The sequence below is a fragment of the Salinimicrobium marinum genome (assembly GCF_014651535.1).
Taxonomy (GTDB): domain Bacteria; phylum Bacteroidota; class Bacteroidia; order Flavobacteriales; family Flavobacteriaceae; genus Salinimicrobium; species Salinimicrobium marinum.
On record NZ_BMXB01000015.1, the window covers coordinates 1 to 90,187 of the forward strand.

Annotated in this window: 81 protein-coding genes, 2 tRNA genes and 2 pseudogenes; 25 read left to right on the forward strand and 60 right to left on the reverse strand. The window is 39.4% G+C overall.

Going from position 1 to position 90,187, the window contains the following annotated elements; all coding sequences use genetic code 11:
• Window positions 1-252 precede the first annotated feature (252 nt).
• The 8 genes from proS to IE056_RS14730 all read left to right on the forward strand — a co-directional run bounded on the left by proS (window position 253) and on the right by IE056_RS14730 (window position 4,649).
• On the forward strand, window positions 253-1,731 hold the full coding sequence (gene proS, locus IE056_RS14695) for a proline--tRNA ligase (protein WP_189605485.1): 1,479 nt from the start codon (window positions 253-255) through the stop codon (window positions 1,729-1,731).
• Between the two features lie 77 nt (window positions 1,732-1,808).
• Window positions 1,809-1,880, forward strand: a tRNA-Glu gene (locus tag IE056_RS14700).
• A gap of 43 nt (window positions 1,881-1,923) precedes the next feature.
• Window positions 1,924-1,995: transfer RNA gene (locus IE056_RS14705), tRNA-Glu, on the forward strand.
• 30 nt (window positions 1,996-2,025) lie between these two features.
• A complete protein-coding gene (gene rpsT / locus IE056_RS14710) occupies window positions 2,026-2,274 on the forward strand; it encodes a 30S ribosomal protein S20 (RefSeq protein ID WP_189605486.1) in 249 nt (82 codons plus the stop codon).
• Window positions 2,275-2,461: 187 nt separating this feature from the next.
• Window positions 2,462-2,671, forward strand: a complete 210-nt coding sequence (locus tag IE056_RS14715; protein WP_189605487.1) for a hypothetical protein — start codon at window positions 2,462-2,464, stop codon at window positions 2,669-2,671.
• Window positions 2,672-2,848: 177 nt separating this feature from the next.
• Window positions 2,849-3,184: a hypothetical protein gene (locus IE056_RS14720; RefSeq protein ID WP_189605488.1), complete on the forward strand. Its 336-nt coding sequence runs from the start codon at window positions 2,849-2,851 to the stop codon at window positions 3,182-3,184.
• Window positions 3,184-3,666, forward strand: coding sequence for an N-acetyltransferase (locus IE056_RS14725; protein ID WP_189605489.1), 483 nt, complete (start codon window positions 3,184-3,186; stop codon window positions 3,664-3,666). Before IE056_RS14720 ends, IE056_RS14725 begins: the two co-directional genes overlap by 1 nt.
• Window positions 3,667-3,800: 134 nt before the next feature.
• Complete coding sequence (locus IE056_RS14730) at window positions 3,801-4,649, forward strand: MBL fold metallo-hydrolase (RefSeq protein WP_189605490.1); 849 nt, start codon at window positions 3,801-3,803, stop codon at window positions 4,647-4,649.
• A 75-nt stretch (window positions 4,650-4,724) separates the two neighbouring features.
• Here the strand turns inward: IE056_RS14730 and IE056_RS14735 are convergent, their stop codons facing one another.
• Both IE056_RS14735 and pepE read right to left on the reverse strand, forming a co-directional pair.
• On the reverse strand, window positions 4,725-5,639 hold the full coding sequence (locus IE056_RS14735) for a glutaminase (RefSeq protein ID WP_189605491.1): 915 nt from the start codon (window positions 5,637-5,639) through the stop codon (window positions 4,725-4,727).
• Complete coding sequence (pepE, locus tag IE056_RS14740) at window positions 5,639-6,346, reverse strand: dipeptidase PepE (RefSeq protein WP_189605492.1); 708 nt, start codon at window positions 6,344-6,346, stop codon at window positions 5,639-5,641. Before pepE ends, IE056_RS14735 begins: the two co-directional genes overlap by 1 nt.
• A 352-nt stretch (window positions 6,347-6,698) precedes the next feature.
• Here pepE and IE056_RS14745 point away from each other — a divergent pair, with 352 nt between their 5' ends.
• The 5 genes from IE056_RS14745 to IE056_RS14765 all read left to right on the forward strand — a co-directional run bounded on the left by IE056_RS14745 (window position 6,699) and on the right by IE056_RS14765 (window position 12,093).
• Window positions 6,699-7,502 carry a BamP family beta-assembly machinery protein gene (locus IE056_RS14745; RefSeq protein ID WP_189605493.1) on the forward strand — a complete coding sequence of 268 codons (804 nt, stop codon included), beginning with the start codon at window positions 6,699-6,701 and terminating at the stop codon, window positions 7,500-7,502.
• Between the two features lie 141 nt (window positions 7,503-7,643).
• Window positions 7,644-8,429 carry a BamP family beta-assembly machinery protein gene (locus tag IE056_RS14750; RefSeq protein ID WP_189605494.1) on the forward strand — a complete coding sequence of 262 codons (786 nt, stop codon included), beginning with the start codon at window positions 7,644-7,646 and terminating at the stop codon, window positions 8,427-8,429.
• A 413-nt stretch (window positions 8,430-8,842) separates the two neighbouring features.
• Window positions 8,843-9,346 (forward strand): DUF6702 family protein, encoded by a 504-nt coding sequence (locus tag IE056_RS14755; RefSeq protein ID WP_189605495.1) that lies wholly within the window; start codon window positions 8,843-8,845, stop codon window positions 9,344-9,346.
• A 58-nt stretch (window positions 9,347-9,404) separates the two neighbouring features.
• Entirely contained in the window at window positions 9,405-11,720 is a 2,316-nt protein-coding gene (locus IE056_RS14760) for a M1 family metallopeptidase (protein WP_189605496.1), read from the forward strand.
• Between the two features lie 88 nt (window positions 11,721-11,808).
• The gene (locus IE056_RS14765; protein WP_189605497.1) at window positions 11,809-12,093 is read left to right on the forward strand and encodes a Sec-independent protein translocase subunit TatA/TatB; all 285 of its coding nucleotides are present in this window, start codon (window positions 11,809-11,811) and stop codon (window positions 12,091-12,093) included.
• A gap of 191 nt (window positions 12,094-12,284) precedes the next feature.
• Here IE056_RS14765 and IE056_RS18545 read toward each other — a convergent pair.
• Window positions 12,285-12,440 (reverse strand): annotated as a pseudogene (locus tag IE056_RS18545) (four helix bundle protein); the annotation flags it as partial.
• Window positions 12,441-12,554: 114 nt separating this feature from the next.
• Between IE056_RS18545 and IE056_RS14775 the strand changes: the two are divergent.
• Together IE056_RS14775 and kynU are read left to right on the forward strand one after the other, a co-directional pair.
• Window positions 12,555-13,196 (forward strand): O-methyltransferase, encoded by a 642-nt coding sequence (locus IE056_RS14775; protein WP_189605498.1) that lies wholly within the window; start codon window positions 12,555-12,557, stop codon window positions 13,194-13,196.
• 389 nt (window positions 13,197-13,585) lie between these two features.
• Entirely contained in the window at window positions 13,586-14,857 is a 1,272-nt protein-coding gene (kynU, locus tag IE056_RS14780) for a kynureninase (protein ID WP_189605499.1), read from the forward strand.
• A gap of 379 nt (window positions 14,858-15,236) precedes the next feature.
• Here kynU and IE056_RS14785 read toward each other — a convergent pair whose 3' ends face one another.
• From IE056_RS14785 to IE056_RS14845, 13 genes are all read right to left on the reverse strand, one after another.
• A complete protein-coding gene (locus IE056_RS14785) occupies window positions 15,237-16,640 on the reverse strand; it encodes a capsule assembly Wzi family protein (protein ID WP_189605500.1) in 1,404 nt (467 codons plus the stop codon).
• 208 nt (window positions 16,641-16,848) lie between these two features.
• Entirely contained in the window at window positions 16,849-18,312 is a 1,464-nt protein-coding gene (locus IE056_RS14790) for a capsule assembly Wzi family protein (protein WP_189605501.1), read from the reverse strand.
• Window positions 18,313-18,665: 353 nt separating this feature from the next.
• Window positions 18,666-20,075 (reverse strand): capsule assembly Wzi family protein, encoded by a 1,410-nt coding sequence (locus tag IE056_RS14795; RefSeq protein WP_189605502.1) that lies wholly within the window; start codon window positions 20,073-20,075, stop codon window positions 18,666-18,668.
• A gap of 421 nt (window positions 20,076-20,496) precedes the next feature.
• Entirely contained in the window at window positions 20,497-22,917 is a 2,421-nt protein-coding gene (locus IE056_RS14800) for a GumC family protein (RefSeq protein ID WP_189605503.1), read from the reverse strand.
• Window positions 22,918-22,921: 4 nt separating this feature from the next.
• On the reverse strand, window positions 22,922-23,707 hold the full coding sequence (locus IE056_RS14805; protein ID WP_189605504.1) for a polysaccharide biosynthesis/export family protein: 786 nt from the start codon (window positions 23,705-23,707) through the stop codon (window positions 22,922-22,924).
• Between the two features lie 294 nt (window positions 23,708-24,001).
• Window positions 24,002-25,069: a sugar transferase gene (locus IE056_RS14810; RefSeq protein ID WP_189605505.1), complete on the reverse strand. Its 1,068-nt coding sequence runs from the start codon at window positions 25,067-25,069 to the stop codon at window positions 24,002-24,004.
• 38 nt (window positions 25,070-25,107) lie between these two features.
• Window positions 25,108-26,256 carry a non-hydrolyzing UDP-N-acetylglucosamine 2-epimerase gene (gene wecB / locus IE056_RS14815; RefSeq protein WP_189605506.1) on the reverse strand — a complete coding sequence of 383 codons (1,149 nt, stop codon included), beginning with the start codon at window positions 26,254-26,256 and terminating at the stop codon, window positions 25,108-25,110.
• A 62-nt stretch (window positions 26,257-26,318) separates the two neighbouring features.
• On the reverse strand, window positions 26,319-27,356 hold the full coding sequence (locus IE056_RS14820; RefSeq protein ID WP_189605507.1) for a DUF354 domain-containing protein: 1,038 nt from the start codon (window positions 27,354-27,356) through the stop codon (window positions 26,319-26,321).
• Window positions 27,353-28,489, reverse strand: a complete 1,137-nt coding sequence (locus tag IE056_RS14825; protein ID WP_189605508.1) for a glycosyltransferase family 4 protein — start codon at window positions 28,487-28,489, stop codon at window positions 27,353-27,355. The genes IE056_RS14820 and IE056_RS14825 overlap by 4 nt, the downstream gene beginning before the upstream one ends.
• Window positions 28,486-29,838, reverse strand: coding sequence for a glycosyltransferase family protein (locus IE056_RS14830; RefSeq protein ID WP_189605509.1), 1,353 nt, complete (start codon window positions 29,836-29,838; stop codon window positions 28,486-28,488). Before IE056_RS14830 ends, IE056_RS14825 begins: the two co-directional genes overlap by 4 nt.
• A gap of 112 nt (window positions 29,839-29,950) precedes the next feature.
• Window positions 29,951-30,922, reverse strand: a complete 972-nt coding sequence (locus IE056_RS14835) for a Gfo/Idh/MocA family protein (RefSeq protein ID WP_189605510.1) — start codon at window positions 30,920-30,922, stop codon at window positions 29,951-29,953.
• A 171-nt stretch (window positions 30,923-31,093) separates the two neighbouring features.
• Window positions 31,094-31,678, reverse strand: a complete 585-nt coding sequence (locus tag IE056_RS14840) for an acyltransferase (protein ID WP_189605511.1) — start codon at window positions 31,676-31,678, stop codon at window positions 31,094-31,096.
• Window positions 31,679-31,768: 90 nt separating this feature from the next.
• On the reverse strand, window positions 31,769-33,241 hold the full coding sequence (locus IE056_RS14845) for an oligosaccharide flippase family protein (RefSeq protein WP_189605512.1): 1,473 nt from the start codon (window positions 33,239-33,241) through the stop codon (window positions 31,769-31,771).
• Between the two features lie 407 nt (window positions 33,242-33,648).
• Between IE056_RS14845 and IE056_RS14850 the strand changes: the two genes are divergently transcribed.
• A complete protein-coding gene (locus IE056_RS14850) occupies window positions 33,649-33,930 on the forward strand; it encodes a hypothetical protein (protein WP_189605513.1) in 282 nt (93 codons plus the stop codon).
• Window positions 33,931-33,990: 60 nt separating this feature from the next.
• Here the strand turns inward: IE056_RS14850 and IE056_RS14855 are convergent, their stop codons facing one another.
• The 26 genes and pseudogenes from IE056_RS14855 to IE056_RS14980 form a co-directional block, all read right to left on the reverse strand.
• Window positions 33,991-36,387 carry a GumC family protein gene (locus IE056_RS14855; protein WP_189605514.1) on the reverse strand — a complete coding sequence of 799 codons (2,397 nt, stop codon included), beginning with the start codon at window positions 36,385-36,387 and terminating at the stop codon, window positions 33,991-33,993.
• A gap of 2 nt (window positions 36,388-36,389) precedes the next feature.
• A complete protein-coding gene (locus IE056_RS14860) occupies window positions 36,390-37,169 on the reverse strand; it encodes a polysaccharide biosynthesis/export family protein (protein ID WP_189605515.1) in 780 nt (259 codons plus the stop codon).
• A 391-nt stretch (window positions 37,170-37,560) separates the two neighbouring features.
• Window positions 37,561-38,682 carry a YjbH domain-containing protein gene (locus IE056_RS14865; protein ID WP_189605516.1) on the reverse strand — a complete coding sequence of 374 codons (1,122 nt, stop codon included), beginning with the start codon at window positions 38,680-38,682 and terminating at the stop codon, window positions 37,561-37,563.
• The gene (locus tag IE056_RS14870; protein WP_189605517.1) at window positions 38,663-39,460 is read right to left on the reverse strand and encodes a YjbH domain-containing protein; all 798 of its coding nucleotides are present in this window, start codon (window positions 39,458-39,460) and stop codon (window positions 38,663-38,665) included. Before IE056_RS14870 ends, IE056_RS14865 begins: the two co-directional genes overlap by 20 nt.
• A 45-nt stretch (window positions 39,461-39,505) precedes the next feature.
• Window positions 39,506-40,582 carry a hypothetical protein gene (locus IE056_RS14875; protein WP_189605518.1) on the reverse strand — a complete coding sequence of 359 codons (1,077 nt, stop codon included), beginning with the start codon at window positions 40,580-40,582 and terminating at the stop codon, window positions 39,506-39,508.
• Between the two features lie 93 nt (window positions 40,583-40,675).
• Window positions 40,676-41,863, reverse strand: a complete 1,188-nt coding sequence (locus IE056_RS14880) for an MraY family glycosyltransferase (RefSeq protein WP_189605519.1) — start codon at window positions 41,861-41,863, stop codon at window positions 40,676-40,678.
• A gap of 284 nt (window positions 41,864-42,147) precedes the next feature.
• Window positions 42,148-43,242 (reverse strand): non-hydrolyzing UDP-N-acetylglucosamine 2-epimerase, encoded by a 1,095-nt coding sequence (gene wecB, locus IE056_RS14885; protein ID WP_189605520.1) that lies wholly within the window; start codon window positions 43,240-43,242, stop codon window positions 42,148-42,150.
• 2 nt (window positions 43,243-43,244) lie between these two features.
• Window positions 43,245-44,510: a glycosyltransferase family 4 protein gene (locus IE056_RS14890; protein WP_189605521.1), complete on the reverse strand. Its 1,266-nt coding sequence runs from the start codon at window positions 44,508-44,510 to the stop codon at window positions 43,245-43,247.
• Window positions 44,511-44,610: 100 nt separating this feature from the next.
• Window positions 44,611-46,239 carry an alginate lyase family protein gene (locus tag IE056_RS14895; protein WP_189605522.1) on the reverse strand — a complete coding sequence of 543 codons (1,629 nt, stop codon included), beginning with the start codon at window positions 46,237-46,239 and terminating at the stop codon, window positions 44,611-44,613.
• A gap of 8 nt (window positions 46,240-46,247) precedes the next feature.
• Window positions 46,248-48,416: a bi-domain-containing oxidoreductase gene (locus IE056_RS14900; RefSeq protein WP_189605523.1), complete on the reverse strand. Its 2,169-nt coding sequence runs from the start codon at window positions 48,414-48,416 to the stop codon at window positions 46,248-46,250.
• Window positions 48,413-49,372, reverse strand: coding sequence for a hypothetical protein (locus tag IE056_RS14905; protein ID WP_189605524.1), 960 nt, complete (start codon window positions 49,370-49,372; stop codon window positions 48,413-48,415). The genes IE056_RS14900 and IE056_RS14905 overlap by 4 nt, the downstream gene beginning before the upstream one ends.
• On the reverse strand, window positions 49,372-49,917 hold the full coding sequence (locus tag IE056_RS14910; RefSeq protein WP_189605525.1) for an acyltransferase: 546 nt from the start codon (window positions 49,915-49,917) through the stop codon (window positions 49,372-49,374). The genes IE056_RS14905 and IE056_RS14910 overlap by 1 nt, the downstream gene beginning before the upstream one ends.
• Window positions 49,917-50,999 (reverse strand): glycosyltransferase, encoded by a 1,083-nt coding sequence (locus IE056_RS14915; protein ID WP_189605526.1) that lies wholly within the window; start codon window positions 50,997-50,999, stop codon window positions 49,917-49,919. The genes IE056_RS14910 and IE056_RS14915 overlap by 1 nt, the downstream gene beginning before the upstream one ends.
• A complete protein-coding gene (locus tag IE056_RS14920; protein WP_189605527.1) occupies window positions 50,996-52,177 on the reverse strand; it encodes an O-antigen ligase family protein in 1,182 nt (393 codons plus the stop codon). Before IE056_RS14920 ends, IE056_RS14915 begins: the two co-directional genes overlap by 4 nt.
• Window positions 52,178-52,186: 9 nt before the next feature.
• Window positions 52,187-53,200 carry an ATP-grasp domain-containing protein gene (locus tag IE056_RS14925; RefSeq protein WP_189605528.1) on the reverse strand — a complete coding sequence of 338 codons (1,014 nt, stop codon included), beginning with the start codon at window positions 53,198-53,200 and terminating at the stop codon, window positions 52,187-52,189.
• A 3-nt stretch (window positions 53,201-53,203) separates the two neighbouring features.
• Window positions 53,204-54,337 (reverse strand): CapA family protein, encoded by a 1,134-nt coding sequence (locus IE056_RS14930; protein WP_189605529.1) that lies wholly within the window; start codon window positions 54,335-54,337, stop codon window positions 53,204-53,206.
• Window positions 54,334-55,497 (reverse strand): glycosyltransferase family protein, encoded by a 1,164-nt coding sequence (locus IE056_RS14935; RefSeq protein WP_189605530.1) that lies wholly within the window; start codon window positions 55,495-55,497, stop codon window positions 54,334-54,336. Before IE056_RS14935 ends, IE056_RS14930 begins: the two co-directional genes overlap by 4 nt.
• Window position 55,498: 1 nt before the next feature.
• A complete protein-coding gene (gene murB / locus IE056_RS14940; protein WP_189605531.1) occupies window positions 55,499-56,356 on the reverse strand; it encodes a UDP-N-acetylmuramate dehydrogenase in 858 nt (285 codons plus the stop codon).
• Window positions 56,357-56,358: 2 nt separating this feature from the next.
• Window positions 56,359-57,651, reverse strand: a complete 1,293-nt coding sequence (locus IE056_RS14945) for an oligosaccharide flippase family protein (protein ID WP_189605532.1) — start codon at window positions 57,649-57,651, stop codon at window positions 56,359-56,361.
• On the reverse strand, window positions 57,635-58,945 hold the full coding sequence (locus IE056_RS14950; protein WP_229793778.1) for a UDP-N-acetylglucosamine 1-carboxyvinyltransferase: 1,311 nt from the start codon (window positions 58,943-58,945) through the stop codon (window positions 57,635-57,637). The genes IE056_RS14945 and IE056_RS14950 overlap by 17 nt, the downstream gene beginning before the upstream one ends.
• Window positions 58,946-58,963: 18 nt before the next feature.
• Window positions 58,964-60,343 carry a nucleotide sugar dehydrogenase gene (locus IE056_RS14955; RefSeq protein ID WP_189605534.1) on the reverse strand — a complete coding sequence of 460 codons (1,380 nt, stop codon included), beginning with the start codon at window positions 60,341-60,343 and terminating at the stop codon, window positions 58,964-58,966.
• 463 nt (window positions 60,344-60,806) lie between these two features.
• Window positions 60,807-61,388, reverse strand: a complete 582-nt coding sequence (locus IE056_RS14960) for a transposase (RefSeq protein WP_262891469.1) — start codon at window positions 61,386-61,388, stop codon at window positions 60,807-60,809.
• 48 nt (window positions 61,389-61,436) lie between these two features.
• Window positions 61,437-61,784, reverse strand: a complete 348-nt coding sequence (locus tag IE056_RS14965; protein ID WP_229793779.1) for a hypothetical protein — start codon at window positions 61,782-61,784, stop codon at window positions 61,437-61,439.
• Window positions 61,785-61,820: 36 nt separating this feature from the next.
• Window positions 61,821-62,206: pseudogene (locus IE056_RS14970) on the reverse strand (IS110 family transposase); the annotation flags it as partial.
• A gap of 296 nt (window positions 62,207-62,502) precedes the next feature.
• Complete coding sequence (locus tag IE056_RS14975; RefSeq protein ID WP_189605537.1) at window positions 62,503-62,982, reverse strand: UpxY family transcription antiterminator; 480 nt, start codon at window positions 62,980-62,982, stop codon at window positions 62,503-62,505.
• Window positions 62,983-63,779: 797 nt separating this feature from the next.
• Entirely contained in the window at window positions 63,780-64,430 is a 651-nt protein-coding gene (locus IE056_RS14980) for a hypothetical protein (RefSeq protein ID WP_189605538.1), read from the reverse strand.
• An 832-nt stretch (window positions 64,431-65,262) separates the two neighbouring features.
• On the opposite strand from IE056_RS14980, the gene IE056_RS14985 reads away from it, so the two are divergent.
• Both IE056_RS14985 and IE056_RS14990 read left to right on the forward strand, forming a co-directional pair.
• Complete coding sequence (locus IE056_RS14985; RefSeq protein ID WP_189605539.1) at window positions 65,263-65,619, forward strand: transposase; 357 nt, start codon at window positions 65,263-65,265, stop codon at window positions 65,617-65,619.
• Window positions 65,620-65,675: 56 nt separating this feature from the next.
• Window positions 65,676-66,413, forward strand: coding sequence for an IS3 family transposase (locus IE056_RS14990; protein WP_229793780.1), 738 nt, complete (start codon window positions 65,676-65,678; stop codon window positions 66,411-66,413).
• A gap of 149 nt (window positions 66,414-66,562) precedes the next feature.
• On the opposite strand, the gene IE056_RS14995 is transcribed toward IE056_RS14990, so the two are convergent.
• From IE056_RS14995 to IE056_RS15005, 3 genes are all read right to left on the reverse strand, one after another.
• Window positions 66,563-67,321, reverse strand: coding sequence for an SDR family oxidoreductase (locus IE056_RS14995; protein ID WP_189605540.1), 759 nt, complete (start codon window positions 67,319-67,321; stop codon window positions 66,563-66,565).
• 116 nt (window positions 67,322-67,437) lie between these two features.
• Window positions 67,438-67,593 (reverse strand): lmo0937 family membrane protein, encoded by a 156-nt coding sequence (locus tag IE056_RS15000; RefSeq protein ID WP_189605541.1) that lies wholly within the window; start codon window positions 67,591-67,593, stop codon window positions 67,438-67,440.
• Between the two features lie 199 nt (window positions 67,594-67,792).
• Entirely contained in the window at window positions 67,793-68,443 is a 651-nt protein-coding gene (locus tag IE056_RS15005) for a flavin reductase family protein (RefSeq protein ID WP_189605542.1), read from the reverse strand.
• 175 nt (window positions 68,444-68,618) lie between these two features.
• On the opposite strand from IE056_RS15005, the gene IE056_RS15010 reads away from it, so the two are divergent.
• Window positions 68,619-69,974 carry an FAD-dependent oxidoreductase gene (locus tag IE056_RS15010; RefSeq protein ID WP_189605543.1) on the forward strand — a complete coding sequence of 452 codons (1,356 nt, stop codon included), beginning with the start codon at window positions 68,619-68,621 and terminating at the stop codon, window positions 69,972-69,974.
• Window positions 69,975-70,163: 189 nt separating this feature from the next.
• Here IE056_RS15010 and IE056_RS15015 read toward each other — a convergent pair whose 3' ends face one another.
• The 7 genes from IE056_RS15015 to IE056_RS15045 form a co-directional block, all read right to left on the reverse strand.
• Window positions 70,164-71,657: a potassium/proton antiporter gene (locus IE056_RS15015; RefSeq protein WP_189605544.1), complete on the reverse strand. Its 1,494-nt coding sequence runs from the start codon at window positions 71,655-71,657 to the stop codon at window positions 70,164-70,166.
• Window positions 71,658-71,735: 78 nt separating this feature from the next.
• Complete coding sequence (msrA, locus tag IE056_RS15020) at window positions 71,736-72,401, reverse strand: peptide-methionine (S)-S-oxide reductase MsrA (RefSeq protein ID WP_189605545.1); 666 nt, start codon at window positions 72,399-72,401, stop codon at window positions 71,736-71,738.
• 1 nt (window position 72,402) lies between these two features.
• Window positions 72,403-72,984, reverse strand: a complete 582-nt coding sequence (locus IE056_RS15025; protein WP_189605546.1) for a tudor domain-containing protein — start codon at window positions 72,982-72,984, stop codon at window positions 72,403-72,405.
• Between the two features lie 845 nt (window positions 72,985-73,829).
• Window positions 73,830-74,141, reverse strand: coding sequence for a hypothetical protein (locus IE056_RS15030; protein ID WP_189605547.1), 312 nt, complete (start codon window positions 74,139-74,141; stop codon window positions 73,830-73,832).
• Window positions 74,142-74,408: 267 nt separating this feature from the next.
• Window positions 74,409-75,506 carry a hypothetical protein gene (locus tag IE056_RS15035; RefSeq protein WP_189605548.1) on the reverse strand — a complete coding sequence of 366 codons (1,098 nt, stop codon included), beginning with the start codon at window positions 75,504-75,506 and terminating at the stop codon, window positions 74,409-74,411.
• A 1-nt stretch (window position 75,507) separates the two neighbouring features.
• Window positions 75,508-76,287, reverse strand: coding sequence for an RNA polymerase sigma factor (locus tag IE056_RS15040; RefSeq protein ID WP_189605549.1), 780 nt, complete (start codon window positions 76,285-76,287; stop codon window positions 75,508-75,510).
• Complete coding sequence (locus tag IE056_RS15045; RefSeq protein ID WP_189605550.1) at window positions 76,277-76,435, reverse strand: hypothetical protein; 159 nt, start codon at window positions 76,433-76,435, stop codon at window positions 76,277-76,279. The genes IE056_RS15040 and IE056_RS15045 overlap by 11 nt, the downstream gene beginning before the upstream one ends.
• A gap of 309 nt (window positions 76,436-76,744) precedes the next feature.
• On the opposite strand from IE056_RS15045, the gene IE056_RS15050 reads away from it, so the two are divergent.
• Window positions 76,745-76,990, forward strand: coding sequence for a helix-turn-helix domain-containing protein (locus IE056_RS15050; protein WP_189605551.1), 246 nt, complete (start codon window positions 76,745-76,747; stop codon window positions 76,988-76,990).
• A 228-nt stretch (window positions 76,991-77,218) separates the two neighbouring features.
• Window positions 77,219-77,779, forward strand: coding sequence for a hypothetical protein (locus IE056_RS15055; RefSeq protein WP_189605552.1), 561 nt, complete (start codon window positions 77,219-77,221; stop codon window positions 77,777-77,779).
• 199 nt (window positions 77,780-77,978) lie between these two features.
• Here the strand turns inward: IE056_RS15055 and IE056_RS15060 are convergent, their stop codons facing one another.
• Both IE056_RS15060 and IE056_RS15065 read right to left on the reverse strand, forming a co-directional pair.
• Window positions 77,979-78,758, reverse strand: a complete 780-nt coding sequence (locus IE056_RS15060; protein WP_189605553.1) for a zinc ribbon domain-containing protein — start codon at window positions 78,756-78,758, stop codon at window positions 77,979-77,981.
• A gap of 2 nt (window positions 78,759-78,760) precedes the next feature.
• Window positions 78,761-79,855, reverse strand: a complete 1,095-nt coding sequence (locus tag IE056_RS15065; protein ID WP_189605554.1) for a Nif3-like dinuclear metal center hexameric protein — start codon at window positions 79,853-79,855, stop codon at window positions 78,761-78,763.
• 232 nt (window positions 79,856-80,087) lie between these two features.
• On the opposite strand from IE056_RS15065, the gene lpxK reads away from it, so the two are divergent.
• On the forward strand, window positions 80,088-81,098 hold the full coding sequence (gene lpxK / locus IE056_RS15070) for a tetraacyldisaccharide 4'-kinase (protein ID WP_189605555.1): 1,011 nt from the start codon (window positions 80,088-80,090) through the stop codon (window positions 81,096-81,098).
• 99 nt (window positions 81,099-81,197) lie between these two features.
• Here the strand turns inward: lpxK and IE056_RS15075 are convergent, their stop codons facing one another.
• The 6 genes from IE056_RS15075 to IE056_RS15100 form a co-directional block, all read right to left on the reverse strand.
• Window positions 81,198-83,429, reverse strand: a complete 2,232-nt coding sequence (locus IE056_RS15075; protein ID WP_189605556.1) for a hybrid sensor histidine kinase/response regulator — start codon at window positions 83,427-83,429, stop codon at window positions 81,198-81,200.
• A 29-nt stretch (window positions 83,430-83,458) separates the two neighbouring features.
• Window positions 83,459-84,466, reverse strand: coding sequence for a type I glyceraldehyde-3-phosphate dehydrogenase (gene gap / locus IE056_RS15080; RefSeq protein WP_189605557.1), 1,008 nt, complete (start codon window positions 84,464-84,466; stop codon window positions 83,459-83,461).
• A 28-nt stretch (window positions 84,467-84,494) separates the two neighbouring features.
• Window positions 84,495-85,364: a lipoyl synthase gene (lipA, locus tag IE056_RS15085; RefSeq protein ID WP_189605558.1), complete on the reverse strand. Its 870-nt coding sequence runs from the start codon at window positions 85,362-85,364 to the stop codon at window positions 84,495-84,497.
• Between the two features lie 118 nt (window positions 85,365-85,482).
• A complete protein-coding gene (locus tag IE056_RS15090) occupies window positions 85,483-86,052 on the reverse strand; it encodes an RNA polymerase sigma factor (protein WP_189605559.1) in 570 nt (189 codons plus the stop codon).
• The gene (locus tag IE056_RS15095; RefSeq protein WP_189605560.1) at window positions 86,043-87,143 is read right to left on the reverse strand and encodes a glycosyltransferase; all 1,101 of its coding nucleotides are present in this window, start codon (window positions 87,141-87,143) and stop codon (window positions 86,043-86,045) included. Before IE056_RS15095 ends, IE056_RS15090 begins: the two co-directional genes overlap by 10 nt.
• 17 nt (window positions 87,144-87,160) lie before the next feature.
• On the reverse strand, window positions 87,161-87,367 hold the full coding sequence (locus IE056_RS15100; protein ID WP_189605561.1) for a membrane or secreted protein: 207 nt from the start codon (window positions 87,365-87,367) through the stop codon (window positions 87,161-87,163).
• 182 nt (window positions 87,368-87,549) lie between these two features.
• Between IE056_RS15100 and IE056_RS15105 the strand changes: the two genes are divergently transcribed.
• The 3 genes from IE056_RS15105 (at window position 87,550) to IE056_RS15115 (ending at window position 89,912) form a co-directional block, all read left to right on the forward strand.
• Window positions 87,550-88,161, forward strand: coding sequence for a fasciclin domain-containing protein (locus tag IE056_RS15105; RefSeq protein WP_189605562.1), 612 nt, complete (start codon window positions 87,550-87,552; stop codon window positions 88,159-88,161).
• Window positions 88,162-88,317: 156 nt separating this feature from the next.
• Complete coding sequence (locus IE056_RS15110) at window positions 88,318-89,070, forward strand: fasciclin domain-containing protein (RefSeq protein WP_189605563.1); 753 nt, start codon at window positions 88,318-88,320, stop codon at window positions 89,068-89,070.
• 185 nt (window positions 89,071-89,255) lie between these two features.
• The gene (locus IE056_RS15115) at window positions 89,256-89,912 is read left to right on the forward strand and encodes a fasciclin domain-containing protein (RefSeq protein ID WP_189605564.1); all 657 of its coding nucleotides are present in this window, start codon (window positions 89,256-89,258) and stop codon (window positions 89,910-89,912) included.
• Window positions 89,913-90,187 lie beyond the last annotated feature (275 nt).

Below are 90,187 nucleotides of genomic sequence, written 5' to 3' on the forward strand. Positions count from 1 at the left end.
TTTGTCAGCATTTAATATACGAAAAAAGGAGCAGAAACACTACGGTTTCTGCTCCTTTGTCTTCATTTAATTCAATTAAATGAGAGACTTTTTCAGTGCCCTCGCAAAAACAGCACCCTTATTTTTGAATTGAATAAGTCAAATTGTCGCATGGCTTCGATTTTAATGTTGAACAATGTATAAAAATAGTTAGTTTTGCGCTAACTTTATTTCTATAAATATGGTGCAAGATTTGTGCCAAAAGACTGATAAATGGCAAAGAACTTAACGTCCCGAAAAGAGGATTACTCCAAGTGGTACAACGAATTAGTGGTTAAAGCAGACCTGGCCGAAAACTCTGCAGTTCGGGGTTGTATGGTGATCAAACCTTACGGTTATGCGATCTGGGAAAAAATGCAGGCCCAGCTGGATAAGATGTTCAAGGAAACCGGACATCAAAATGCTTATTTCCCTCTTTTTGTTCCGAAAAGCCTCTTTGAAGCAGAAGAAAAAAATGCGGAAGGTTTTGCTAAAGAATGTGCTGTAGTGACCCACTACCGGCTTAAAACAGATCCTGAAGACAGTAGTAAATTAATAGTAGATCCCGAAGCGAAACTGGAAGAGGAGCTTATTGTAAGACCAACTTCCGAAGCTATAATCTGGAATACCTACAAAGGCTGGGTGCAGTCCTATCGTGATTTGCCAATCCTCATCAATCAATGGGCAAACGTGGTGCGCTGGGAGATGAGAACACGCCTGTTTCTTCGTACTGCTGAATTTCTATGGCAGGAAGGACATACGGCTCATGAAACCAAGGCTGAAGCACTGGCAGAAACCGAATTGATGAACAACATCTATGCGGAATTTGCAGAGAGTTTTATGGCCATGCCTGTTATTAAGGGAAGGAAAACCGAAAGTGAACGTTTTGCAGGAGCCGAAGAAACGTATTGTATAGAAGCTATGATGCAGGATGGAAAAGCCTTGCAGGCGGGTACCTCTCATTTCCTGGGACAGAATTTCGCAAAAGCTTTTGATGTTAAATTCGCTTCAAAAGAAGGAAATCTAGAGCATGTATGGGCTACCTCCTGGGGAGTGTCTACCAGGTTGATGGGAGCGCTTATCATGACTCATAGTGATGATAACGGACTTGTATTACCTCCAAACCTTGCTCCAATCCAGGTGGTGATAGTGCCAATTTACAAAGGGGAGGAGCAGTTAAACCAAATATCTGAAGTGGCAGAAGAGCTTGCTAAAGATCTAAGGGCACAGGGTATATCTGTGAAGTATGATAACCGTGATACTCATAAGCCGGGCTGGAAGTTTGCACAGTATGAATTACAGGGAGTACCGGTAAGAATTGCAATTGGACCCAAGGATCTGGAAAAAGGATCTGTGGAACTGGCAAGACGGGATACCTTAAGTAAAGAATTTGTAGCCCAATCTGAAGTGGTTGAAAAAGTAAAAGGATTAATGACTGAAATTCAGGAAAATCTGCATAAGAGAGCCCTGGACTTCAGAAATGATCATATAACAGAAGTTGATACTTTTGAAGAGTTTAAAAAAGTCCTGAAAGAGAAAGGCGGTTTTATTTCGGCACATTGGGATGGTACCTCTGCGACTGAAAATAAGATCAAGGAGCTTACAAAAGCCACGATAAGATGTATTCCGTTTGATAATGAAAGAGGTGAAGGTGCCTGTGTTTATACGGGAAAACCATCTGCAGGAAGGGTTCTTTTTGCAAAGGCGTATTAATTTTTCAAAAAAATTATCTCAACATTTGCGGCATTGAAAAATAGTTGTATTTTTGCATCCGCAATTAAGAAATAATTGGTCCGTTCGTCTAGGGGTTAGGACGCCAGGTTTTCATCCTGGTAACAGGGGTTCGATTCCCCTACGGACTACTAAAGATTTACAGTCGGTAAATCAAATTGAAATAATGATTTTGGTCCGTTCGTCTAGGGGTTAGGACGCCAGGTTTTCATCCTGGTAACAGGGGTTCGATTCCCCTACGGACTACTATAAGAGAATTAATTAAACATAAGTGTAATGGCAAATCATAAGTCAGCGTTAAAAAGAATCCGTAGCAATGAGACCAAACGTCTTAGAAATCGCTACCAGCACAAGACTACAAGGAACGCGATTAAAAGGTTACGTGAAGCAGATAAGCAGGAGGCTGAGACTTTGTTCCCTACAGTTGCTGGGATGATTGATAAATTAGCTAAACGCAACATTATTCACGATAATAAAGCTTCTAACCTTAAATCTAAGTTAGCTAAGCATGTAGCTGCGCTTTAATTTAAAGTTAGTGTTCAATTTATAAAGGAATGTCTTCTGTGATTCACAGGAGACATTTTTTGTTTTGGACATAATCGAACTACTTATACCCTAAGTTCAGCAACAGATGTTAATATCATTATAAAAAGATCATTATTTTCGGTTGTAATCTGTAAATTCATGGAAAACTGATTTAAACCTGGGGAAAATGGAAAAAATTAATGCTTTTTTTATGATTGGAACAATTGGAATGGTTACTACCTCAAGCCTTGAAATCTTTATAACCGCCGTTCTTTCCAAAGAATTTGTTCAAGTCACTTCCACCATACTTTATCCGGTTTTTATAGTCTTCCTTCTTATTGGAACAGCCGTCATGATAAAAAGAAAGAAGCAGCGCAGAGAGCAGGAGCAATCCTGAATCCAGATAAAAGATACTCCTACATTTTATTGAAAAGCACGAACTAATGAAACGTAGTTCTAGCTTCAATTCTTTCCGATATTTTCATTCGTTAATTTTACAGAGTTTATTAAATGAAAGCATTTTCACTTATTTTAGGTGCCGTATTTTAGTGGTATTCATCGCTATTATAGATTTATGCAAATCAGAAATTTAGAAGGTATTCCGATTGAGACAGTTGTAACGAGTCTGCTGGAGGCTTTTTCAGATTATTTTGTCAAAATGCCTGCTGAGGTTGCATACTGGGAAAGCCGGTTTAAAGGAGCGGGAGTGGACTGGAAGTCTTCCTTTGGAATCTTTGATGAGAAAAAGCTGGTAGCTTTTATTATTAATGGTATAGACCTGCATCAGGGAAAGCTCACAGCCTTTAACACAGGAACTGGGGTGTTGCCGGCATACAGATCCCGGAAAGCTGTGGACCAGCTTTATGAATTCGCTTTTCCATACTTCAGGGAATCAGGCACTGAGAAATGATGCTGGAAGTGATTCAGGAAAATTTGAGGGCAATCAGGGTTTATGAACGTATTGGTTTTAAAATAAGCCGAAAACTCAAATCTTTTCAGGGGAAAATAGTCCCCGGAAATGAAAAATTCAGGCTGGAAAAAGTTCCTTTTGAAGAAGTAATTGAGAAATCCAGTCTTTATGATGAGTTCTATTCCTGGGACAATTCCGGCGCAACGATAAAACGATCCGAAGAAATTTATCAGACTTTTCTTGTTAGGAACCATGAAGGCCGGGCAGCCGGGTATTTTGTAATAAATCCCGATATAGGTTATGTTGCGCAGCTGGAATTGATCAACGGACCTGCAGGGGTGGTTTTTAACGGACTGGCAAAAATTTCACCTGAAGTGAGGCTGAATAATATTTATGAAGGCCGTACAGATCTTATAGATGTGCTTTTAAAAAATGGACTGGTAAATACGGTGAACCAGTATGAAATGGAAATGGCAGTGTAAACTGAATTGAGATCATTAGCATAACAACTATAAAATATCTTCAGGAATAATTTTTGAAAAACTTCACAAACTATTGGGATGCCAGGTAGTTAGCATTTCTTAATTTAAAGTCTGTAACCTTTAAATATGGAGCTATGTCTAATGAAATGAAAAAGAATGAGGATGATAAGATAATTCCGATGACTTCGGTATCCGGTGGAAAGGAAAGGGAAGTTCGCGAAGATATTTTTTATTACACCAATCAAATAGTAAACGTGATATTTCTGGGAAAACCCATGGCGGACAACTGGGTGCTGGTGGATGCCGGAATGCCAGGATCTGGAAAAAAGATCCTGGAAATTGCCGAAAAGAGGTATGGAAAAGGAAATAAACCTTCAGCCATTCTTCTTACCCATGGACATTTTGATCATGTGGGAGCCATTATTGACCTTGTAGAGCAGTGGAATGTTCCTGTGTATGCACATCCCCTGGAATTTCCTTATTTGACGGGTGAAAAGGCCTATCCTGAACCCGATCCTTCTGTTGAAGGAGGAATGCTCGCAAAAATCTCTTCGATTTATCCCCACGAGCCTATTACTATTAAAAAGGTGCTTCAGGAATTGCCGGCAGATAATTCTTTACCGGAGCTGCCGCAATGGAAATGGATTCACACTCCCGGGCATTCTCCCGGCCATGTGTCCTTTTTCAGGGAAAGAGACCGGGCGATGATTGTGGGAGATGCTTTTGTAACCGTAAAGCAGGATTCCATGTATAAAGTGCTGGTTCAGAAAAAAGAAGTGCATGGACCCCCAAGATATTTAACAACCGACTGGAATGATGCCTGGGATTCTGTTCGAAAACTGGGGGCATTGCAGCCTCAGCTCGCTGTCACAGGTCATGGTACTGCCATGGAAGGAGAAGAGCTGCGGGAAGGGCTTCTAAAATTGATGGAAAACTTTGAAGAACGGGCCATTCCCGATTATGGTAAATATGTAAAAGATTAAATTCGGAAAATTACCACATTCCACTCAACCTTCTCTCCGGAACTTCTGAAGAGAAGGTTTTTTATATTTTCGGCCTTAGAAAATGGAAAATCCTGTCAGGGCGGTTAGTCTTTCCAGGGCAGCCATTCCCAAAGCTGAATTTCCTTTCGGATTTAACGGCGGACTCCACACTGCGACCGAATACCGGTTTGGATGCACGGCCACGATTCCTCCTCCCACACCACTTTTTCCAGGTAAACCGACCTCAAAACTGAATTCTCCGGCTTCATCGTAAAATCCGCAGGTCTGCATGAGGGCATTGATCCGTTTTACCTGCTGGGCAGTAAGGATCTCACGGTCGGATTCCAGGGTGGTACCTTCATTTACAAAAATGATAAAAGCCTGTGCCAGTTCTTTACATGACATGGCAAGGGAGCACTGGTGAAAATAAAAATCAAGCACTTCCTCGACATCATTTTCAATATTACCGAAGGATTTCAGGTAATTGGCCAAAGCATAATTGCGATAACCTTTAGATTCTTCAGAAGCGGCAACGGTATCATCATAACAAATGGTCTGGTCACCGGTAATCTCGTGAAGGAAAGTAAGTAAAGCTGCTTTTGGATTCGAAAAATGTGTTACCAACACATCAGCAACTACCAAAGCCCCAGCGTTTATAAAAGGATTTCTTGGAATTCCACCTTCATTTTCGAGTTGTGAAAGCGAATTAAACGGATCACCTGAAGGCTCCACGTCGATCCTGTTCCACAGGTCATCGCCTACCACTTTCATTGCAAGGGCCAGAGTAAAGACTTTAGAAATACTTTGTATGGAAAATCGTTCATTGCTGTCTCCAAAACAGTAATGCTGTGCCTCCCTGTCATAAAGATGCATTCCGAATTTATCGGGGGGTACTTTAGCAAGTTCCGGAATATAAGAGGCTACTTTACCCGAAAGTTTGGTTTCTGAAAATTCTTTTTCAATCTGGTTGAGGATCTTTTGGTACTCCATTAATTTAAATCGTTCAGCGAGCTTTCATTTTCTACCTCGTAAGGTAACTTTTCTGCTTTGAAAATCCGGGCACTTTTACCTCCTTTTAACGTTATTTCACTGCCTTTGACTTCCAGCCAGCTGCCCTCTCTCAAGCCTACCACCGGCTGAGTGTTGAACTGATGGAATTCCTTTATTCGGGTTTCCCGGGTCTCTCCTTTATGGGTGGAATTTGGATCGGGATCTAAATAATGCGCATTGATATTGAAAGGGATGAGTCCCAGGGTGGTGAAATTCGGTGGGTACACAATGGGCATATCATTGGTGGTTTTCATCGTGAGACCTGCGATATTTGTACCGGCACTGGTGCCTAAATAAGGAGTTCCGTTGCGAAGGGTTTCTTTTAAAACCGGGAGTAATTGATTTGCATAAAGTTCCCTTACCAAAAGAAATGTATTTCCGCCGCCGGTGAAAATTCCGTCTGCATTTTTAACGGCTCTGGCAGGATCACTAAACTCATGGATTCCCCGTACCGCAAGACCTGCCTGTTCGAAAGCAGATGCGGCGAGACTTGTGTAATCTGCATGAGATATTCCCCCGGGTCGGGCGTACGGAATAAACAATATTTCAGAGCAACCATTAAAATGCTTTTCTATTTCAGGTAGAAGGTATTCCAGATATTTTTGCCCGTGCAGGGTAGAGGTGCTTGCCAATAGGAGGTTTTTCATGCTGCTGTTTTTTGTAAAGTTAGGAAAATTCGGGATTTCAGATGAGGGAGTTACTTTTTCAGGTTGAGAAATTCCAAAAAAGAAGCACCAAATTTTATCGCTTCTAATTTAACCTCGACAGTAGGAGAGATCTCTGACGGAAACTAGATACACAGATTTTACTCAACAAGAGATTCTTCACTTCGCTGTATTTCAATCGTGATAACATTACACAGGCTAAGGTTTCCCGTTTAACACTTACATTTTACCACAATCCTATACTACAGTTTACAAGCGTATATTTAACGAAAGTTTAGTCGGGGTTTAGATTTTTAATAAGATAAGATTTTGTTACTTTAAGAAAATCACCACCATGAAACGACTTTTACTATTTATATTTTTAATGATATTCGGCCTGGTTTCTGCCCAGGAAAAAGACAGGATTCCAGTTAATGGGACAATTTCTGTTCCTATGGGAGACGATCCCGAAGGTGTGGCTATTGTGAACATCACGACCGGCCAGGGTACTTTTTCAAGAGAAGGCGGGGATTTTCGTCTTGAAGTGGCAGTAGAGGATACTGTTCGCTTTACCGCCTTACAGTATCAGGAATTTTCTGTGATTATAGATCAGGGGGTTATTGACACGGGGCAATTAATAGTGACAATTTCTGAATCGATTACAGAGTTGCCGGAAGTAGTGGTGAGTCCGCTTGATCTTTCCGGTAATGTTGAGGTGGATGTAATGAGAATTCCTACAGAAACCACTAACCTGCCCGATAGCTCGGCTGCCGAAATTGAAGATACCGACTGGGATTTCAGGCCGGATGATCAGACCTCTCCTCAAAATGCAGCTATGAGGAACACGATGATCTTTAGTGGAAATGCCCGGAATTTTGGAAACATTTTCAGGCATATTTTTACTTCCCGTAGCAGGAGTGCCGTTAGCAATACCGGCAGTGCTCCGGAACGCAGACTTTCCAATATTGATGATGAGATACAAAACCTTTACAACGATGGATTTTTTATAAAAAACCTCGATATCAAAAAAGAGAATATTCATGAATTCATTTTTTTTGCTGAAGATAACGGCCTCACTTCCGAAATGCTGAAAGAGGAGAATGAGATAGAGCTTATTAGGTTTCTACTGGAGCAAAGTGAACGCTATAAAAATCAATAAGTAGTAGTTCCTCAATATAATCTTTACTATATATTTTCCCCTTATATGTAAATCCTTTGTAGAGAGAATTTTAATTTTTTGCTGAAAAAAAATTAGAATTCAAACTTGTCATTTTTTTGTTTCTTTAGACAAAGATGCTACATGAAAATTTACATAAGTTTTTGTCTGATGTTTTTCACGTTCGGTTGCCTGGCTCAGGATCAGAGCAGGGTAGAGGTGAAGGGAAACATTACTGCCCCTTCAGGCTTTGATGCCGAGGGTATTACCATTTATAACCAGACTTCCAATCGAGGTGCGGTTTCTTCTGAAAAAGGAGATTTCCTCCTGAAGATGAAGTCCGGGGATTCGCTGGTTTTCTCTGCCATTCAGTTCCGGGAACTTAAGATAAGGGTTGGACAGGAGGTGATAGATTCCCGTATTTTATCAGTAGAGATCAGCGAAGTAGTCAACGAGTTGCCGGAAATAGTTATCAGGCCTCATGATCTAAGCGGGAATATAGAAGATGACCTTAAAAATATTGAAACTGCACCTATAGATCCTTCCGCTTTTTCATATAAAAATTTAAAAAATACAGATGTCGTGCCAGATGATTTGAACTCTCCCGGTAATGCTGCTATGCACAACAACCAGCAATTGACCAATGGACTAAATATAAAAAATGTGGTGGGATTGATTGGGAAAAGCCTTTTTCCAAAGAAAAAATCAGAAAACAATACAGCTTTAGTGAGGATCGACAGGGAGCTCAGAGCCCGATATTCCGTTGATTTTTTTAATGTTACGCTTGGAATACGAGAGGAGCAAATCAATGATTTTATATCCTTTGCAGAAGAAAACGGACTTCAGCCCGAGCTGCTGAAAAAGGATAAGGAAATGGATCTTCTTCAGCTATTGATCGTGCAAAGTGAACGATTCAGAGAGCAGGAGTAAAAAAAGTGGTTAGTGTTCATTGCTCAGTATAAAATTTAAATCGCTTCTGAAATGTCATCCAAGTCATCCAGACTGTAGGAGGAACCTCTTAGAAGAAGAATAGCATCAACTTTTCCGCTCCCTTTGGAACTATGGGATAAACGGAAAAGCTAATGATTTTTAGTAAAACATGAGATCTCTCGATCGCTTTGTCTTCACTACGTTCAGGTAAAGCTTATTTCGGGATGACAGTTCTCCTGAAATTTCAAATTTTGAGCACCTAATTCCAAAAATATGCTACAATTCTTCTGAATCCTAAAGGTCAGTAAATATTATACAACCATATAAAATACAGTTTTTGAGATCTCAAGCCTAACATCCAAAAAACTGGAATGTTATTTGATTTACTACTTTAGCATCTTCAGAAGCTAGACATGAAAAAAACAATTTTACTATTAATTTTTTTGCTGCCTTTAATCTCCTTTACAGAAGCTCATAAATTCTACCTGAGCGTTACAGATATGGAGTACAGCGAAAAAAATAAATCCCTGCAGATCATTTCCCGAGTGTTTACAGATGATATGGAGAATTTGCTGAAGACGAGATACAGTAAAGGCCTTTATCTTACCAAAGAAGAGGAACATGAAGCGGCTGATGGTTTTCTTAAAAAATATCTTTCAGAGAAACTTGAAATTCAGGTAAACGGCGAGCAGCGGAAGTTTAACTATCTTGGTAAAAAATATGATAATGATCAACTAGTGCTTTTTCTGGAAGTGGAAGACCTGCCTGATTTAACAAATGTTATCGTAAGAAATGAGGTGCTGACAGATCTTTTTCCCGATCAAAAAAACGTGGTGCATGTTTCTTTTAAAGGTGTCACCAAAAGTTTGCTGCTTTCTCGTAGTAATGAAAGCGGAAGAATAAATTTCAGGAACTAAAATTGCTAAACCTGAAGAAATAAGTATTTTTAGCAATCAAAAAAATCAAAACAACTATATGAGAACATTCAAGACAGCATTTTCGGCTGTTTTCTTTCTGTTTACGGTAGGGCTTTTTGCCCAGGAAACCGAATCCCAGACTCAGGAAGAAACCAGGGAGGCCGGACACATTAATCAGAATAAATTCCGACAGCTTTATCAGGAATTTTCTACCCCCAATCAATACCGTACCGGTTCCGGTGCGCCCGGTCCTGAATATTACCAGAACATGGCCGATTATAAAATGGACATTGAGCTGGATGACCGCAATCAGAAATTAACAGGGAAGGAAACTATTACTTATCATAACAATTCTCCCGATGATCTTGAATACCTTTGGGTTCAGTTGGATCAAAACGTACGGGCAAAAGATTCTCCTGCACAGCTAAAGGATGGCAATGGTATTGCACCTGTTTCTCAACCCGGAGGATTTGTTGCAGAATATATGAAGGAATCCTTTGATGGTGGTTTTAACATCACCGAAGTAAGTGCTAAAGGTAGGCCATTGCAACACTATATCAATCAGACGATGATGCGTATTGACCTTGCAGAGCCTTTAAAATCTGGTGAGAGTTTTTCATTTGATATCAAATGGTGGTACAATATAAATGAACACACAGTAGATCGTGGTCGTTCGGGATATGAGCATTTTCCGGAAGACGGGAACAATGCGTATGTAATTGCACAGTTTTTCCCACGAATGGCGGTTTACAATGATGTGGAAGGATGGCAGAACTACCAGTTCTGGGGAAATGGTGAATTCGCTCTTCCCTTCGGAAACTATGAAGTGAATATTACAGTTCCTGCAGATCATATTCTGGATGGAACAGGGGAACTTCAGAATAGAAAAGAAATATTCTCAAAAGAAATGATGAGAAGGTTTGACCAGGCGAAACAATCATATGATGAGCCTGTAATGATTGTTACCCAGCAAGAAGCCGAAGCTGCGGAAAAAGGATTTTCAGAAGAAAAAAAGACATGGAAACTTAAAGCAGAGATGGTAAGGGATTTCGCCTTTGCCACTTCAAGAAAGTTCATTTGGGATATGATGGCTGTCAAAGTGGGAAATAAAGACGTGATGGCTGTTTCCATGTATCCTAAAGAAGGAAACCCACTATGGGAAGATTACTCTACCAAAGTAGTGGCACATACGCTGCAGTCGTATTCAGATCATACGTTCGAGTATCCATACCATAAAGCAATTTCTGTCCACGCCAAGAATCAGGGGATGGAATACCCAATGATCTGCTGGAATTACGGACGTCCTGATGAGAATGGGGAATACAGTGACCGTGTGAAATATGGAATGATGAGCGTTATCATTCATGAAATTGGGCATAATTTTTTCCCGATGATCGTTAATTCTGATGAGCGCCAGTGGGGCTGGATGGATGAAGGACTTGATACTTTTCTGCAGTATGTCGCAGAACAGGAGTATGGGGAAAGATATCCTGAAGATATCGCACCAAACAGCAAGTATCCCTCCAGAAGAGGTGAACCTGCAAAGATCGTGGATTATATGAAAGGTGATCAGGATTTCATAGCTCCTATCATGTCCAATCCCGAAAATGTGTACCAGTTAGGAAATAATGCCTACGGAAAACCTGCCACTGCTCTAAATATTCTTAGAGAAACAGTGATGGGGAAAGAACTTTTTGATCATGCTTTTAAAACCTATGCACAACGCTGGATGTTCAAGCACCCAACCCCCGAAGATTTCTTCAGGACCATGGAAGATGCTTCGGCTGTGGACCTTGACTGGTTCTGGAGAGGCTGGTTCTATACAACAGATTATGTAGATATAGGAGTGAGTGACGTGAAAAAATATTACATCACCGATGAGCCGACAAAAGCAGGGATCGAATTATTAAACCGCTACGGTGTTTCAGATCCGTCTTCCATTGATGCACTTTATGTAGTAGAAGAAGGAAGCGAAGAGATGAAGGAAGAAATGAAAGGAAGAACTCCGGCAGAAAATGCTCCGACTCTTAATGAGTACCTGATGGATAATTTTACTCCGGAAGAAAGACAGGAAATGAAGATGCCAAAGTATTTCTATGAAGTTACCTTTAACAAACCGGGAGGTCTGGTAATGCCGATTATTGTGGAATATACCTATGCAGACGGAACTACAGAAAAAGTAAAATATCCGGTGCAGATATGGCGTAAAAACGACCAGCAGGTAAGTCGGGCGCTGGCGACAGATAAGGAGATCACAAAGATCGTGGTAGACCCGGATCTTGAGACAGCAGATATTGATACAAGCAATAACAGCTGGCCTCAAACGGAAGAACAAAACGAGTTTGAACAGTTCAAGAACGAAAATCAGGGGTAAGAACCTGATCTTGAGAGCTGAAAAAATAAAGCCGACTTTAACAGGTCGGCTTTTTTAATGAACCAATTTGTGATTATATTTGCAGCCTATGGGAACACTTCCTCTTTTTATTAGCGGTGGCGAAATTGCCTTTATAGTTTTTATACTGGTAATGGTATTTGGTGCCGATAAAGTTCCTGAAATAGCAAAAGGGCTGGGTCAGGGAATGCGTAGTATTAAGAATGCTACCAACGAGATCAAAAGTGAGGTCATGAAGAGTGCCGATAAGCATAAAACAGATGTTTCCGGCGTAAAAACAGACGTAACCAAAGAGATCGATAAGGTCAAAGAAGATATTGAAGAGATCACGGGAAGTGTGAAGAGGAGGTTTTAGGGTAGTGACGCAGTGACGCTGTAAGGAAGTGATCACGGGATGCTGTTCTTCTGTATCTTTAATTATGCTGATTCCTTTAGTCCTGTTCAGTCCGTATTTTTATTATTATTCCATGCTTTTAAGCAGCTTGAGTAGCATTCTTCGAATGTAAACCACATTTTCTTCTGTTTCTCTTAATTCAGAAATATAGTTCAATCCTTTAGAAATTTAAATCTGGGTTTCCAGTTCTGCCAAAGAACCGAGTGAAATGTAGAGAAACCTGGTGAAATCCTTTTACTTTGTCGTGCTGCTCCTTCAGCTGTGTTTGAAGGAACGGAAACAGCAGATCTTCTGATCGGGCTGGTTAAACCGTATAATTTTTCTTCTGACGGGTAATTTTTTTTAAGCTGGAAATAGTAACAACTAAATTCGTTATATCATCACTTAAAACAATTAGCCTAACTTTACCAAAAAATTCATTCATGCACTTCCTTCCTCAAGAAATAGACGACTACGTAGTAAAGCATTCCGCGAAGGAGCCGGAGTTGCTTCAACAGCTAAACAGGGAAACGAATCAGAAGGTATTGCAGCCTCGTATGCTGAGTGGGCATTACCAGGGACGAATCCTGAGTATGATCTCAAAGCTGGTGCAGCCTGCTTCTATCCTGGAGATTGGAACCTATACAGGATACTCTGCACTTTGTCTTGCAGAAGGAATGAAACCTGGCGGAGTGCTTCATACCATAGACGTAAACGAGGAACTGTTCGACCTTCAGAAGAAATATTTTGAAGCTTCTCCGTTTTCTAATCAGATCATTCAGCACCTGGGTGATGCCACGGAGGTTATTCCGACTTTAGAAACGGATTATGATTTGGTATTCATTGATGCCGATAAACCTAACTATCCGAGATATTTTGAATTGATCATGGAAAGGCTAAAGCCGGGTGGGATCATCATTTCCGATAACGTATTGTGGAGTGGAAAGGTGATAGAACCCTTAAAGGAAGGAGATGAATCTACAGCAGCACTCCTGGAATATAACAGACTTCTTGAAGAAGACATCAGACTCGAAACCGTAATGCTACCGATTCGGGATGGGTTGACGATTAGCAGGAGGAAATAGCTTTTAGCTCTTTGCTGTTGGTACTTTTGGTATTTAATCATTGAACAGCTTTTACATTTTTTACATTTCTAATGGTATGAGCGGGATGCCATTACCATTCAAGGAATTTCAAGTCAGTAAGAAAGGTACAAAGAAAAGGATATGTGGCGAAATCAGATCGCGCGGAGTCGAGATATCATTTTCCATCAACTACGGAATAGGATGAGTAGCATTGAATTATGAATCAGGCAGTACGAGCGAGGTGCTCGTACTATTCATGATTCCTGGGGCGAATGTGTGAGCGTCCCGATTGAACTTTTTAAAACATTTGTACTGCATTACAACATGACTCCTTCACTTCATCACTATTTTGTATTTTTACTCATCTAAATCTCATATCCACAATTCTCATGTCCAACAAAAACACCCTCGAATTTGCCCAACAACTTGATGCGGAAGATCCGCTGAAGGAGTATGCTGATAAGTTCCATTTTCCGAAGATAAAAGGAGAAAAGGCGATCTATTTCACTGGCAATTCGCTGGGTTTACAGCCGAAAAATGCAAAGGAATATGTGGATGAGATCATGACCGACTGGGCAGAATTGGCAGTAGAAGGACATTTTCAGGCAGAAAAGCCTTGGTGGGACTATCACGAACGCTTTGCTGAAAAATTATCCAAAGTAGTGGGGGCAAAACCTTCAGAAGTTACCGTTATGAATACCCTTACCGTTAATCTTCATTTGATGATGGTTTCCTTTTACCGGCCTTCTGGAAAAAGGTATAAGATCATTTGTGAGGAAAAAGCATTCCCGAGCGACCAATACATGATTTCGAGTCAGGTGAGGGTTCATGGATTGGATCCGAAAGATGCTATTGTAGAATTGAAAAAGAGAGAAGGAGAACAGCATTTGAGGACAGAAGATGTAGTTCAGAAAATAAAAGAGGTGGGAGAGGAGTGTGCCCTGGTGCTGATTGGCGGAGTAAATTATTACAGTGGTCAGGTGCTGGATATGAAAACGATCACAAAAGCCGGAAAAGACGTGGGTGCATTTGTGGGCTGGGATCTGGCACATGCCGCCGGAAATGTGGAATTAAGGCTACACGATTGGGAGGTGGATTTCGCTGCCTGGTGCAGCTATAAGTACATGAATTCCGGCCCGGGGAATGCTTCCGGATGTTTTATCCATGAGAAGTACCACGGACGAAAAGATATTCCGAGGTTTGAAGGCTGGTGGGGACATAACAAAGAGCGGCGCTTTGTAATGGAACCTGAATTTCAGCCGGAACCAGATGCCAATGCATGGCAGATCAGTAATGCTCCGATACTGGCGATGGCCCCTTACCTGGCTTCTCTGGAATTATTTGAGGAGGTAGGAATGCCAGCCCTGATTAAAAAACGGAACAAAATAGTTTCCTATCTGGAATTTATCCTTCAGGAGACTGCACAGGAGGTTCAGGCAGATTTTGAGATTATTACTCCAGAAGATCAGGCTGAAAGAGGGACTCAGTTGTCCGTTTTTCTACATGGACAGGGAAAAGAGTTGTTTAATTACCTGATGGATAACGGAGTCATCACCGATTGGCGGGAACCCAATGTAATTCGTCTAGCCCCCGCCCCGTTTTATTGTTCTTACGAAGATATGTACCGGTTTGGGCAGGTGTTGAAGTCGTATTTTGTGTGAGTGTGTAACCCTGGGTCCTTGTGATGCTAAAAGGAAGTGGTGAATGAGCTGCTTTAAAAAATAGGGAATTTCTGTTGCATAGTTGCGCGGGAGGCTCTTAAATAATATTAATTATCATGAATTTCTTTCAAAGGAGCTTTTCAGGGACTGCGGCAAACAACTTGCAACCAAACTGAGTGTTTTGATGCTCCGAGGTTCTGAATAAAGGAAATCTTCGCCTGAATGAGCGGGACGCTCTTAAGATGAAAATATTCGTATAAAGTAATGTCATAAGCATCTATGGAAGGAACTTTTTAGCTATTGCGACAAATTCACAACAACAAAAAGCAAGGTAGCTTTAACCTTCACGTCGCCACATCATTCTGTAGTCAAGTTACAATTACAACAACTTATACACCAGATGCAGACCGGCACCAAATTTCGGGGAAGCCGTATTGTTGAGTTCTATTCCTGCCTGTACATTTAAATCAATGGAGGTCCGTAGGAGCCCCACATCCAGTAATCCGGAATAGACATTTTGTTTAGGGCGGTACCTTAGGGCATAAGTACCATCGTTTCGAGCGTAGCTAAGAAGTAGTTTATAAGGGATCGTATGAATAAGGTTCGGCCATTCTCCTCCAATTCCTAAATGATGAGCTTTAAATTTATTATTAAGAAATCCCTCTCCGCCAGGATCGGGAGTGAAGAAGGGGGAACCTATTACCCGGCCTTCATATGTCCAACCAGAACGGTAAAGGCCATGGCTAAAATATCGGTCGTATTTATGTACGCCAGTTGTTGTATGACTTTGATGTTCGGTATAATAAAATTCATAAATGACAGAATTGATCAAGCGCTCTTTTTCATTGTTTTCATAATACAAACCATATCGACCATCGGGAGTATTTCCCAATCGCTGACCAGAGGCATCTTCAAAAAGATGATTATAAATAAACTGAAGTTTGAAGTCCCGAAACTCTTTCGAAACATAGGCTTCATACCCTCCAAGTACATTTCCTAAAACTGTGTTGATCTCTCCTTCTGTATATTCAGTTCCTTCCAATCCAAAAATAACCCGTAAATAATCTTCAAAACCTCCATGTAAATCCCCATGTCTTGGTGAATTTCCAGACCATTGGACTATATGTTGTAATCCACCTTTGACTTCCCAGCTGCCCTTTCTGTAAACCAGACGTAGTTCCTTATAATGGGTTTTTGCACCTTTTACGAAGCGGTCATTCCCCATTAAGTATTCATTCCAGGATCCCTCTGCCCCAAAACCTTCATTTCCGGAGAAGAAAAGTGGTTTGGTGGTTCCAATTCTAATGCCGGGCATAGGACGGGCATTAAGGGACCAGAAAATACTGTTGTTGGTGGAGCTCAATCCATTATAATATTCCTTTTGCTGCTTTCGCCCCAGAGTCGCAAACATCCAGGAGTTTTGATAATGAGCAAAAAGTTCATCTATTTGAACTCCCTTGTCCGATCCCTGGTCGTATAGAATTCCGGCGCCAATTATGAGATAACTATTGCGGGAAAAAAACAACGCCTTTTTACCGCTGACCCATGCTGATCCATATGTATTTTCCGAAATCCTTCCGCGCTGATTGTGATAAAGCCAAAAAGGTAGTTGTTCCCGGGTACCACCCAATCCTTTTAAATTTAATTCCAGCGAATAGTCAAGATCATGAGACATACTTAAAGAAGGAGCTATTAATTCCTCTTCGCTTTTCGTGAGCTGTGAAAAAGCTTTAGCACTACATAAAATAAACAACAGGTAAAGAGGAAAAAGTTTGATGTTCATAAGGTTCCTTCTGGAATGGATTGCGCAAAAGTAAGGAATAAGGTTGAAAGGCAAACTTATGAAGTGAGAGAAATTTAATAGGTTTCACATGAATAATGGCCTAATACGAGAGGGACACTCTTGCATGACATTATCCAAACAAGATGTCTTTGGGAGATTATTTTAACGGATAAGCTTAAAAAATCTGTGAAGGAAACACCTGGTTAGATTACAGTTTATACATTAAGCGAATACCGGCACCAAAATTTGGGGGTGCTGTATTGTTAAATTCTACTCCTGACTGAAAGTTTAAGTGTATCGTTTTTTGCAGAAGGTTTATATCGAATAGCCCATAAAAAACATTTTCTTCGGGGCTATATCTTTTACTGTAAACTCCCTCATTCTTCGCGTAACTTAAGAGGAGTTTATAAGGATATTTTTGAAAGTAGTTCCCTAATTCCCCACTTATTCCTATATGATGTGCAGTGAATTTATTATTAATTATTCCATTTTCATTACTATCCCCCGTAAAAAACGGTGTGCCAATAACCCTGTTCTTATAAGTCCATCCAGAACGGTAGGTATTACTATTAAAATAATTATCATACTTATGGAATCCGCTGGCGGTGTAGCTTTGATGTTGGGTATAATAAAATTCATAAATGATGGCATTTATTAACTGCGAAGGATTATAAGCCTCATAATAAAATCCATAACGACCATCGGGGAAATTCTCAAAACGCCGACCAGAGATATCTTCGAATAAGTGATTATAAAAGAACTGTAATTTGAAAAACTTATAGCTTTTACCAAGGTGGAACTCGTATATTCCGAGATGGTTTCCTTTAGATTTTAACTGGTTTCGAGCATTCTTTGTAGTTCCTTCACTCCCAAGAACAACCTGTAAATAATCATTAAACCCCGAAGGTTGTTCTCCACTATGGTTCAATGTACCCGCCCATTGTGCCATATGTTGTACTCCTGCTTTTAAATCCCATCCATTTAGCTGAAGTACTGCGCCAAATTTTTTATAATGTAGAAGTACATTTTCTGAATGCTTGCTGTCTCCTAAAAAATATTCATTCCAACTTCCCTCAAGACCAAAGACTTTCTTTTTTGTGAAATAGAAAGGAGAGGTGCTTCCAATTTGTACCCCGGGAATTGCTCTGGTGTTAAGAGACAGAAGCATATTGCCGTTAGAAGCACTTAAACCCTGAAGAACTTCCCTTTGCTGTTTTTTTCCGACCGTGACATAAAAATTAAGATCCTGATAATGTGCATAAATCTCATCGAGTTGAATTCCCGGTGCCCCCGCATCTTGATAAAGAATGTTTGTGCCATAAATTATACTACTTTCATCTGAAACAAAACTGACAGCTTTAGCAGATAATGTACCTAATACTGAAGTATTTTTAGAAATTCGACCGCGCTGATTATGTTCCATCCAAAATGGCAGTTCCTGTCTAGAGTAAGATAGACCTTGTAATGTAAACTCCAGAGAATAAGGCTGTTTTTCTAAGTAATACATCAATGGAGATAGTAGCTCTTCTTCCGCTTTATTGTGTTGTGCATATCCTGCATTATATTTAAATAATACTAATAAAAAGAGCATTGAAAAAGTCCATAGTCTCATGGAAGTTGGAAGCTTAGCATAATAAAAAATCACATGTTCAAAAATAAGAAATTTTAACACATTTTGTCTTCAATGTTAAATTTTTTAGGATTTGACATTTTAATACTTCGTAAAGTCTTTAGATGGAGAGTTTTAAAATGTAGGGAAAGATTCTTATAAAATCTATGTTGGAAAGTTGATTTTGCAGAAACCTACCTCAAAAAGCTGGTACGAAGATTAATTTGATGGACAGCCACTGTTTAAGTGCAGGGTTAGTTCTTTTCTAAGGTATACGAGTTGTGCGAATTTAAAGAAGTTTATTTTTTAAATCCTCTCGGAGGAGCTGGAATCAAGGAGGTAGAAGTAAAGGACGTAAGAGGCAAGATTGATCTCAGGAGTAGAAATAGTTGATCGAAAATATAGTATACATTTATTTACATTTTATATACCGCATTTAATCCTGCACCATAAATTGGGGAAGAATAGGTATTATACTCCATGCCTATCTGGAAACTTACATCTATTTTTTTCTGTTCTAATTGAAGTAAGTTTATGTCATAGAGTACAGAAAATACATCTTGTTTTGGATGATATCGTTGGTCGCGTCTGCCATCATTTTGGGCATAGCTTAATAGTGCTCTATAAGGATGAGAACTATTAAAAAATAGTAAATTTCCACCTATTCCAATGTGGTGAGCTGTGAATTTATTATTAATAATATGTAATTTTTCCTTGACGTCAACGGTAAAAAATGGAGCACCTATAACTCTGTTATAATACGTCCATCCAGATCGGTACCCTGTGTTGTTGAAATAATTATCATTTTTATATACTCCACTTGTGGTATGGCTCTGGTGATGGGTCGAATAGAACTCATACATGAAGGACTGAAATATCGAGATAGGTTCTTTTAAGGAGATAAAAAGGCCATAACGACCGTCCGGGGTATTTCCCAGACGACGTCCAGAACCATCCTCAAAAATATGATTGTAAAACAGCTCTGCATAAAAATTACTAAAATTTTTACTAAAGTATAATTCGTATCCACCTAGATGGTTTCCCAGAGCGTTGTTCTGATCACTTCCGGTAGCGCCATCGTTGCCACTACTTCCCGCAACAATTCGTAAATAATCCTCAAAGGCTTCTGGTTGCTGTCCAAGCTCTATGGATTTTCCTCCCCACTGAGCAAAATGTTGCAGTCCTGCTTTAATTTTGAAGCTGCGATCTGAGGAGCTGTAGACCAAATGGAAACTTTTATGATGAAGCCGGGCATTACTGGTAAATCGTTCCTTTTCAAAAAAATATTCTCCCCAGGAAGCCTCAAAACCAAAATTCTTTTGTAGGAATATGGGACGTGTTGTTTTGAGCAGCACACCTGGAAGGGGGCGGGCGTTTAACGACCAAAGAAGGCTTTGATTCGATGCACTCAGTCCATTATATAATTTAGGAAGTTGTCTCCTTCCGGCGGTAACCTGAAAGAAGGAAGTTGAATAACTCGCAAATAATTCATCTGTAATAAATTTCTTTCCTATGCCGTCCCGGAGCAGAATCCCGGCACCAATTTCTAGCCTGGAATTATTTTGAAAATTGTAGGTAGCTTTACCCGAAACCCAAGTAGCCAATCTGGTATCCTCAGAGATTCGTCCTCGCTGATTATGAAACATCCAAAAAGGGAGTTGATCTCTTGTTGATGCATACCCCTTGACATTAGCCTCTCCAGTAAAAATAAATTTCGAACTTGGAGTTGCAGTTGATTGGATATTGTTTTCTGAAAGCTGAGAGAAAGCATTAATATTTATGAAAATAAAACATAGCAGGATAAATGGGACATGTCGAAAATTCATATATTTTGAGGGGGATATATTGTAACAACTAGAATGGCAGCTTTTTGCAATCATGAATACAACTGCCTATATCATTGGCAAAAGTAGTGATGGATAACAATCTTTTCTTAACACTTTTCCATGCACGTTGGGAATCCATATGTTGCAGCTCTAAGATTTAATTCTATCTTAAATATTGAAGGTTATTAAAGAGGGTTGAAAAGTTCAGCAGAAGGTTTTTTTAATCAGGCGTTTCAATGATCCTCCAGGAGATCCGATTTAAACAAAATTAAAGGATGATCTTTTCATCATCGTTTTCGACTTACCGTCAAAAGCTATTATAAAAAGCAGTAATAAAAGAAAACTTAATTTTTATTTTACCTCTTCCTATTTATACCCGTGACCAGAATAACTGGAAAATCCAGAGCAGCTTTTTTGGAGTTTATAAATTCCAGAAAGCTGCTTTGGACTTAATCTTTTTCCAAAAACTTAATTCCTCTTCGCCATAAGCATAGCCATACTTGTTGCCATATCCGAAATTCCCTGACTCCACGGCATTTAGAACAAAACTTACATTGGTGAGTTTTCCTTCTTTTTTCGCATCTACTGCAAACCGCAGTAACTTCTTATCGGTGTAACCTGCTCGAGAAACATAAAGGGTGAGATCAGCATATTGATTAATAAGAAATGTATCGGTGACTAATAGGGAAGGGGCAGTATCTACTACTACATAGTCATACATGCTTTCAAGTTCATGAAATAATGTGGCAGTTTTCTTACTTCTCCAAAGCTCAGAGGGATTAGGAGGAATGGTCCCTGAAGCAAGCATGTCCAGATTTGGATGGAAGCTCGATTTTGTGATCAGGTCTTGTAAATTTAATTTGTTATTGATGAGGTAATCACTTACCCCTCGCAGTTGCCTTGCTTCTTTTTCAAACCGTTGTAGCTGTGGATTTCGTAGGTCGGCCCCAACTATCAGGACTTTTTTGCCGGTGTTTGCTAAAGTTAGTGCAAAATTAAAGGATACGAGAGTTTTCCCTTCTCCTTTAATTGTAGAGGTCACAAAGATGCTATTTCCCGCTTCTTTTTCCTGGGTACCTGCCAAAAGGTACTGCAGGTTAGTATGCAGAATCCTGAATGATTCTGCAAGGACCGACCTATCATTAGTGGTGATTGTTTCACTTTCCTTTTTCGATAACCTTGGAATTTCTCCAACAATTGGTATATCTCGGGTTATTTTTTCTATATCGGTTCTATCCTGTATCGCATTATTCATAATGCTTCTTATGTAAATAATTAGAAATGGAACGAGTATCCCCAGGATCAGTGCTGCAAGTATTAAAATGACAGGCTTTGGCGAAACAGGATCTTTTATACTGTAGGCCGCATCGACTATTTTGGCTTTGGGAGCGGTTACAGCCAGAGATAAAGAAGTTTCTTCCCGTTTTTGCAGCAGAAACAGGTAAAGTGCTTCTTTAATATTTTGCTGCCTCTCAATATTTCTAAACTCCTTCTCTTTGGAAGGTACCTGTGCTATCTTACTATCTATACCGGCTTCCTGTACGTTTAAATCATTTTGGGAAATCTTCAAAGAGGTGCGTAGATTATGCAAACTCTGTAGCACATTTTGTTTAATTTGTTCTATCTGGTGGTTCAAGTTCACAATGACCGGGTTCTCTGAAGTTGATCCCGCCATTATCCTATCCCGCTCCAGAACTAAAGCGTTATAACTCTGTATGACCGAAATAACTCCTTCTTCCTGAAAACCCAGATTGGAAGGTAGCAATCCATCCTTATTACTATTATTCAAATAATCTATCATGGTGTTCGTCAGCTCCAGTTGGGTGTCCACCTCCAGCTGGCGCTTTCTGAATTCACTGGCATTTTCGATGAAGAGCTTTGATTCCTCCTCAATGTTTGTCAAATGATTTTCTTTTTTAAATTTTTCTTTTCCGCTTTCTACCGAATCCAGTTCCTGGGTAATGATCTGCAAACGGTCCTCAATAAATCCTGCAGTATTGGTGGAAACTAAATTTTTATCTTCAATGGCTTCAAGATTGTATTGATGAATCAATCGGTCAAGAATTTTTTGCGCTTTATTTTTAACAGGATCGTTTAGGCTAATTTCAATCAGACTTGAATTCTTTTCGGTGAGATTTACCTGGATTTCATTTCTATACGCTGTTGCAGCATCTTCAATGGTTGAGAACTCTACTCTGAATGCGCCTTCATATCCTAGTTGAGAGAACTCATTTGCTGTAAATGGCATTACGGAAATTTTGGCATAGGGAAGATCTAAAGATTCTCCAAAGGCCATTTCTTTCCTCCAGCCTGTCTCTCTGTTTTCTATCGTATAGGTAGTATTCGAGGTAAGGTTTATATATAAGGAAATATTTTCTTCTGCTTCCTCAATAAGCTGAGATAGAACAGCCTCATCCAAATTCAGCACCTGTAGGTAGAAAGGTTTTTTAGTAAATACTTCTTTTTCAGGAATTCTTTCTGCCTGAAAGTAACGAATGTTAAGGTTTAAATCTCGTACTACACTGGTAATAAGTTTTTTGGACCGAAACATTCCCAGTTCATTTTCAATGGAATTGGTGCCCATTCCTCCAAAGAGCCCACCCATATCTGTAAAAGCCGCAAGTTCAGAAGGCCCGCCGCTGCTTCCCTGTTCATCCTTAATAATAAGTGTAGCTACTGTATGATACACGGGGGTGGCATATTGCAGGTACAAGATAACCGCAGTGATACAAACAATCAGCCCGGTTAGGAACCATGGCCAGCGTTTAAGGTATGTACTAAATTGCTCATTGAGTTCTAATTCCTCTTCATGAGGTTGGGGTGTGTTGCTGTGCTGTAACATTGTATTAATTTGTAAGCAGAATGGCCAAGGAGATCAAAACGGAGGCAATGGAGATGTACACAGATGCATTCCTGTTATAGCTTGCACCCTGGATCTGGGCCTGGTTAGGTTCTATATAAACCACATCATTTTGTTGTAGATAATAATATTCTGAATTTAGGAAATCGCTTCTGGAGATATCCACGTACTTATATTCTTTGGTGTCTCCCGTTTCCCTAAGGATCATCACGTTATCCCTGCGACCGTAAATTGTGAGATCTCCGGCTATCCCAAGGGCTTTGGAAAGGCTTATTCGTTCATCGGGTATCGTAAAAGTTCCCGGCTGATTGACTTCCCCTAATACAGTTACCTGAAAATTGACCAGTTTAATGTTGATAATAGGGTTCTGGACATATCTGGAGATTTCTACTTTAAATTTTCTTACCAGTTCCTGTCGTGTTAGTCCGGCAACTTGAACCGTTCCAAGGACAGGAAATTCGATATTCCCATCGCTGTCAACCAGGTAGCTCTGTAATTGCATATTTCCCGATACTCCTCCAACATCTCCCAATCTTGGAGCGGAGGTGACCGGCAGATTAAATGGCTGTACAGCTTCAATATTTGCGGCAGATACGGTGATAGTTAACAGGTCATTTGGTTTCATTTTCAGGTTGGTCCTGGAGGCATCGACCTCCGTCTGCAAAGCCGGGAGGTTTTGAAAGTAAGCCATCTTCTTTCTTGAAACACAGGAAGAGGACAATAATAAGGTAATGAATCCCAAAAGGAGTGGAAGGCGTAAACTGCTGTTCATGAGAAATTTTTGTGGGCGCGAATATAGTGTTTTAAGAAATAGTTAACAATACTTTTTGTCCATGAATTCTGATTCAAAAACTGAGGTTCATGTTTGAAATTTAGGCTATTAGCATAAGGTAGTGGCGTACCTTATTCCTTAATTCTGAAGCCAATGATCCCCAAGGTTCAAAGTGATTTTCTATGTTTTGATGATTGTTTAACCTGTAAAGTTTTGATAAATACTATTGTACTTAGTTGTATGGATGATGTTTACTAGCCTTGGCTTCCGAATTTTTCAGAATTTGGTTATCAACTAATTACTGCGAGCTCCTTTAAATAAAATGCTTTTCACCGCGAGCCAAAAGTATTTCATGTCTGTTTGAAAAGGCGCTTTTTCATAAGCTTCGAGGTACTTCATTTCTGAAGCCATGATCTCCTCCAGCGTTTTGGGCATGTCTGCATAAAAAGGGGGAAGCAGTCCAGGTTTGGTTTTTGTTCTTTTGGTCTGTAGTTCTTTGGTATAGAGATTAAAATATTGTGTGCTCAAAGGACGGACTCCAACGATCTTCATCTCTCCTCTGATTAGATTGATGATCATGGGGAGTTCGTCCAGCCAAATTTTTCTGAAGATTTTGCCTTCTCTGGAGATCCTGAAATCGTTTTTGAACTTTCCTCCTTCCTGCAGCTCATTTTTTTTAAAGATGAATTCCTGCAGATATTCCGAGAATGGATGCATGGTTCTGAGCTTATAGACGTTAATAGGTTTCCCATCCTTTCCTACCCGCCTTAGTTTTATAAACGGTCCGTAGCTGGGGGAAGTGTCAAAATAAGGTGCTTTGATTTTTTGCGCTATAAAGTATAATTCATTATTGATTTCTTTTTCATCAATAACCTCAAATCCGCAGGAATACAGTCTTCCGAAGGTTTCAGCACGGCTCAGCACCCTTCCTTTGCCTTTTGTTAAAGCAAAGTAGATCTTTCTGGTAGATTTTAGCCGGGGGAAAACCCTATTGAACAAAATGTCTCCGGGCAGGGTAATGTAAAGCAGGGCTTTTGGGTTTCTTTGCCCCAGGCGAAGTTTCCTGGAATTATATTCCTCTACCTTTCCGACGAAAATTCCGCCCTCTGGAAGCTTAGCATTTATGGTTTCAAAAAATTTGTTCAGGTATCGGGCGTCATTTACTTTATGAACATTTACAAGAGGTGAGGATATTCCCTGAAGTGAATCGATCTCTTTGTAATCAAAAGATGAAATAAAACAAGGATTTCCTTCAGAATAAATTTTCTTGGAAATAAAATCCATGACCTCCTTTTCAATTCCCTCGAAAAGAATTTTTTCCGGAGCACTTAAATTTTCCAGAGGTAATCGGGAAGCAAACATGCTAAAAGTTATTTTTGGTTGAATGATGTTGAAAAGTTTTATTCGCTTTGGAAATTCAGGATGGCATCTAAACATCTTTGGGCGGTTTTCCCATCCCAAAGTTCCGGGACCACGACCTTTTTTTCAGAAGTAAGGGTTTTTAGGTACTCTTCCCTAATCTTCTGAATATGGTTGCCTACCAATACGCTGGCTCCCCCATGTTCTTTTAAGGTGATGGGCCTTTCGGTGTTCCAGCGGAGGGTCAAACATGGTGTTCCAAGAATGGTGCATTCTTCCTGAAGGCCACCACTGTCAGTGATCATGATTTTTGCTTCCATATTTAACCGGAGCATTTCATGATAGCCCAAAGGGTGCAACATGATCATCTCGGGGTGTTCACTGATCTTTTCCCAAAGTCCAAAATCTTCAAGGTTTTTTCGGGTTCTCGGGTGAACAGGCCACAATATGGGCATTTCAGTTGTTACCTCCTCCAGAAGGAAATTTACAATAGGAATTAAAATTTCTTTTTCGTCCACATTAGACGGACGGTGGAGGGTGACAACTGCATAGTCTTCATTCCCTACTTCCCGTTTAAAACCTTCCAGTTGGTTGTTTTCGATGATTTCATTGATGCTATATGCAGCAGCTCTTTCCCGGTGTGTTTCCAGGGTATCTATCATAATATTTCCCACAAAAGAGATTCTTTCGGGGGAAGTGCCTTCCTGCTTCAGGTTTTCTATAGATATACGGTCGGGAGTAAGCAACAAGTCCGATAGTCGATCTGTCACCAGTCGGTTCACTTCTTCAGGCATTTTGATATCCCCCGAGCGCAGGCCGGCTTCAATATGGCAAACTTTAATATGTAGTTTCTTGGCTGCTACAGAACAAGCCAGGGTGGCATTTACATCTCCAACCACTACAACCCACTCGGGCATTTCTTCTAGAAGTACCTTTTCAAATGCGATCATCGTATTTCCCACCTGCTCTGCATGGCTGCCAGATCCTATCTCCAGGTTGATATCTGCCGGTGGAATTTCGAGCGCTTCAAAAAAGGCAGTGGACATACGGTCATCATAATGTTGCCCGGTATGTACCAGAATATGATCTATAGTTTCTGATGCCTGGAGATTGTGGTCTTTGATAGCTTTTATAAAGGGAGCTATTTTCATGAAATTGGGACGTGCGCCCACCACTGAAATTATTTTCATTTGGAATTATTCTTAAGTGTTGGAGGCATTTCTGCTGTTAACATCATTGAAAGTTTTATTATTTAAGAATTTTTTGGAGTAACGATACTGGCTTCCATGAGTGCGTTTACATTAATGGTATTCTGTAAAATTTTATTTCTATTTTTCAGGAATAGACTACGGTCATAATTTTTCATCAGCTGTATGGCTTTTTGTAATCCTTTTTTCTCTCCTGTTGAAGATTCGTCGAAGTTAAAAACCAATCCGTATTCATTCTCCAGCTGGGTGGTGTAACCCCTGCCGACATTGTCGTGATAAATGGATGGTACTCCTAGCATGGCACATTCCGAAGCCATGGTGGCACTCTCTCCATACAATAAACTGGCAAAAGCTAAAATATCATGCATCTTTTCCGGGGGAATGGAAATTCGATATGGTTCAAGATTGGCTGGAAGTGTACTTTCTGAGGTAATAAACACCCTGGCAAAATGAGATAATTCTTCTACCACTTTAATTTTATGCTGTAGGGACAAACCTTCATGACCAATGTCATGATTCGCGTTCCATGATACAAACCGCAGGATCACAAAGGGAGCTCCCTTTTTTAGTCCCAGAAGCTTTAGAGCAGAGGGGTCTGGGGTGAAGACCTTTGGATGCAGGTAACAAAGTTCCATAAAGCCTTTAAAGAAGACCTGTCTTTTATGATATTTCCCACTATAGCTGGAAGGGGAGTAGATAACGTCTGTAAAGGGACGGTATAACCTGTGGGCGAGAGTTGCATTTTCCGTATCATCAAAGGCAATATGTTTCTTTCCCATTATTTTTGCTACATGTGCAGCATAGGGGGAGGCAAAGCTCAGGAATACATCAGGTTTAAATTCGCGGGCAAGTTTTAAAAGCTGGAGATCTGCCCCGACTGTGTAAAACAGCTTTTTTAGCAAACCATCATTCCCTGTTCCGCGGGAAGCAAATGGAATCCCATACGCTTGCAGCAGCTTGTGAGCTACCTCTTTGTTGCGGGCGGTAACCAGGAAAGGGATCTCCTCCCGTTGAAATTTGAAGATGAGATTCTTGAAATAATGAACGTGGGCAGGATGCCCTATATCTATAAATACCCTCAAGTTTTCAATTCTTTAAGAATGGGAGCCATAAAACCTTTTACCATGTTAGCCTGCAGGAAATGGGATTTAATGAGATGCACGCTCTGTTCTTCCATTTTCCTGAACTCCTGGGGTTTTGCTTTAAGAAAGAAGAAAATAGCATCTTCCAATTGTTCGGGAGGGAAGTTGAAGTCCAGTAAGAATCCGTTCTTGTTCACGAGGTCATGAGCGGTTCCGTCACCCGGGGTGGTTATAATGGGAAGTCCATAAGCCATGGCTTCATTAATGGCAAGTCCGCCAGTCCCTGGTAGCAAGAAAACATTCGAAATAAGGAAGAAGGCAGCTGCATCCTCTCCATATTTTGCGCCGTGAAAATTCACCTGCTCCTGAAGCCCTAGTTTTGCAGATAGTGCTTTTAGAGTCTGTAAATGATATCCTTCTCCTACCACATCAAATTGAAAATTGTATCCCTGCTCTTTGATCTTTTTAAAGCAGTGCAGTGCCTTATCGATGCTTTTTGTTTCGATCACATTCCCTACAAAAAGAAATTTCACCGTTTCATAAGTTCTTTTTATTTCTGAAAAGGGATATTTTTGGATAATATTTTCGACGTTAACAGTATTTTGGGCGACAAATATTTTCTCTGGACTGTAGCCGCTTTCTTCGAGCTGGTTTTTATAGTAGGAGCTATATGAAATAATTCCGGAAGCCCTGTTGATCCCCATCGATTTAAAGCGGTCTTTTATTTTGTGTTGAGAGGTGGAGAGACCGAACCTTTTATGCCCGGAGGTCCAGATATAGAATGGTATTTTATGCAGGGACAAGCTTAGCATTAACAGGGAATAATTTAAAATTCCGGCGTTATACATAAAAATGAACATTGAAGGATTGTCCCTGGAAACCTCACGAAGCAAACCCTTTTGCCACTGAACCTGGAACTTGTTAATGGAAAATCCTGCTCTTTGCTGTTTGCTTATCTTCAGGCTTGAGGAAGAAATTTCTTTTACCTTCTTCTGCCCCAGATTGGTACCGGAATAAATTGTTAGCTCAATACCATGTTCCTCCAATTCTCTTTCAAGCTTTTCAAAAAAAGGAATTCGATAAGCCGGGAGATAGGGATAAACAATAGCGACTTTTTTAATGTTGGTTTTCATATTCTTAAATAGTTCCAGAAGAAAATAATCGGAATCAAAATTATATGCATGGCTCCTATAAGGTTCCTTTTACTTGATTTGGTTTCTAAATTATGTAGATAGTAGTAACCAACCAGTGCACAAAGGATGAAAAAAGGAAGATGCGGAAACTGATTTCTTAGTTTAAAGGTGTGCACCAGGTATGATAGACTTATAATGTGGCAGAGGGAAAATAATAACATGGGGTAAAGTTCCCTGAACTTATTCTTCAAAGCTATATAAATGGCGTAAAAAAAATAGGGGCTCAAAAATACCTTCAGGATAAGACTGGGGGCATGCATAACGGTATCCCTGTTATCGCCTAACGGAATAAAAGACGGAAAAGGCCCAAAAATCCCGGCAAGGACAGCAGCCATTCGGTTGAATATGCTGGCGGAATGAGTCTCCCTATCCGTGGTGGCCATATTGGTGGCGTTGAGATAACGTTCTACGTTAATAAGCTCCAGGTATAGGATACTTCCTAAAAATATTGCCAGGAGCACAATAGCAAAAAGGACTCTGAGAACATTACTTTTTATTTTAAAGAAAAAAGAGGCTCCGTAGCTGCAGGCGAGAAAAGCAACCAGTACCGTTCTAAAGAAAAGGATCGAAACAAGGGTGGCCAGGAATAGAATTACATATTTTTTGTTACCCGGCTTCCTCATCCTGTACCAGGAGAAAAAGTTAAGGGTGATGATAAACAGCATCAATGTCTCTTTTAATCCGCTGGACTGGTAGTAAATGCTAAAAGAAGATATCCCGAATATCAGTGCACTGAGGATGGATAACTTCTGCGGCAGAAATTGACGGGCAATTCTGTAAAGAAAATAAACGGTGGCTGAATTTATGAGGACATTAAAAAGCCGTACAATAAGAGGTTCCTCAAAGATTTTGTAGATAACAGCCAGGTATAGCAGGAAACCACTATCATCATATCCGAATCTTGTGAGTCTTAAAAAATTGTCCAGGTTTGTTGCAATGTTTCCGTTTGATAGAAAGGCTGCCGTTTCATGGTAAAATACCGAATCTGAACCGGTATATTCAAAAATTGCTGTTGAAAATTCCTTGTAAAGAATAATGTTAGTAATCGTAAAAACCAGTGAAATACCAAAAGTAGTCAGGATCAGCGGCTTCACTTTGACGACTTCCGATCTTATGAAAACAAAAATAGCCGAGTATATGCTTAAAAGTGCGACCAGGTTCATGAGGTAAATATAACGGTCAAGACCCATGGCCTTGAGGTTATATACTCCAAAGAATAGGTAAAATAGGATAGCTATGCCAAAGACCTTTAGGAAATTGGTCTGATCCTGTATTTTTTTTGTAGACATGGCTAGCTGTTATGGAAGATTGCGGTGATAGTACCCGTTCCTTTTAACTGGTATGAAAGTCTTAAAACCTCCTGGAAAAATCATGAATTCTAAAAAAAATTGAGGTTACACTTTAGGATGATACAAAGGGATGTTTGGAATGTGGCAGTTTTACGAAAGGGTGGTAATCCCCTTTTAAAGAAGTGATAGCTGCATTTCTTATGTCGTGAACCAACTCGATGGAGGGTTTTGAATCTTCCAGTCCAAATCCGTTTCCTTTAAGGATTTCCTTATAACTGGTTATGTGTAGATCTGTGAATCCGTTACTAAATTCAATTTCATTTCCATCCACTTTTATCGATCTGTAGGTACGTTGGCCGGTGTTTCTTATTTCTGCAGGGATAGTGTCATAGTTGATGGAGAGGAACCACCGGACTCTGGCTTGTTTATATTCGAGGTAACCCGCTGCACGATCATGCGTGTGCTCATGTACCACGTTTTTTTGTAAGTCTCCAAATATCCAGGAAAGCATGTCGTAAAAATGGACCCCAATATTTGTGGCAATTCCGCCAGATTTCTCACGGTCTCCTTTCCAGGAAGCATAATACCAGTGACCCCGGGAGGTTAAATAAGTGAGGTCTACGTCATAAATCTTATCCCTTGGTCCATTCATAACCTGGTCTTTTAGCGCTATAATGGAAGGATGTAGTCTTAGCTGGAGAATAGAGTTGATCTTGTTGCCGGTTTCCTTTTCGATTGCAGCAAGACCATCAAGATTCCAGGGATTAAGCACCAGGGGTTTTTCACAAATAGCATCTGCTCCTCTTCTTAACGCCATACGTATGTGGGAATCGTGTAAATAATTAGGAGTACAGATGCTTACATAATCCAGCTGTACATTTTTTTCTCTGCTAATCATTTCTATGTGGCGATCAAATCTCTCAAATTCAACAAAGAAATCTGCATCGGGAAAATAACTGTCTATAATGCCTACAGAGTCAAATTTATCCAGTGCAGCAATCAGGTTGTTATTGGTTGCTTTAATTGCCTGAAGATGCCTGGGCGCAATATAACCTGCTGCTCCTATCAGGGCGAAATTTTTCATTTGATAAATATTTTTAAGATTAGAGACCTGACTGATCTCATCTTCAGTGAGTTCTATTTTTGGTGAAATAAAAGGAACATTCCTCGAAGAAATTATTTTTTTATTTAAGGTGGTAAAGCTCATCGTGGGTTGGTTAATCGTGATTTAGTGAGAGGTAATAGCTGGGTGAGTTCAGATATCTGATTTTTCTACCTTGTTATGTGTTAATGTATATACTTCACCGGTTTCCGGGCAGGTTGCAATGCCATCGTTTCCAAAATTTAGTTTATGTCCATATTCGCTTACCCAGCCAGTCTGTCTTGCCGGATTTCCAATAACAAGGGCATAATCTGGTACAGGTTTCGTAATCACAGCACCAGCACCTACCATGGCGTATTTTCCTATCTCATTTCCGCAGATGATGGTCGCATTAGCCCCTATAGAAGCTCCTTTCCTAACGTGGGTACACTGGTATTCCGATTTGCGGTTTATAGCGCTCCTGGGGTTGATGATGTTAGTGAAAACCATTGAAGGTCCAAGAAAAACATCATCTTCACAAATTACCCCGGTATATACTGAAACATTGTTCTGAATCTTTACATTGGTTCCCAGCACTACATAAGGAGAAATAACTACGTTTTGACCTATGTTGCACCTGCTTCCTATTTTGCAGTGGGGCATGATATGAGAGAAATGCCATATTTTCACATCTTCTGCGATCTCACAACCTTCATCAATTACAGCTGTTGGATGGGAAAAGTAATTTTGAGCTATCATATTTATTGATGGTTACTATTCTTGGGAAAACCTTCCCGAGCCATTGTTTTAAATTTTCAGAAGTAAAAAAAACGTCAACTTCTGAAGTGGTTATTTTGAAAACTTTTGCAGCAGAGGTTTGGCAAACTGAATGTAGTTTAGCCGGAATAGACTCGAGGATAACAAGAGTAACATGCCGTAAAGGATGCCATGTGCCAGAACCTTCATTATTATAGAGTTCCAGCTAAAAAAGCTTAAAGCAAAATATACACTTAGTATGCATAAGGTTGTATGGGCAAGGATGCGCATAATAGATCTTACCGGTACCAGATCTCTAACTTTTATCCCCAGGAACTTTGCGATAAAATATAAGAAAATATTAATCTTGAAAATTGCAAGGGCCACAGAAAGAATTGCAATGGCAACAGGGGAGTTAAACCACTGGATTACAAAATATCCCGCCACCCAAATTACTAGTGCCAGCCACATGTGCATACGTGCGTAAAACCGGGTTTTTCCCATAGCAAAAAGTAAGGGAGCAAACAGGATAATATTAAAAATATTCAGAAACATATTAACCTGGAAGTAAATGCCCGAACCTTTATAAGCTTCAGAATATAAGAGAATCATGATCTCGTTGGCGAAAAACAGAAAGAAGATTACGAAAGGGTAAATAAGAATGGCCGACTTATATAATGCACTTTTCCAGACCCTGATCATTTCTTTCTTGTTCCCCTCTTCGTGTACGATCTTCGAAAAAACCGGCATGAGTACCACAGAGGTAGCTGAGGTTACCATTCCTACGAGGGGTAGTTCTATAAATCCATTGGAAAATTCAGCAAAGGTGCCAGCTCCAAAATACCTGCTTATATAGAACTGGTCGGCAGCTTTAATGAGAATTCCCCATAAACTGGCCAGGGCTATTGGGAAACTGTAAGCGAATATTTCTTTGGAGGAAATGTCAGCTTTTTCAGGAGTAATATTTTTAAAGGGAATTTGTTTAAAGAAGAGCGCCAGTGTGAGGGTAATAAAGGAAGCACAAACCCATCCATAAACCGCGGCCATTATACCTCCATTGAAAAAGATAACCGGAACCACTATACAAATTAGCATTAACAGGCGGGATAGTGTATTGTAAAGGGCAATAAACCTCGTTTTTCTGTATGCAGCAAAAATTCCTTCTATTCCCAGAGTTGGCACCAGCATTACCGGGACCAGGGAGAACAACTGTAAACCTTCGGTAAGCTCTGGGTTTTTTAATAATCTGCTTATTACAGGTGCGGCAAAATACAGGGATGCAGAAAACAGAAAACCCGTTAGAAACAGAAAACGGTTAATCTTTTTTACTACGGATTTACCCTGGGAAAGATTAAACCGGGGCAAATAATAGCCAAAGACCTTTGGCAACCCGGCAGTAAAGATTACCAGGAGAGTATTATAAACATAGATGATTTGTTTATAAGTACCATATTCTTCTTTTCCGAAATATCTAGACAGGATTGCAGCACTCACTATTGCAATACTTACAGAGCTTAAACTGGCAATGACTACCCAAAAGGCTTGTGATGAATGGCTGTCTTTCAAATTCTGAAAATGCCTGCTAAGGCTGGTTTTCTGATGGTTAAAGGCTTTAAAGTTTTCTGGGGCTAGTTTTTGTATTGGGGATGGTGTTTTTTTTCACGGCTCCGCCGCCGTGAGTCCCATTTTCAAATTCCCCGATACTGCTAATTAGTTGAAATTTGCAGCCTTCTGCTGAGGCGCAAATATAAATTTTCACTTTTCTTTAAGAAACTATTTGAAGGGAAATTTATTGCTTAAGTTGTTAAAAAATTGGGTGCCTTGAAATTAGGTGCTGGCGATGAGGCTCTTGAATTGGGTGTGTTGTGAATATTGTGTTAATTCCGTTGAGGTTTATCTTTTTGAAGTTAATTGATAGGATAGGACGGTTTCAAATAGCTGGAGCTAAAGGCTCTCGCCTGAAAAGAAGAGGTATGGTATATCTCATTGGAGCCGCCGCAGGAGATTCGTCGAAGCACTTATGGAAACCAGTGCAGGTTGCTATGGAGTGTACTCTGTTTTACAATTCTACTATTCCGCTACGAAAAAAGGGCGGGCCCAGTGTGACAGGACAGGGAGATTCCGTTAATAACCGTCGTGAAAAAGGAGCGGACTCGGGGCTGTCAACGGGAAAAAGCAGATCGTTACAAATCAAAAAATCCACTCCTTTACATGTAAAAGAGTGGATTTCTTTGTTCACCTCATGGTTCAATTGAAAATTCTAAACTGACTTATGAGAACTGATAGCTCACAGCCAGGAATTTACAGAGATTACGCTACCAAATAGCAGCTCTGTTTTTCAGGCGTTTCCAAAAACCTGCCTGTTCCTGCCCGTATGCGTATCCATATTTATTTCCATATCCGTAATTTGCTGAATCTACATCATTAATTACAAATCCGAGATTTTTTAGCTTTCCTTCGTTTATAGCATCAACAGGGAAATGTAATAAATCCTTCTCTGTTAAACCTGCGCGCACTACGTACAGAGTTAAATCGGCATATTGATTAATAAGGAATGTATCCACAATAAGCATTGAAGGAGCCGTATCAATAACTACATAATCATACATGGTTTCAAGCTCTTCAAACATTTTTCTTGTTTTTTCCCTTCCCAGAAGTTCAGATGGGTTAGGAGGAATGCTTCCCGAGGCAAGCAGATCGAGGTTCTTGTGGAGCGTAGATTTTTTGATAAGTGCAGTAAGCTTTACTTCATCACTAATAAGATAGTCACTCACTCCCTGGTATCTTTTGCTTTCCTGCTCAAACCGCTGAAGTTGTGGGTTTCTTAAATCCCCTCCTACAATCAGCACTTTGTTGTTGTTATTGGCAAGGGTTACCGCTAGATTAAATGCAGTAAATGTTTTTCCTTCCCCTTTAATAGACGAGGTAACCAGGATAGTATTACCCCCGGTCTTTGCCTGGGTGTTAAGCAATAAATAACGTAAATTGTTATGAAGGACCCTAAAAGATTCTGCCAGAATGGAGCGGTCATTTTCCTGGATTAACTCAGTGGTGTTTTTTCCAAGTCTTGGGATTTCCCCAAGAATAGGGATACCTGCATGTATATTCTCAATATCATTACGGCTGTGCACCTTGTTGTTAAGCAGGTTTTTTAGATAAATTATAAGGAAAGGTATAATTAAACCTAGAATGAGCGCTGCAAGATAAATGATCTTTGTCTTGGGTGATACAGGTTCTTCAGAGCTCCTTGCCACATCCACGATCTTGGCTTTGGGTGCAGTTACCGCCAGGGAAAGAGAAGTTTCTTCACGCTTTTGCAGCAGGTAAAGGTACAGGGCTTCTTTGATATTCTGCTGGCGCTCAATATTCCGGAACTGTTTTTCTTTGGAGGGTACGCCAGCAATCTGCGCATCAATTTTCGCCTCCTGTGCATTGAGATCATTACGGGCAATACGAAGAGATGTGCGCATATTATTTAGACTCTGCAGTACATTTGCCTTGATTTGCTGTATCTGGTTGTTGAGGTTAACAATAATAGGGTTGTCCTGAGTGGAGCCGGCAAGGATTCTGTCTCTTTCCAGCACCAGTTGGTTATATGACTGAATAACATTGGTCACACCCTCTTCCCGGAAACCAAGGTTGGCGGGTAGCAATCCTTCATTGTCAGATTTCAGGTAGTCGATCATTGTATTTGCCAGTTCCAGTTGGGTTTCTACTTCGAGTTGCCTGTTCCTGAAGTCATTGGCATTTTCTATAAACACCTTTGATTCTTCTTCAATGTCTGTTAGCTGATTCTCTTTTTTGAACTCTTCCTTACCAGTTTCTACTGAATCCAGTTCGCGGGTAATAATCTCCAGCCTGTCTTCAATAAAATTGGCGGTATTTAAAGAAACCAGATTTTTATCGGCAATGGCTTGTTGATTATATTCAAAGATCAACTGGTCCACGATTTGCCGGGCTTTTTCCTTTACAGGATCCTGAAGGCTTATCTCGATAAGACTTGAATTTTTATCTGTGAGGTTTACCTGGATTTTTTGTTGATAAGCAATAGCAGCTTTGTCTAAGGTAGTAATACTAACTTCAACAGGTTCTCCCACGGTTATTGCAGAAGTATTTTCAAAGACCGGCGTCACAGAGAGCTGTGCATACGGTATGTTTAAAGCTTCTCCGAAATTCATTTTTTTACTGAAACCAGAGGCTTCCATTTCCACCGTATAAGTGGAATCTGAAGTAATTGTAAAAATCAAAGGTTCCTTTTCCTCAATTTCAGCAAAACGTTTTGCATCAAAAGCAAGGATCTGCACTTTAAAAGGTTTATTGGCAAACAGTTCTGTGGTACGAACCTCTCCTTTTTTAAAGTACCGGATGTGGAGATTTAGCTCTCTGGCAACGTTGGTCATTAAGCGCTCAGAACGAAGGATTCCAATCTCATTTTCAATGGAATTCGTTCCCATGCTGCCCAGCATTCCAAGGTCTGCAAACGCCGACATTTCCGAAGGCATATTGCCGTTCTTTTCATCCTTAATAATTACGGTGGCTTTGGTGTTATAGATAGGAGTAGTATAGCGTAGGTACATAAAAGCACCAAAAAGGCAGATGATAACTCCCGCTACAAACCAGGGCCAGTGGCGCAGGTATTTCGACAACTCCTCCCGTAGGTTAATTTCTTCTTCCTGTGGACGGGGACGGGTTTGGGTAGGGTTTTGTGACATAACTAGTTTGTAAGTAGGATTGCAAGAGAAATTAATACAGAAGCAATGGAGATATAAACAGAGGCATTCCTGTTATAACTGGCTCCCTGCATCTGGGCCTGATTTGGTTCAATATACACCACGTCATTTTGATGCAGGTAGTAGTATTCGGAATTTAAAAAGTCGCTTTGGGTAAGATCCACATATTCGTATTCCTTAGTGTCCCCTGTTTCCCGTAAGATCATGATATTATCCCTGCGGCCGTAGATGGTAAGATCTCCTGCCATTCCCAATGCTTTGGAAAGACTAATACGCTCATCGGGTACCGTAAAGGTGCCGGGGCGGTTCACTTCTCCCAGTACGGTAACCTGGAAGTTGACCAGTTTGATGTTGATAATTGGGTTTTGTACATACCTGGAAATTTCTGTCTTGAATTTCTCTACCAGCTCCTGTCTGGTAAGTCCTGCTACATGGACTGTTCCCAGTACCGGAAATTCTATATTCCCATCGCTGTCTACCAGGTAACTCTGTAGCTGCATGTTACCCTGAATACCCATATCTCCAATTCTTGGGGCAGAGGTCACCGGGAGGTTAAAAGGCTGCACAGCTTCTATATTTGCAGCCGAAACCGTAATGGTGAGCAGGTCATTCGGCTGGATTTTAAGATTTGTTTTAGCAGCATCAATAGTGCTTTGAAGTTCCGGCATATTTTGGAAATAGGCTATCTTCTTGCGAGATACACAAGAGCCTAAAATCAGGGCAGATACTGCCAGTAGGATAAGGGGGCGAAATCTTATTTTCATAATATTTGTAATGCTTGCAAAACTACCATATTAAGATTTGTTTAACAATGGTTCGTTGCGTTAAAATTTGGGGTATTTGATGCTTTAAACTTTGTCTTTAAAACTATGGCTGTTTATGATATATCCCGAAGGGGACGTGCGCTATTCATCCTTTATTTAAATTCAGAAGAAACAATATTTCAGCAGGTTGAAACCTTGAAAATTATACTGCACAAGATCTGTATTCAAGAGAACGCATTAGGTCGTTTAGTAACACCTCATGGTTTTTAAAAGAAAAGAGTTGAGTTTATTTATTCTGAAGTGCAAGGATAGTTTTGGGGAGCTAATGGAGGATCAAGCCTTGATCTCTTGAAAATTTTTTAATGGAGGTTCATGATTAAATCATCTTTAGTTATAAACTTTTTAGAAAACCTTCTTTGTATTGTCTTAGCAAATCGGGCAACCTTGGCATCCCGAGCCGGAAATTACGGGCAACGGGATCTTCATTGTTATAGCTGTATTCCCACCGGAACTCTTCGGTAGTACGCAGTTCTACATGTTTGTTTCTGTAGAAGCTGCCGGGCCAAAGGGAGAATGCGAATTGAAAACCTCCCGAGAAACCTGCCTCTGTGGAAGCGACATGCAATCCCAGGTCAACCGTTCCAAATTGCTTTATTAGATCCAGCCTGGCTCCCCTGTCTTCAAACAGAAATTGACCGGCACTTAATTGGACACTTAAATTTTCCATAGGCAAACGATATTCGACATCTGCTATGGCCAGCAGGTTATTCATCTGTTCGGAATATACACTGGTACCGTGAAGCCAGTAAAAGCCCGTTAGTGATGTTTGAAATCCAAAGCTCCAGGCCTGCTCCATGGGAGCATACCTGTATTCAAAATCTACTCCATATCGGTCATAGTAGAAACTACCCAGACTCAAACCAATAAAATGTCTATTAAAAGGTTGTGCAAAATAATGCAGCATGGAAGGTGCTGCCCTAAGCTTCATGGATTGATTGTCAAGGGAATTTTCAACAGGAATGGCAATTCCGCTCTGCAGGCTTAAACCGGGGGCAACATAAATTCTGCTGTCCAGGATAAGATTAAATTTTGTTTGAAAAGGATGCGAATAGTAACCAAACCTGGCCGAAACTTCAGGATGCACCCGCAAATGGAATCGATAATCCCTGAAAAAATGGTTCTCCTTCCTGAAGAATTTCCGATCGTTGGCAGATAATTCTTTAAAACTGAAATCTCCTGCCGTATAGCTCCCAATTGGGGTGTTGTGATAAAGAGGAATCCATACAAGCGGTTTTTCCAAAAAACCGGAATGCTGCAGCAACAAATTAGCAAATCGCATGGAGTGATAAGGATTTCGGAATTCCCTGTGCTCAAAGAATACTTTCAGGCTATCGTCCTGTTCCTTAACCTGGACATTCTCAAAACCTGCATCGAAAAGGGTCTGCCGTAGTTCCTGTGCCTGTAGGAGACCAGCTGCCAGATAAAAAATGATATTAATCCAGACTTTTCTCATATTTTCTTAAAGCCCGTGGGGCAAAATCAAGATTAAAGTGGGAAGAAACCTGGAAAGCAAGTTCCTTTCCTTCAAAGGTGTAGCCCTGCAGGTAAAGCCTGTCCCATATTTTCACATAAACACCTGCATTTAGGGTATTGGTATCGTGTTCCACCATGATTCCTCCAAAATCAACAAGGGAGTAGGTAATACCACCAAAAAATCCGGTGAGATATAATTTGTTATAAAAATCATGTTTTTGCCTGATCTCTATATCGAAAATGTTTTTGCTTTTTTTATTTCTAATGAATACATAGGGTGAGCCGTAACCCCCGGTTAATTTCAGCGTACCGATGCCGGTGTGGAAGTTCTTAGTAGCCACCAGGTAGTCATGTGACATGACAGGAGACACAGATCCCGGCGGGGTTATACCTAAAACAAGGGAAGGCAGAAAAGTAGTTTCCCGTAGCAATTTAAACCGAAAATCCAGTTGACGATCCCCAATTCCTATTTTGTCTTTTAATAAGGGTCTGTAGGCAATACTCAGGTTCATCTCCATAAAGGAGGTAATTCCCATTCTAACACTATACATGTTCAGGGTATTGTTGTTGGTGTTTGTTTGAAAAAGAGAAAATTCACGTGGCAGATAGGCAAAGCTAAATCCCAGCGGTTGTTCCTCATTCCAATCTGCAGAGGGAATTGCCAGCAGCCCGGGCTTTCCAAAAAAATTTACCTGTCCCAACACCGGCTTTGTTAATAAAATGGCCAGCAGGAACAGGTAAAGGTTTATCTTATTCATATAAAAGCCTTTCTTTTTAATATAAAAAGAAATGTACAGGCAGGATTAATTTCCAGAACCCTGGTTGTGACAGTTGGCCAGGCCTTCATTCAGGATTTCGTCAGCCTGGTCTTTTGATGTTTCAAAGTCGGCAGCTACCTGGTCCTCTTTTGTTTCCTTTATTTCAAGGGCGGTTGCTTTTTCAGCTTCCATACGGTTGTCCAGAAGTTCTAATACAAGAACGTTCCATTCTTCTAAAGCAGCTCTTGCGTCAAGAGCATATAGCAGGGTGAGTTGTTTAAGTTGTGTAGCCAGTGCTGTTTCACCAATACTGGTAGCTTTTTCCGCAGCAGCAAGAATGTCTGTAAGCGTCGCTTTTATATCGCTTTTATTGGTAGCATAATGTTCTTCCTGCGTCTCAAGTCTATCATCATAACGGGCATCTGCCTCACCTAACCTTCTAGTATAATTAGCTTCAATCGTGCTTAGGTTGGTTTCCATTTGTGCAGTAAGGTCTGCTATTTTATCATCATATGCAGCCCTCGTTAATTCTCCACAAGATCCGGTTACCTGAGATACAGGATCTAAATCTCCAAAATCGTTGGTTTTGTTGCCTGAGGTTTTGGTACCCATTGCTTTCAGGGCTTCAAGATCTGCAGTGAAATTAATTTCAGGAAGTAATTTAGAAATTTCTTCAGGAAGGTCTTCCAATTGATCTCTTACTGCAGCAAGATCGGCATCTAATTCTTCATCCTGATTTAGAATCGCGTCAATAGCGGCTTCATCCAGGTTTGCAGCCTTTTCCTGTACAGAGGCAGGTAATTGTTGTGAGAATTCTCCTACTTCTCTAAGGGATTCTTTGGTAGCATCGCTAATGCTGCCGGTATCTCCTGCGTTCAAAACATCGGTCACGATGTTTTCGGTTTCTTCAGATGCTTCTATGCTTCCGGTTTCAGGTTCGGTGATCTGTGGATCTTCATCTTCTACAGGAGGCAAATCTGCCACCTCTTCAAAATCGGGTGCCGTAGGCTCAGGCTCAGGAGCATCGTCATCTGAACTACAGTTCGATAAAAGAAATGATCCTGCTACCAGTGTGGATAAGAACAGTGCTCTTCGCACCGGTTGAATAAATGTGGTTTTCATAATTGGTTTTTGAAATTAATTGATTTAACTGATTTAAAAGATACAAATGTAAAATTTTTCCTTCAACGCTTTTTTCACAATGTACGTTTTTTCTTACAATACATTCTGTTGTTTTTCAGGCCGTAGCTTTACTTTGTGTGGGTAGCTTCCTGAAGCATGAAAGGTCATGGCTTTTCGCTCTCCCATAATTTTGAGTCGGTAAAAAAGAAAAAAGCTGCTGCCATAAAGAAAAACGACCAGTAAAGTTAGCCACAAATGGGGAAGAAGGTTTGAGAAATAAATGTATATGCTAATTACGATGAGGTTAAACAGTGCCAGGCTAAGGCTGGCTTTTTTATGAGTAAAGCCCAGGTCGAGTAGTACATGATGTATATGATTCCTGTCCGGAGAAAAAGGGCTGGTACCGCTAAGCTTCCTTATGATCATCACCCTAAGGGTATCAAAAATGGGGATAAACAACACGCAGGCAACAAATAATAATCTGTTCGCAGGTTCATGACCTTCCTTCATAAGCGGTAGAAAAGGTTCCATCACCAGGACCCGGATTCCCAGAAATGCCAGTACGAGGCCTATCACGAGGGAACCCGAATCACCCATGAAGATCTTACGATTTCCCCGGGAAAAGTTGAAACGTAAAAATGCACTGAGAATCCCGGTAATACTGAGACTTACCATCGCATAAAAAGGCTGATTGGTTGAATAAAATACCATGGCAAAGCAGGCACTTATCACAATCCCGACCATTGAAGCCAGCCCATCGATCCCATCGATGAGGTTGTAGGCATTGATGAGGGCGATTACCAGAAAGGCTTTTATAAACAATCCGGCTACTTCCGGGATTTGGTAGATCCCCCAAAAACCTTCCAGGCTGGAGAGGTGCAACTCCGGAGAGAAAATAATAAAACAGGTAGCGGTGATCTGCCCAAACAGTTTTACCCGTGCTGTCGAAACCACTAAATCATCTTTTAATCCTACCATAAACAGCACAGTAATAGCGGCGATAAGATGGTTCCCTACATAACTTAGCCGCATACTTTGTATAAGGCTCAGCACCAGGATGAGGGTGATGAAAAATGCCACGCCACCAAAAGAAGGCGTTTCTATTTTATGAGAGCTACGCCCTACTACAGCAGCGGTTAGGTTTTTTTCTTTGCTTACCCATAGCACTTTAGGGATGAGGTAAAATGTGACCACAAATGTCCCTAAGAAAAGGCAGCCAAGAAACACTTCATAATGCGAACGAAAAAATTCAAGGACAAGGTTTTGATCCAGAATGTTCATAATTGAAATAATTTTGGTTGGTGTTCTCGATACTATGAATGAATGCTAGCGCATTTATGTATCACTCGAACTGACGAAAATCGTCAATGGTTTGAAAATATCGATTCAGGAATATTTGACCGGTAGGGATGATCTTTTTGAAGGTATTATTGTATAAAGTATTATTGTATAAAGTATAGTGTACAATGGCTCTAGGTAGAATCATTGTGGTCAAGAGTAACGTGCAGAATAAAAAGTTCCCCCTTCGGAGCCTGTCCCGGATTCATTTCGGGAGGATAGGGGGATTAATAAATTGCCAGCAGTTTCTCTACAATCCTCTCAGCAGTCTTTCCATCCCACAGTGGGATCTCGCCTCCTTTTTTCCATTCCCCTGACATTAATTTATCCAGGTATGGTTTAAGATTTTTGGGATCTGTTCCCACAAGCTCATTGGTGCCCATGGTAATTGTCTCCGGGCGCTCTGTATTGTCACGAAGGGTCATACAGGGTACTCCCATCACAGTGGTTTCTTCTGTAATTCCGCCTGAATCTGTAATTACCGCTTTTGCATTTTTTACTAAAAAATTAAATTCAAGATAGGAGAGTGGCTCCACGTAATGCAGCCTATGATGTTCTATGCCTAAATTTTGAAGGATCTTTGCTGTACGTGGGTGTACCGGAAAGATCACCGGAAGATCTCCGGTGCCATCAATAATGGCTTGCATCATATCCTTAAGTTTCTCTTCTTCATCAACATTTGCAGGGCGATGCAGGGTTAATACAAAATATTGCTTTTCCTGTAAGGCTTCTCCTCTTATCTTTATTTCAGGATCTATGAAGCGCTCCATATTGGAGAGCAGGGTATCGATCATTGTATTGCCTACAAAATGGATCCGTTCTTGCTCAACCCCGCCTTTTCTTAGATTCACATTTGCTATCTCAGAAGTGGTAAAGAAATGATCGGTAATACTATCAGTTACGATGCGGTTAATTTCTTCAGGCATTCGTTGATCTGAAGATCTTATTCCTGCTTCCACGTGCACTACCTGGGTATTCAATTTCTTAGCAACAATACTGCAAGCCATAGTCGAGGTAACATCCCCAACAACCAAAACAACATCTGCCGGGTTTTCCTCTAGCTCTTTTTCAAAACGTACCATGATATTGGCCGTCTGCTCTGCCTGACTACCGCCACCGGCTTCCAGGTTGACGTGAGGCTCAGGAATCCCAAGTTGCTTAAAAAAGGAACCCGACATCTTCTTATCGTAATGCTGGCCGGTGTGTACCAGGCGAAAATGAATTTTTCCCCCTGCTACTTTGGCTTTTTCAATAGCTTTAATAATTGGAGCAATCTTCACAAAGTTTGGACGCGCTCCTGCGATAATGGTAATTTTTGGCATGGCTATGCTGATTTATTCTTTATAACAATTTCATCATTAGATTGAACAGAAGCACCGGATTGAACTTCTCTAAGGCATTGAAGCATTTTTTTAGCTATTTTGCTCCGGTCAAAATCTTTGAGTAAAAGCTTTGTTCCTTCTAAACTTGCCTGATATTTTTCTTTTATTGTAATAGTTCTTATTGCTTCATAAAAAGAATTCTGATCTTCGGGCCTGAAGCAAACACCGGCATTATAATTCTCAATGATCCCTTTGGTTTCTCCTTCAAGGCCAAGTAATATTGGTTTCTCCATTGCTGCAGCTTCAAAGATCTTGGAGGGAATTACTGTTAAAAAAGTGTCGCTCTTTCGTAGATTTACTAAAGCTACATCCATCAAGCTCAGATAATCGACCACTTCTTTTTTACCAACAGAATCTACAAAAACTGCATTTTGAAGTTTTAAGTCTTCTGCTTGTTTTAAAAGATTTTTTTTCTCGGCTCCGTCTCCTATAAATAGGAATGCCAAGTGGGGGTGTGTAGTTTCAAGAGGTTTGATGGAATCAAGAATAAAGCTAAGGCCGTGAGCCATTCCGTGAGTTCCTATATAGGCAAAGACAGTTTTGTTTTGAAGTTTGAGTTTCTCTTCCAGTTCGATCTTCTTTCCCTGTGGCTTGAACAGCTCGAGATTTGCACCGTTTTTAAAGATGGAAATTTTCGCTTTATCAATCCCTCTTGCTATTATTTTTTTCTTGAAAGTATCTGTGACCACAATGATGTGATCGGCTGATAAGTATAACCTTTTTTCCAGCCATTCAAAAAACCGGATCGCTCTGTTCCGTTTCATCGCGCCAACAGCTATAATAGATTCCGGCCAAAGGTCCCGGACTTCAAAGACCCATTTTTTTTTTTTTAAGAACGAGAGCATTCTACCGGCAACTGCCGTAAAAAATTGTGGGGAAGTCGCCACTATAAGATCTGTTTTCACAAATAAGCCGGCAAAGAAAGCCATGACTGCAAAGCTGATATAATCCAGGATCCGTTTAACAAATCCTTCGTTGGCAATGATATAACTCCAGACCCGAATTACTTTGATCCCATCAATATTCTCTGTCTGGTACAGTTTATTTTTATATCCGACAAAAACTTTTCCTTTAGGGAAATTGGGGGCACAGGTGATGACGGTAACATCAACACCATCTTTCACCCATTCCTTACAATGTTCATAAGTTCTGTTGGCGGGGGCATTAACTTCCGGTGGGAAATTATCGCTTAAAAAGAGTAATTTCATATTATTTATTATGGCAGTTCGAGCCCTTCGACGAAAAGCTCAGGACAGGCTTAGTCGAGAACTATTTTTACGTTGGGATCTGAATGTCTGAAGAGTCAAGCTAATTAAATACAGATGTTGTATTTTCATCTATAATAGTAGCCGATGATGTGTCAAGAAAAAGCGATTTTATAACAAATTCCGCTTGGTCCTGGAATTGATATGTAATTTTGGTTGCCGTCACCAGTTTGTTGAATCCTGCTGCAAAGAGATAATTATGGATTTCTAGCTTTTCAATTCCTGAAAAATCAATCTTCAGCTCCTTGTTGATGTACAGGTTTTTACCAAATAATTCCACCTGGACATTAGGGTGAAAATGTATATGACCTGTTGCTTCATATTCTGGTTGCTTGGCTATTATAATATCTTCTATTTTAAAGCTGCTCTCCTCTAACAAGAATTTTCTTTGATGATTCACTCCGAATTTTCGGTAACCATCATGTGAGGCTTCCACTTTATTTGGTGAATCCAATAAAACTGAAACTTTTGCTCTTCGCGCCACCCTGAAACCTCCCCAAACTTCAGAGGAGTTTTTATTGTTTACTGCTACCGTGTTATGGGAAGTCGTAGAGCGTTCCAAATGCCGTCGTTCATTTTTTTCATAAGTACTAATTCCTTTATCAACAATAACAGGCCTGTTTTTATAGTTTAAAACAAACTGGAGACTATCAGCGTGAGAATGTCCGGGTTGATATTTTGGTGATATTTGCCCCACATCGATTACTACTTCAAGATCCTTGGAGTTGAACCTTCTGTAACCGCATTCTTTTAAATTAACTTTCTTTGTTCCTATTCCCAGTTGGGCTGCATATTCTTGTAGCTCTCCTGTTGTGGGAGCAATACCGAATGATGAATCATTTAGCTTTGGGATTTCTCCATTGTTGAAGGAGATTTCCTCCAGCCAACCGAGCATCAATTCTGCCTTTTTCTGAAGTAACGAAAGAAGTTCTTTCTTTTTCCAGTGATTATTCTTTACCAGGTTTATAGAATCCAGGATCCTGTGCAGAATGGTCTGGTGGTACATGGGGCTCAATTCATAATGAGCTCCATCCGGCAAAATCTGCTCTTTTAACTGCTGAACAAGAATCTTTTTTGCCTTTGTATATAGGTGATCATTTTGAAAATAATATGCGCCAAATAATAAAGAGAAACCATTTTCCAGCAAATGATTCGCTAATAAATGATACTCCAGGTTGTGAGAAAGTCGAAGGTAATCTTTATATAAAAAGGTGCTGATCTCCTCATCCTGAATCTCATTCCCTAATAAAAATTTAATCCAGTTAATTCCTCGTAATGAGATAGGATAAGGCTCGAAACCATCTTTTAAAGAATTACCACTGGAAATGTATTCTCGTATCAGTCTTAGTCCTTCTTCTTTTGTCATTCCATCCTGGTGGAGGAATTCGAAGTAATTAAGGTTATAAGTCCAAAGCTTTCCATAATCGCTAAAGTTCCAGTCAATTCCGGAAAATTCCTTTTCAAGATTAAGAAAAGAAAAAGTGTCCTCCTTACTATAAGAGATTGGATAAAGAATTCCCTGTTTGAATTCGAGCTTAGCTACTCTTGAAGGTTTTTCATTATATGCCGATTTATAAAAACGGGTTTTTAACCTATAATAGACCTGATGGTAAAGCTGGGTAGGCTTTACACGTCTTAGTGTATCAAAATAAAGAGGGATCTTGTTTACCACCAGAACCTTTATACAAGTTCAGAAACCACTGTCTCTCTAGAAACTTTATTTTCAGAATTAAAGGAGTTGAGGTTGATCCATTTCCCCTGTTTCAAACTTTCTATGGCTGCAAAAGAAGCCAAAGTTGTATTGTAAGTTTCCTCGAAAGGAACGATAGCTTTTCCTCCTTTTTTCAGGGAATCAACCAGTAATTCGAATTGTGCTTTATGTCCTTTGTCTTGTTTGGTTTTCATACCAGAAAAACCTTTTACTCCATATCCTTTCAAACTTCTCCAGTTATCCAGTACTAAAGTACGTTCCTGACTGTAAGCTTCAATCCGTTCTTTTGAATAAGACTTGCTGCCGTTGGCAAAATAGTTGATTACAGCATTTGTTCCATTCTCGTATTTCAATAGAATAGAAGCATTGTCGGTATTCTCTTCAGGATCTGTTCCCAAAGCATTCATACATACAGAGACCACTTTACTTCCTGCCAGATAAGTACAAAGGTCGATATAGTGGCAGGCTTCTCCAATGATCCTTCCACCACCAACCTCAAGGTCGTGGATCCAGACATCTCCGGGAATAAATCCTGCGTTCATAGTAGCTACAATATTCTTTGGACCTTCGCCCAACAAACTCTTCATCTTTACAGCCAACGGAGAGAAGCGACGGTTAAAACCTACCACGACCATTCTGTTCTTTTCTTCTGCCAACCTGGAAATATCTTCAAGTTCCTCTACGGTTAAGCAAAGTGGTTTCTCCACAAAAACATGTTTCCCTGCTTCCAAAGCTTCTTTTGTCATAGAAGCATGAAGATTATGTCGCGTGGTGATCATCACCATATCTACCTGCTCGTCGCTCAGCATCTCCTTATAATCTGAACTGGCATAGCTTACATCTCCCTTTTTCGCCAGGGTCTTAGCTGAAAGTCCGCCGGCACTGGCGATATATTTTAAATTGGCATCAGCTGCATTCATTCCGGGAATAATAGTGGAGGAAGTGAAGTTTCCTGCACCAATAATACCGAAAACTCCTTCTGAAGCTTTAAATGTCTTTTCTGAAACTTTTACTTTGGTATTTTGAACAGCATCCTCCGGAAATTCCAAAATAGAAGCAATAGATCCCTGCTTCCTCATGTCACCATATATCTCGCTGAAATTTTCCAGCTTTACTCTTTCTGTTATAAGAGGCTGTACATCCAGCTGTTTTAAGGAAAGCGCCTGAAGGATAGCTTCAAAATTTCGCTTTTCTGTCCAGCGAACGTAGCCGATTGGATAGTCTATTCCTTTTTGCTCATAATCGTCATCATATCGGCCGGGACCATAAGAACAGGAAACCTGAAAGCTTAATTCTTTTTCAAAGAAATCTGATCGCTGAATATCAAGACCGATTACCCCTACCAGAACAATGCGTCCTTTTTTACGACTCATCTCGGCTGCCTGATGAATGATGTCATTACTTTTTGAAGAGGCGGTGATGATTACCCCGTCTGCACCAACACCAGCTGTAAGTTCCTGTACAAATTTTACAGGATCTGTACCGGCTCCGGGATTGATAGCTGTAACTCCTTTAGCTTTCGCAAGATCAACTTTCTGCTGGTCAAAATCCAGTCCTATTACTTTACAACCGTTTGCTTGCAGCAACTGGCAGGTAACCAAACCTATTAATCCAAGACCAGTAACAACAATGGTTTCCCCAAAAGTGGGATTTATTAATCTTATTCCCTGAAGTCCAATAGCTCCAATTACGGTAAAAGCTGCTTCTTCGTCGCTTACATTATCCGGCACCTTTGCAACGAGGTTTTTTGGAACTGAAACAAATTCTGCATGATTTCCGTTTGAAGCCACGCGATCTCCCACCTGGAATTCTGAAACTCCTTTTCCAACAGCTACCACAGTTCCAACATTACAATATCCCAATGGCAACGGCTGGTTCAACTTATTGAAAACAGCTTCCAGCGTTGGCATTACCCCATCTGTTTTCATCTTATCAAGCACCTGCTTTACTTTATCGGGCTGCTGTCTTGCTTTTGCGATAAAATTCGCTTTCCCGAATTCAACAAGCATCCGCTCAGTTCCTAAAGAAATCAGGCTGCGGGTGGTTTTAATTAATATTTGTCCAGCTTTAACCTGAGGGGCAGGTACTTCTTCCAGTATGGTGTTACCTTGTTTAAGGTCTTGTATGATTTGTTTCATTTCATATATAAATCTAAAACTTGAGATAATGAAGATTCTACTTGTTTTTTAAATGTACTTTTTAAATTCATTTTTCTTACAGAACAGTAATTTTTCAGGAGTGAATCTAACTCTCCTTTTTTATATGTTATAGTCTCTTTCGGACGGGAAACCACGTTTGTGCAAAAAGTATTTTTCTCTAAAAACAATGATTCTTTAACAGAAATAGAATCTCCATCCGTACTAGTATTTCGTATTGTACCATCACAAAGTTCAATTATCCTATAAAAGGAATGCGGAAATGGAATAATGATTATATTTTCTGGAATGTTAAATTCCTTTCGGTTAATTTCCCTCAAATATGCCCCAGAGGGATCAGATACTATTAAACCCAACTTTGATTGCTCAGTAAAAATGTCAATAAGTTCGAAAATCCCATAGATTTCTTGCCCATTTTTATCATACGCCAGGTTGAATGCATTAGTACAAAATAAAAAGTCAATCTTCTTTTTCATTAAATGGATAGTTTGCATTAAACTATCATCTAGATTTTGGGAATTCGAAAAAGGGGGAATAAAAGAAGAACCTAGAAAAGCATTTTTATTCAGTTTATATGCCTTGTTAAAACTAGAATTGTTTAATAACACAGGCTTATTAGCCAATTTTATAGCTAGTAAATCTAAAATATTTTTGATTTTGCTTTCATACCTTCCTAAATCTCCATGGAGGGTTAAATCAATTCTCTTACATGTAAGCTTACCAAAAATGGTAAGTAGAAATCTCAAATAAACATTGGAAGAGTGTAAATGAATATTTTTCTTCATAATAATATTCATAATAATCTGCTGTTTTGAATTCTTTTTTAAATCCAAATATTCGAACGAAACATTATTTGCAGATAAATAATGAAGTAATCGTTCTACATGAATTGTAACTCCTCCAATTGGCAACGGCCTTTTCCCTAAAATTAAGAACATTATCTTACTCGAGATTTTAATAATTCTTTGTGTTCTCTTAACTGATTTTCATTAAATCGGTTTCGCAAAATTTTGGCTGGAACTCCACCGACTATGGAATTCTTTGGCACATCCTTTAGGATTAATGCACCTGCAGCAATGATAGAACCAGAACCTATTCTAACACCTTTTAAAATTATTGCTCCTGTACCCACCCAAACATCGTCTTCGATTATCACCGGCAAATCATTTTCTGAAAGCTTCTTTTTTACATCGAACATATACTCACCTATCACAGAAGTATTATGATCACCAGTAATAATAGTCACATTTGGACCAAACATTACTTTACTACCAATTAAAATTTCACTTTCCGAGGAGGAAAAGTTTGCGCCTTGCCCAATAAAAACATCGCTCCCTACTGAAATATTTTGATAAGAAAACTTGTCATAAGGATTGAAAATAAAGTTTTTCCCTTTTGAAGCAAATAAATTACCTAGAATTATCATTAACAATCTTCGCACAATTTTGCGAGAAAAAATTATTATCTCCGCAACTAAAATCATTAAGCTATCATAAGTTTTAGATAATCTGATACAATCTTTTCTTTTTCAAACAAATTTAATGCTATCCTTCTGTTTTCTTCACCAATCCTGACCAATTCCTGATCTTTAAGTCTCATCAAATTTTTTAATGCTTTCTGAATACTCGTTACATGATTGGGATCAAAAACAAGATTCGAACAGTGATCAAGTACAATAGAAATATCTGAAACTCCAGAGCAAACAACAACTTTCCCCATCATCATTGCCTCGCATATTGCATTCGGAAAACCTTCATAAAAACTAAAAAGCCCTACAGCATCTGCAATGGAATATTTACTACAAATATCTTTTGCTGCCGGATGAAATTTTATAGTATCCTCAAGGCGGTATTTTCGAACAAGATCCTGTGCTTCAATAAAAGAATTGTCAGGACTTTCATCTCCATACCAGTCAATTTGAATTTTATTTTTATAATCCATTGATAGCCCATGTATTGCTTCTATAAGACCAATTGAATTTTTTAGGTATTGATGGCTGGCTGCAACAGTTATACGGAACTTTCCGCTAGGTATATTTTTTTCTTCTAAAGGAAGCCATTTTTTATGGTCAATCAAATTATAAATAACTTGATTTTTGCTTTTTGAAATCAATGGATTTACTTCCGTCAATATTTTTTGATTGCAAAATGAGTTACAAACAACCTGGTTGGCCGAAAGATGAAATATTCTATAGAACTTTAACTTCCATGATGTGTAAATTTTTGGATTAGCACTTCTTTCCCCTACAATCAATTTCCATTTTCTTGGAAGTAAACCTATAACTTCACATATAAAATTAGGCCCTTCCAGAAAGGAGAGAATAACATCTGGCTTTAGATTTGAAATTGATTTTTTGACTCCCAAAATTCTTTTAAGGAAATTAGACTCATCGACTAGAATCACCTCAATCTTTTCCTCTTCCAATTCTGACCTAAAAAAATTAATGTTGTGATAAATTAAAAAGGTCACATCATGATTCTGCTTTTTAAATCCTTTTCCCAATTCCACTAGTTGTCTTTGGGCGCCACCAGAGCCTAAACTATCAATAACGCAAAGTATCTTCATTCTATTTTTTCCATTTTCGGAATGAAATAAAAAATTCTACTGACCGCGAATGCAAAAATAACCCAAGAAATTTTTGAGCCTAAAGCCTGTCCTCCTAGAATAAAACCAAAAACCGGAATTAATAAAAGCAGTGGGAGTATATCTTTATTAATAGAATAATTTTGTATAGTAGTTCTAATAACCTTAATAAGGAAGTTTAGATATAGTATTAAGCCTAAAATGCCCGTGTAAGCCAAAACTTCTAAAATAACATTATGAGGACTGTTGTAGGCTCCAAATGTCTCTTTTGAAAATTGATAAAACCCAGTTTGACCAACTCCAAAAAATGGATTTTCAAAAATTACTGGTAGAATTGCTGTCCAAATACGATCTCTTCCTGCTAAATCACCATCTTCTGCAGTAGCCAAGAGCCGCTTCATTAATATTTCCGATCCGGAAAGCATACTTATAAAGTAAAGCGTACAGAAACATGCAATTAAAATAATTAAAATTTTATGGCTGTTTTTTTTAGTTCTGAGAAAGATAATTCCAATTATAAAGGATAAGACTAGTGCTATTACCGCCTTTCTAGAGCCGGTTTCTAACATAAGACTTAGCATTAATGGAATAGAAGTGAGGAGCATTAAGGCAAAAACTTTTTTCCCACTAACCCACCAGGTATAAACCGAAAATATAATTATTAGAATGGAAATACTAATTCGAGACCCAATTGCGTTCTGATTGTCACCTAAAATTGTTACCCTACCCCCCTCATATCTTACTCCAATATTTAAATGATAAAAAAGAGTTAATATTATAGAGCCTAATATGAAAAACAATAATCCTCTTTTTATTATTCCCGGTGAAAGTCTCTCATGATTAATTAATATAATCCAAATTATAATATTTAGAGCAAAAGTAAAATCAAATAAGGAGGAAGGCAAAGAGTAAGAATCAAAATTGATTAGTGACATAATCGTCATTGAAAAAAGCAATAGAACTTTTGGTTTCAGATATTTGGCAATATTATCAACAAATAGAAATTTATTTAAGTCGGGCAACACGGTAAATAAATAAAAACCTGCTGCTATTTTGGCTATAGAAAGAAAACCAGAATTGAAGGGATCATAAACTTCAAAATTAATTGCAAATAAGTAAAAAAATAGACCAAACTCCTGAAGACGTTCTTTGCTAACCATCGTATTTAATCAATTATGAATAACAACATCAACCATCCAGTCTTGAGGAACAAACTTTTCTTTATTCCATTTCAAATTATTATCCCAGAACCCCGGACATAGATCATAGGCTTGGGAAGCAAAACCAAAACTGATTTCAACAATTAATGGCTTATTGTTTTCGTCAAACACAAAATCATAAGCAATACATTGGGCATTAAGTTTTTCAGATGTTTCGAAAGCTATTTCAAGGGTTCTTTTATCAATAGTTGATTCGTCTAAGTATAAAATTTTCCCGCTTCCTGAGGCTCTAAAATCCCCTTGTCGAACCAGACGTTTAATTGCGAATGCTTTTTTTCCAATTACAATAACTCGAATATCAGAATTATTGTTAGGAATAAAATCTTGAATATAAAAGTAACCTCTTTCCTTTCCTTTCCATTTATTAAATTCCGTTCCAATAAATAAACGGCCAAAGGACTTTATTACTTTATCAAACTTAACTATTCTAGCTTTATACTTATTTATAGTATCAATAAAATATGATAAACGGTTAAATTGCGAAAAGCCTTTACCGTATGCAATTTTTATTTTTTTTAAGGCAGCTTTTCTATCACTAATTAAACTTACATTTTGTGCTCCTGCTCCACCTCGTAATTTAAAAACTTTTGGAAAGCTTGTTTGATTCACCCATACTTTCGCCGTTTTCTTTTCATAGAAAACATAAGAAGAAACTAATGGAGCACCCACAGCCTCCAATAAATATTTTTGCCCTACTTTATCATCAAAATGCCAGGATGTATTAAAATTAGGAAAAACCTTTTTCCCTGCTTGCTCCATGGAAAATAACAGTTGCTTGGCAAATAAAACATCTTTGAAATTTCCATGATGATAATGCCACATTAAAATATCACAATCTTTAATCTGGTCATTGATATTAGTATCATAGCAATTGACTATTTTATATGGTATCTTTTTTTCCTGACAATAAGAAATCCAACGACCTGAAAAACTTCCTTCGCTGTGGTGAATAGCTATATGCATAAATTAAGATTTTGTCCTTTTCGCCAGAATCTCTTTAGATAAATCTGCATGAGCCTCACATCTAATTAAATTTAGTTTTAAGGCGTTTCCATAACGGGAAGATAATAAAACTGGGATTTTAGTTTTGTATAAAATTGCCTTAAGATACCGGTTGGTAATAAAGGAAATAGGAGACCACAGATTTAGGAATGCATTAGAATTCTTTTCTATAAAAATCTGCCAATGTTTATGAAGAAATTTCTCGTTTCGAATTATTTGACTATAATTAGAAACCCTTTCTAAAACAGCATGTTTTTCCTCATTTTTCACTAATTCTAAATAGAAATCCGTTTTACTCTGTTTTACTGGATGTAACACTGTATTTAATTTTCCATCCTTACAAATATTTATTTCCAGAATTAAACCCAAATACCAGTCATCAAAACTACTTTGTTTAGTGAAAAGAAAATTACCAAGACTATAATAAATCGGCACTTGATTATAAATTTCGTACCCACTGATACAGTGTGGATGGTGACATATAATTAAATCAGCGCCATTTTCTGCATAAAACCTATACTGTTTCTGCATCCTTGGACTTGGTAAGTTATAATATTCATGACCTCCATGAATTATACATATAACCTTATCATGATTTTCCTTAGCAGTTTTAATTTGTTTTACATTCTCTATCACATCCATAGGTGAAGCTCCGCCATGAAAATCAGATGCAGATGCCCATTCATTTTCAGCAAAATTTATAATTCCTACAGACATACCATTTTTTTGTAAGGAAAATGGTTTACACGCTTCTTTTGAATTTTTTCCTACTCCAGTATAGCTAATATTGTTATTTATCAATGAATCCAGTGTATCCTCCAAACCTTTACTACCATAATCCATTATATGATTATTAGCTAATGTCACCAGATTTATGTTCAAAGCCTGCAAAACTGGTATAATTGTAGATTCCGAAGTTTTCAAATGTGGACCAGTTTTAATTATTTTATTTCTCTTTCCACATCTTGTAATAGGTGACTCTTGGTTTAGAATTGTAGAATCAAAAGATTGAAAAAATTCTGTAATTCCCTCAGAAAGTAATAATTTATCTTTAAACTTATCATCAACAAAAAAGTCACCTCCTACTAAGATTTTCATATCGCCTTCCTTTTGTGATTTTTAAAAAAGAGAAAAAAACTCCGTATAATACTTCTTTTGTCCTGAATGATTTTTTTATCGCTGTAAATGGCCTTCCTATAAATATCAGGATATGCTTCTTTTACAGTCTGCAAACTAAAATATTTATCAAAAACCTCTTTGGAAAACAAACATAACTTTTGATAGTACTCTGGATCTTCAACAGCCCTAATTATTGCTTGAAGGTTAATTTTTTTGTGATAATTGTCAAATTCATTCCTCTCCGAAAAATTGGTTTTAAAAGCATCTTGAAAATTAGATTTATTTAATAAAATAGGAATATTATCTTTTGAATTTATCGTCAAAATTGGAATACCAAGAGAGGCAGATTCCATCAAATTTCTTCCTGTACCTATAACCGCATCTGCCAAATAAAGCATTTTAGAGGCTTCTTTTGTGTATACCTCATTAATAAGTATTACAATTTTCTTTTCTTGTACTAATTTATGTTGGCATAGAAATTTGTAAACATTTTCATCTTCAATCGTTCCAATTACAATTAAACGAACATTTTTTACATTATGTAATATTAAATTTTCAATTAAAGTAATTGAGTCTATTAGACTTTTATAATATGATCTTCCAATCCGGCAGATTCGAACAAAAGTAAAAATAGATGGATCTTTTTGAATTAAATTATTCTCTTCTATTTGTACTGGTAAAACTCTATTGGGAATTAAATTTAAAGTAGATTCCTGATATTTTTTTTGAATATTAAAAAAATCAAAATTTTCCTTACTGAATAGAATTAAATTAGGGATAAACGGAAAGTTTAAGGAATTGGGTCCACCACATTTATTTACAATCAGAACATTATATTCTGTAGAAATAAATAATCGAATTAAATTATAACTATTGATATCAAAACAGTGAAAAATATCAGGATTAAAACTTTTTCGGATTGCATTTATAACTGTTCGAAGCTGGAGAAAATTCAAGCCGTTAAAATTAATATGTTTATAAAAAAATGGATTTGACTCGACCACTTCGCTTTCTCCAGGCCCAATTGAAATTATTTTTATATTATGTTCCTCTCCAATTTTAGCAGATATATGATTTAAACTATGAAAATGTCCTCCCCTTCCATGACCAAGAACTGAGATAAAATAAAGTATTTTCATATTAAATAATTCTCTGTTCTACTTCAAGCAGTATGTCAAACTTATCTTTTACTTTGTTCTGAATGTGCTTAATGAGATCTAAAATATCCTCACCTGTAGCCCCACCAAGATTCACAATAAAACCACTGTGCTTTTCAGAAACTTGGGCACCACCAATAGTAAAACCTTTCAATCCTAACTCATCTATCATTGGGCCGACAAATTTCCCTTGAGGTCTTTTAAATACACTACCGCAATTTGGATAATTACGAGGTTGTTTGGCCCATCGATTAGCCTTTGTGGCATCCATTTTTAAACTAATAGTTTCTCTATTCCCGGGTCTCAAGTTAAACCAGGCCTTTAAAACAATTTTATCGGTGTTTTTTTGAAAAAAACTATTTCGGTACTCAAAACCGATATCCTCTTTAAAAATTTCTTTAACCTGTAAATCTTCTAAATCGAGATATCTAACTTTAAAAAGAATATTTTTAATTTCTTCCCCGCTTGCTCCAGCATTCATTACCACGGCCCCACCGACCGAACTGGGAATATCATAAAAAATCTCGGCACCTGAAAGATTATTATTTAGCGCAGAAACACTAAATTGCTCTAATGTTGCTCCCGCTTGAGCAATAATATGATTTTTATCAATCCAAATTTTATTGAAGGAACCATTAAAAATTATAAAACTTTGTTCGTAAGAAGACTTACCAAGTATAACATTGTTTCCATTCCCTAAAATTATTCTTGGCTGGTCCAATTCTTCACGGAATAAATTGACCAATTCTTCCTCAGTCTCAGGGAATATTGCTTTTGCACAATGGACTTTTAAACCGTAGGCATTATATGCTGATAAATCGAAATTTTCTTTAATTATCACGTTTAATTAGGGTTCTTTTTAAGGATGGAAAAAAAAGGATTAAAATCTGATTTAGAATATGCAAGGATTTCCCTTACTGGAATTTCAACTTGCTTACTATAAAAATGTAAAAAGAGAATTGCCGCAAGACTATAACTTAATGTCGAAGCAACAGCAGCTCCATTTGCCCCGTAACGAGGAATCAATAAAATATTTAAAATCACATTTACAATAAGGGCCGGCACCATAGGTTTTAAGGAAATCCAAGGCTTTCCTCTACCTGCCATGTCCATATTAAGAACTTTAAAAATTGTCAGCAAAACAACTCCAGGAATTAAGTAAATTAGAACATCTGCACTATCAATAAATTTTGCGCCGTATAATAAATTAATTATAAATGGTGCTAAAAATCCCAGGAAAACACTCGCCAACCCAATTATTATTATAGAAACTCTAAGTAACTGGCAGACCTTGATAGAAAAAGCTTGCTGATTTTTTGCTATAGCGCTTCTTGCAAAAACGATTGTACTTAAAAGCATAGGAATTTGCCACAAATATTGAATTAAACCCGCTCCTTTTCCGTAAATACCAGTCTCATAATTTGTTGAAAATTTGTCGAGTAAAATGATATCTAGTTTGTAATTTAGATTTATGACTAGCAGGGCTAGGGCGTAAACAATTCCTAACGATAATAATGATTTAATTACCCTTATTTCAAACTTTATAGAAAATGCTTGTAAAAAGTCATTTTTAAAAAGCATGATTATGCTCATTAAAGCGGGACCAAAAATTAAAGAAATCATAGCCCCCCTAATGGATAATTCAAAAACAATTACTAAAATTATTGTCCCAATTAAAACAAATAAAGGTGGCAACCAATTTATTTTATTAAAAGTTTGAATTTGATTTTTACCTAAAAACACACCAGAGTTATAAGTGTTGAATAGTACAAAAGGTATAGGAAGAAGTGCTAGTATGACCAAAACTAAATTGCTTCCTGAATTTGAAAAATTTGTTATTAAAAAATAGGATCCTATAACACTGATAATAGTTGTAAATATCCAAATCTGACTTATTGCCGCTTTAATTTGTTTTTCAGTAAATAAACCTTTGGCTATATAATACGTTGTTGATTGTCTGATTCCTAAAGAACCAATTGTCATAAACAAAGATGGATATACTAATAAGGCTGAGATTACACCGTTAAGTTCTGGTCCTAACCATCTGGCAATGATGACACCTTGTAAGAGGCTGAAAATTATAACTCCTCCCTTGCTTAACCCTATACTTAGTAGATCTTTAAGAAAGCTGGACAACTTCTTTGTTCTTTTTTATGAGAATATTCACTCCAAGTTGCTGTAATTTTTCTTCTAACTTATTGTATCCCCTCAATGCCATTTCTACATTGGAAATTATGGAAGTGCCATCACTTAAAAGTGCTGCTATAACTAAGGCCATACTCCCTCTAAGATCTGTTGAGATCACAGTAGCTTTCTTAGGAGTAACCATGTGTCTTCCATAAGTACTAATGGATCCTTTCTCCCATTTAATTTGTTCAGAGTAAAATTTGGAAAGTTCTTCACAATATTTTATTCTTTCCGGATATCTGTAATCGTAAATTCTGCTTATCCCGTCTGCATGTAATCCTAGTAGCACATAGAAAGGTTGCATATCAGAAATAATTCCGGGGTGAGTTCCGGTAGCTAGTTCAAATGGTTGTATAATTCCGTTTTGTAAACAATCGGGCGTAATATGAACATTTTTACTGTTCTTGTAAAAATCAATTCCAGCTTCATACAAATGAATGAGCGGAATTTTCATTGAATCGAAAGGAACATCCTCTACCGTAATATCTCCACCACTGAGAATACCATAAACTATCCAAGTAATAGCTTCAATTCTATCAGGCATGACTCGAAAAATAGACCCTTGTAAATATTCTTTACCTATAACTTCTATATAACTATTTCCAACTACCTGAATTTTAACCCCCATTGTTTTAAGGAAATCTATTAAATTTTCTACTTCAGGAGATATGTAAGCATTTCTTATGATTGTTTTTCCAAATGCTATAGAAGCACATATTAAAGCACTTTCAGTTCCCCCAATGGTAGAAATTGGAAAATCTATTTCTGTAGGTGTGAGACCATTCGGCGCGGTTACTTCTATATACCCCTCCTTCTCCTCAACTGTTGCCCCCATCTTTTCCCATACCATAATGTGCAGGTCATAGCCCCGAGTTCCAATCTTGCACCCACCCGGGTAGGGAATTCTTGCTATACCCTTTTTTTTAATAAAACCAGCTACTAACAGATATGTTGTTCTGAAATGATAATTGTAATCATCTAAAACAATATCTTTTAAGTTATTAGATTCAATTTCAATTGTTTCAAGCTTTCTATCAATATTTAAAAAACCACCATAGTCATTTATGAACTGGAATTTATATTGAGCATCTACTAATTCAGTGGGGAAATTTTCAAGTTTTACTTTCTCATCTGAGATCAAGGCAGCTGCCAAAAGTTTTGTGGCTGCATTTTTTGCTCCACTTACTTTGACCTTTCCTCGTGGGATTTGTTTTCCTTTTATTATTGCAGTGAGATTTTTCATCATTTTGTTTATTGGTTATTATAACTTTCCATTTACCTGTTCGAGTACCCCCTTCACATCATACACCACAGCACCCTCATTTTTTAAAAAGTCAAGTTCCATCTTCAAAAACTCTTTATGAGCCACTGTCAATACCACAGCATCAAACTTTTGTTGCGGCAAATTTTTGGTGGTTTCAAGGTTATATTCATGCCTCACTTCCGCAGGATTGGCTAATGGGTCAAAGATTGTGACATTTGTTTGATATTCTTCCAAATGCCTTACCACATCTACTACTTTGGTATTTCGAACATCAGGGCAATTTTCCTTAAAAGTGATCCCTAATAAAAGAATGTTGGCTCCTTTCACCTTTAGATCGTTTTTCAGCATTAATTTAATAACTTCTGAAGCTACATATTGCCCCATAGAATCATTCATTCTCCTACCTGCCAGAATGATCTCCGGGTGATACCCCATCTCCTGTGCTTTTTGCGCCAGGTAATAAGGATCTACACCAATACAGTGGCCACCAACCAGTCCCGGCCTAAAGGGAAGGAAATTCCATTTGGTTCCAGCTGCTTCCAGTACATCGTTTGTATCAATGTCCATTTTATTAAAGATCTTCGCCAGCTCATTTACAAAAGCGATATTGATATCGCGTTGTGAGTTTTCGATGACTTTCGCGGCTTCAGCTACTTTAATGGTGGGAGCGAGGTGGGTTCCTGCAGTTATCACGCTCTTATAGAGGTAATCTACCAGTTCACCTACTTCCGGTGTTGACCCAGCCGTAACTTTTAATATTTTTTCTACGGTATGTTCTTTGTCTCCCGGATTGATCCTTTCGGGGGAATAACCTACATAGAAGTCTTTATTGAATTTGAGTCCGCTGGTCTTTTCCAGTACCGGTACACACTCATCTTCGGTTACTCCGGGATACACAGTAGATTCATAGATCACGATATCTCCTTTTTTAAGAACTTTGCCTACACTTTCGCTGCTTTTGTAAAGCGGGGTAAGATCGGGTCGGTTGTTTTTATCTATGGGGGTCGGTACCGTGATGATGTAATAGTTGCAATCCTGGATGTCTCCCAATTCCCGGGATACATAAAGTCCGTTGCTAGTTTCACCAATTTCAGCCGGGGTAACTTCTGCTTTATCTTTTCCCCAGTCGCCGGCAACAGCAGGCTCGTTTACTGCAACGCTTTTCTTAACTGCTAATGGATATTTCGTCAGCAATACGCTCTGAAGCACATCATCTTCTACTTCAAGGGTGCTGTCGTGACCTTTTCGAAGTTCCTCTATTCTGGCATTGTTTATATCAAAACCTATGACCGGATATTTGGTGGCAAAAAGCCTTGCTAAAGGTAAGCCAACATATCCAAGGCCTATGACTGCTATTTTTGGTGATTCTGTATTCATCTGGTTTTGAAATATTTTGTTGGAGAGCCGTAAGAATGTAAGGGATTCCTGGGACGGCTTCTCAGTTGTGAGTTGTGAGTTACCGGTTGTCAGTTGAAAAGTGAACCTAATGATGTTTTGCTTTCGTTGCTGTTCAATGCTGCCTTACTACTCCGTGAGGTTTTACTATGGACTGAAAAATTCGAACTGAACACTTTTTTAAACGGCTTCGCCGCTCTGAGTCCCAGACTTTGGGTTTCAGATCGACAAAGTGTTAGAAAACACCGATAAAAGGTAAATTCTCTTAATTGAACTGCAAATATATACTTTCACATTTCATTAACTTAAATGATAAATGTTAAATCTTATAAATTTCTATTGACACCATTTGTGGAAAGGTATTGCAAAGGGTTTTAAGGAAAGTCTTAACGAGTGAGGAATTATTATGCTCATAGAATCTGAAGGAAGTATTTTAAAGATATTGTTAATTTAAATGGGCGGTTTGAAATAAACTCGAACGTTTTTGAGAAAATATTAGTAAGAATAGATAATGGGCTGTAAGAATTTTAAAGGTTGTGAGAGTGGATCTAATTATTTGTTTATTTTTTGGTTCGTAGTTTTTTTTTTTTGTATTTCTTATTTGCAGAATTTTTTCTGTACCCTTTAGGGCGGAGAGGATTTTCTGCTCATACTCTTTTATTCCTTTCACGAACAACTTCCAATATAATTCTGCCAGTTTTCTTGCAACGGCCTTAATTGCCAGGACTGGTCCTTTTCTTGCCCTTATTTTTCTGCCGAAAGCTCCTAATGCTATTTTTTTGCTGTTGAGTAAGCTTGTGGCTGCTTGTTTGAAGATCAATCCTGCTTTTGGTTTTCCTTTGGGTTTATAATTTTTACGCAGTTTATTCGAATGATGTTGTTTGGGAGCAAGGCCCCACCAAGAGGTAAAATGCTTTTCTGTTTTCCATTTTTTCAGATCTGTTCCTACTTCAGCCAGGAGTTGCATCCAGTTATAATCTGTTATTCCGGGTAATACTGTAGCATCTTTTTTCCCAAAGACGGTCAAAAGGTATTGATCCAGGTGTTTTATATCAGGTTTGTGGTGCCGTATGGCTTATCGGGGTTTTTTATTATAGTCTTGTATAGGCTTATCGCTACTTATTTTTTTAAGCACTTCTTCAAGTTGTTCATCCCAACGAGCTATTTGTACCTGGTAAAAATCATAACAGGTAACTGCTTGTTCCAGGGCAAACAACCCGGCTTCATTATAATGTCCTTTTAATGATTTTATTACAAGATCTTTCTTAGTTTTTAAAATTCTTGAATCGCACATCTCCACCAGGACTTTTGGATCTCTTTCACCTGCTAAAATGGCTCTGATAAGCTTTAGCCCACTAGCTCCGTGAATCTGGCTTATTACTTCTTTAAGGCGTATGTTCATCGTGGTGAGGGCTTTTTGCATATGGTTTATATGCATAGCCGCACTTCGGATGTGGTCATCCCGTAGTCTTTGGTAACTTCGCAATTCCTGAATAAGATCTTCTGCTACAAAACATCTGTTCAGAAGTCCATGACTATGTAATTGCTGTATCCATTGGCAGTCCTTTACATCTGTTTTTCTTCCCGGGACTGTTTGGTGCTACGGCCATCTACAAGCCATACATCGATTCCTCTTTCTTGCAGAATATTATATAAAATGATCCAGTAAACGCCTGTTGCTTCCATAGCAACTGTAGAGATGTTGTTCTGAATCAAATAATCTGCAGCCAATTCCAAATCATCGGTAAATGTTTCAAAGCTTTTTACTTCTTTACCTTCAAGACCGACAAAAATTTTGCGAGCCCCAATATCAATACCCGCTGCGTGAGTGTGAATTTTTCTCATAACAGAAATATTTCAAAAACCACATCGGAAAATTTTTAGCTGAAAGGCTACCATTCGGGCATCAATAAGTATTGAGCACCAACAACGCTAACAATATTTTCCGCAACCATACTCAGCCACAGGTATAAAAACACTATGCAAGTACCGGCCATTTTGTGGTTATAATTTCTTATAAAATTAATGCACAAACGTCATATTCCTTCGCTAGATAAAATTTTTTTATCTCAAATCTCAGCATGACATTCGGGAAGCTATTTTATTATAAAAGTTTGGTAAAAGGCAATTGAGCTATCAATTTACTTCTTCAATGCATCTGAAACCCGTACGCTTACTACCAGCTCCAGGCTCTGAAGGATTAATTTTAGGCGGTGCTTTCCGACTTCCGAAATGATGGCTTCACGGCCTTTAAAGCTTCCGTTGGCAATGGTAAGTCGGTCGCCGGCAGAAAGGTGGCTAACTTCCACTTCTTTGTATTCTTCTCCATTAAGCCAGTTCTTAATCGTCCTGATCTCCTCCTCCCGGACTATTGCCGGTTTGCCCAGCCAGTACAGATAACGTACTACCCCCGGAACTTCAAAAACTTTGTTCCGGTCTTTTTCCTCCAGATTTATGAAAATATAGGATTTGAAAAGGGGAGAAGTGACTTTCTTCTTGCGGTCACTCCATTGTTTGACCTCGGTGTGCAACGGACAATAAACTTCGAAGCCCATTTTTTCAAGAGCTTTAGATGCAGATTGTTCAGATCTGGATTTAGTATATAAGACGTACCACGACATTTAAACCGTTTATTTTAATAAGGTATAATAAATTATATCAAATTTTCTCGCAGTAGGGGTCTCTCTAACGAGTGGGAGAAATATTATTCAGCAGAACAGGTGTCCTGTCCGGAGGCAAATGTAAGAATAATTGAGACGAAGCAAAAGAAGGATTTGGTTTTTGACAGTACAAGGTGCGAGCGGGACATACACATAAAACTTGGTGTGCAGAAATAAATACTGGCGTGAAGGAATAATGTTGTGATGGAGTGCTATTTAGTTTTCTGTAGTCAGAAAAGAAAAAATTGAAGTGAAATTTTAGTTTTGAATGAACCTCTCGACTGCGCTCGAGGTGACATTGGAGTGCGACTAGGTCGCATTCACGGATATCGAAAACAGAAAACATTTAAAGCTACCGAGCGGGACGCTCGCATAAACCTAGTGTGAGGAGGAATGTTGTGATGGAGTGCTAATTGGTTTACTTTTTTCAGAAAAGATGAAATGAAAATTAGTCTTTAAAGGGACCTCTCGACTGCGCTCGAGGTGACATTAGAGTGTGACTAGGGCGTATTGATGATATTGAAAAGCAGGAAATATTTAAAGCTACGCTAGCGTCACGCTCGCATTAACCTGGTGTGATGTGTAATGTTGTGATGGAGTGCTACTTAGTTTTCTTTTATCAGAAAAGATAAAAATGGAGTGAAATTTAGGCTTTAAAGGGACCTCTCGACTGCGCTCGAGGTGACATTGGAGTGGCGACTAGGTCGTATTGACGGATATCGAAAAGCAGAAAACATTTAAAGCTATGGGAGAGGAGTTTATTCTACTGCCACATCTGTAAAGAACAACTCGAAATTGCCATCTTCACTGCGGTGCATTGTGGCAATGTTGAGTCCGTTAAAATTTTTGTAATCTTCCCAGGTAGTGGCAAAAGCACGAGCAGAATCTCCGCCTGACATGTACACCCATTCCCTTATAATGTGGTCGTCTCCAAAATAAACTTCGTAAGAATCTCCGGGGGTATAACCTCCCTCGTTGGGATAAGAAATAGTTATCTTTTGAAGGTTTTCTCCGCTAATTGCTGCAGTGGATTCTTCTTCATGCTGATAATCCATTTCGTCCCAAACCAGATTGAACGGAAACAACAGCCAGTATTTATCATTTATAAAACCCTGGTCTGTCTGCTGATGTGCTGAAGCTTCAGATTTATGATTGTAAGTAACAGTACTGTCGGGAGTGGTGAGGGTCACCATGTCCTCCTGTGGCCGCCAGGACCATGCTCTGCTGGTGCGAAGCGTGTCGTTGGTGCGTACATTAAAAGTATAACGGATCTCTTCCACATCTTCAAAATTTTCGAATCCGTTGGCGTATGCGATCTTTTCCGTTATAGACCGATTTTCTTCTGAATTTTTCTGATTGCAATTAGTGAACAGAATAGGGAAGAGGCAAAAGAGAACTATTTTTTTCATGACTTAAAAAACAGGTTGGTAGTATAAAGATACTGATTTCGCTCTTTCAATTTGGATTAATTTATTTTTAGTGATGAAGTGAAGTGATGAGGTGACGGAGTGAAGCAGTGATGAAGTTGTTGTTGTTTTATTCTTTTGTGATTTTGTACATGTTATTTGAATTTTTTTTAGCAGAAATTTTCTGTGCCCTTTAGAACGGAGGGTAATCACAGAGGTCAATTGGATATTGCTAACTCTCCAGATCCTTCGACTAATCGTCTGCGGCAGCTACCATTGACATGATTCTACTCACAAACAGTCCCTTTATTCGATGGAGATTTCGTGAGGATTTAACTATTGTTCATTTTTTTGCATGCATTCCTCTCGCTGTGCTCGTCGGATGCAGTAAAAAACGAGCCAAAAAAAGGCCACTTTTTTGTAGGTGTTTCTAATTTTGCTACCGCAAAATCAGAACCGTACTTCCCCGGCTAAATTTTCTCCAAGGCTTCAAAAATTCTTAACGCCGGGGAAGCACATACACTTGCAAAAAAGAGTCCCCTAACAGCAATTTCATCAGCTAATTTTTTCGTGAATTCCCTCCGCTATATAAATTTTTATGCCGGGGCTCAGCATGACATTGTCTTGGTAATGAAGTGACGGAGTGAAGCTGTGATGAAGTTGTTGTTGTTGTTGTTTTGCTCTTTTTTGGAATTTGGTGCTTGTAATTTGTGATTTCTTTTTTGCAGAGGTTTTCTGTCCCCTTCAGGGCGGAAGGTAAAAACGAAAACTAAATATTCTACAATCTACTGACTAGGACTGAAATAGGTTGCCCTTTTTCGCAAACTTTTCAACTATGAAAAAAGGCAAAGTAAGAAGGATTTTTAGTCCGGAATTAAAATTAGATTTAGTTAAAAAAATTGAACAAGGGGAGCTTTCTGTCACCGATGTCTCCAGAACCTATAGAGTAACCAGAACAGCAGTTTATAAGTGGCTAAGAAAATATTCCGATCTTTATAAAAAAGGAACCAGGGTCATTGTGGAACACAAGAGTATAAGCAAGAAAAATAAGGAACTACAAGATAGGATCAATAAACTAGAACAAGCTCTTGGCCAGAAACAAATGCGGATCGATTACCTGGAGAAGGTAGTGGAATTTGCTTCAGATCGATCTGGGGAGGATATCGAAAAAAAGAACAAACGGCTGTCCTAGAGTGGTTTCGAATGAATAAGTCATGCTTTGATTTTACTCTGTGCAATTTGTATAAAATGGTTGGGATTACCAAGCAAGCTCATTATAAGCGGGTAAAACAACAGGGAAAATTAGCAGCAATCACCCAGGAAGTTATAAGTTCTGCTTTTGAAATCCGAAAAGACCATAGGAGAATGGGTTGCAGAAAACTATATTATGAAATTAAACCTGAAGGAATAGGTAGAGATCGTTTTGAGGACATCCTACTCTCCAACGGCTTCAGGATAAAGCAAAAGAAAAGTTACCACAGGACCACTTATGCTGGTAAGAAATGGTACCCCAACCTAATCAGTGGTTTGGAAGTAAGAAGGGTAAATCAGCTAATGGTGAGTGATCTGACCTATATATTTTGGAGCAAGGGGAATTACTACCTTACTCTGGTGTTAGATGTTTATAGCCGGAAAATATCAGGGTGGAGCTTATCAGCAAATATGACAACCGGGGAAACTGTCGTTCCGGCTTTTAAAATGGCGGTAAAGGATCTTGCAGAAGAAGAACTCAAAGGACTTATATTTCATTCAGACAAGGGCAGCCAATACAGCTCAAAAGAGATGGAAAAACTTCATAACCATTACCTATCCACTCCCAGTATGGGTGGAAAAGCCTGGGAAAATGCTCATGCAGAATCCCTAAATGGTATCCTCAAGAACGAATACGTCGACTTTAGACACGTGGATTTAACCTTAACTGAGGCTCGGAAAATCATTAAAAAAGTCATTTATTTGTACAACGACGAGCGGCCACATGGTTCCTAAAGAATAGAAAACCACAAGAATTTGTAAACTTTGTTCAGCAGTTAAGTGTTGGACAAAGACCTGTATTTAAGATTAATTATTAACCTGAAAAAAGGCAACCATATTCAGGCAAGGTCATACCGTTTACACTCTACCGTCTACTGTCAACTTCAAATCGCATTCACACTCATTCCTCCATCGACAATGATATTTTGTCCGGTGATATAGGAACTTTTATCCATGGCCAGAAAAGCAATAATGGAAGAAATTTCCTCAGCTTCGGCTACTCTGCTTAAGGGAGTGCGACGGATGATGGGATCCATGCGTTCCTCTTGTTGCAGCAGTCCGTTGGTTAACGGAGTTTTGGTGAACCAGGGAGAAACCGCGTTTACCCGGATGTTATCGCCGGCCCATTCCACTGCAAGGCTGCGGGTTTGTTGTAGGAGTCCGGCTTTGGACATTGCGTATGGTGTGCCGGTACCCACATCCTGAGCGGCTGCCACAGAGGATACATTAATTACTTTTCCGTTGCCCGACTTTTTCAGGAAAGGATGTAATTTTCTGCTGAGTTCAAAAGGTGCTGTAAGATTGATCTCCAGGATCTTCCGGAATTCTTCTTCAGAATATTCCAAAGCTTTCTTTCGAATATTGATTCCGGCATTGTTAACCAGGATGTTCAGGGAACCCCAATTTTTATCGATCCACGTCACGACCTTTTCAGAATCTTCATTTCTGGAAGCATCTGCCACCAGGCCGGTGACGTCATGTCCCTTAGCCTGAAGTTCTTCTTCCAGTTTCTTTATATCTTCAGGATTTCTTGCTGTAAATAGTACTTTTGCTCCAAGTTCCACAAATTCCTGAACGGCTGCTCTGCCAATACCTTTGGATCCGCCGGTGATAAGAGCGGTTTGTCCTTCTAAGTTCCACATGGGCATTTATAATTGTCTAAAAAAGGTTGATAAAATCAGATTATTCAGAAAAAAATCAGGCTGTTCCGAAGATTCAGAACAGCCTGATGATTATTCAGTTTTAAATATTTAAAGATCTACAGGCTTCTTCCCGTAAGCAGTTTGTAAAGAATAAGGATCACTGCAATAACGATCAGGATGTGAATAATACTTCCCAGATCGGGGAAAGCAAAGAAACCTATTAACCATCCAATGATTAATAATACAACGATAAGCCAAACTAAATCTCTCATAATTTCTGGTTTGTGTAACCTAAAGGTTACCGGTTAAATTTACATTTGTTTTGGTTAGTTCTTTATTGTTTGTTTTCAGTACTTTTTAATTTCTTAAGGTAAAGAATACTGTTTCCAAAACAATTTAATAATAAAGATACATAATGGTAAAACGGGTGCAGCGCCCTTTAACTCAGGTTTAACGATGCTTTTAGTTCTTTTAGGATTCATCTTTTTTAAAGAAAGATTTAAGTTCCTGCCCCGGTTTGGCATAGTGGAATCTATCCAAAAGAACGGGTAAGGCATAACCGTCGAGTCCATTTATTGCAACTGTACCGGCGTCTTCAAGACGAAGCCAGCCATCGGGCATCTGTATACCGGGTTCATAATAGAGATGTTCAATTGCCGCGATTACCATGATGGTATCATTTTCCTTAATGTGGTACTCATTAACGTATTTGCATCCCAGTTTAATAGTGGACTGCTTCACATAAGGGGCATAAAAATCATCCAGATACTCTTTTTCCAGACCAGTCTCATCAAATTCTGAAATTCCAGGCTCATAACGTGCGGCAGTTTGATGTGCCTGTGAAATCATGTTTTCATGGATGTGGTTCACGGTAAAATACCTGGTAGTACGTAAATTTTTATAGGTATTCCTCGGAACTGTGGGTGGTCTCATGATAAACCCGATCAATGGGGGATTGCTCCCCACGTGAACAACAGAACTAAAAACCGCAGCGTTTGTGGCGCCATTTTCAGCTTTGGTCGCGATCAGGTTGGCAGATTTGTAACCCGTGCAACTGTTGATGAGGTTGCGACGGTAAAGGTTATCCATATTTTTAATATCACTTTCAGTCACATGTTCCATAAGAAATGGTTTTAAAATTGAGATTTTACATTAAAGTTAGGGCTTAACGTTAAAAACCCATGTTAAACAACCTGTAAAAAGCCAGAATGGTTACGAGCCATTGTATTTCCTGCGTCGGCTGCAGCTGCCATTCTCCAATCTTTTGATTAAATTTGCAGGGAACTAAACGAATTGGATGCAGCATTCAAAGAACATAGCTATAGTGGGTTCCGGACTTGTAGGAACTCTTTTGGCTATTCAACTTAAAAGATCTGGTCACGAGGTAACTGTTTTTGACAGACGTCCTGATGTGCGGACGGTCGAATTTTCGGGTCGCTCTATAAATCTGGCGATGTCCAACAGGGGCTGGAAAGCGCTTCGTGAGGCCGGAATTGAAGATGAGGTAAGAAAACTGGCCATTCCTTTGTATCAAAGGGCGATGCATGTGAATGATAAACCTGCATATTTTCAGAAATATGGAAAAGACGATGAAGCAATCTATTCCATTCCCCGAGGGGTTCTTAACAGAAGGATGATAGATTTGGCAGAAAAGGCGGGCGTTCACTTCAGGTTTGAAGAAAAAATATGGGATGTGGAACTTTCCGAAGGGAAACTTTTTACAGGAGAATCTGAAAAAGGGGAGTGGAAACAGTACGAATTCGATTTGATTTTTGGAGCCGATGGTGCTTTTTCCAGAATACGTCATAAGATGCAGCGCCAAAGCAGGTTTAATTATTCCCAGCATTTTATTGATGTGGGATATAAGGAGCTAAACATCCCTGCAAATGAGGACGGAAGCCATAAACTGGATAAGAATTCTTTTCACATCTGGCCCCGCGGAAAATTCATGCTTATTGCCATGCCCAATATTGATGGCAGCTTTACCTGCACCCTGTTCATGCCTTTTGAAGGGGAAAACTCTTTTGAGAGCATTAATACAGAAGCCAAAGCGCAGGAGTTCTTTCAAAGATTCTTTCCGGATATCAATAACGAAATTTCCAATTTAATGCGGGATTTTTTCCGGAATCCTACGAGTGCACTGGTGACAATAAAATGTTTTCCCTGGACATATAGCGACAAAGTGGCTCTGGTGGGAGATGCCGCCCATGCAATCGTGCCTTTTTACGGACAGGGAATGAATGCCGGATTTGAAGATATTACCGGGTTAATGGAGCTTTCGGAGGCTTATGGTAATGATTGGAGCACGATCTTCAGGCAATATGAGATGTATAGAAAACCTAATGCCGATGCAATTGCCGAACTCAGTTACCGCAATTTTATGGAAATGAGCAGCAAGACAGCCGATGAAAAATTCCTGCTTCGGAAAAAGATAGAAAGCAAATTTGCCGAAAAATATCCCAAAGAATGGGTGCCGGTTTATTCTAGGGTCACATTTTCAAATAAACCTTATTCTGAAGCCTTGCACATTGGCGACCAGCAGGCTGCCATTATGGATGAGGTGATGAAAATGAAGGATATCAGGGACAAATGGGATTCAGAAGAAGTTGAAGAAAAGATTCATTCTTTGCTGAAGGAGGAACGGTTTCAATAGAATGAAATTAAAGATGTCATTCCGAAAGGATCGCAGTGTATTGAAGAAGCTGTAGATAAGGAGTGAGGCTGTTTCCTTTGGGGATTTTTACTTAACAAGGGATTCCTCATTGCGTCGGAATGACATTTTTGAAGTAAATAAAGTTGGAATTTTTAAATCGTATGGATCTTCTTACCTGTATTGAATGTTTTAAATGTTCTCTTCTTCCACCATGTGATCTGGATTCAGAAACAGGCTTTCATAGACTCCTTCGAGGCTTTTTTTATCTTCCAGCAGCACGATCAAAGTGTCGTTTTCTTCCAGCTGTGTAGCTCCGTTTGGCGTGAGGAATTTATCATCACGGGAGATCATGGCGATGATGGCTTTCCGCGGAAAATGCAGTTCAACGATCCTTTTCCCAACGGAAAAATTATCTGGCGGAATCGTAATTTCCCGAATGAGTGATTTCGTGCTATCAGATAAAAAGGTATCGACAGGTGATACGGGTTTGACTTTTTCGGGAAGTGCCACATGCAACCATTTTGCCACCGTAGATAAAGTGGTTCCCTGGATCAAAACTGATGACAGGGAGACGAAAAATACAATATTGAAAATGATTTCTGCTTTTTCAATTCCTGCCAACAACGGATAGGTAGCGAAAACAATAGGTACGGCGCCGCGAAGGCCTACCCAGGACACATACCAGCGCCGCCTCATCTTCATCTTGAAAGGGGAGAGGCTAAGCATTACTCCCAGGGGCCGCGCCACGATAATCAGGAAGACCGACACCATAATTCCCAGGCCTAGCACTTCAACTACATGACTTGGAAATACTAGCAATCCGAGGGTAAGGAAAAGAACGATCTGCATGAGCCAGGCGAGTCCGTCAAAAAACCTCATAATCGTTTTTTTATGAATAAGATCCTGATTTCCTAAATAGACTCCGCTAAGGTAGACGGCCAGGAATCCGTTTCCTCCCAGGGCATCGGTTGCAGAGAAAACAATAAACATAAGAGCAATGGCAAGTACAGGATACAATCCTTCGAAATCAAGCTGGATCCTGTTAATGATCATTTTGCTGAGTTTTCCGAAGATAAACCCGAGGGCAAGTCCAATAAGGATCTGTTGCAGAAACAGTGGAATAATGGACAACACTCCCTGATCCTGATTCACCACCAGCCCCAGAAAAGCAATGGTAAGGAAGTAGGCCATGGGGTCATTACTACCACTTTCCAGCTCAAGTGTGGGACGTAAATTAGATTTCAGGGCCAGATTTTTTGAACGCAGAATGGAGAAAACGGCGGCAGCATCGGTCGAAGAAACAATGGCTCCCAGCAGCAAACCTTCGAAAATGGTAAAATCTGTAATAGCCCATACAAAGGTCCCCACAGCGAGTGCGGTAAACAAAACTCCCAGCGTACTAAGAGCAACTCCCTGCCATAAAACCGGTTTGATCGTTTTCCAGCTGGTATCCAGTCCACCCGAAAAAAGGATAAAATTTAAGGATACTATACCTATGAACTGAGCCAGTTGCGGACTGTCGAAATTAATTTTCCCAATGCCTTCGGAGCCGGCAAGAATACCTACAGCCAGGAATAGTACCAGGGTGGGCACTCCAAACTTATAGGAAGTTTTACCTGCAAGAATACTTATAAGAAGCAGGAGAGAGCCAACCAGTAATACATTTTCTGTCGTTATATCCATAGTTCGCCGTCAATTTTACAAGGGAGTGCAAAATACGGAAATATTAAATTCCTGATAAGGGTTTTTCATGTGATACTTTTAACCGTGATCTGCATCTTTTAAAAGCTCCGGAAACTTTCTCTGGAATTTCTGGATCCGCGGAATGGAGACATTCTGGATATATGGGTTATTCGGATTATTGGCTTCATAATCCTGGTGATACTCTTCAGCTTTCCAGAACTTTTGAAACGGTAAGACTTCTGCGGCAATCTCATCCTCCAGCTTTTCAGCCAGAGCTGCCTTTTTCTGCTCTATGATCTTTTTCTGCTCCTCATTCTGATAAAATATGATGGAGCGGTACTGAGAACCAATATCGGGTCCCTGGCCATTTTTTTGTGTGGGATCCTGGGAGCCAAAATATACATCTACCAGAGTGGCAAAGTCAATAACCTCGGGATCGTAAATAACTTCCACGGCCTCGGCATGTCCTGTGCGTCCCGTGTTACTTGATTCGTACGTCGGATTTCTAGTGTGTCCTCCCGAATATCCTGAAATGACTTCTTCCACGCCTCGCACACTTTCATAAATTGCTTCCACACACCAGAAACATCCGCTGGCGAAATAGGCTCTGTTGAGTCCGTTTTGTTCGGGAACTTCCACAGGATCGGCATTGGCTATTTCAGGTGTGGTAGCTGTCTCCTGTGAATTATTTCCACAGCTTGTGGAAAAGGTGAGGATGAGCCCCAGTAAAAATGAAAATTTCATATTATTGTTTTTTGTAAGTTCCTTCCAGAGTCTTTTTTCCGTAGATAGCATAATCTGTTGCTAGTTCTCCATCAATATGGAAACCTTTCCAGTCCAGTACCATGCTGCCGTTAGGCTGAAGGTCTATGGTGGCAATAGGTGTTTCTGTATCAAATTCTTCCCATGGCAGTTCATTTTCTGCATTTTCAACGTTACCGGGTTCCACCAGAAAAACATCTGCAGTAGTGCCGCTTGTCTTTACAAATTTTGCTGAGATGTACATTTTATCGGGTGAGATGCAAAGCTGTGAAGGGGAGGTAAGGTTGACCTCCAGACAATCACAGTCACAGGGGCCCGATTCTTCTCCGTTTACTTTCCGGTAGTTGCCGGTGAATTCGTGATCTGCAGGAGTTTGAATTGTATTGACCGTTTCATTTCCTGTTTCTACATTATCCCGGTCTTCATCTATGTCATCCATTGTGAAATCTCTTTCAATGCTGTCTTCTGTATCCATTACAGGTTCTCCCGGGCTTGTGGATTTTTTATCATCATTGCAGGAAACCAGAAACAAAAAAGAGAATGCTAAAAAAACTGCTTTTTTCATGATCTTTATTTTCTAATAAAGATACGGGTTCTTTGATAAGTAGTTGTGAAAGACTTGTTAAGCAGTCTATCTAGGTCTCAGTTCTCAGTTTCCTGCTTCCGGTTGAAGAATTTTTTTGTGGACATTGAGTCGTTTTATAAGAACAAGCTGCATGTTCTTTATCAGAAGTTTGTTGTTTCTTCCCTGTTTCTCAAGAAATGTTTCTAGGTCCCCTCCTTTTCAAGCTAGCGTGAACCCACATCTTTTGCGATATTAATTCCTTCTATTATAACCTAATCTATTCAAATCTCTTTTGAGGACTATTACCCCAGGAGGGCACTGGGAATCGTATCCCTTCCATCCACCAAGGTGTCCCAATATCCAAGCCGCCCATTTGGTTCTTTCAGGATCCTTATTATTTTGAAGCTTATGAGTCCCACCCTGTAATTTTTTATTCATTATGTGAAGTACCTCTAACTGTTCCTCATTAAAAACCTCTTCTATAGGCTGTCGTCCTTCGGGCTGTGAATACAATGCTCATCTGTAGAATTTTCAAAGAGCTGTCATCTGCAATATGTCCAGTTTTCTAATTGCCCATCTCAAGCTCTGTTTCCTCAATACCAAATCCTTACTTTTTTAGTAGTCTGAAAAGTTGTTCAATATACCATCGTGCACTGTACCATTTAACTATGATCAAGGCTTGTTCGTAAGTTTCTATTGTATGGGTAGTCAATAACTTCCATTGAACAGGGTTTGTAACATCCCCAATTTCTTTAACTGAGATGCAGTTGACTGTAATTGATCGAGGGCGCCCCCTTTTAATTAGGCGTTTTGGACATGTTAGTGAGCAGGCTTTAAAACGCAGTTCAATATGAGCTTGATGTTTGTTGGCCTTTACGATTGTCTGTTGGGATCTGTACTGTATACCTGCCAGCAACTGGTAGAGCATCCATCTCCTCATATAAGCTTCCATTTGCCGTTTTACGATCTGTACGTGATCGTATCAGTAAATGATGCCTTTCATCCGGAACCATTGCAAACTGTTCATAAGTATCTTCCTCTTTATCTTCAATGAAGGTTACTGTTTTTGCACCTTTTAAGAACTCTTTGCTCTTTTGTGCTACTTCAATCCTCTTATGCTTTCCCATGTTCACTTCGCAGGTATCCTGTGTACACAATATATTTGAAACCCATTTAGTGAGTGTGATTTTCAACCTCACCATACGGGTGTACAAGCACCCTCATAAATCTTCAAAGTGTTAAGTTGATACTATGCTTAGTTAATTTGCTGTTTTAGCATTTAACTTCAATTAATCCATGAAGGATTAATTCTCTCTGACCCAATAAAAGTGAGAGCCCACGCCGTTGTATATGCTATGCGCATTTAGTGAGTGTGTTTTTTAACCTCACCTTGCGGGTGTACAAACACCCTCGTGATCATTTCTTTAACCTGTTATAAGTTCAATGCCCGCTTTTTCGGCCTTGTACTTGATTTTGGTCATCAGCTCATAATAGCTCCAGTTCCTCAGTACAAATTCCTCCTCTTTAGCAATCCCGATCTTATCTTCCTGATTTAATAAGATGAGCGTCCCCGCCTGATATTTTACACAAAAGTCAATTAATTTCCTGCTGTACAGGTGCAGACGACTGTTCACATAATTTTTTTCGAGCTCGTGGAATCGTTGTACTGCTTTTGTTTTTCTTTTGCGCCCATTGCCTGATTTGCAATAGCTGGCTCCTTCCTGTGCCCTTTTTCGGGCGGCCTGTATGGCAAGCCTTCTATACAAAAACTCTTCCCGGGTGCCAATGTTGAGTTTAGCTTTGTCAATTTTCACTACAATGGGGTATTCCAGGGAGAGGGAGGCTTCTGCAACCACCTCCGGTTTTAGAAGGTGCTTTTCTTTTTCAATTTCAAATACCGCCAGTAAAAAGGTTTTGCCCTCTTTCAATTGTATATGGGAGGCACAAAGCTTCGTTTCTCCTGTTATTACCCGCTCCAGCAGCCTTCGTTTATCCGAATAATCCTTCCCCAAATAAGTCTTTAATGGAATGGAAAAGAACCGAAAGCAAAAAGCCTTCTTATCTTCATCATAGGCTAATCCCTTCACGCCTTCCATATCAAAGGGAAAGGCGATATCCCTTCTTGAATTCATTAAGGAGCGTTCCCCCCTCCAGTATTCCGGCTTTTTTTTGTTAAAGGTCCTCATGAGATTGTGGTTCAGGTTACCCAGGATGTTAGTTGGGATTTCTCCTTTAAACCGATCGGAGATCACCCGGTAGGTGGAATTGATCCGGGATCGGTTCAGGATGCCCTCCTCGTCTTTCTTTTCATCCACCAGCTTATACTTGATCCCTTCTGATAGGTAAAAGAATTCCTGAATCATCTCCTGTACATAGAGATGGGTGACAATAAGATTAGCGGCCTTAAAAGATCGGTTCTGCCATCGGTAAAGCGTATCCAGGGCTTCCTTCCGCTCTTCCCTGGTAGGAAGGTCTACCAGTAGCTGGATCTTTCGGGTGAGTTTTAAGGTTGACTGTTCCATTTTATGCCGATTGTTGTTGCTCGTGTTTCTCCTGTAATAGTTTATACCCAGCCATAAATGCTGTGTGCACTTCCTTTTGGGAGAGGTTAAGCTCCTGAGCTATGGAAGCAAACGAATACTTCTTTTCACACCGCAGCTGTAGTACTTTTGCCTGTTCTTTAGTTATCTCTCCCTGGACCTTTATGGTCCTCACAGGTTGTGGTTTGGTGTCTAGGTTGTTTCCCTGGTGGACAATTACCTTTATATCTTCAATAGCCCTCTTTACCTCGTTACTGGTGTCGGTGATGCTGGTGCCCATCACTTCAGCAATGGCTTTGTACTGAAAGCCATACTTTAAACAGAGTTCTATCAGCTTTCTTCTTTTACCCATCAGTAATGGTAAAACCTTTTTGATCTGGTCAAAGGCTTGTTGTGCTGCTTCCTGTTCCAGAAGATGCTCATCTTCCTTTGTGGGGTCATGTCCATGCATATATTCCTGATAGTTTTCATAGTATTCCAGCCTGTTGATTTCCCTGTTAAACTTGTTTCTGGGCCGGGTATAGTAGGAAATACATTCCCTTTTCATTACAAAGCGTAAGAAAAAATAAATATGTTCCGGTCGCTCTATCCTGTCCCGGTGCACCCATAGTTTCAGGAAAGCATCCTGCACCAGGGTTTCCACCACAAAGCTGTCTTTGATAAGCCCCCTGCCCAGCCAGTAGAGTTGCCTGCTGTGTTTTGTATAAATCTTCACCAGGGCTGCAGGGTCGCCTTTTTTTAAAAGGTCATAATTACGTGACATAACAGGAAGTATTGAAAACTCGTGGAGAAAGAATCAAGCCTTCATTAAGAGGAATAAGGGTTTTTGCTGCTGATCCCGAGGGAAAAGATGTCAGCATGTCAAAAACTTTAAGCCCCACCCATGGAAGGCGCGCGTGCTTATTTTTCATAACTTTGCAGTGGTTAAAAATGAAACGTATGTTTTGTTTTTCGCTAAGGCCTTCCTTAATCAGACGCCAATCTTGAGGGAAGGCTTTTCTATGTCTGGTCTATTCTTATAAGATATTGTTTAATGATTGCTACCCGGAACTGGTTCCTACACTTAAATCTCAAAGCGAATACTTCTAATGTTTTATTTAAAGAAGGTTCGCAATCTATTAGTTCTGAACCAAATATAAGAAAATATTTGAATTGTAGCTTGTATTGCCTACAACATTCATGTTAAAATTTATGAGATTGCTTTATATAAGGGCTCATAAATGAAACGAGATCAAATTTACCTTGAAAAATTCGGAGAAAATGTTCTCAAACGAAGAAATGAGCTACAATTAAGCTATAGACAATTAGCCCAGAAATGTGACTTAGATTTCAGTGCCATTTCAAAAATTGAAAAAGGTCAAAAAAGTCTAGAATTCCAGACAATAATTGAACTCGCCAAAGGTCTGGAAATACATCCCAAAGATTTATTTAATTTTAGTTTTCCCATTCAGGAATTAAAAAAATAAATTTCCTGAAATTTTTATCTCTGTTTTCCTCTCTTCATGCTTTTCCGTAATTGCTATTAAATAGATCCTTCTAGTTTTATGGACTACAATCTATTTTTTAGCTATTTGGGGAGGCTTCTAAATTGATTGAGAAGAAAACAAACAGCATACAACAACATGTAACTGCAATAGTCGCAAAAACTCTCCTACAGCAGTTACATAAACGTTGGCTGTAATAAATCAAAACTTATGAAAACACTAATTACATTACTCTCCTTTTTATTCTCTTTGCCTATGCTTTCTCAGGAGCCACACACTTACAAGATTATGGTAAAGGAAAGAACTTCTGTAAAGGGGGAATATAAAGAGCTGGAATTATTAAGTACGAACAATCTAAAAATACTAATAATTAAAAACCAGAAGAAAGAAAGACTCCCTTTAAATGAGAAAGATAGTTTACTGGTTGTTACTATAATGCAGAATTACGATAAAAAGTTGGAAAAAGAATTTATCTCTCTTGGTGAGAAAACTTTGGCTTTTGAAGTGGATACAGTACACCTTAAGAAGGAACATCTGCTTTATAATACAACGGATAATTTTTTTAAGAATAGAAAAAAAATTAAAAAGCAGTTGACAGAAAAGGAAAATAATCGCATCATCTTAGATGGAACAACCTATCAAATCATAATAACTGATTCAATGGGTGAAACTGATGTTTTTTACGTCCATTCTCCGACTGAGGACTCACATCCAAATATTTTTGAATTATTATCGGCCTTTCGAAGCACCTATAAAACTCCACAGCCTTAAAATAAACTACAACCAACAAGTTCCACAGGTTTAAGATAGTATATTGTGGGTACACGGTAGCTTTTCAAGGAGGGGTGTCCGTTTTTGCGGACGGGGTGGTTTCTTCCCGATTTCCTGTAGAAAAGGGTGGTGAAAGGGGACCATAAACATAAAACCCCTCACAAATGTGAAGGGTTTTAGTATAGATTTTATTGCTTTCTTAGAAGCTTGCGAAAAGTTCATTCATCTTCTCTCTTTCTTCCTGTGCCAGTTCTTCATCCACAAGGATTCGTCCACTGTGCTCATCTGTGATGATCTTCCTGCGGCCGGCGATCTCCATGATCACCTGAGGCGGAATGGTGAAGAAAGAACCTCCTGAAGCACCACGCTCGATTGGTACTACTGCAAGTCCATTCTTTACGCTGGTTCTAATTCTTTTATAAGCATTTACAAGACGTTCTTCAATTTGTTGTTCAAATTCTTTAGATTTCTCGATAAGGGCCTTTTCTTCTTTTTCAGTTTCAGCTAAAATTTCATTTAATTCCCCTTTTTTGTGGCCTAAATGTTTTTTACGCTCTTCAAGACGTCCTTTGGTCTGGTCGATCACCTCATTTTTCTGCTCGATCTGCGCACGGTGTTCTTTGATCTGCTTTTCAGCAAGTTCTATTTCCAGCTCCTGAAATTCAACTTCCTTGGAAAGGGCATTGAACTCGCGGTTGTTACGAACATTTTTCTGTTGCTCTGTATATCTTTTTATAGCTGCTTTGGCTTCTTCAATAAGGTTTTTCTTATCGTTGATGTCATTATCGATTACTTCTAAATCGGCATCTAATTTTTCTAAACGTGTATTCAGGCCTGCTACTTCATCTTCTAGATCTTCTACCTCCAGCGGAAGCTCACCTCGTACGTTTCTGATTTCATCCACGCGGGAATCGATTAGTTGAAGATCGTACAATGCTCTTAACTTCTCTTCTACAGTAACATCTGTTTTTTTTGCCATAGTTAAAAATACTTGATAGGATTGGTATCTGTGTTTGATAAAACGATTGCAAAATTAGCAAAATTTTTCTTAAGATAAGAAACTAAAAGGCTTTTTGTGAACTGCTCGCTTTCAAAATGTCCAATGTCTGCCAGTACCAGCTTTTGCTCGGCTTTATAGAAGTCGTGATACTTAAGATCTGCAGTGATATAAATATCTGCTCCGGCTCTTATGGCTTTTTCAATGGCGAAGCTGCCGCTGCCGCCTAAAACAGCCACTTTTTTAATAGGTTTGTCGAGCAATTCTGAATGGCGGATACAGCCGGTATGGAATATTTCCTTCACAAAACCCAAAAAGGCTTTTTCTTCCATCTCCTGGTCCAGTTCTCCCGTCATTCCTATCCCAATATGCTGATTCACATTTTCCAGCGTTGTAATTTCATAAGCTACTTCTTCGTAGGAATGACTTTCAAAAAGAGCTTTCAGGACCCTGCTTTCCAGATGCTTCGCAAAAGTAATGTTCAGCTGAGTTTCTGATTCAAAATGGGTATTTCCTTTTTCTCCGATGGTTGGGTTTGAATCTTCATTTCCCCTGAAGGATCCCAGCCCCTCTAGATTAAAACTGCAGTGGTCATAATTCCCAATGCTTCCTGCACCGGCAGCAAATAAGGCTTCCCGTACACGGGCAGCTTCATTTTTGGGAACATAAGTAATCAGTTTTTTAATGCTTTCCTGCTGCGGAATCAGGATTTTTCTGTTTTTGAGGTTCAGTTGCTCACATATCATATCATTCACACCTCTAAAACTATTATCCAGTGCGGTATGGATAGCGTAAATGGCAATATTGTGACGGATAGCTTTCAGGATGGTTCGTTCCACGTAATTGGATCCTGTCAGCTTTTTGAGTCCGGAAAATATAATAGGATGAAAACTTACGATGAGGTTGCAGTTCTTTTCTATAGCTTCCTCCACAACTGCTTCTAGCGTGTCCAGAGTCACCAATACACCTCTGACTTCTTCTTCCGGGTAGCCTGTAAGCAATCCGACATTATCAAAACCCTCTGCATAAGGCAGCGGAGCCAGTTCTTCGATCTTTTGTATGATGTCTTTTATCTGCATATTCTTACTTTTATGATGTATACTGTCAAACTTCAATTGCAAATCTATCTGTTTCTAAGCCTCTCTTCAGAAGACAGGTTGAATCTTGAAAATTAATCACGAATTTGTATGATTGGATCGAACGATCTGGGATTCATCACTCATCACTTCTTCAAACCATCACAGAAATTAACCGTAAATCCATATCTATTTGAATTTCCTAATCAAAGATAAATATTATAATTTCGCTGAGATGGGCAAGGCTAGAAAATTACTGTATCCAGTGTCGTTGTTGTACGGCGGCGTGATGCAGCTTCGCAATACATTTTACGATCACGGGATCTTTGAAAGTCATCGCTTTGACCTGCCGGTAATTTGTGTCGGGAATCTTAGTGTGGGAGGGACCGGAAAGAGTCCCATGGTGGAATATCTCATTTCCCTGTTACAGGAAAAATCAAAAGTTGCTACGCTAAGCAGAGGGTATAAAAGAACCACCACAGGATTTCATCTTTTAAATGGAAATGAATCTGCTGCTGAAACCGGGGATGAACCCTTACAGTTCAAAACAAAATTTCCGGAGGTTATGGTGGCGGTGGATGAAAAACGCCGGCATGGGATTGAACAATTACTGAAATTAGAGCCCAAACCTGAAGTGATCCTGCTGGATGATGCTTTTCAACACCGAAAGGTCTCTGCCGGACTCAACATTATCCTGACTCCGCACAGTAATCTATACACGAAAGACCTTGTGCTGCCGGCGGGCAACCTGCGAGAACCTGTGTCGGGAGCAGATCGTGCCGGGATTGTGGTGGTAACCAAATGTCCCGAAAATCTGAAAGAGGAGGAAAAAGAAAGGATTGCGAAAAGCCTGAAATTAAACGAAGATCAGGAGTTATTCTTTTCCACCATCGCATATAATTCCGTTGCTTTAAGTGCCGATGCTCCTGTAGAACTGGAAACCTTTAGAGGTAAAGATCTGTGTGTGGTTACAGGTATTGCCAATCCCGATCCGTTCATTGAATATTTAAAAAAGCAGGGAATTCAATTTGAACATCTTGAATTTCCAGATCATCATAACTTCACTGCTTCAGAACTGGAAACGATCCAAAAACATCCACTCGTTCTTACTACTGAAAAAGATTTCATGAGGCTAAAAGGGGAGCTTCCAAAGGAAACACTTTTTTACCTGCCTATTAAAACGAAGTTCCTGGGGAGGAAGGAGAAGTTTGATAAGATGATAGAAAATTATGCAATAAAAAAATGAGACCGTGGAAAGTCTCATTTTTTATCTATTTGGCTAATTCAAATCATTTTTCTTTCAAATAATCTGGTTTAACCATAATATCAAGACGCGTGCCACAAATTAAACTGATTCTTTTGCCTGCGCTAAATATTTATTAATTTTAAGGAAGAACTCCTCTGTTTTGTATGGTTTCGGGATGATATCATTAAATCCGTTGAGGTAGAATTCATCGAGATTTTCATCCAGGGTAACTGCGGTAAGCGCAATGATGGGGATATCTGAATTAAATTTTCTGATCTCGATAGTGGCTTCGATCCCGCTGATTCCCGGCATGTGGATGTCCATTAAAATAAGATCAAAATCATTATTTTCCACTTTTTCAATGGCAGTGGTCCCGTTGTCTGCAACATCACAAATAACCTGATGTTTTTCAAGGATCTTCCGGGTGATCATTTGGTTGATCTTGTTATCTTCCACCACCAGGATCTTTTTCCCGTGCATTAAATCGTTCGACAGTTTTTCAACCGGTTTTTCCTTTTCTCCTTCGGCCACAGTTGGCGTAAGCTCCAGTGCTTCAAAAGGCATCTCAAAGTAAAAAACGGAACCCTCGTTCAATTCACTTTCAAGGTGAATTTCACTGTTCATAAGGTTCAGCAGATTTTTAACAATAGATAGACCTAATCCAGTACCACCAAATTTCCTGTTGATCTGTAAGGATCCCTGGGTGAAATTCTCAAAAATGGCTTTTTGCTTCTCTTTTGAAATCCCTTCTCCATTATCCTCTACTTCAAATTTCAGCAAAACCTGATTTCCTTTCTGGTGCACTTTCTTTACCCGTACCCAAATGTCACCCTCTTCTGTAAATTTAATGGAGTTCCCGATAAGGTTGATAAGGATCTGAGAGATCTTAAGCGGATCGCCTTTTAGTTTCTTCGGAATACTATCTTCAAAATCCAGGTGCATCTTGGTTTTCTTGTCTTCGGCTGAATTTTTCAAAGCAATAAGCACATCTGAAATTCTCTTCTTCAGATTAAAAGAAGTTTCCAGTAATTCCACTTTATTGGCTTCCAGCTTATTGAGATCAAGGATGTTGTTGATGAGAGAGAGCAGGTATTCCCCAGAAAACTTCAGAGAGTTAAGATGCTCTTTTTGATTTTCTGTAGGGCTTTCTTCAAGGAGCAGGTGTGTTAAACCCGTGACGGCATACAGCGGAGTCCTAAGCTCATGGGTGATCGTGGATAGAAACTGTGCCTTGGCCATAGAAGCTTTTTCAGCATTTTCTTTGGCTGTAACTAGTTCCGAATTTTTCTTTTGCAGCAGGTCATTCGCCCGGGCCCGCAGGTTGTTATTTTTGTAGAGAGACAAAGTGAGCAGCGAAAGAATGGTGATAAGTGCAACACTTAATATGGTAGTAAGTTTGTTGACCTTAAGAGAACGTTCATTGGCTTCATTTTGCTTGCTAAGGGCGTTGAGAGTGCTCTGCATGGAATCCACGCCGTATTTTGCAGTAGCATTTGATGCTATCGCTTCGCGGTTCAGGGTGTGCACAGAATCGCGGGTTTGATTGCTCATGAGCAGGTAAGCAAGGGATTCTTTGTAATTTTCCTTAAGAGCGTAAAGGTTACTCAGCAGCTTGGTAGAGCTAAGGATCATGCTTTGAAAACCATGTTCCTCTGCAACCGAAAGACATAGTTCGGCTTCTTCCAGTGCTTTGTCATAATTTTCAAGCAACATGTTGGCGCGCGCACTGTAATAAAGTATCCTTGATCTTTCGTAGTAATTGGTGCTTTCTTCAAGTTTTTCTGAAGCATCTTCCAGCAGGCGTAGGCCTTCTTTAGGATTTTCTACAGTATTAATATGTAAAATTCCGCGGTTGAGATCTACAAGTCCGAGCCCTTCGGAATCATCTCTACGGTCGTAGATCTCTGCTGCCAGATCGAGATATTCTTTCGAGCGCTCGTAATCCCGTTTTGCATTAAATATTTTAGCATAGGTTACGTAGCTAAAGGCCAGTCCTATCTCATCTTCTATCTCTCTTTGAATGGCAACAGCCCGTTGTATCTCGGTAACAGCTTTGTCATTTTCATGCCTTACATAATACAGCTGGGCAAGTAAGCTGCTTGATAACGCAATATATTTCTGGTGGTTGATGCTGCGGGAAAGTTCCAGTGCAGTGTTCAGTTGGTTCAAAGCCTCGTCAAAATCCAATTCATTTATTGACTGCTCTGCATTGCTGAGAAATTGCTCTATAGTAGCATTGATCTCATCCTTTTCTTGCACCTGATTCACCTGGTTGGCGAAAACAGTAAGAAAGAGGAAAAAGGCTACAAAGCATAAGCTTAAATTTCTCATTGGGATGAACTAACTGAGGCTAAATATAATTATTTATTACTTACAAGGGAAATTAAATCTACCAGTCTGCTGGAATACCCGATTTCATTGTCATACCACCCAATTATTTTTACAAAATTCCCGCCAATCACAGAGGTCATCTGGGCATCAAAAATGCAAGAATGGGGGTTGCCTTTAATATCGATGGAAACAATGGGATCTTCGGTGTATTGCAGGTATTTTTTCAGATTGGTTTGAGCGGCAGTTTTAAAAGCTGCATTGATCTCTTCGATAGAGGTGGATCTTTTTACCTGTAATGTCATATCTGTAAGCGAGCCATTGGGGACCGGAACCCTTATTCCGCAGCCACCAATTACTTCACTTAATTCTGGAAAAATAGCCGTTAATGCTTTTGCGGCACCTGTGGTAGTAGGAACTATGGACTGCGCAGCACCTCGTGCCCGTCTTAAATCTTTGTGCGGCTGGTCGTGCAGGCTCTGGTCTGTGGTATAGGAATGCACCGTGGTGATGTAGGCGTGATTGATCCCACATAATTCATTCAGCACCTTGATCATAGGTGCAGCATTGTTGGTAGTGCAGGAGGCATTGGAAATAATGTCTTCACTACCATCCAGAATTTCTTGATTTACACCTTGCACCACCATTTTTATAGAGTCTTCAAGCGGAGGGACCGAAAGGATCACTTTTTTAACTCCTTTTTGAAGGTGCGGGGAAAGTAGTGCCCGGGTTTTAAATTTTCCGGTACTTTCTAGTACAAGATCGACTTCGTGTTTAGTCCAGTCAATATCTTGCGGCTGATTTTCATTTGAAAGAGGGAAGATCTCATCATCTACAAGAATATTTGCTCCTTCTGAAGAAACATTTCTGTTCAGTACTCCGTGAATGCTGTCATATTTTAATAAATGTGCCAGCGTTTTGGCATCTGCAAGATCATTAATTGCGACCACTTGTATCTCAGGGTGATTGAGCAGCAGCCGGAATAAATTCCTGCCAATGCGACCAAAGCCATTGATCCCGATTCGAACCTGGTTTTTCATAATTTCTGCGGAAGAATTGTGGTCCAATCTAGGTTAAATGTTTCTGAGCTTTATAAGAGGACCTTACCAAAGCACCACTTTCCACGTGACGGAATCCTAATTCAAGTCCGATGGTTTCGTATTTTTTAAACTGATCTGGAGTAATGAATTCTTTAACAGGAAGATGCTGTTTGCTCGGCTGCAGGTACTGTCCGATAGTAACCACATCAAGGTTTACAGATCTCAAATCTTCTAAGGTCTGTATAACTTCGTCCTCTTTTTCTCCCAATCCAAGCATAATGCCCGATTTCGTTCTGTTGATTCCGCTGTCTTTCAGGTATTTTAAAACCTGAAGACTTCGCTCATATTTTGCCTGTATCCTTACCTCACGGGTAAGACGTTTGACAGTTTCCATGTTGTGGGAAACAATTTCAGGATTAACTTCTACAATCCTGTCAATGTTTCTTTCTACTCCCTGGAAATCCGGGATTAAGGTTTCTAAAGTTGTTTCAGGATTCATTCTCCTGATGGATTTTACTGTTTCTGCCCAGATGATGGAACCCATATCCTTTAGGTCATCGCGATCGACGCTTGTAATTACAGCATGCTTGATTTTCATCAATTTAATGGAGCGCGCTACTTTTTCAGGCTCATCCCAGTCGATGGTTTCAGGTCTTCCGGTTTTTACGCCGCAAAATCCGCAGGAACGGGTACAGATGTTTCCAAGGATCATAAAAGTAGCTGTTCCTTCACCCCAGCATTCCCCCATGTTTGGACAGCTTCCCGAGGTACAGATAGTATGCAGGTCATACTTATCTACCAAACTGCGTAATTCGGTATACTTTTTACCTGTAGGAAGTTTTACCCTCAGCCATTTTGGTTTTGGGGTTCGTTTTGTGGGAATCGTCTGTGTCTCCATAGAAATTTTTCTTGGCTGCAAAGATACAATAATTCAGTGAAAAGCATAATTTCTATGCCTGCGGAAAAGTGCTGAAATTTAGCGGGTAAAACCTTAATTTGTCCAGGGTTTTGGACGATCAGGCAGTGCGGCTTTTAATGACCTGAGCCAGTAATTTCTTTGCCCGCAACAATTTCACTTTGATATTGCTCATAGGCTCATTCAGGTTTTTTGAAATTTCTTTATAGCTCATTTCCTGAAAGTACCTAAGGTTGATCACTTCCTGGTAATGCGGCTTTAACTTTTTGATGTCCCGCAAGAGCTGGGCAAGATTCTGCTCGGTAATTAAAGTATCTTCTATAGATGGCGCGTCGTCTGCAATACGATATACTTTTTCGTCTTCCTCATCTGTTGTCTGTGCCCTGATGGAAGAATTTTTTTTCCGGATAAGGTCTACATGAATATTCTTGGAAATGGTGATCAACCAGGTTTTGAAGGAATAGGAAGGATCAAAGGTATCTATTTTGTCAAATGCCCTGGAAAAGGTTTGTATGGTAATATCTTCTGCATCATATTCATTCTGGGTTCTCTTCAGCTGAAAACCATATACATCATTCCAGAATTTATCCAGCAAAAAGTTAAAAGCGATCTGGTTGCCCTGCCGGGCCTTTTCGATATGAGAATTTAACAGGTTTGGATTTACTTCCAATGAGCAGGTTTTGAAATAAGATTAGAAATAAAGATACCAAATTGTGCGCATATTAAGAACAACTCCAGGAAAGGAAAAAGCCATACAACATCTGTTTCCTGTAATTTTTTTGCTGCATTGTAGTACACCGTGCCCTGCACAAGTAATCTTACTGCCAGAACAATCAATGCAAAATTCCGGTATTCGGTAAATAAAGCGGCAATGAAAAGGATCCAGAACAATAACTGACTCACATAAAATACTCCCAGCATGAACCGGTGCTGCAATTTGTAATTACCTGCAATGGATACATGTCTGCGTTTCTGGATGAACCATTTTTTAAAGCTGTTTTTTGGGATACTGCGGGTAAATGACGATGGGTGGACACTTATTGCTGTGTTTTCGGGTGTTGCTGCCTCATTTACAAACAAATCATCGTCTCCCGAACGAATGTGCAGGTGACTGGCAAAACCATTTTGCCGGTAAAATTCAGTAGAGGTGTAGGCGAGATTTCGACCTACTCCCATGTAAGGCATTCCCCATTGCGCATACGAAAAGTACTGAATGGCGGTAAGCAGGGTTTCAAACCGAATGAGTTTATTGAGTAAGGATTTTTTATTTATAAAGTAGCCGCCGTACCCAAGAATGATGGTTTTAGGTTCTTTAAAATGGGCAGTCGTTTGAGTGATCCAGTCCGGAGACTGTGGTTCACAATCGGCATCTGTAAACAGGAGGTAAGGGTTTACCGCCTTTTTGATCCCGAGGGTAAGTGCATATTTTTTGTTTGCCCAGAAAGCTTCATTATTCTGAACATTCACAATTTTTACACGGGGATCCAGTTCCTGAAATTCTTCAATGACTTCCAGGGTATCATCTGAAGAAGCGTCATTAATAAGAATAAGTTCAAAATTATGGTAGTTCTGATTCAGAATGGAAGGTACAAACTTCCGAAGGTTTTCGGCTTCATTTTTTGCACAGATAATGACCGATACAGGCTTAGTACTATCTTTTCCAGGCTCCTGAAAACTGTTAAGGGCGAATTTAAAAAATCCGAAGTAATAGCAGAGGTTTAGCAGGCCCGCGGTGAGGAGGGCAACAAAAAGTACCAGCATTAATTTTTAAAAAGGAATTAATTAGCTGTTTGTGGCTCACTACAATCTCTGGCTTCGTCGGGTAATTTTCCGCACATGCTGCAGGCTTCTCCTTCCTTGTTCAAAAAAGGACTCTGACTGGCACAGGTGCCGCTGAATTTCCCGTCTTTTTTGCTCCAGATTTTAATGGCAATTCCGGCGAAAGCTAAGGCTAATAGTATGATCGTGATTATAAGAAGTTTCATAGTCAAATTTTATGCAAAAATAAAGAATAATGGGCAGTCTATGAAGTAAATGGATAAAATTTTACAGGCTTTTTTTTAGCGTTTTCCTGCTGCTTATTCAATTTTAACGAAATTTTATTTTCCTTAAATATGTATTGGAAAATTAACACAATAAATTGCAGATAATGCTTAAAAATAAAATTATGAAATACAGATTTTTAAATATAATACTGTTTTTTGTTTTGACAGGATTTATGTCCTGCCAGGACAAAGAAAACAGGGAAGATTCAAATGTGGATTTAATTCCCGCAGAAGAGAAAAGTGTTGAGGATACAGCGCAGGACCGACCAATGGAACGGAGTTATACATTGGCAAAAATGCGGGAGAACAATGAACTTAGTTCTTTTACACAAGAGCTGCAACAATCTGGCCTGGAAGAGGAATTTGAGGGGAAAGAAGGAATTTACACCTTTTTCGCTCCTTCAAATGCTGCTTTTGACAGGATTCCTGCCAGAGATTTGGAGAGAGACAGCAGTGAAGATGCTGTAGAAACCAGAAGAGACCGGCTGCGTTATTATATGGTGGAAGGAGATATGACGCTGGGGTATCTACGGGAACAAATTCGTACTTCAGAAGATGATGCCTATGAATTCGAGACTGCACTGGGTGAGAAGCTTTGGGCGACGGAAGAAGGAGGGGATATTGTTCTTACGGATGTGCTCGGGAACAAGGCTAGGATCCTGACTTCAGAAATGGACGAATATCGCGGAGCATATCACGTTATTGACAATGTGTTGCAGCCCGGGGAGGAATAAGGATCCTCTGGAAATTGGTGCAGCTGGTTCCGTGACGGCTCTTGCGGAATTAGTAAAGCCTTTACACTGTTTAACTAAAGTTTATATTCAGGAAGGATTGGGCTCGGTTTTTCCATAATATATTGCATATCAGTTCTAAAACTAAAACTTTATCTTATGAAAATCAGAGAATCATTATGTGTCATGAGTATCACTTTAGGTCTTTTTGCAGTTACTTCCTGCCAGGATAACAGGCAAACTGACGGGAATTCGGTAGATCTTGAAAACTATGAGAATTCCGGCACGACAGAAGATAACGCTATGGAGCAGGAGAGACTGGAAAGGTCAGACAGCAGTATTTCATCCAGGATAGGGGAGAATCAGGATCTCAGCACTTTTTCACAGGAGATGATCAGGGCAGAACTGGACGATGATTTCAGGCAGGGAGAAGGTCCTTATACTATTTTTGCTCCTTCCAATGTCGCTTATGATGAACTCTCCCAGGAGGGTGAAAATCAGTTTGAAAATATTGATGCCGAAAGAGCCGGTGCAAGTATGCACTATCTTGTAATCAATGATGAGCTGACTTCTGAAGAACTGAAAAAGGAAATCCAGGAAGCAAACGGAAGTTATACCATGAAAACGATGCAGGGAGAAGAATTAACTGCAACGCTGGATGGGGAGACCCTTGTGCTTCAGGACGCTTCGGGAAACACCGCTACTATTACCGAAGCTGATATGGATGCTTCCAACGGTACGGTACATGTGATCAACCGACTGTTAAGGCCTTCTGATAATACCCAAAGTGAAGCTAAAAATCAGAACTGGAACCCCCGAAATGATCAGTTAAATTATGAAGAAGGGGATATAAACAACAATGAAACGAATGCCGCGAATAACAGGGATTCCAGCAGTACCAGTGATTATTAAATACATTGTTCAATGATTTACCCCCTTTGGAAAGCCTGCAGCTCAAGACCTGCGGGCTTTTAAAGTTTACCTGGCTTTTTGAACTTAATAAATCTTTTACAATGTTTAACTTAAGTTTAGAGCCCGATGTTTAAAAAAAGAATTCAATCGTCTTATATTATTCTGCGAATCAAATAATTAAACTTATGAAACGAGCTAATTTATTAATGATATTGAGTATGATCCTTACGTTTGCCATCTCCTGCCAGGATAATAACCGGCAAAACCAGGTGGAGGAGCCTGTGATGGAAGAAACTACCGAAATGGATATGGATGAAATGGATGATGACAATGTTTATACGAGAATGCAGGAAGACGATGAATTAAGCACCTACTCCATGGGAATGACACGTGCAGACCTTTCTGATGATTTGAGTGAGGGAGAAGGACCTTATACCATTTTTGCGCCATCAGATTCAGCCTATGAAGGTCTGACTCAGGAAGAGAAAGACGAACTTCAAAACCAGAACATTCAACAACTTGGTGCCAATACGAGTTACCTGGTAGTAGAAAGAGAACTGACGGCAGATTCTTTAAGAAGGTCTATTACCAACGTAGGTGGAGAAATGGAATTAATCACCATGCAGGGAGAGCAACTCATGGCCTCGATCCAGGGAGATGATATCGTGCTGAGAGATGGAAATGGTACTACAGCTACCGTAACAGAATCTGACAGGATAGCTTCTAACGGAGTAGTGCACGTAATTGACAAAGTATTGCGACCTGTTGATATTTCCCGGAATGATGCTTCAGATCTGATGGGAGTAGATGTAGATGAAAACAACGGGAATAATATGAATTAGTACTCTGAATGATTTGTAATAATGAATGATAAAAGGAAGACTGTATCCGGTTTTTGGAACAGTCTTCTTTTTTATTAGTAACAGATTTACAATCTTTAACTTAAGTTTAAAAACGGAAACTATTATGGACGGAAAAATAATATTATATTCAATGGAATTCAAACTGAAGAATATTATGAAATACCCATGATTTAGCACACGCAAACACCGATGAGTTTTTTGCTTAAATTTAGGTAAGGATTTAAAAACTTATCATTTATGAAAGCAATTGACTA

Bases quoted from the DNA above. Each gene is read 5' to 3' on its own strand.
- gap (WP_189605557.1), bottom strand. From the start codon at position 84,466: ATGAAAAACCAGGTTCGAATCGGGATCAATGGCTTTGGTCGCATTGGC.
- IE056_RS14905 (WP_189605524.1), bottom strand. From the start codon at position 49,372: ATGTTCTTAATTTTAGGGAAAAGGCCGTTGCCAATTGGAGGAGTTACA.
- IE056_RS15045 (WP_189605550.1), bottom strand. From the start codon at position 76,435: ATGAAAAATAAGCACGCGCGCCTTCCATGGGTGGGGCTTAAAGTTTTT.
- IE056_RS14755 (WP_189605495.1), top strand. From the start codon at position 8,843: ATGAAAAAAACAATTTTACTATTAATTTTTTTGCTGCCTTTAATCTCC.
- IE056_RS14765 (WP_189605497.1), top strand. From the start codon at position 11,809: ATGGGAACACTTCCTCTTTTTATTAGCGGTGGCGAAATTGCCTTTATA.
- IE056_RS14965 (WP_229793779.1), bottom strand. From the start codon at position 61,784: ATGCAAAAAGCCCTCACCACGATGAACATACGCCTTAAAGAAGTAATA.
- wecB (WP_189605506.1), bottom strand. From the start codon at position 26,256: ATGAAAATAATTTCAGTGGTGGGCGCACGTCCCAATTTCATGAAAATA.
- IE056_RS15060 (WP_189605553.1), bottom strand. From the start codon at position 78,758: ATGGCAAAAAAAACAGATGTTACTGTAGAAGAGAAGTTAAGAGCATTG.
- IE056_RS14855 (WP_189605514.1), bottom strand. From the start codon at position 36,387: ATGTCACAAAACCCTACCCAAACCCGTCCCCGTCCACAGGAAGAAGAA.
- IE056_RS14900 (WP_189605523.1), bottom strand. From the start codon at position 48,416: ATGAAACAAATCATACAAGACCTTAAACAAGGTAACACCATACTGGAA.
- IE056_RS14825 (WP_189605508.1), bottom strand. From the start codon at position 28,489: ATGAAAACCAACATTAAAAAAGTCGCTATTGTTTATCCCTATCTCCCG.
- IE056_RS14725 (WP_189605489.1), top strand. From the start codon at position 3,184: ATGCTGGAAGTGATTCAGGAAAATTTGAGGGCAATCAGGGTTTATGAA.
- IE056_RS15025 (WP_189605546.1), bottom strand. From the start codon at position 72,984: ATGAAAAAAGCAGTTTTTTTAGCATTCTCTTTTTTGTTTCTGGTTTCC.
- IE056_RS14975 (WP_189605537.1), bottom strand. From the start codon at position 62,982: ATGTCGTGGTACGTCTTATATACTAAATCCAGATCTGAACAATCTGCA.
- IE056_RS14835 (WP_189605510.1), bottom strand. From the start codon at position 30,922: ATGAAAAATTTCGCCCTGATAGGAGCAGCAGGTTATATTGCGCCCAGG.
- IE056_RS14910 (WP_189605525.1), bottom strand. From the start codon at position 49,917: ATGATTTTAGTTGCGGAGATAATAATTTTTTCTCGCAAAATTGTGCGA.
- lpxK (WP_189605555.1), top strand. From the start codon at position 80,088: ATGGGCAAGGCTAGAAAATTACTGTATCCAGTGTCGTTGTTGTACGGC.
- IE056_RS14810 (WP_189605505.1), bottom strand. From the start codon at position 25,069: ATGTTTGCTTCCCGATTACCTCTGGAAAATTTAAGTGCTCCGGAAAAA.
- IE056_RS14730 (WP_189605490.1), top strand. From the start codon at position 3,801: ATGTCTAATGAAATGAAAAAGAATGAGGATGATAAGATAATTCCGATG.
- IE056_RS14880 (WP_189605519.1), bottom strand. From the start codon at position 41,863: ATGAACATTCTGGATCAAAACCTTGTCCTTGAATTTTTTCGTTCGCAT.
- IE056_RS15055 (WP_189605552.1), top strand. From the start codon at position 77,219: ATGAAAACACTAATTACATTACTCTCCTTTTTATTCTCTTTGCCTATG.
- IE056_RS14930 (WP_189605529.1), bottom strand. From the start codon at position 54,337: ATGAAAATCTTAGTAGGAGGTGACTTTTTTGTTGATGATAAGTTTAAA.
- IE056_RS14935 (WP_189605530.1), bottom strand. From the start codon at position 55,497: ATGAAAATACTTTATTTTATCTCAGTTCTTGGTCATGGAAGGGGAGGA.
- IE056_RS15075 (WP_189605556.1), bottom strand. From the start codon at position 83,429: ATGAGAAATTTAAGCTTATGCTTTGTAGCCTTTTTCCTCTTTCTTACT.
- IE056_RS14990 (WP_229793780.1), top strand. From the start codon at position 65,676: ATGGTTGGGATTACCAAGCAAGCTCATTATAAGCGGGTAAAACAACAG.
- IE056_RS14875 (WP_189605518.1), bottom strand. From the start codon at position 40,582: ATGAAAACCACATTTATTCAACCGGTGCGAAGAGCACTGTTCTTATCC.
- IE056_RS14775 (WP_189605498.1), top strand. From the start codon at position 12,555: ATGCACTTCCTTCCTCAAGAAATAGACGACTACGTAGTAAAGCATTCC.
- lipA (WP_189605558.1), bottom strand. From the start codon at position 85,364: ATGGAGACACAGACGATTCCCACAAAACGAACCCCAAAACCAAAATGG.
- IE056_RS15040 (WP_189605549.1), bottom strand. From the start codon at position 76,287: ATGTCACGTAATTATGACCTTTTAAAAAAAGGCGACCCTGCAGCCCTG.
- IE056_RS14840 (WP_189605511.1), bottom strand. From the start codon at position 31,678: ATGATAGCTCAAAATTACTTTTCCCATCCAACAGCTGTAATTGATGAA.
- msrA (WP_189605545.1), bottom strand. From the start codon at position 72,401: ATGAAATTTTCATTTTTACTGGGGCTCATCCTCACCTTTTCCACAAGC.
- IE056_RS14915 (WP_189605526.1), bottom strand. From the start codon at position 50,999: ATGAAGATACTTTGCGTTATTGATAGTTTAGGCTCTGGTGGCGCCCAA.
- IE056_RS14950 (WP_229793778.1), bottom strand. From the start codon at position 58,945: ATGAAAAATCTCACTGCAATAATAAAAGGAAAACAAATCCCACGAGGA.
- IE056_RS15100 (WP_189605561.1), bottom strand. From the start codon at position 87,367: ATGAAACTTCTTATAATCACGATCATACTATTAGCCTTAGCTTTCGCC.
- IE056_RS14985 (WP_189605539.1), top strand. From the start codon at position 65,263: ATGAAAAAAGGCAAAGTAAGAAGGATTTTTAGTCCGGAATTAAAATTA.
- IE056_RS14870 (WP_189605517.1), bottom strand. From the start codon at position 39,460: ATGAATAAGATAAACCTTTACCTGTTCCTGCTGGCCATTTTATTAACA.
- IE056_RS14925 (WP_189605528.1), bottom strand. From the start codon at position 53,200: ATGCATATAGCTATTCACCACAGCGAAGGAAGTTTTTCAGGTCGTTGG.
- IE056_RS14735 (WP_189605491.1), bottom strand. From the start codon at position 5,639: ATGGAGTACCAAAAGATCCTCAACCAGATTGAAAAAGAATTTTCAGAA.
- IE056_RS14720 (WP_189605488.1), top strand. From the start codon at position 2,849: ATGCAAATCAGAAATTTAGAAGGTATTCCGATTGAGACAGTTGTAACG.
- IE056_RS15065 (WP_189605554.1), bottom strand. From the start codon at position 79,855: ATGCAGATAAAAGACATCATACAAAAGATCGAAGAACTGGCTCCGCTG.
- IE056_RS14955 (WP_189605534.1), bottom strand. From the start codon at position 60,343: ATGAATACAGAATCACCAAAAATAGCAGTCATAGGCCTTGGATATGTT.
- IE056_RS15035 (WP_189605548.1), bottom strand. From the start codon at position 75,506: ATGGAACAGTCAACCTTAAAACTCACCCGAAAGATCCAGCTACTGGTA.
- IE056_RS14760 (WP_189605496.1), top strand. From the start codon at position 9,405: ATGAGAACATTCAAGACAGCATTTTCGGCTGTTTTCTTTCTGTTTACG.
- IE056_RS14830 (WP_189605509.1), bottom strand. From the start codon at position 29,838: ATGTCTACAAAAAAAATACAGGATCAGACCAATTTCCTAAAGGTCTTT.
- kynU (WP_189605499.1), top strand. From the start codon at position 13,586: ATGTCCAACAAAAACACCCTCGAATTTGCCCAACAACTTGATGCGGAA.
- IE056_RS14750 (WP_189605494.1), top strand. From the start codon at position 7,644: ATGAAAATTTACATAAGTTTTTGTCTGATGTTTTTCACGTTCGGTTGC.
- IE056_RS14800 (WP_189605503.1), bottom strand. From the start codon at position 22,917: ATGTTACAGCACAGCAACACACCCCAACCTCATGAAGAGGAATTAGAA.
- IE056_RS14795 (WP_189605502.1), bottom strand. From the start codon at position 20,075: ATGAATTTTCGACATGTCCCATTTATCCTGCTATGTTTTATTTTCATA.
- IE056_RS14995 (WP_189605540.1), bottom strand. From the start codon at position 67,321: ATGTGGAACTTAGAAGGACAAACCGCTCTTATCACCGGCGGATCCAAA.
- IE056_RS14805 (WP_189605504.1), bottom strand. From the start codon at position 23,707: ATGAACAGCAGTTTACGCCTTCCACTCCTTTTGGGATTCATTACCTTA.
- pepE (WP_189605492.1), bottom strand. From the start codon at position 6,346: ATGAAAAACCTCCTATTGGCAAGCACCTCTACCCTGCACGGGCAAAAA.
- proS (WP_189605485.1), top strand. From the start codon at position 253: ATGGCAAAGAACTTAACGTCCCGAAAAGAGGATTACTCCAAGTGGTAC.
- wecB (WP_189605520.1), bottom strand. From the start codon at position 43,242: ATGCCAAAAATTACCATTATCGCAGGAGCGCGTCCAAACTTTGTGAAG.
- rpsT (WP_189605486.1), top strand. From the start codon at position 2,026: ATGGCAAATCATAAGTCAGCGTTAAAAAGAATCCGTAGCAATGAGACC.
- IE056_RS14715 (WP_189605487.1), top strand. From the start codon at position 2,462: ATGGAAAAAATTAATGCTTTTTTTATGATTGGAACAATTGGAATGGTT.
- IE056_RS14860 (WP_189605515.1), bottom strand. From the start codon at position 37,169: ATGAAAATAAGATTTCGCCCCCTTATCCTACTGGCAGTATCTGCCCTG.
- IE056_RS14920 (WP_189605527.1), bottom strand. From the start codon at position 52,177: ATGGTTAGCAAAGAACGTCTTCAGGAGTTTGGTCTATTTTTTTACTTA.
- IE056_RS15110 (WP_189605563.1), top strand. From the start codon at position 88,318: ATGAAAATCAGAGAATCATTATGTGTCATGAGTATCACTTTAGGTCTT.
- IE056_RS14745 (WP_189605493.1), top strand. From the start codon at position 6,699: ATGAAACGACTTTTACTATTTATATTTTTAATGATATTCGGCCTGGTT.
- IE056_RS15005 (WP_189605542.1), bottom strand. From the start codon at position 68,443: ATGGAACATGTGACTGAAAGTGATATTAAAAATATGGATAACCTTTAC.
- IE056_RS14850 (WP_189605513.1), top strand. From the start codon at position 33,649: ATGGTATATCTCATTGGAGCCGCCGCAGGAGATTCGTCGAAGCACTTA.
- IE056_RS14890 (WP_189605521.1), bottom strand. From the start codon at position 44,510: ATGAAATTACTCTTTTTAAGCGATAATTTCCCACCGGAAGTTAATGCC.
- IE056_RS15105 (WP_189605562.1), top strand. From the start codon at position 87,550: ATGAAATACAGATTTTTAAATATAATACTGTTTTTTGTTTTGACAGGA.
- IE056_RS14865 (WP_189605516.1), bottom strand. From the start codon at position 38,682: ATGAGAAAAGTCTGGATTAATATCATTTTTTATCTGGCAGCTGGTCTC.
- IE056_RS15000 (WP_189605541.1), bottom strand. From the start codon at position 67,593: ATGAGAGATTTAGTTTGGCTTATCGTTGTATTATTAATCATTGGATGG.
- IE056_RS15115 (WP_189605564.1), top strand. From the start codon at position 89,256: ATGAAACGAGCTAATTTATTAATGATATTGAGTATGATCCTTACGTTT.
- IE056_RS15050 (WP_189605551.1), top strand. From the start codon at position 76,745: ATGAAACGAGATCAAATTTACCTTGAAAAATTCGGAGAAAATGTTCTC.
- IE056_RS15010 (WP_189605543.1), top strand. From the start codon at position 68,619: ATGCAGCATTCAAAGAACATAGCTATAGTGGGTTCCGGACTTGTAGGA.
- IE056_RS14785 (WP_189605500.1), bottom strand. From the start codon at position 16,640: ATGAACATCAAACTTTTTCCTCTTTACCTGTTGTTTATTTTATGTAGT.
- IE056_RS15015 (WP_189605544.1), bottom strand. From the start codon at position 71,657: ATGGATATAACGACAGAAAATGTATTACTGGTTGGCTCTCTCCTGCTT.
- IE056_RS15095 (WP_189605560.1), bottom strand. From the start codon at position 87,143: ATGCTGGTACTTTTTGTTGCCCTCCTCACCGCGGGCCTGCTAAACCTC.
- IE056_RS14980 (WP_189605538.1), bottom strand. From the start codon at position 64,430: ATGAAAAAAATAGTTCTCTTTTGCCTCTTCCCTATTCTGTTCACTAAT.